Origin of the sequence: Clostridium rectalis (genome assembly GCF_900626095.1) — a bacterium.
Taxonomy (GTDB): Bacteria; Bacillota; Clostridia; order Clostridiales; family Clostridiaceae; genus Clostridium_AS; species Clostridium_AS rectalis.
In genome coordinates, this window is the sequence record NZ_UYZZ01000002.1 from 1 (window position 1) to 115,343 (window position 115,343).

Annotated in this window: 112 protein-coding genes, 1 other RNA gene and 4 riboswitches (1 of these 117 running past the window's edge); of the genes, 21 read left to right on the forward strand and 92 right to left on the reverse strand. The window is 28.3% G+C overall.

Annotation, left to right across the window (positions count from 1 at the left end):
- Nucleotides 1-227: 227 nt before the first annotated feature.
- From EJL03_RS16335 to EJL03_RS02745, 3 genes are all read right to left on the reverse strand, one after another.
- A complete protein-coding gene (locus tag EJL03_RS16335; protein WP_243108626.1) occupies nucleotides 228-530 on the reverse strand; it encodes an NAD(P)H-dependent oxidoreductase in 303 nt (100 codons plus the stop codon).
- A complete protein-coding gene (locus EJL03_RS16340) occupies nucleotides 527-745 on the reverse strand; it encodes a hypothetical protein (protein WP_243108627.1) in 219 nt (72 codons plus the stop codon). The genes EJL03_RS16335 and EJL03_RS16340 overlap by 4 nt, the downstream gene beginning before the upstream one ends.
- Before the next feature lie 222 nt (nucleotides 746-967).
- Entirely contained in the window at nucleotides 968-1,432 is a 465-nt protein-coding gene (locus tag EJL03_RS02745) for a helix-turn-helix domain-containing protein (protein ID WP_125152458.1), read from the reverse strand.
- Between the two features lie 573 nt (nucleotides 1,433-2,005).
- Here EJL03_RS02745 and EJL03_RS02750 point away from each other — a divergent pair.
- The gene (locus tag EJL03_RS02750; RefSeq protein WP_125152459.1) at nucleotides 2,006-3,169 is read left to right on the forward strand and encodes a MerR family transcriptional regulator; all 1,164 of its coding nucleotides are present in this window, start codon (nucleotides 2,006-2,008) and stop codon (nucleotides 3,167-3,169) included.
- A gap of 175 nt (nucleotides 3,170-3,344) precedes the next feature.
- On the opposite strand, the gene EJL03_RS02755 is transcribed toward EJL03_RS02750, so the two are convergent.
- The 26 genes from EJL03_RS02755 to EJL03_RS02870 form a co-directional block, all read right to left on the reverse strand.
- Nucleotides 3,345-3,539, reverse strand: a complete 195-nt coding sequence (locus EJL03_RS02755; protein ID WP_125152460.1) for a helix-turn-helix transcriptional regulator — start codon at nucleotides 3,537-3,539, stop codon at nucleotides 3,345-3,347.
- Entirely contained in the window at nucleotides 3,529-3,747 is a 219-nt protein-coding gene (locus EJL03_RS02760) for a hypothetical protein (RefSeq protein ID WP_125152461.1), read from the reverse strand. Before EJL03_RS02760 ends, EJL03_RS02755 begins: the two co-directional genes overlap by 11 nt.
- A 565-nt stretch (nucleotides 3,748-4,312) precedes the next feature.
- Entirely contained in the window at nucleotides 4,313-4,630 is a 318-nt protein-coding gene (locus EJL03_RS02765) for a hypothetical protein (RefSeq protein ID WP_125152462.1), read from the reverse strand.
- Nucleotides 4,623-4,835 carry a helix-turn-helix transcriptional regulator gene (locus EJL03_RS02770; RefSeq protein ID WP_125152463.1) on the reverse strand — a complete coding sequence of 71 codons (213 nt, stop codon included), beginning with the start codon at nucleotides 4,833-4,835 and terminating at the stop codon, nucleotides 4,623-4,625. Before EJL03_RS02770 ends, EJL03_RS02765 begins: the two co-directional genes overlap by 8 nt.
- A gap of 269 nt (nucleotides 4,836-5,104) precedes the next feature.
- The gene (locus EJL03_RS02775) at nucleotides 5,105-5,452 is read right to left on the reverse strand and encodes a hypothetical protein (RefSeq protein WP_125152464.1); all 348 of its coding nucleotides are present in this window, start codon (nucleotides 5,450-5,452) and stop codon (nucleotides 5,105-5,107) included.
- Between the two features lie 163 nt (nucleotides 5,453-5,615).
- On the reverse strand, nucleotides 5,616-5,888 hold the full coding sequence (locus EJL03_RS02780) for a hypothetical protein (protein WP_243108628.1): 273 nt from the start codon (nucleotides 5,886-5,888) through the stop codon (nucleotides 5,616-5,618).
- Between the two features lie 191 nt (nucleotides 5,889-6,079).
- Nucleotides 6,080-6,223 carry an ASCH domain-containing protein gene (locus tag EJL03_RS16345; RefSeq protein WP_243108629.1) on the reverse strand — a complete coding sequence of 48 codons (144 nt, stop codon included), beginning with the start codon at nucleotides 6,221-6,223 and terminating at the stop codon, nucleotides 6,080-6,082.
- Between the two features lie 17 nt (nucleotides 6,224-6,240).
- Nucleotides 6,241-6,846, reverse strand: coding sequence for a GyrI-like domain-containing protein (locus EJL03_RS02790; RefSeq protein WP_125152465.1), 606 nt, complete (start codon nucleotides 6,844-6,846; stop codon nucleotides 6,241-6,243).
- A 1-nt stretch (nucleotide 6,847) separates the two neighbouring features.
- Nucleotides 6,848-7,210: an MmcQ/YjbR family DNA-binding protein gene (locus tag EJL03_RS02795; protein ID WP_125152466.1), complete on the reverse strand. Its 363-nt coding sequence runs from the start codon at nucleotides 7,208-7,210 to the stop codon at nucleotides 6,848-6,850.
- Between the two features lies 1 nt (nucleotide 7,211).
- Nucleotides 7,212-7,478: a DUF3795 domain-containing protein gene (locus EJL03_RS02800; protein ID WP_125152467.1), complete on the reverse strand. Its 267-nt coding sequence runs from the start codon at nucleotides 7,476-7,478 to the stop codon at nucleotides 7,212-7,214.
- Nucleotides 7,479-7,544: 66 nt separating this feature from the next.
- On the reverse strand, nucleotides 7,545-7,739 hold the full coding sequence (locus EJL03_RS16855) for a WCX domain-containing protein (protein WP_479723555.1): 195 nt from the start codon (nucleotides 7,737-7,739) through the stop codon (nucleotides 7,545-7,547).
- 62 nt (nucleotides 7,740-7,801) lie between these two features.
- Nucleotides 7,802-8,452 (reverse strand): helix-turn-helix transcriptional regulator, encoded by a 651-nt coding sequence (locus EJL03_RS02805; protein ID WP_341472406.1) that lies wholly within the window; start codon nucleotides 8,450-8,452, stop codon nucleotides 7,802-7,804.
- A 111-nt stretch (nucleotides 8,453-8,563) separates the two neighbouring features.
- Complete coding sequence (gene rhuM, locus EJL03_RS16570) at nucleotides 8,564-8,899, reverse strand: RhuM family protein (protein ID WP_341472413.1); 336 nt, start codon at nucleotides 8,897-8,899, stop codon at nucleotides 8,564-8,566.
- 47 nt (nucleotides 8,900-8,946) lie between these two features.
- Complete coding sequence (gene rhuM, locus EJL03_RS16575; protein WP_279222056.1) at nucleotides 8,947-9,384, reverse strand: RhuM family protein; 438 nt, start codon at nucleotides 9,382-9,384, stop codon at nucleotides 8,947-8,949.
- A gap of 1,596 nt (nucleotides 9,385-10,980) precedes the next feature.
- On the reverse strand, nucleotides 10,981-11,688 hold the full coding sequence (locus tag EJL03_RS16580; protein ID WP_279222057.1) for a collagen-like protein: 708 nt from the start codon (nucleotides 11,686-11,688) through the stop codon (nucleotides 10,981-10,983).
- Between the two features lie 276 nt (nucleotides 11,689-11,964).
- Nucleotides 11,965-12,234 (reverse strand): hypothetical protein, encoded by a 270-nt coding sequence (locus tag EJL03_RS02820; RefSeq protein WP_042384728.1) that lies wholly within the window; start codon nucleotides 12,232-12,234, stop codon nucleotides 11,965-11,967.
- 1,582 nt (nucleotides 12,235-13,816) lie between these two features.
- Complete coding sequence (locus tag EJL03_RS02825; protein ID WP_125152468.1) at nucleotides 13,817-14,092, reverse strand: hypothetical protein; 276 nt, start codon at nucleotides 14,090-14,092, stop codon at nucleotides 13,817-13,819.
- Between the two features lie 191 nt (nucleotides 14,093-14,283).
- Complete coding sequence (locus tag EJL03_RS15945) at nucleotides 14,284-14,454, reverse strand: hypothetical protein (protein ID WP_164508988.1); 171 nt, start codon at nucleotides 14,452-14,454, stop codon at nucleotides 14,284-14,286.
- A gap of 435 nt (nucleotides 14,455-14,889) precedes the next feature.
- The gene (locus EJL03_RS02835; protein ID WP_125152469.1) at nucleotides 14,890-16,443 is read right to left on the reverse strand and encodes a restriction endonuclease FokI C-terminal domain-containing protein; all 1,554 of its coding nucleotides are present in this window, start codon (nucleotides 16,441-16,443) and stop codon (nucleotides 14,890-14,892) included.
- 17 nt (nucleotides 16,444-16,460) lie between these two features.
- On the reverse strand, nucleotides 16,461-17,513 hold the full coding sequence (locus tag EJL03_RS02840; protein WP_125152470.1) for a DNA cytosine methyltransferase: 1,053 nt from the start codon (nucleotides 17,511-17,513) through the stop codon (nucleotides 16,461-16,463).
- A 19-nt stretch (nucleotides 17,514-17,532) separates the two neighbouring features.
- A complete protein-coding gene (locus EJL03_RS02845; RefSeq protein ID WP_125152471.1) occupies nucleotides 17,533-17,742 on the reverse strand; it encodes a helix-turn-helix domain-containing protein in 210 nt (69 codons plus the stop codon).
- A gap of 428 nt (nucleotides 17,743-18,170) precedes the next feature.
- Nucleotides 18,171-18,881 carry a peptidoglycan recognition protein family protein gene (locus EJL03_RS02850; RefSeq protein WP_125152472.1) on the reverse strand — a complete coding sequence of 237 codons (711 nt, stop codon included), beginning with the start codon at nucleotides 18,879-18,881 and terminating at the stop codon, nucleotides 18,171-18,173.
- Between the two features lie 70 nt (nucleotides 18,882-18,951).
- Nucleotides 18,952-19,179: a DUF2922 domain-containing protein gene (locus EJL03_RS02855; RefSeq protein WP_033060209.1), complete on the reverse strand. Its 228-nt coding sequence runs from the start codon at nucleotides 19,177-19,179 to the stop codon at nucleotides 18,952-18,954.
- Between the two features lie 21 nt (nucleotides 19,180-19,200).
- Nucleotides 19,201-19,422, reverse strand: coding sequence for a DUF1659 domain-containing protein (locus EJL03_RS02860; RefSeq protein WP_003391516.1), 222 nt, complete (start codon nucleotides 19,420-19,422; stop codon nucleotides 19,201-19,203).
- A 130-nt stretch (nucleotides 19,423-19,552) separates the two neighbouring features.
- Entirely contained in the window at nucleotides 19,553-19,687 is a 135-nt protein-coding gene (locus tag EJL03_RS02865; RefSeq protein WP_125152473.1) for a YvrJ family protein, read from the reverse strand.
- A gap of 65 nt (nucleotides 19,688-19,752) precedes the next feature.
- Nucleotides 19,753-20,283, reverse strand: coding sequence for a sigma-70 family RNA polymerase sigma factor (locus EJL03_RS02870; RefSeq protein ID WP_125152474.1), 531 nt, complete (start codon nucleotides 20,281-20,283; stop codon nucleotides 19,753-19,755).
- 396 nt (nucleotides 20,284-20,679) lie between these two features.
- Here EJL03_RS02870 and EJL03_RS02875 point away from each other — a divergent pair, with 396 nt between their 5' ends.
- Nucleotides 20,680-21,186 carry a DUF3267 domain-containing protein gene (locus EJL03_RS02875; protein WP_125152475.1) on the forward strand — a complete coding sequence of 169 codons (507 nt, stop codon included), beginning with the start codon at nucleotides 20,680-20,682 and terminating at the stop codon, nucleotides 21,184-21,186.
- Nucleotides 21,187-21,384: 198 nt separating this feature from the next.
- Here the strand turns inward: EJL03_RS02875 and EJL03_RS02880 are convergent, their stop codons facing one another.
- The 4 genes from EJL03_RS02880 to EJL03_RS02895 all read right to left on the reverse strand — a co-directional run bounded on the left by EJL03_RS02880 (nucleotide 21,385) and on the right by EJL03_RS02895 (nucleotide 23,081).
- Nucleotides 21,385-22,263, reverse strand: a complete 879-nt coding sequence (locus EJL03_RS02880) for a DnaD domain protein (protein ID WP_058012608.1) — start codon at nucleotides 22,261-22,263, stop codon at nucleotides 21,385-21,387.
- 76 nt (nucleotides 22,264-22,339) lie between these two features.
- On the reverse strand, nucleotides 22,340-22,561 hold the full coding sequence (locus tag EJL03_RS02885) for a hypothetical protein (protein ID WP_205606745.1): 222 nt from the start codon (nucleotides 22,559-22,561) through the stop codon (nucleotides 22,340-22,342).
- Between the two features lie 24 nt (nucleotides 22,562-22,585).
- Complete coding sequence (locus EJL03_RS02890) at nucleotides 22,586-22,795, reverse strand: helix-turn-helix domain-containing protein (protein WP_011987146.1); 210 nt, start codon at nucleotides 22,793-22,795, stop codon at nucleotides 22,586-22,588.
- A 70-nt stretch (nucleotides 22,796-22,865) separates the two neighbouring features.
- Nucleotides 22,866-23,081 (reverse strand): helix-turn-helix transcriptional regulator, encoded by a 216-nt coding sequence (locus tag EJL03_RS02895; protein WP_125152476.1) that lies wholly within the window; start codon nucleotides 23,079-23,081, stop codon nucleotides 22,866-22,868.
- A 207-nt stretch (nucleotides 23,082-23,288) separates the two neighbouring features.
- Between EJL03_RS02895 and EJL03_RS02900 the strand changes: the two genes are divergently transcribed.
- Nucleotides 23,289-23,849: a helix-turn-helix domain-containing protein gene (locus EJL03_RS02900; protein ID WP_243108630.1), complete on the forward strand. Its 561-nt coding sequence runs from the start codon at nucleotides 23,289-23,291 to the stop codon at nucleotides 23,847-23,849.
- Between the two features lie 76 nt (nucleotides 23,850-23,925).
- Nucleotides 23,926-25,065 (forward strand): site-specific integrase, encoded by a 1,140-nt coding sequence (locus tag EJL03_RS02905; RefSeq protein WP_125152478.1) that lies wholly within the window; start codon nucleotides 23,926-23,928, stop codon nucleotides 25,063-25,065.
- Nucleotides 25,066-25,144: 79 nt separating this feature from the next.
- On the opposite strand, the gene rlmD is transcribed toward EJL03_RS02905, so the two are convergent.
- A complete protein-coding gene (rlmD, locus tag EJL03_RS02910) occupies nucleotides 25,145-26,503 on the reverse strand; it encodes a 23S rRNA (uracil(1939)-C(5))-methyltransferase RlmD (RefSeq protein ID WP_125152479.1) in 1,359 nt (452 codons plus the stop codon).
- Between the two features lie 24 nt (nucleotides 26,504-26,527).
- Nucleotides 26,528-27,001, reverse strand: coding sequence for an RDD family protein (locus EJL03_RS02915; protein ID WP_164508989.1), 474 nt, complete (start codon nucleotides 26,999-27,001; stop codon nucleotides 26,528-26,530).
- Nucleotides 27,002-27,281: 280 nt separating this feature from the next.
- On the opposite strand from EJL03_RS02915, the gene EJL03_RS02920 reads away from it, so the two are divergent.
- The gene (locus EJL03_RS02920) at nucleotides 27,282-29,156 is read left to right on the forward strand and encodes an LTA synthase family protein (RefSeq protein ID WP_125152481.1); all 1,875 of its coding nucleotides are present in this window, start codon (nucleotides 27,282-27,284) and stop codon (nucleotides 29,154-29,156) included.
- 46 nt (nucleotides 29,157-29,202) lie between these two features.
- On the opposite strand, the gene EJL03_RS02925 is transcribed toward EJL03_RS02920, so the two are convergent.
- From EJL03_RS02925 to pepV (EJL03_RS02955), 7 genes are all read right to left on the reverse strand, one after another.
- Nucleotides 29,203-29,979, reverse strand: a complete 777-nt coding sequence (locus EJL03_RS02925) for a TSUP family transporter (RefSeq protein WP_243108631.1) — start codon at nucleotides 29,977-29,979, stop codon at nucleotides 29,203-29,205.
- A gap of 152 nt (nucleotides 29,980-30,131) precedes the next feature.
- Nucleotides 30,132-31,523, reverse strand: a complete 1,392-nt coding sequence (gene pepV / locus EJL03_RS02930; RefSeq protein ID WP_125152482.1) for a dipeptidase PepV — start codon at nucleotides 31,521-31,523, stop codon at nucleotides 30,132-30,134.
- Between the two features lie 274 nt (nucleotides 31,524-31,797).
- On the reverse strand, nucleotides 31,798-32,574 hold the full coding sequence (locus tag EJL03_RS02935; protein WP_125152483.1) for a serine hydrolase: 777 nt from the start codon (nucleotides 32,572-32,574) through the stop codon (nucleotides 31,798-31,800).
- 12 nt (nucleotides 32,575-32,586) lie between these two features.
- Nucleotides 32,587-33,882, reverse strand: a complete 1,296-nt coding sequence (locus tag EJL03_RS02940; RefSeq protein ID WP_125152484.1) for a GntT/GntP/DsdX family permease — start codon at nucleotides 33,880-33,882, stop codon at nucleotides 32,587-32,589.
- Between the two features lie 73 nt (nucleotides 33,883-33,955).
- On the reverse strand, nucleotides 33,956-35,365 hold the full coding sequence (locus EJL03_RS02945; protein ID WP_125152485.1) for a C40 family peptidase: 1,410 nt from the start codon (nucleotides 35,363-35,365) through the stop codon (nucleotides 33,956-33,958).
- 11 nt (nucleotides 35,366-35,376) lie between these two features.
- Entirely contained in the window at nucleotides 35,377-36,537 is a 1,161-nt protein-coding gene (locus EJL03_RS02950; RefSeq protein WP_125152486.1) for a DUF819 family protein, read from the reverse strand.
- A 49-nt stretch (nucleotides 36,538-36,586) separates the two neighbouring features.
- Nucleotides 36,587-37,960 (reverse strand): dipeptidase PepV, encoded by a 1,374-nt coding sequence (gene pepV, locus EJL03_RS02955; RefSeq protein ID WP_125152487.1) that lies wholly within the window; start codon nucleotides 37,958-37,960, stop codon nucleotides 36,587-36,589.
- Nucleotides 37,961-38,114: 154 nt separating this feature from the next.
- Between pepV (EJL03_RS02955) and EJL03_RS02960 the strand changes: the two genes are divergently transcribed.
- Nucleotides 38,115-39,008, forward strand: a complete 894-nt coding sequence (locus EJL03_RS02960; protein WP_125152488.1) for an MBL fold metallo-hydrolase — start codon at nucleotides 38,115-38,117, stop codon at nucleotides 39,006-39,008.
- 22 nt (nucleotides 39,009-39,030) lie between these two features.
- On the opposite strand, the gene EJL03_RS02965 is transcribed toward EJL03_RS02960, so the two are convergent.
- The 6 genes from EJL03_RS02965 to EJL03_RS02990 form a co-directional block, all read right to left on the reverse strand.
- Nucleotides 39,031-40,074, reverse strand: a complete 1,044-nt coding sequence (locus EJL03_RS02965) for a hypothetical protein (RefSeq protein ID WP_125152489.1) — start codon at nucleotides 40,072-40,074, stop codon at nucleotides 39,031-39,033.
- 13 nt (nucleotides 40,075-40,087) lie between these two features.
- On the reverse strand, nucleotides 40,088-41,077 hold the full coding sequence (locus EJL03_RS02970; protein ID WP_125152490.1) for a phosphodiester glycosidase family protein: 990 nt from the start codon (nucleotides 41,075-41,077) through the stop codon (nucleotides 40,088-40,090).
- 14 nt (nucleotides 41,078-41,091) lie between these two features.
- Nucleotides 41,092-42,264, reverse strand: a complete 1,173-nt coding sequence (locus tag EJL03_RS02975) for a hypothetical protein (protein ID WP_125152491.1) — start codon at nucleotides 42,262-42,264, stop codon at nucleotides 41,092-41,094.
- 83 nt (nucleotides 42,265-42,347) lie between these two features.
- Nucleotides 42,348-43,799 carry a sensor histidine kinase gene (locus EJL03_RS02980; RefSeq protein WP_125152492.1) on the reverse strand — a complete coding sequence of 484 codons (1,452 nt, stop codon included), beginning with the start codon at nucleotides 43,797-43,799 and terminating at the stop codon, nucleotides 42,348-42,350.
- An 11-nt stretch (nucleotides 43,800-43,810) separates the two neighbouring features.
- Nucleotides 43,811-44,503 carry a response regulator transcription factor gene (locus EJL03_RS02985; protein ID WP_125152493.1) on the reverse strand — a complete coding sequence of 231 codons (693 nt, stop codon included), beginning with the start codon at nucleotides 44,501-44,503 and terminating at the stop codon, nucleotides 43,811-43,813.
- Between the two features lie 83 nt (nucleotides 44,504-44,586).
- Complete coding sequence (locus EJL03_RS02990) at nucleotides 44,587-44,811, reverse strand: hypothetical protein (protein ID WP_125152494.1); 225 nt, start codon at nucleotides 44,809-44,811, stop codon at nucleotides 44,587-44,589.
- 325 nt (nucleotides 44,812-45,136) lie between these two features.
- Between EJL03_RS02990 and EJL03_RS02995 the strand changes: the two genes are divergently transcribed.
- Nucleotides 45,137-46,510, forward strand: a complete 1,374-nt coding sequence (locus EJL03_RS02995) for an MATE family efflux transporter (protein ID WP_125152495.1) — start codon at nucleotides 45,137-45,139, stop codon at nucleotides 46,508-46,510.
- An 82-nt stretch (nucleotides 46,511-46,592) separates the two neighbouring features.
- Here EJL03_RS02995 and EJL03_RS03000 read toward each other — a convergent pair whose 3' ends face one another.
- From EJL03_RS03000 to mgtA, 6 genes are all read right to left on the reverse strand, one after another.
- The gene (locus EJL03_RS03000; protein ID WP_125152496.1) at nucleotides 46,593-47,831 is read right to left on the reverse strand and encodes an NRAMP family divalent metal transporter; all 1,239 of its coding nucleotides are present in this window, start codon (nucleotides 47,829-47,831) and stop codon (nucleotides 46,593-46,595) included.
- Nucleotides 47,832-47,986: 155 nt separating this feature from the next.
- On the reverse strand, nucleotides 47,987-49,525 hold the full coding sequence (locus EJL03_RS03005; protein ID WP_125152497.1) for a hypothetical protein: 1,539 nt from the start codon (nucleotides 49,523-49,525) through the stop codon (nucleotides 47,987-47,989).
- Entirely contained in the window at nucleotides 49,522-50,967 is a 1,446-nt protein-coding gene (locus EJL03_RS03010; RefSeq protein WP_125152498.1) for a sensor histidine kinase, read from the reverse strand. Before EJL03_RS03010 ends, EJL03_RS03005 begins: the two co-directional genes overlap by 4 nt.
- 21 nt (nucleotides 50,968-50,988) lie before the next feature.
- A complete protein-coding gene (locus tag EJL03_RS03015; protein ID WP_125152499.1) occupies nucleotides 50,989-51,675 on the reverse strand; it encodes a response regulator transcription factor in 687 nt (228 codons plus the stop codon).
- 187 nt (nucleotides 51,676-51,862) lie between these two features.
- The gene (locus EJL03_RS03020) at nucleotides 51,863-54,061 is read right to left on the reverse strand and encodes a heavy metal translocating P-type ATPase (RefSeq protein ID WP_125152500.1); all 2,199 of its coding nucleotides are present in this window, start codon (nucleotides 54,059-54,061) and stop codon (nucleotides 51,863-51,865) included.
- 156 nt (nucleotides 54,062-54,217) lie between these two features.
- Complete coding sequence (gene mgtA, locus EJL03_RS03025; RefSeq protein ID WP_125152501.1) at nucleotides 54,218-56,776, reverse strand: magnesium-translocating P-type ATPase; 2,559 nt, start codon at nucleotides 56,774-56,776, stop codon at nucleotides 54,218-54,220.
- A 198-nt stretch (nucleotides 56,777-56,974) separates the two neighbouring features.
- Nucleotides 56,975-57,161, reverse strand: a riboswitch (M-box (ykoK) riboswitch).
- Between the two features lie 183 nt (nucleotides 57,162-57,344).
- Between mgtA and pepF the strand changes: the two genes are divergently transcribed.
- A complete protein-coding gene (gene pepF, locus EJL03_RS03030) occupies nucleotides 57,345-59,141 on the forward strand; it encodes an oligoendopeptidase F (RefSeq protein WP_125152502.1) in 1,797 nt (598 codons plus the stop codon).
- Between the two features lie 66 nt (nucleotides 59,142-59,207).
- Here pepF and hisS read toward each other — a convergent pair whose 3' ends face one another.
- The 9 genes from hisS to purE form a co-directional block, all read right to left on the reverse strand.
- A complete protein-coding gene (hisS, locus tag EJL03_RS03035) occupies nucleotides 59,208-60,539 on the reverse strand; it encodes a histidine--tRNA ligase (protein WP_125152503.1) in 1,332 nt (443 codons plus the stop codon).
- 116 nt (nucleotides 60,540-60,655) lie between these two features.
- A complete protein-coding gene (locus EJL03_RS03040; RefSeq protein ID WP_243108632.1) occupies nucleotides 60,656-61,990 on the reverse strand; it encodes a voltage-gated chloride channel family protein in 1,335 nt (444 codons plus the stop codon).
- A gap of 76 nt (nucleotides 61,991-62,066) precedes the next feature.
- A riboswitch (Fluoride riboswitch) is annotated at nucleotides 62,067-62,126 on the reverse strand.
- A gap of 19 nt (nucleotides 62,127-62,145) precedes the next feature.
- Nucleotides 62,146-63,390 (reverse strand): phosphoribosylamine--glycine ligase, encoded by a 1,245-nt coding sequence (purD, locus tag EJL03_RS03045; protein WP_125152504.1) that lies wholly within the window; start codon nucleotides 63,388-63,390, stop codon nucleotides 62,146-62,148.
- A 31-nt stretch (nucleotides 63,391-63,421) separates the two neighbouring features.
- Entirely contained in the window at nucleotides 63,422-64,921 is a 1,500-nt protein-coding gene (gene purH / locus EJL03_RS03050; protein WP_125152505.1) for a bifunctional phosphoribosylaminoimidazolecarboxamide formyltransferase/IMP cyclohydrolase, read from the reverse strand.
- The gene (gene purN / locus EJL03_RS03055; protein ID WP_125152506.1) at nucleotides 64,918-65,547 is read right to left on the reverse strand and encodes a phosphoribosylglycinamide formyltransferase; all 630 of its coding nucleotides are present in this window, start codon (nucleotides 65,545-65,547) and stop codon (nucleotides 64,918-64,920) included. The genes purH and purN overlap by 4 nt, the downstream gene beginning before the upstream one ends.
- Nucleotides 65,548-65,562: 15 nt before the next feature.
- Nucleotides 65,563-66,558: a phosphoribosylformylglycinamidine cyclo-ligase gene (gene purM / locus EJL03_RS03060; protein ID WP_125152507.1), complete on the reverse strand. Its 996-nt coding sequence runs from the start codon at nucleotides 66,556-66,558 to the stop codon at nucleotides 65,563-65,565.
- A complete protein-coding gene (purF, locus tag EJL03_RS03065; protein WP_206427334.1) occupies nucleotides 66,555-67,991 on the reverse strand; it encodes an amidophosphoribosyltransferase in 1,437 nt (478 codons plus the stop codon). The genes purM and purF overlap by 4 nt, the downstream gene beginning before the upstream one ends.
- Before the next feature lie 31 nt (nucleotides 67,992-68,022).
- Nucleotides 68,023-68,730, reverse strand: coding sequence for a phosphoribosylaminoimidazolesuccinocarboxamide synthase (purC, locus tag EJL03_RS03070; RefSeq protein WP_125152509.1), 708 nt, complete (start codon nucleotides 68,728-68,730; stop codon nucleotides 68,023-68,025).
- Nucleotides 68,730-69,209: a 5-(carboxyamino)imidazole ribonucleotide mutase gene (gene purE, locus EJL03_RS03075; protein WP_125152510.1), complete on the reverse strand. Its 480-nt coding sequence runs from the start codon at nucleotides 69,207-69,209 to the stop codon at nucleotides 68,730-68,732. The genes purC and purE overlap by 1 nt, the downstream gene beginning before the upstream one ends.
- 112 nt (nucleotides 69,210-69,321) lie before the next feature.
- A riboswitch (purine riboswitch) is annotated at nucleotides 69,322-69,423 on the reverse strand.
- A 198-nt stretch (nucleotides 69,424-69,621) separates the two neighbouring features.
- Between purE and EJL03_RS03080 the strand changes: the two genes are divergently transcribed.
- Nucleotides 69,622-70,284: a hypothetical protein gene (locus EJL03_RS03080; protein ID WP_125152511.1), complete on the forward strand. Its 663-nt coding sequence runs from the start codon at nucleotides 69,622-69,624 to the stop codon at nucleotides 70,282-70,284.
- 108 nt (nucleotides 70,285-70,392) lie between these two features.
- Here the strand turns inward: EJL03_RS03080 and EJL03_RS03085 are convergent, their stop codons facing one another.
- The 3 genes from EJL03_RS03085 to EJL03_RS03095 form a co-directional block, all read right to left on the reverse strand.
- A complete protein-coding gene (locus EJL03_RS03085) occupies nucleotides 70,393-70,638 on the reverse strand; it encodes a hypothetical protein (RefSeq protein ID WP_125152512.1) in 246 nt (81 codons plus the stop codon).
- Nucleotides 70,639-70,713: 75 nt separating this feature from the next.
- Entirely contained in the window at nucleotides 70,714-71,292 is a 579-nt protein-coding gene (locus EJL03_RS03090) for a YdcF family protein (protein WP_125152513.1), read from the reverse strand.
- Between the two features lie 41 nt (nucleotides 71,293-71,333).
- Entirely contained in the window at nucleotides 71,334-72,017 is a 684-nt protein-coding gene (locus EJL03_RS03095; protein WP_125152514.1) for a Crp/Fnr family transcriptional regulator, read from the reverse strand.
- Between the two features lie 124 nt (nucleotides 72,018-72,141).
- On the opposite strand from EJL03_RS03095, the gene EJL03_RS03100 reads away from it, so the two are divergent.
- Both EJL03_RS03100 and EJL03_RS03105 read left to right on the forward strand, forming a co-directional pair.
- Nucleotides 72,142-72,852 (forward strand): ATP-binding protein, encoded by a 711-nt coding sequence (locus EJL03_RS03100; RefSeq protein WP_125152515.1) that lies wholly within the window; start codon nucleotides 72,142-72,144, stop codon nucleotides 72,850-72,852.
- A 170-nt stretch (nucleotides 72,853-73,022) separates the two neighbouring features.
- Entirely contained in the window at nucleotides 73,023-74,057 is a 1,035-nt protein-coding gene (locus EJL03_RS03105) for a GGDEF domain-containing protein (RefSeq protein WP_125152516.1), read from the forward strand.
- Between the two features lie 76 nt (nucleotides 74,058-74,133).
- Here EJL03_RS03105 and EJL03_RS03110 read toward each other — a convergent pair whose 3' ends face one another.
- The 5 genes from EJL03_RS03110 to EJL03_RS03130 all read right to left on the reverse strand — a co-directional run bounded on the left by EJL03_RS03110 (nucleotide 74,134) and on the right by EJL03_RS03130 (nucleotide 81,437).
- The gene (locus EJL03_RS03110; RefSeq protein ID WP_125152517.1) at nucleotides 74,134-75,576 is read right to left on the reverse strand and encodes an NCS2 family permease; all 1,443 of its coding nucleotides are present in this window, start codon (nucleotides 75,574-75,576) and stop codon (nucleotides 74,134-74,136) included.
- A gap of 230 nt (nucleotides 75,577-75,806) precedes the next feature.
- On the reverse strand, nucleotides 75,807-77,210 hold the full coding sequence (locus tag EJL03_RS03115; protein ID WP_125152518.1) for an alanine/glycine:cation symporter family protein: 1,404 nt from the start codon (nucleotides 77,208-77,210) through the stop codon (nucleotides 75,807-75,809).
- A gap of 100 nt (nucleotides 77,211-77,310) precedes the next feature.
- A riboswitch (glycine riboswitch) is annotated at nucleotides 77,311-77,409 on the reverse strand.
- A gap of 171 nt (nucleotides 77,410-77,580) precedes the next feature.
- A complete protein-coding gene (locus EJL03_RS03120) occupies nucleotides 77,581-78,150 on the reverse strand; it encodes an ECF transporter S component (protein WP_125152519.1) in 570 nt (189 codons plus the stop codon).
- Between the two features lie 166 nt (nucleotides 78,151-78,316).
- Nucleotides 78,317-79,786 (reverse strand): carbon starvation CstA family protein, encoded by a 1,470-nt coding sequence (locus tag EJL03_RS03125; protein WP_125152520.1) that lies wholly within the window; start codon nucleotides 79,784-79,786, stop codon nucleotides 78,317-78,319.
- A gap of 181 nt (nucleotides 79,787-79,967) precedes the next feature.
- On the reverse strand, nucleotides 79,968-81,437 hold the full coding sequence (locus EJL03_RS03130) for a carbon starvation CstA family protein (protein ID WP_125152521.1): 1,470 nt from the start codon (nucleotides 81,435-81,437) through the stop codon (nucleotides 79,968-79,970).
- Nucleotides 81,438-81,641: 204 nt separating this feature from the next.
- On the opposite strand from EJL03_RS03130, the gene EJL03_RS03135 reads away from it, so the two are divergent.
- Together EJL03_RS03135 and EJL03_RS03140 are read left to right on the forward strand one after the other, a co-directional pair.
- On the forward strand, nucleotides 81,642-83,321 hold the full coding sequence (locus EJL03_RS03135) for a LytS/YhcK type 5TM receptor domain-containing protein (RefSeq protein ID WP_125152522.1): 1,680 nt from the start codon (nucleotides 81,642-81,644) through the stop codon (nucleotides 83,319-83,321).
- On the forward strand, nucleotides 83,318-84,076 hold the full coding sequence (locus EJL03_RS03140) for a LytR/AlgR family response regulator transcription factor (RefSeq protein WP_125152523.1): 759 nt from the start codon (nucleotides 83,318-83,320) through the stop codon (nucleotides 84,074-84,076). Before EJL03_RS03135 ends, EJL03_RS03140 begins: the two co-directional genes overlap by 4 nt.
- Before the next feature lie 44 nt (nucleotides 84,077-84,120).
- Here the strand turns inward: EJL03_RS03140 and lgt are convergent, their stop codons facing one another.
- Nucleotides 84,121-84,879: a prolipoprotein diacylglyceryl transferase gene (gene lgt / locus EJL03_RS03145; RefSeq protein WP_125152524.1), complete on the reverse strand. Its 759-nt coding sequence runs from the start codon at nucleotides 84,877-84,879 to the stop codon at nucleotides 84,121-84,123.
- A gap of 415 nt (nucleotides 84,880-85,294) precedes the next feature.
- Here lgt and nuoE point away from each other — a divergent pair, with 415 nt between their 5' ends.
- The 3 genes from nuoE to EJL03_RS03160 are packed head-to-tail and all read left to right on the forward strand — an operon-like array spanning nucleotide 85,295 to nucleotide 89,481.
- Nucleotides 85,295-85,813 (forward strand): NADH-quinone oxidoreductase subunit NuoE, encoded by a 519-nt coding sequence (nuoE, locus tag EJL03_RS03150; protein ID WP_125152525.1) that lies wholly within the window; start codon nucleotides 85,295-85,297, stop codon nucleotides 85,811-85,813.
- Nucleotides 85,814-85,826: 13 nt separating this feature from the next.
- Nucleotides 85,827-87,722, forward strand: a complete 1,896-nt coding sequence (nuoF, locus tag EJL03_RS03155) for an NADH-quinone oxidoreductase subunit NuoF (protein WP_125152526.1) — start codon at nucleotides 85,827-85,829, stop codon at nucleotides 87,720-87,722.
- Between the two features lie 25 nt (nucleotides 87,723-87,747).
- On the forward strand, nucleotides 87,748-89,481 hold the full coding sequence (locus tag EJL03_RS03160) for an NADH-dependent [FeFe] hydrogenase, group A6 (RefSeq protein ID WP_125152527.1): 1,734 nt from the start codon (nucleotides 87,748-87,750) through the stop codon (nucleotides 89,479-89,481).
- A 73-nt stretch (nucleotides 89,482-89,554) separates the two neighbouring features.
- Here the strand turns inward: EJL03_RS03160 and EJL03_RS03165 are convergent, their stop codons facing one another.
- From EJL03_RS03165 to EJL03_RS03180, 4 genes are all read right to left on the reverse strand, one after another.
- A complete protein-coding gene (locus EJL03_RS03165) occupies nucleotides 89,555-91,009 on the reverse strand; it encodes a cell wall-binding repeat-containing protein (protein WP_125152528.1) in 1,455 nt (484 codons plus the stop codon).
- Nucleotides 91,010-91,214: 205 nt separating this feature from the next.
- The gene (locus EJL03_RS03170; RefSeq protein WP_125152529.1) at nucleotides 91,215-92,387 is read right to left on the reverse strand and encodes a SpoIIE family protein phosphatase; all 1,173 of its coding nucleotides are present in this window, start codon (nucleotides 92,385-92,387) and stop codon (nucleotides 91,215-91,217) included.
- Nucleotides 92,384-94,102, reverse strand: coding sequence for a [Fe-Fe] hydrogenase large subunit C-terminal domain-containing protein (locus EJL03_RS03175; protein WP_125152530.1), 1,719 nt, complete (start codon nucleotides 94,100-94,102; stop codon nucleotides 92,384-92,386). Before EJL03_RS03175 ends, EJL03_RS03170 begins: the two co-directional genes overlap by 4 nt.
- Nucleotides 94,099-94,344: a (2Fe-2S) ferredoxin domain-containing protein gene (locus EJL03_RS03180; protein WP_125152531.1), complete on the reverse strand. Its 246-nt coding sequence runs from the start codon at nucleotides 94,342-94,344 to the stop codon at nucleotides 94,099-94,101. The genes EJL03_RS03175 and EJL03_RS03180 overlap by 4 nt, the downstream gene beginning before the upstream one ends.
- A 125-nt stretch (nucleotides 94,345-94,469) precedes the next feature.
- Here EJL03_RS03180 and EJL03_RS03185 point away from each other — a divergent pair, with 125 nt between their 5' ends.
- Together EJL03_RS03185 and EJL03_RS03190 are read left to right on the forward strand one after the other, a co-directional pair.
- Nucleotides 94,470-95,777 (forward strand): hemolysin family protein, encoded by a 1,308-nt coding sequence (locus EJL03_RS03185; RefSeq protein ID WP_125152532.1) that lies wholly within the window; start codon nucleotides 94,470-94,472, stop codon nucleotides 95,775-95,777.
- Nucleotides 95,778-95,954: 177 nt separating this feature from the next.
- On the forward strand, nucleotides 95,955-98,105 hold the full coding sequence (locus EJL03_RS03190; protein ID WP_125152533.1) for a cell wall-binding repeat-containing protein: 2,151 nt from the start codon (nucleotides 95,955-95,957) through the stop codon (nucleotides 98,103-98,105).
- Nucleotides 98,106-98,144: 39 nt separating this feature from the next.
- Here the strand turns inward: EJL03_RS03190 and sdaAA are convergent, their stop codons facing one another.
- Complete coding sequence (sdaAA, locus tag EJL03_RS03195; RefSeq protein ID WP_125152534.1) at nucleotides 98,145-99,017, reverse strand: L-serine ammonia-lyase, iron-sulfur-dependent, subunit alpha; 873 nt, start codon at nucleotides 99,015-99,017, stop codon at nucleotides 98,145-98,147.
- A gap of 1 nt (nucleotide 99,018) precedes the next feature.
- Complete coding sequence (sdaAB, locus tag EJL03_RS03200) at nucleotides 99,019-99,705, reverse strand: L-serine ammonia-lyase, iron-sulfur-dependent subunit beta (RefSeq protein WP_125152535.1); 687 nt, start codon at nucleotides 99,703-99,705, stop codon at nucleotides 99,019-99,021.
- Nucleotides 99,706-100,125: 420 nt separating this feature from the next.
- Between sdaAB and EJL03_RS03205 the strand changes: the two genes are divergently transcribed.
- Nucleotides 100,126-101,319, forward strand: coding sequence for a dicarboxylate/amino acid:cation symporter (locus EJL03_RS03205; protein ID WP_125152536.1), 1,194 nt, complete (start codon nucleotides 100,126-100,128; stop codon nucleotides 101,317-101,319).
- A gap of 68 nt (nucleotides 101,320-101,387) precedes the next feature.
- On the opposite strand, the gene EJL03_RS03210 is transcribed toward EJL03_RS03205, so the two are convergent.
- Genes EJL03_RS03210 through EJL03_RS03230 form a run of 5 tightly spaced genes read right to left on the reverse strand, consistent with a single transcriptional unit; the run spans nucleotide 101,388 to nucleotide 105,430 of the window.
- Nucleotides 101,388-102,302 (reverse strand): GGDEF domain-containing protein, encoded by a 915-nt coding sequence (locus EJL03_RS03210; RefSeq protein WP_125152537.1) that lies wholly within the window; start codon nucleotides 102,300-102,302, stop codon nucleotides 101,388-101,390.
- A gap of 27 nt (nucleotides 102,303-102,329) precedes the next feature.
- Nucleotides 102,330-102,800, reverse strand: a complete 471-nt coding sequence (gene ahbB / locus EJL03_RS03215) for a siroheme decarboxylase subunit beta (protein ID WP_125152538.1) — start codon at nucleotides 102,798-102,800, stop codon at nucleotides 102,330-102,332.
- Nucleotides 102,793-103,257 (reverse strand): siroheme decarboxylase subunit alpha, encoded by a 465-nt coding sequence (gene ahbA / locus EJL03_RS03220; RefSeq protein WP_125152539.1) that lies wholly within the window; start codon nucleotides 103,255-103,257, stop codon nucleotides 102,793-102,795. The genes ahbB and ahbA overlap by 8 nt, the downstream gene beginning before the upstream one ends.
- Nucleotides 103,258-103,269: 12 nt before the next feature.
- The gene (nirJ2, locus tag EJL03_RS03225) at nucleotides 103,270-104,256 is read right to left on the reverse strand and encodes a putative heme d1 biosynthesis radical SAM protein NirJ2 (RefSeq protein ID WP_125152540.1); all 987 of its coding nucleotides are present in this window, start codon (nucleotides 104,254-104,256) and stop codon (nucleotides 103,270-103,272) included.
- Nucleotides 104,257-104,266: 10 nt separating this feature from the next.
- Nucleotides 104,267-105,430, reverse strand: coding sequence for a radical SAM/SPASM domain-containing protein (locus tag EJL03_RS03230; protein WP_125152541.1), 1,164 nt, complete (start codon nucleotides 105,428-105,430; stop codon nucleotides 104,267-104,269).
- A 336-nt stretch (nucleotides 105,431-105,766) separates the two neighbouring features.
- Between EJL03_RS03230 and EJL03_RS03235 the strand changes: the two genes are divergently transcribed.
- Nucleotides 105,767-106,081, forward strand: a complete 315-nt coding sequence (locus EJL03_RS03235; RefSeq protein ID WP_125152542.1) for a TIGR04076 family protein — start codon at nucleotides 105,767-105,769, stop codon at nucleotides 106,079-106,081.
- Between the two features lie 50 nt (nucleotides 106,082-106,131).
- Here EJL03_RS03235 and rnpB read toward each other — a convergent pair.
- The 8 genes from rnpB to EJL03_RS03275 all read right to left on the reverse strand — a co-directional run bounded on the left by rnpB (nucleotide 106,132) and on the right by EJL03_RS03275 (nucleotide 113,959).
- An RNA gene (rnpB, locus tag EJL03_RS03240) (RNase P RNA component class A) lies at nucleotides 106,132-106,475 on the reverse strand.
- A gap of 65 nt (nucleotides 106,476-106,540) precedes the next feature.
- Nucleotides 106,541-107,254, reverse strand: coding sequence for a zinc ribbon domain-containing protein (locus EJL03_RS03245; protein ID WP_164508990.1), 714 nt, complete (start codon nucleotides 107,252-107,254; stop codon nucleotides 106,541-106,543).
- Between the two features lie 63 nt (nucleotides 107,255-107,317).
- Nucleotides 107,318-108,127, reverse strand: a complete 810-nt coding sequence (locus EJL03_RS03250) for a Nif3-like dinuclear metal center hexameric protein (protein ID WP_125152544.1) — start codon at nucleotides 108,125-108,127, stop codon at nucleotides 107,318-107,320.
- Nucleotides 108,118-108,807, reverse strand: a complete 690-nt coding sequence (locus tag EJL03_RS03255; protein ID WP_125152545.1) for a tRNA (adenine(22)-N(1))-methyltransferase — start codon at nucleotides 108,805-108,807, stop codon at nucleotides 108,118-108,120. Before EJL03_RS03255 ends, EJL03_RS03250 begins: the two co-directional genes overlap by 10 nt.
- A 24-nt stretch (nucleotides 108,808-108,831) precedes the next feature.
- Nucleotides 108,832-109,716, reverse strand: coding sequence for a PH domain-containing protein (locus EJL03_RS03260; protein WP_125152546.1), 885 nt, complete (start codon nucleotides 109,714-109,716; stop codon nucleotides 108,832-108,834).
- 79 nt (nucleotides 109,717-109,795) lie between these two features.
- Entirely contained in the window at nucleotides 109,796-110,860 is a 1,065-nt protein-coding gene (rpoD, locus tag EJL03_RS03265) for an RNA polymerase sigma factor RpoD (RefSeq protein WP_125152547.1), read from the reverse strand.
- 20 nt (nucleotides 110,861-110,880) lie between these two features.
- On the reverse strand, nucleotides 110,881-112,647 hold the full coding sequence (gene dnaG, locus EJL03_RS03270; protein ID WP_125152548.1) for a DNA primase: 1,767 nt from the start codon (nucleotides 112,645-112,647) through the stop codon (nucleotides 110,881-110,883).
- 277 nt (nucleotides 112,648-112,924) lie between these two features.
- Nucleotides 112,925-113,959 carry a deoxyguanosinetriphosphate triphosphohydrolase gene (locus EJL03_RS03275; RefSeq protein ID WP_125152549.1) on the reverse strand — a complete coding sequence of 345 codons (1,035 nt, stop codon included), beginning with the start codon at nucleotides 113,957-113,959 and terminating at the stop codon, nucleotides 112,925-112,927.
- Nucleotides 113,960-114,185: 226 nt separating this feature from the next.
- Here EJL03_RS03275 and EJL03_RS03280 point away from each other — a divergent pair, with 226 nt between their 5' ends.
- On the forward strand, nucleotides 114,186-115,253 hold the full coding sequence (locus EJL03_RS03280) for a CotS family spore coat protein (protein WP_125152550.1): 1,068 nt from the start codon (nucleotides 114,186-114,188) through the stop codon (nucleotides 115,251-115,253).
- Nucleotides 115,254-115,293: 40 nt separating this feature from the next.
- Here the strand turns inward: EJL03_RS03280 and ppdK are convergent, their stop codons facing one another.
- On the reverse strand, nucleotides 115,294-115,343 hold the final stretch of the coding sequence (gene ppdK, locus EJL03_RS03285) for a pyruvate, phosphate dikinase (protein ID WP_125152551.1). The gene runs 2,584 nt beyond the window's last position; the window shows 50 of its 2,634 coding nt (coding positions 2,585-2,634); its start codon lies beyond the right edge, outside the window — the gene reads right to left on this strand; the stop codon is at nucleotides 115,294-115,296.

Below are 115,343 nucleotides of genomic sequence, written 5' to 3' on the forward strand. Positions count from 1 at the left end.
ACATTGCCTACTTCTTTAACCTCATTTAGTATTGATTCTTTTAATTCTTTTGTATAACTTCTACCTCTCACAAGTTACCTCCAATTACTTTTCTTCATTATATCTAATGCATAAGCAATTGTCCAAGTGTTTTTAGGGGCTTAAGAGTACTGCACTTTCCTTATATTGCGGCTTAATTTTCTACATATTTATCATATTCATCTGGTTAAATATATTCTAAATATTCACTATATAATATTTTTACGTTTATTTGATAGGTCATTCCAAATAACACCCTCAATCAATCCTATGCCAAACTTTTTAATATCAGAGACGCCAAGCCAATATAGACTTGTTGCAATATCTTTTTGTGCTCCACTGTTATATATACCTATAGCATTTGTCAAAATAACAGCCCTTTTGTTAAACATTCTTCCATCGGGTCTTTGTACCATCCAATATACACACAAATGATCAAGCAAAGTTTTCATCTGAGAAGTAGTTTTTAGCGCATAAACAGGGGAAGCAAATATAAGCAAATCAGCATTCAAAATAGCGTTCCAGATAGGTATAACATACTCTGCGTGAGGGCAAAACTGCTCACCTTTAAAAAACAATTTTTGCATCCACAGCAAAAATGAGGCAAATCCTTTGGTAAATAAAATTCTCTTATTTGATTTCCATCACGCAAAATCTCTAAAAATTTTTCTTTTATATTATAGGTACACCCTTTTATTTCAGTTCCATTTATCACAGCAATCTTCATATTATTTAACTACCTAAAATATAATTTATTTTCATGTTCTAAAAATAATCTTACTTACAAATTCCCAATTTATTAGTTGTTTATATAATTTTATGGCTAATGGATTGTTAACAAATATAAGTATTACTACATATCCAATACGGATACTATAAAAACTTTTTTAAAATATATATTAACTAACACACACATTAAACTAATTTACTGAAATATACAAATTTGAATTTATCTTTTACTTAAACTTCTTCCCAGACAATAAACACCAACCAGCATTTCTCCCACAGATAACCCAAAAAGTAATCCAGCAAAAAAATCTTTTACATCAGAACCACCAATACTATGAGAAACAGCCAAGAAAGCAATCCCCATTACAATTAGTAAAATCCCATACATAGTATTTTTTTGTTGCTCTAAATCTTGAGTCCTTTTTAGCAGGTCCATAATCTGTTTCTCATCGTATATGCGTACACTATTTTCTTCAATTTCTTCTCCATCCATTAGTTCTGCAACTGTTATTTCAAGCTCTTTGCATAGTTCTTGTACCACACTGTAATCAGGCATACATTTTCCTGTTTCCCATTTTGAAACAGCCTTATTTGATACGCCTATTTTTTCCCCAAGTTGCTCCTGTGTCATATTGTGTTCTTTTCTCTTTTGTGCAATAAATTTGCCTATAGATAATTGGTTCATATTTAACACCCCTTTGTTTTTGATACTAAAATCCTACTTGCAAAGTATTAAAATGTCTATCCCTTATTATGCGAATATAGGTGGAATCCTTATAACTTGTGATTTTCTAACATCCAAGACTCGAAAAAATCTTCAGTTTTTCTTTGTTGATGATATGCGTCAAATTGGAATTTGTCCAGTAGTTTAAAATGGAACATTATAGCAATCCCACTTATGATAAAACTCATTCATTAAATCATATCTATAAATACAAACTACTTACTCAAAGTTAATATTATTATCGAATTATAACATATTTTACAACTAGTGTATTACTCAATTTTATAAGAACATTTACCATATTTAAATTTAACAAAGTTTCATATCCTTTTAATCATTATGAGTACCTAATATCAATTGTGTTATAACAAATATCAAAGATTTTTAGCATTAAACTTTTTATAAAAGTGTTGACTCTAACGCTACGTTATAGTGCAATAATATATAGAGAGCTTATATTTATTAACAAAAACTCACAGCTGGCTGAATACTAAATTATAATGATAGCTCTTAAATCAAACTCGAGGTGTGGAAATGAAAACAGTAAAACAAGTTTCAGATTTGACAGGAATAAGTGTGCGTACATTACATTACTATGATGAAATAGAATTATTAAAACCAAGTGAAATTACAAAATCAGGATATAGACTTTATGATGATGAAGACATTAAAACCTTGCAGCAAATTTTATTTTTTAAAGAGCTAGATATACCTTTAAAAGATGTTAAAAATATAATATTGAGTCCATATTTTGATAAAATGCAAGCACTAAAAAATCAAAAAAAGTTGCTAATATTAAAACGAAAAAGATTAGATGGCTTAATAGATCTAATAAATAAAACCTTAAAAGGAGCAAATACAATGAGTTTCAAAGAATTTGATATGACTGAATATTATAATGTATTGGAAAATTTTAAGAAATATAATAAAGATAGAATAATTAAGAATTGGGGAAGTGTAGATAAATATGATGAAATGATTGAAAAGATGAAAGATAATGAAACCAAAGTTGCTAAAAACATTATAAAGCAGTATGGAAGCATAAAGAAATGTGCTGAGGCTACGAAAAACGATTTAAACAATGATGAGTTAATAACTAGAAGAGAAAAATATGATAAATTTAAAAATGATTTTCTTTACGATAAGCATCCTAAATTAAAAGAGCTCTATAAAAAACTTACAATGGACTTAAATAAAGATTCCTCTTCAAAGGAAGTTCAAGAAATTGCTAAAGAGATAACGGATATAGCTAAAAAAGACTATGAAATTTTTAAAAAGGATAGAGGAGATGACGCCTGGTATTATATTATGACCAATCCCTTAGAACCTAAGTGGATCGATAAAAAATATGGAAAAGGTGCATCTAAATTTATTGGAGAAACCTTTAAAATTCATTTGCAAGATAAGCAGCCAAAATTAGAAATATTATATAAAAAACTCACAGATGATATAAGTAAAAATCCTACTTCAAAAGAGATACAGAAAATTGTTTTTGAAATAGCAGATATAACTAAAAAGAATTATGAATTTTATAAAGGAAATACAGGATTGGACTTTAAGGGATTTTTCTCTGTTATGTCTGATATTTATTTATCAAATAACGATGAAGGTATAAATGCTGTAGATGAGATATATGGGAAGGGTTCATCTAAATTTATTGGAGAAGCTTTAAAGTTTTATTCTGAACATAGCAAATAATAAACTAAAAATTATCAAAAGACCACTTTAAACAAATAATAATATATTAAATGAACAATATACCATATTAATAAAAAGCACTTATTTAAAGTGCTTTTTTAGTTCACATTATATTTAATATATTACTAGTGAAAAATACCGTAAAATTCATGTAAATAATAGGTTATCTCCATAATTAATCATCAATTAAAAACAATTCTTCTACACTTGTTTCAAGAAATTTTGCAAGTTTCATTGCTAATTCTAATGTTGGATTATACTTATTATTTTCAATAGCATTAATAGTTTGTCTAGTCACATTCATTTTAATAGCTAAATCTTCTTGTGTATAGTCAAGACTTTTTCTCAATTTTTTAATTCTATTTTTCATTATTATCTACCATTCTGTGCTTTATAATAAACTGAGATATAATCAAAATAACATTTTGGGTGATAAATAAAAAAAATGGCAACCCAAATTTTGACTTGGTAACATGCTCATATACTAACCAAATAAATAAAAAAGCTATAGTATAAAACCATGCTATTTTAATACTCTTTAGTGAAATATACATTTCCATTTCATCCATCTTTCTCATAATAAACCTCCTTTAAAAATGCAAAAAGTTTTTTACATTTATATATTACCAAATCACTTAGTTAATGTAAATAGTTTTTTACATTTTATTATTTATTCCCACTTCTTAAATTTTAAAGAACACCATTCGTATCTTTAAATTTAATAGTTACATCACCTTATAATCAAATGTAGTATCCGAAATAAAATAAAAAAAACACCACAAATTCACCTATGAATATTGCAGTATTTTAATATTATATTTAGGTTCACTTTTCTGATCATTAAAAAGCTATATTCTGCTTAGTTTAATATAAATATTTATAGTCTAATTGCCAAATTACAAGTAAAATTATTGATAACATATAACTATTTTATTCCATATTTTTAAAAGTATATTTTCAGGATATCGATTCATTTTAAATTCGCGATTTAAGTAAATTTATTCCAAATTACTTATATATTAAAGCATTTATTATTTTTTTATTTTTGTCATCAAAATTTTAAACGTATTAAATTTATCTGATTCAAATAATGTGAAATCTATAAACCAAATAACTATTTATTGTTAATTAATACGAGTAATCTTACATTTGCTTATCGAAATATCTTAATGCAAACAATTCTATTGCATTTCGCAAACCTATGAATAAGACCACATAAATTAAAATACGATTCAAAGTAAAGGTTATTTGGATATCCCTAAAAAGCAACACCACTTCGATTACAGCTACAAATACTATCAATATATAATATAAATACTTCTCTGCATTATTGGCTCTGTTCTGGACCAATTGCCAACGTTCATCTTTTTTATACTCAATCTCCTTTTTAGCTTTCCATAAATAAAGAGTAATGCAAGTACCAATAATAAGAAAAAATAAAATAATAGTTTGTTCATTCATGTTTTTCACCCTCCTTGTATTTAAAAACTTCATTAATGGAAACATTAAAAACTTGGGAAATTTTAAAAGCTAATTCTAATGAGGGAGTATATTTATACTTCTCAATTGATATAATTGCCTGGCGTGAAATACCTACCTTTTCAGCTAAATTAGCTTGCGTCCAATTATGCTCAGCTCTCAAAACCTTAATTCTATTTTTTATCAAGGTATTACCTCCTTAACAAAATGTAATCAATTGTTTATACTTAAATTGTAATCTACTAATTACATTTTGTCAATATATGAATACTTTTTCAGTACATTAGTATGAAAACAAATAATTTTCCCGAAGTAAAAGGTTTATTTTTGGATATTGCCTTTATTACCCACTAAAAATAATTAGAAAATTAATCTTAATAAAACAAAAAAGCCGCTAGATAAGTTTCAGTTATGGCTTATAATTTTACCATAACCTCCTGCTCTACACTCCAACAGCTACTCATAATATTTTATTCGTTTATCACTCTTACACCTTCTTGGTCCCAAATATCCTATAGAATGAAAAAAGATAATAAAAATTAAAATAAATGCAACTATAGAACTTGATGGAATATAAAATGATATTAATAGTCCAGAAGTTCCCACCAACAATATTATAAAAAGCATCCTTTTTAATTTATGAACAGCAATAATTGGATTATACTTTTTCTGTTCATCACAGTCCATTTGATTGTACCACTTAAACCACTTAGATGATTTATTTTCATTTACTAGTGTATAAATAATGAAAATTAATAAAGTTGCTGCATTAATAGCTAAAAGCCCCCTTTGAAATTTATCCATATCAATTCCTCCATAAAATTACTATTTAAATTAATAAAATTTATCAATAATCAAAAGCATCCACAGGTGAATAATCCTCTATTTTTAATTCATCTTCACTAACTAAATTACTAAAAAACTCTTTAAAATTATTTGCTAATTTAGTTATTGCATAATCATATTCCTAATCAATATGTACAACACTTGTTTCCCCTTGAGATCCGCATTCCCTATAATCTAAAAATAACATATCATATCCAACTGAGGGACAATAATCTATTGCAACACCTCTGTCGGGATATTCCCACTCTTTAATCCAAAATCTATTTCCAAACTCTCCACATAGAAAATCAATACTAAACAATCCTGTAATGTCTGTAGGATACTCAGATATATATTTTTTATATGAATAATCACAATCATCACAAAGATTTTTTAATATATTATTATCAAACATAACTACTTAACTTCTCAACACACTTATTATATTATAATACCTTTATTTAAATTAGAATATATATCATTGTACTTATTTTTTCAAAAACTTTTTAACTCCCCATCAATAATAATAAAAATTTAAGTTTTAAATACGACTTTAAATTCTTCACATACAACTTTTATATCTTCACAAAATTCTTTACCAACCTTTTACATACACATTGTAAAAAAATCCTTATGACATTTTCTCCAATAAGATAGTGTCTTATCCCCCTCACCTTCCTTAAATGCATGTTCTTTACCTACTTCTTTGAATTTTACTACGTAAACTTTTGTTGTTTGAATAATGCACATAGCTTTGCCCTCAGAATCTAAGATAATGTTGTTTTAAGCTTATCTTTTTTCACTTTTCTAGCATCATTAAGATAAATCTCTCTATGAATCATTGATTTTATTTCAAGGTTACTCTTATAGATAAATTCTTTCATCTTTGCAAATGTTTCTGGCTCATCATCATAAGAACCCTTGTGTAGCATTTGAACATTTAATCCATCTTCTATATCATCAAATACAATCCCATCTAAAAGCGGATGTGATTTTTTCTTACGAGCAATCTCAAATGCCTTTTCTACTACATCTTCATTAACAAAATCAGGCTGCCTAATCATAATATTATACATTAGTTCATCCTTGCTGAAAGTTTTTAATTTCCTTCCCTCTTCTGTCAAATTCCACAAACCTTCTAGTGGATATACTGTATATTCAAAATATCCATCTGGTGTAAATCCATTTTTAGGCATCATTCTGACAGCATATGACATAGTATACAATACACCTATTCGTTCTACAAAGTCTTCATTGTTAGGATTGCCTTTGCCTTTTATCATAAAAAATTTATGTCTTGGAACCTTAATTAATGTAGGGACTTCTTTAGGTAAATATAATTGCTTTTCATCTTTTCTCCATTCATATTTCATGTTAACTCTCCTCAATTTCCTTTTGAATTTTTTTAGTTAAACCTTTAAATACCAATTGGTATGATTGTTTTGTAATATCCTTCATAAGAACATCAGGTACAGCTCCTTCTAAATTAATAGAATTCCAATGTATTTTATTCATATAATATCCAGGTTTAATATCTTGGAATTGAGTTCTTAAAAAATTACCATCTGCAGGATTTAGTTTTATAGTAATTATAGAATCTTTACCTGATTCATCTTTACATATAGCTGCAAACATTTTATTTCCTATCAAGTATCTAGTCCACTGCCATTCTTCTTTAAAATCTTTTGTAACACCTTTCATAGCTAATAAATATTCATTTAACCATAAGTAATTCATATTATTTTGCTCCTTCACACCAACATTTACATTGCTTTATTCTGGCACCATCATCTCCTTGTTCCTCATCATAAGAAAATTGTTTTAATATATGGCATGGAAAACTATTACAAAGTCCGCAATTTGCAATACCTTTATCCTCACAACATGACTTTACAGTACAACTGTTACCCCAAAATGGCTTTTCAATATTAATACATCCTGTGCAATTTATTTTTTCTTTATACTCACATACACTGCATTTTATTCCACATCTCGATTCTATCATTATAATAATCTCCTTTTCTTTTTATATAGTATAGCAAAAGAAACACGACAACTGTATGTCATGTTTCTAATATATTCTTTTAATATTTTCTATTATTTTTATAAATTCTTCTTTAATTGACGCGGGGCTAATTATTTTAACTTTATCACTAAAACTTAATATCCATCCGAATAAATTATCTTTACTTGCAAAATGAAACTCAAAATGTAGTTTTCCATCTGCAAGTACACTAAAACTATCTATCCCATATTCCTCAATCAATCTCCACTTTACTGAAGTATCAAACTCTGCTACTAAATGAATTTTATTTTCAAAAACTTGCTCTAAACTTCTCGTTTTGTATAAACTTCTTCTATACTTCTCAAATTCAATAAACGGTTAAGTTTAAAGAGTCTGAAATCTTTTCTATTTCTACAAAACCCCCATATATACCAACTTGACCATTGAAAAACTAATAAATATGGTTCAACTACTCTAGTACTTTCCCCGGAATAACAGTAATAGTCAAATTCTATCACCTTACTTTCATCTATTGCCGCTCTAATTAGTTCTATTTTAGGAGCAAGTGTCCCTTTATAATGAGATGCTAAATCAATTAATATATGACCACTTTCATCATATACATTATCTTCAGCATCTACTACCTCTCTACCAAATATCTTATATACTAGTTGCTTATACTTACTATCGCCCGAAACACTATCCAAACTTTTTAATCCTGCAAATATAGATTGGATTTCTTTTGAGGTAAATAAAGTTTTGTCTACCTTATACCCTTCAGCAATACATATCCCACCACCAACACCTTGTGATGTTACTAATGGAATCCCTGCTTTACATAAATCCTCAATATCTCTGTTAATTGTACGTCTTGATACCTCAAATTTCTTGGAAAGTTCTGGTGCTGTTACCCTTTCCTTTTGTAAAAGAATAGTTAAAATTCCAATTAACCTATCAATTTTAATAACACTCACCTCTTGTACAATCCATTAATTTAATTTTCTTTTTCAGCTTGCTTTAAAAGTCTATCAAAGTCCCTTTCAAATAATCTATCTTAAACTATTCTATATTTTTCAAACTCACTTTCAGTAAAAACTTTTAAATAATTTAGCTGTAAACTTACCTGAATTATTTAAAAGTTTATATTCATTAAATTGTAAAAAGGCATTTAGCTTATTTTCCCAATCTTCCATTGTCATGGGTATTTTTCTTTTTGCTTGGTTTTCAGCATAATCAAGATACATAGTTACTATTCTATTTAATAAATCTATTTCATCTAAAGTTAGATAATTTTTAGTAAAAGAAACATCTCTTTTTACTATTTTACCTTTAGGTGCATTTCTCCAAGTAGTTAATCCCATATTTTCTTTTTCTGCATTTTCTCTATCTATTATAAGTTCTGCTGCTATTTTACTATGTATTGCAAAGTGTAATTTTTTTGAACAGTTTTAAAAAAATGTTTTTGTTGTTAAAGCATCAGCAGAATAATCCATTGATGTTTCAAAATATCTGTTATTTTTTGATAGAATCCTCTTTCACTTGCTCTTATTTCTCTAATTTCTTCAAGCAAATGCTCAAAATAATCTTCATTTAAAAATGTTCCATTTTTTAACCTTTCCTTATCCATAACATAACCACGAATAAAAAAATCCTTAAGTACAGAAGTTGCCCACTGACAAAAAACTATCGCCCTCTCAGAATTAGTCCTAAATCCAACTGCAATAAATGCTTCTAGATTATAAAATTTAGTGTTATATTCTTTCCCATAATAATCATTTAATGTTAATTTATCACATACTGAATTTTTATCTAATTCATCATCTAAAAAAATATTTTTTAAATGCTCTGTAATGGTTGAACGACCTTTTTCGTAAAGGGTTGCAATCATTTCTTGTGTTAACCACACATTATCATCTATAACCATAACCTCGATAGATTTATTGAAACAATTGAAATTAAATCAGATGATACTCCGAAAATCTACTATAGCTTCTCGGAGTCATCTGTTTATTTTTCAGATTCTTTTAGCAACACACAGCACTCCACATGTGGTGTGTGTTTAACCATATTACCAAAGTATATTTTTTTATATCAAAATATACTTTGGCTTCCTTTAAAAACATTAACATGTGAGATTATAAAAATCTTATTGTATTTTTTTATAACTTCTGAAATTTTATAATAACTTCTGCATTAATGTAAAAATAGCGGAAAATTTAATACTTCCGCTATTTTCTTTTTCCCTTATATATCAATTGTTTAAAGATTTTATTTGCATTAATAAAATAGTAAAGAACTCATCCTAACTATTTATCTTTTTCCTTATTACAAAATATTTTATAGCATCTTTATAAGAAACCCCCTTAATTTGAATAAAAGTTTATTTCTGTATTAAATCACACTAATATTTCAATATATATTATTATGTATTCTATATCCTAATTGTTATAAAATCAACATTTATATAACTTACTATATTTTTATGTATCACACTTTATTTTATCATTTGGTGTGAAAGTGGTGGAAGTATTCCAATCTTCCGCCACTTTTTATAAATACATGACCAATCTATAGTAATAATATAACTATACTATTATTAATTCTAGCTTTAAATTTATTTTAAATATAATAGAAGCTTCTTTAGCAAAGGGCTACCACCTAATAGGAACAATTGAATCTATCAAGAAAATATATCCATTAAGAATTTCCTTACAGTTATCAGAATTTCGAAAATTCATTAGTCCTAACACCCTAGACCTCGTTACCGTTGACAGTAACGACTATAAAGTATATACCTATGAAGGTAATGTTGCTAAATTCTTTTATGCTAAAGTACTAATTTGCTATGAAGTTACCAATGATGGATTGAAAAACCCAGTATACTTGCTGTTTACCGACACTTCATTAAATGTAGAAACTATAATTAAATATTATTTACACAGGTGGAGCATAGAAACTTCATAATAAGTATTTAAAAAGCAATTTAGCTTTTGATAAATATAGAATGCATAGCATTTTATATTTAGAACGATATTTTCTTATAGTATTCTTAATATAGAATTATTTAGAGTTAGTTACAAATACAAAGATTTTAAGAAATATCTAAACAGCCTCACGGCGAAATCACTTGTGTACTTTATATACGAAAAATCAAAACAAAATACCACGCTAGAAGATATTTTATCAGAACTAAAAATTACTTAAGAATTTTCAAAAACACATCAATTTAAATTGGATAAGTGTTATTATCCAATTTGGATAATATATACTAACAATAATATTTTATCCAAAATAAGCAATTTAGATTTTAAAATTGCCTAACTAAAGTTAGAAACCTAATGTAGTATGTGGAATATGAATATTCTATGTTTATAATTTATTGAAGGTTATTATAATTTTATAATAATATTGTTTTTTATTGTAATTAAAAGGGAACCCTAAATTAATAGGGCTCTCTTTAATAATACTGTAAATATTTAAACTAAAAGTATAATTTTTTATTTTATTCAAGTTTTATTATATTAACATTAGCTCCTTCAACAGTTATTGGATGCCCTGAAGCATTTGATAATGTTAAAACACTAGGAGCTCCTCCAGGTGTATTAAAAACAGCTGCTGAACTTAATGAAAACCTAGAGGATGCAGGTAAATTTAAGCTTTGTAAATTACTAAATTCACTTTGTGTTCCTCCTACTAAAGAGCCATTTAAATTAAATTGTAGAATTGCACTTCCTTCACCAGCATTACCTAAATTTGATGCGGCTTCATAAGAAGCATAATAAGTCTGATCAGGTTCTAAAATAATAAAAGGTGTTCCTGGTGTATGAGAAATTGCTGTTCCATTAATAACATTATTTGTTGAAAGAGAAACTGGATCACCTGTATCTACAGTCTGAATGGCAGCATTTGTTATACGAGCATTATTGGCTGTAACAAGAGGTCCAGTAGGACCAGTAATACCTTGAGGCCCAGTAGGACCAGTAATGCCTTGTGGCCCAGTAGGACCAGTAACGCCTTGTGGCCCAGTAGGACCAGTAATGCCTTGTGGCCCAGTAGGACCAGTAACGCCTTGTGGCCCAGTAGGACCAGTAATGCCTTGTGGCCCAGTAGGACCAGTAATGCCTTGTGGCCCAGTAGGACCAGTTACACCACGAGGGCAAGTGCATCTACCACATGTGGGAATACATATCATCTTACATTTATTATTCAATAAAATCACCTTCTATTTATATAATTATATTTTTCCTAACAAAATTTAATCTTTTGTTATATGCTATATAATATGATAAACTTTTTTTTTTGATATAAGAATTAATATTATTATATAATTTAAACACAAAATGTATAAAATTATATTATCAACCTAGAACAAATAATAAAAATAATTAAATTACTTTAGTTATGGAAAATAAAAATAACGCAAAAGCTACATCCACTAAAAATTAAAATTACAAATAATAAAAGGTTTAATAACATAATAACTAATTTATATCTTTTCAAACTTTAAAATTAATGGCTGTAATACGAAAATTGATATGATTAACCAGAGAAATATAATCCATCTTTCATTTAGCCTAGTTAACACTATTATAGGTGACAAAGCAATAAAGAAGTATATTAATATTGATTGTTTTGATGCCTTATATTCACAACCACATTTGGGACATGTGTATTTATAATAGTTATTAAAAAATCCTCCTATATAAAAATCCTTAAAAGAAATATTATTGTTACATTTAATACATTCTTTTAACATATAATGCACCTCCGTTATTGATTTTTAAATAACATCCATAATTGCTCATTCAAAATAGTATTTAATAATTTACCATTATATACCCTCTAAAATATAATTTCTAACTCTCTTTCTTATATATTTTTCATTATATAGAGTTTTTCTTACAAAAACAAACATTTATTTAAAATATAACCTTTATTTATACATCACATAAATTCAAGTCGCCGACTTTGTACATGCCCTACCGGAGGAATGACATGTACAAAGTGGAGTAGCCTAGCATGTATAATTTGTAGCCAGCTGTGAAGAATGAATAGCTAGTACAAATTGTACCTGCTTGGCTAGTTCAAGGCGACGATGCGTAGACTACACTATGAAATTTAATCTTTTTTGGTGCGTAGGTAACCATAGAGGAATACCCTAATAAGACCTGAAAGTAGTACCCCAGACGCTTGTTTATTTTGCTAAACAATAGATTTGGCGAAGTCAGACTAGCCTTAATGGCTTGTTTTACTTACGCTAAATCTCCCTTTGTTTAGCGAAGTAGACAAGCGAAAGACCCTATAGGAATACCAAGATAAGACCCCAAAGTAATACTTAAATGCACTACTGCGGGTACCCTAATAAAGGACTAGTTAAAATCGTGTAGCTCTTAGGTTTAAAAAGGCTCGGAAATAAGGGAGAGACTTTTTAAACCTTAGAGCTACTAGATAGGAACCTGTACTTTTTAGGGTGCAGGTTAAAGTGCCCAAATAATATTATTAGAAAAATGCTAGTATAGCTATAATAACAACTAACTAAATAAATATATCTCTGATTATAACAACTTATAAAACTTATATAATAATAACTTTAATAGCAATAACTCTAGCACAATAATTTTACATAACTTTATGTTTACACTACTTGCTTTTAAAATTAAATATCCTTATAAACTAATTTATACTATCTCTAAAACATTGAATTACTTTTACCATACTAACATAACTTTTATAGAAATTTATATTTTTTTATTTTTGTTGGACTAGCTTTCTTTTGCCACTCCTTAGAAGGAATACCCTATGGCAAATGGAAGCCTGTACAACAATTCCTATTTGGATATTTTTAAAAAAGTAATGCTCTACTAAATTAAAAGATACCCTATAACATAGACAAATAAATCTATCTATAAGGTATCTTATAACTAATATTTAAGGTTGCATTTCTTTTTTAATTATAATTTGTCCTTGGAATTGCTTATTTCTGTAGCTATAAAGGAATACCTAAAAGTAGCAGATATAAGCTAGTACAAGGCTACCTATTTCCTCACCATACTTTAAAGTAGTCCAATTGATTTATCTTCAATATAGTAATTCCTTCTCCTTACTACTATAAACTTTAAATGTAATACTTCCTGCCTGTTTTAAAGTATTACGCCCTAGCGGATTAGAGGCTTTAGATAAGCTACGTAATGCACCCTATAGGAATACCTAAAATTAAGCATTGTGTAGCTTATATAAAGCTTCCTATTTACCTTTTGGAATATATTATATCTACTAAAAATTAATATTTCTTCTACTTTAGCATACCAAACTATTCTTTATATATAATATAAATTAATTTACATAGCATTGTATTCTTCTATAGCTTTATTAATTAATTTTTTTCCATAATTAATTTCTTCTTCTGTAACTTCATCATCTTCTATTGCTTCATTTAAAGAATATTTTATAGCTTCTATTGATATTAATTTTTCTAATTTTAAATGTTCTTTAAAGTTCCATCCTTGTACTTGTAGCATTGGCCAATCTGGGAAATTATCTAAACCAAGCTCATACTTTATTAGTCCTTCTTTATATTCCCTTGGCAATTTAATTTTAAGTAATTCGCTTTTCAAAAAACTCACCTCTTTTAAATACTAAAAACATAAATTATTTGATTTTATTTTTTCTTTTTTTATATTCCCTTATAACTTCATCAATTTGTTCTATACTTAAAGTGTCTATAAGCACTTTTGCTACTCTTTCTTCATATGCCTTTTAATTCTCTGGAGTAGGATAATTTATTGTTATATTAAACTTAGGCTCTTTAACCATAACTCTTATCCTCCTCTAATTTTTCTATTATTTTTTCTACTACTTCGGGAGGGTTCTTTTTAACTATACTTGTAGCTAATATTTCCATTGCTTTATCTTGTATTTCTTCCATTACCTTAGAATCTTCTGGATAATTAACGATAATTTTTTTAATCTTACCCATACTTATTTTCACTCTCCTGAAAAATCAATTTTACTATTGAGTTCAACTTAAATATAACATATATCACTAATAAATATTTTTTATTTTGTTGGACTAACTTTCTTTTGACTCTACCTAAAAGGAATACCTTATGGCAAATGGAAGCCTGTACAACAGTTCCTATTTAGAAATAAGAAAAAGTAATGATCCACTAAATTAAAAGATACCCTATAACATAGACAAATAAATCTATATATAAGGTATCTTATAACTAATATTTAAAGTAGCATTTCTTTTTTAATTATAATTTGTCCTTGGAATTGCTTATTTCTGCAACTATAAAGAAACACTTAAAATTAAGCATTGTGTATAACCAAATCTTCCTTGTTCTAAAGAAATCGTTAAAGTTTATCCTACTAATAAAACAAAGCTTATAATAAAAAAGCTTATTTCTAATTATAAATCTGACATCAAGACTTGTCTATTTACTGAAAATATATCTCTTATCTTTCTATGATCATAATTCTTTGCATTACAATATTCAACCAGTTTAATTACATTGGTTACACTTATTGCTGAACCATATACTTTAGTTTCATCTACTATTTCTTTTATCTGATTATCAATATTTTTGCCAAATCCACCAGCTATATAACTAAAAAAAGCTAATGGATGTTTTTGCCCTTGTTTATATGTTTTAATATAATTATGTATCATTCTATTTTTATGGTCATTACTTATTGTATATTTGCTATATGCTTTATTATCTATAATTCCTATATAGTCATCTTCATTAGAAAGTATAAGTACATCTGGTGTTAAACCTATTGGTCCAACATGTTCAGCTTCAAATCCAAATGCTGATTTAAATAGTTCCACTGTTGCTAATTCAAATTCTGTGGCATCATCTCTACCCCTAAAAGCCATTTCAAAATACTCTGTCATAAAAGAACCAATAGCTCCATGAGGATAGTATTTTAATAATGTTTCTTCTACAAATCTAGCATCTATACCAGTTTGTTCTATGATTTTATCTACTAGTGCAGGAGTAACCTTTCCTATTGGTTTTTTCAAAGATTCTGCTATAAAAATTTGTTTTATTTTCTGTTCTGCTATTATTTTATATGTAATAGTTTTTGTCTCTGTTAAATTTCTTGTATCTTTTGAGTGTTTAGGATCTACCCCAAATTTTCTTTGAAAATATTCTTTCTGTTCTGGTCTATCTATAAAATTTGGTGTAGTTGCTAATATTTCTGCTACTTCACTTTGTTTATCATCTAAAATTACTAATTTCTTTTCTTCATTTCTCTTTGCTAATTGAGTATATTCCAACCAGTTAACTATAGTATTTGCTACATCCAGTAAATGGCTATAAGGATGTTCTGGATTTACTTTACCCTTACTTGGTCCATATTTTATATTAAAGTCTTCTTCTAAACAAGTATCACCATAATTTCTAAATTTATTAATCCTATCTACAACATAGTTATAACACTTTTCTGTTTCCTTATCAGCCTCTACTATAACTATTTTTGCTATCTCTTCTTCTGTCAAGTAATACTCAAGTCTGCTATCACTTAGTAATCTTAATAAAAATCTAAATGGTCTAATTTTAAATCTTGAAGAAACTTTAACATTTCTACTTATCGAAAAAGATGATGGAAATTGATATTTCAATATCTGGTGTTTTAATATCTCTACAGGTGATTCACCTTCCATTATAGCCTCGCCAGCTAATGTTAGTTTAGTTTGCTTTGTTGATTCTTGCGTAAAAATCAATCCTAAACTTGCTACCCATGCTCTATAGGTTCTCGCACCACCACCTGTTTGATCCCTTCGTTCACCTATTCTTTTTAATCCTGCTTGTTCTAATGCTTCTTCTAATGTTAAATGTGTATCTCTCTGGCCCTGCCATTCTTCATTTAATGAGATTTCTGCAAATGTAGAAAGAAATTCTGGAATCGTATTTAACCTTCTTTTAGGTCTTGTTACCCACCAATAATTAATCATATACCCTATATTCCCCCTTATAGATCAACATTACATTCTACACTTTCATAAGGTATTTCTGCAAATGTCTTTAATACAGCTTCAAATATTATCTTTGCTCCTTTAACTGGAACTGCCATTCCAATTTGACGTCTTACACTTTCTTTTGGTCCTTTAAATTCATATGTATCTGGAAAGGTTTGTAGTCTAGCCCTTTCTCTATTAGTTAATGCTCTTGGTTCTTCAAAATGATATATATGTGTACCACCACCACCTGAACCTGTTACTGTATAAGATGGTTTATTAGGATCTAACCTTTTATATATTTGACTTATCTTTGCGCCCTTTACATTTAGCTGTAAATGTTCTGGTAAGTTCGCAGTAAAAGCATTCTCCCCTGGTTTTATGTGCATTAATCTCTCTGTTACTTTTGCTGATTGTTTTGTCAATTCATTATTTGGTGCATTTTCTCGTATAGGTGGCACTCTTAAAGCTGTTCTACATGTATTATCCATATCCTTATAAGGTTCTGGAGAAGGAACTTTAAATTCAAAAGGTAAATCCTTTCTAATACCTATAATAATTACCCTATGACGTGCTTGTGGTATTCCATATTGTTCAAACTTATACAAATGCGGATATAATCTATATCCTGACTTTTCTAAATCTCTAAGAATTTTTTTTAATGCTCCACCATCATTTGCTGACCTTATACCGCCCACATTTTCAGCAAGAAACCATTGTGGCTTATGCTTTTTTAATACTTTTACCCCATAAGTATATAAAGGACCATATTCTCCATTAAACCCCTTTTGTTCACCTACTACTGAAAAATCGTTACATGGGAACCCAAATGCTAGCGCATCTATAGATTCAAGAGAATCTATATCTAATTTTCTTACATCTTGACAAATAACTGATTCAGGATCATCTGGACATATATTATGTATATAAGTATCGCAAGTATCACGATCATAGTCATTCGCCCATTTATGAACTATTTTATATTTATTATTTTTTATCTCTGCTGTTTTTGCACCATAGCCCAACCCACCCGGGCCACAGAACAATTCTCCTAATTGAAATATCATTTATAAATACCTCTCTTATTTATACTTTTTCTCCATTCGTTAATATAAAATTTCTCTCAAATTTTACTTCTACTACTTTTGCAATTTCTTCCAATTCTACTATCGTAAAACTTTCTCTTTTCAATTTTGCATTAAAATTTTGAGGAGATTTACCTAACCTTCTCGCTAACTCTGCTATACTTATATTTCTTCTAACACATAGTACTTTAATTTGTTCTGATATTGTCATCTTTCCCACCTCATAATAAGTGAAAATATATTCAAGTATAAAATATAAGTTTTATGATGTCAATTATTTTATTTAGCTTAATAATAATTTATACAATAAAGTCATTAAAAATTCATTTTTTAGCATTTATATAATATAAACATTTTAGATTTCTAAATAAAGATATATTTATTTTATTAATAATATAACTCTCTTAACTAAAACTTAATCTTACTTAAATATAATTTTTTTATACAAGTACTAAAATATCTTAAATTCTATAAATAAAGACCTAAAATATTTTTTATAATATTAATTTTTCTTTATGCATTTCTATAATTATTGTACCACAAAATACTTTTATCACGTAATATAACCCAGTAAAAACCTATCCTAAGCGCTTATATTCACTACTTACGATAGGTTTTAATCTTAATAAAATGTATTTTTTACTCTCTCATTATTCTCTTCCACGTATCTACTCCTATAATTCCATCTATCATCAAATTACAATCCCTTTGAAAACACTTAACAGATAATAAGGTACCATCACCAAAATATCCATCTACTCCAAACCTTCCTACACTATAGCCTATGCTTTGTAATTTATCTTGTATTACTTTTACATTAGAATCAAATTTATTAGGATTATATTTAAGTAAATATCCTGGATAGCTTTTACTTCCTTTATTACTACTTGAACTCTCTATTAAATTATTTCCACCTAAACACTCTTTTTTTATTCTATGTAGCGGGAAGTTTTTTCCTGGGCAATCTGTTTCATTTAATTCTCTATGTCCATATATTTTATTTATATTATATTTATTTTGCAAGTAGCGGGTTAAATCTTTTAAAGAGTTATATTGAGCCCCTCCCATTCTCTCTACATTAAATCTACCTTCCATACAAATACCAATAGACACATTATTATAACTTAAACAATGAGTACCTATGGCCTTATCTGCTCTACCTATATAAATGGATCCATCATTCTTTATAAAATAATTATATCCACAACCACTCCAACCATTATTCAAATGCCATGAATGTATATCTTCTATTGTACAATTAAAAGCTTCTGCATGATGGAGTATAATCATTTTAGGATTATTACCATAAGTTAATCCTCTAAATCTTAAATTTGGATTTATAATATACATAAGAATTCCTCCTAACTAAACTTATAAAATTCATAAAAAGCCCCTACAATTTAATGCAGGAGCTTTTAAACTATTCCTCTATTTTAATTTCTTCTGTTTCAGTTGTTATAATTCTTGCAACCTTAAGGGCTGAAAGATCTCCATTTTTGCTTTGGAATATGTTCTGATCTACTATAGCCTTACCACAGTTTTTTATTTCTTCTTCTGTTACATCCTCTTTAACCTTTGGAATTTTTATTGTTGAAGTAGAATCCTCTGTGGTTTTAAACACTAAATTTAAATATTTTGTTATATTCATTCTCTATTCCCCCCCATTCAATTATTTTATTAATACGTAATTTTCTACTACTCTAGCCTCTGATATACCCTCTGGCATTAATGGATGTATTGTATCCACTACCGCCATAAGAGCTTCTGGTTCTGCAGTTAGTTTTACATTTTTATAAGTAGCCTTTCTCATGATAGCCTTTCCATTCTTATCTAAGCCATCTTGATATTCTAAAGCTAGATTTTTTTCTAACATATTTTTACTTACTGCCATAGCTTTATACCCCCTTATTTTTCTTTGATTTTGTCTTCACCTATATATATGACTTAGAGATAAAAAATGCAAAAATAAAAAAGAAAGGTCCTAAAATTAAGACCTTTCTCTTTTGGTGTTCCGTAGGGGATTATGATTCTTTAGTATAGTTATTAAAAGCTTTAATTAAATCATCAAGCTTTTTTTCAACTCTAACTAAAAGATATACACTAACCGCTACTGGGAATCCTACATTACTTATAAGTTCTACTAGGTCGTCATACATATTCCCACCACCCTCTTTCAGAATACAGATTACAAAGTACAAATAACAGATTCTGTACTCTACTACTAAATATGTCTTTTTAAACTATTTTGTAGTTTTTTTATTACCTTATCTTTCTTGTATCTTGTATTGTTATAGCTCTTATTATTCTGCTTAGCAATACTCTTTATGGTTTTATCTTTAAAATAAGAACCTTCTATTATATTCCTTTCTTCCTTAGTCAAAGAATCTAAAGCCTTATATACTTCCTTTGTTTTTTCATAGGCTAATATCTCATCTTCCAAAGTAAATTCATAAGGGTATATATCTTTATCCTCTGGTATTTCTCGATGATGCTTTATTTCACCTTTTAGAAGTGCTTTGTAGTTTTGTTTTATAGCTTTAATACAATAGAATTTAAAGTTTTTATCTTCTCCCTTGTACATATTTGCAGCTTTTATAACAGATAAATATCCATGTTGAACTAAATCCTCATAATCATAACATTTTATCTTATACTTTGAAGCTTCCTTTAAAATAAGAGGAATAAAATTATCTATTATTTTTTTTAATGCTCTATTGTCACCTTCTCTATATTTCTTAATAAGTTGATGCATTAGCATATCACCGCCTTAAAGGAATAGTTACCAATATTATACATCTAATATATTATCTTTTCATTGTTTTATGTATAAATAAAGATAAATACCTTTAATTATGTTCTTACTCACTAAGATAAAGGTGGACATGCTCCCTGCATTAAGCTACAAGTACAAGCTTTATTGAAAAGTCATGTCCATACAGCTTACGCAGCAAGACAAGTCCACCTTTAGATTAAGTATTCCTCTTAAGCCTCATCATGGTATTCCTAACTGGTCATTCTAATATGTATTTATAAACAAGCCTTCCTTGGCTTTTCTATAAATTAATTTTATTCCCACCCACCCGCCAGATTAACTATATTAGTTATTGGTAATAATTAAAATAATTATTGTTTCTTGGAGATGAAAAATATGGAATTTAAAATTACAAACAAACTTCATTTAAAACTATTAGCTATAGCTTTAATTTTCTCTATAATATTTCATAATTATTTAAATACTATAATCTTTAATTTCTTTAAAAAATCTATGGATATATTTAATTACTCTATTACAATATCTTTCATATTGCTTATAGCTACTATAACTATGGTTACTATAGCACATGAACTAATCCATGGATTAACTTTTACTATATTTGGTGGTACAGTAAAATATAAATTTAAATTTATTTATGCCGCTACTGAAGAAATAAGTAATAAACCTATATCCTTAACCCAATTTACCATTATATTTCTATCTCCTATTACAGTTATATCTCTATTTTCTTTATTAATCCCTAATTGGATAGGTAATTTAATATTTGTATCTAACTTAATAGGATCTGTAGGAGATTTATATATGTCCATAGGACTTATTAGATACCCTTATGATAGTAAGATTATAGATAAACCTTATGGTTATTACGTAAAACTATAATTTATACCATTTTAAAAGGTAGCTCTAATAAGCCCATCTTTACTTCTTACTTCTTACTTCTTATTTATTATTTATTATTTCTTACTTCTTATTTATTACTTCTTTACTTACTACCCCCTTCATAGCCCCTATATAGCCTGTTGTTTTCCTAATGAATAATTCTCCTACTTAATTTTTTATATAAATTTTATTGCTCAATTAATCTACATTTTCATTTTCCCACCCTAAAAGTTTTCGCTCCAATTCTTTAAAATCATATTGTCTTTGATCTATTAAACTCCAGCTATCTGTATTATTACAATTATTTTTTTTATTAGTACTCCATTGTTTTTTATAGTTTTCTACATCTTTTTTTGTTTTTAAAGCTCTTTCATCCCAACTATATAGTACATTTTCAATATACTGTATGTTCTTAGCATTATACTTTACTGCTTCTTCTATGGCCATAATTATTACATCACAATCTATCCTACTAGCCCATTCTTTTATCTTTCTATATTCTAAATCTTTGGGTGTACATATATTTTTTTTAAAAAATGTAACTACATCTTCTAAATTAGTATTAATTTCTTCATTTGTTACTTCTACTTTATTACTTATTCCTTCTTTACTTCCTATATCCTCATTAACCCCTTCAAGGGTCTTTTTTTCATTAGTTAATATAAAAATTCCATCAAATAATTTTTCTATATCTAATTGTAATTCACAATACTTCAAATATAATATTTTTATAAACTCCTTATTTTTTATATTTTTAAGCTCCTTATTAATACACTTAATAGAATTTATATTATTAGGAACATTGTATTTAACCCAATTAAATATCATTATTTCTTTAGTTTCTTCATCATATTTAATTTTTTTATAATCTATAAATCTTTTTATAAGTTTAATTACTGTTTCTCTATTATATCCTGTTTCCATTTCTATAACTCTCAAAGGAAGCTCATACACTCCACATTGACTAGTTTTTGTATTACTCATAAGATATAAATAAAAATATTTTTCCTCTGGAGTTAGATCTAATACAAAACCATCACTCCAAAATTGTGTATGTAGCTGTCTATATTTAGCCAAAGCTTATTCCTCCTTTGATATTTCAGAATTTACTAACAATTCAAAATATAGTTATGCACATATGTGGATATATGAACTATACAATTTTTCTATATTCCATTAAAAATTCTTTATTTTTATTAATCCACTTAATCAATAAAATTTTAGGTATTTTAATTTTATGATCACTTATTCTCAACTTTGGAAATTCATTCAATTTAATAATTTCATAAACTAATCTCATATCTATACTAAAAATATTTTCTAAATCCTTAGGTTCTAATAACATTGGTAATTCATTATAATTTTTTTCTATCATTTGTATCCCTCTTTTCATTTTTATTTAAAAAGTTAGTTCTTTTATATCATCTAAATTTGTTAAATCCTTTCCATTAAAATCTTTTAAAAATTTTAAAAGTGTAGCTTTAGTTATTTTAAGCCTTCCTAATTTTAATGCTATTAAATTGCCACTTCTTATTAAATCATACACAGTATTTTTATTTACTTTTAAAATGCTAGCTACTTCATCTACTGTATATATATAATCCTCCATAAATTTTCCCCCTTATAGTTTTACAATCAGCTATTAAATAATTAATATAATCTACTAAAAAGTTCTAGTTTTAGAAAATATCTTCTTCTGAAATCCTATAAGCTCTTGCTATGGATCTACGACTAGTTTTTCTTGGGTAGCTCCTTGCCTTTTCCCAACTCCAATACATTTTTTGAGTAGCATTGCATTTATCAGCAGCTTCCTCCTGGGTCCAGTTATTAATTCTTCTTAAAATTTCTAACTTCTTATTCCAAGCTAATCCACTAATTTTCTCTTCTATTGTCATATCATATCCCCCTTGCATTATGTCGTTAATTACGTCACTTTCAATATATCATTTAAATATTTAAAAGGACAAACGTCTGCAAATGGATTATTTCACTATATTTTAAGTTTATTTTACAAAAACTATCATTTATGTAAAATTTCATTTTATAGTTGACTTCATGACGTTATTTACGTAGAATAATTGTATGAGATTAATAGAAAGTAGATGATCCATTTGTTGCCTAAAAAAGATTTAGGAAAACTTATTAAAAAAGCAAGAGAATATAAATCTAAAAAAACATATAAACTTTTTACTCAAAAAATGTTAGCAGATGAAATTGGGAAATCTAGAAGTTATATATGCGATATAGAACGTGGTAGAACTTACCCAAGTTTCGCAACTTTATCAGCTATAGCACGAGCCTGTGATGTGCCTTTAGATTTTTTTCAAGGTAATAATGACATTGACGAGGTGCTTAATAAATTTATAAAACTTCAATTAACTGGTTTAAGTGAAAATGAAATCACTAACATTAGAGAAGCATTGAAAGAAGATGATGACGTAAAAATAGATTATATTTATAGTTACATAAATAGCCATAATTTAAATTTAGCAAAAGACGAAAAAAGAATAGATAACTCTAAAAATCCAAAAGATATTATAAAATACATTCTACAAAGTAAAACCATACTAGATTTTTATGAAATAAAACAAGAAAATTCAAAAGAATTTGCAGATGAAGTTTTACACTTAATAGAACTTACTAGTTATAAATATAAAAAATAAATATACATTCAATGTGTATATAACCAATTTAAAATTGGATTATATAAATAAATTAAAAAGAAAGGAATGACCTTTTATGAAAGGTAGTGTAAGAAAAAAAGGTAACAGATGGTACTATTCATTCTATACTGGGACCGTTGATGGGAAAAGAAAACGTATAGAAAGATCAGGAGGTGATACTAAAAAAGAAGCTGAAACCGCTCTAAGAAATGCTCTAAATGAATTTGAAAATTGTGGTTCTGTATTAAATGAAAGTAATATAAGTGTATCTGATTATTTTGATTATTGGCATAAAGAATATGCCCTTATAAATTGCAAATACAATACTCAAGTAAACTATAAAAGAATTATAGAAAAGCACATAAAGCCTAATTTAGGAGTTTATAAACTAAAAACCTTAACTCCAGTCATACTACAAGAGTTTTTAAATAAAAAATATAGAAATGGCTTTGCTAAAAACACTTTATCCAATTTTTATGGAGTATTATCTGTGGCTTTAAAAATGGCGGTATATCCGTATAAACTCATAAAGGAAAATCCTATGACCTATGTTACTATGCCTAAATATAATAATATAAATAATGATAAAGATGATTTAAAAATATTATCTTTAGAGAATTTCAAAGAAATTATTAATCGCTTTTCTGAAGGTAGTAACTTTTACATTCCACTACAAATAGCTTTTAATACTGGTATGAGAGCAGCTGAAGTTTGTGGTTTAACTTGGGATTGTATAGACTTAAAGAATAGCACTATAACTATAGAAAAAATAATTATATATAAAAATAAAGAATGGATCTTTGGAACTCCTAAAACCAAAAGTTCTTACAGAACCATTCTAATTGGAAATACACTTGTTAATATATTAAAACACCATAAAAAACATCAAATTAAAAATAAATTAAAATATGGTAAACATTACACCCTTTCCAATTTTGTATGTACTAAGGAAAATGGTGAACTAGTCACTACAAATAGTTTAAAATATTTAAGCCGCGTAGTCAATTATGAGCTACAAATACCTTTTAATTTTCACTCTTTACGTCATACTCATGCTACTATGCTCTTAGAATCTGGTGCTAATATAAAAGATATTCAAAAAAGATTAGGACACAGTAAATTAGCTACAACTATGGATACCTATTCTCATGTTACCAAAAGTTTAAGTGAAGATAGTGTAGCTAAATTTGAATCAATTATTTCTTCTATTAAATAGTCTTCCGCTACCCTTAAATTTATAGAGTAAGAATAGCGGAAAAACACTATTTATTATCCTTCATTAAACCCTCAATAGCTCAGTTTTGCTTACTTAGCTTAACTATAGTTTCCACATGTGGTGTGTGCGGAAACATGTCTTTTATTTTCATCTTTTCTATTTTGTATCCTGCATTTACTAAGACCTTTAAGTCTGTGACTAGGGTTTTGGGATTACAAGACACATAGATTATGTCTGGGGCGTTAAACTTTATAACATAATCTAGTGCCACTGGGTGAACCCCTGGTCTTGGTGGGTCCAATATTATAACATCTGGTTTTTCTTTTATGGATGTTATTGCTTTTGACACGTCTCCTGCTATAAATTTACAGTTGTCTAAACTATTAAGCTTCGCATTTTCATTTGCTGATACTACTGCTTCTTCTATGAGTTCTATACCTATAACTTGTTTGGCATCTGGGGCCACAATCTGCCCTATGGTTCCCGTTCCACAGTAAAGATCGAAAACAGTCTTAGACTTTGGTTCTCCCATAAATTCTCTAACTATACTGTATAATTTTTCTGCACCTTTTGAATTGGTTTGAAAAAATGAAAATGGTGTTATTTTAAATTTCAAGCCTAATACTTTTTCTATAATATAGTCTCTTCCGTAGAGTATATCTATTTTATCTGCCTTTACAACATCTGAAAGAGAATCATTTGTAGTATGTAGTATTCCAACTAAATCACCGCTATAAGCTAATTTTTTAAGTTCTTCTGTTATTTCATTAAAGTCAAATTCTATTTGAGAAGTGGTTACTATATTTATAATAATTTCACCTGTGTTAGTGGCTTTTCTTATTACTAGATTTCTTAAATAACCTTGGTGGCTCATTATTCTATAGTGAGGAAGATCTTTACCTCTAAAGTATTTTATTACAGTATGTAAAATAATTCTAAAATCCCTATCTACTATTTTACAACAATCTGCATCAATTATTCCAAAACTTTTGCCCTTTGCATGCATACCTAATGTAAGTTCTCCGCCCTTTTCTATATCTCCAAAGGTAAACTCCATTTTATTTCTGTACTCAAATTCTTCAGGACTTCCTTGAATTCCTAAATACTCAAAATCCTTAAGATCTGCTTCTTTAAATAATTTTAATACCTGCTCTTCTTTTAAGGCTAATTGCTTTTCATAGGGCACATCTTGGTGAGCACATCCACCACACTGCCCAAATATTTCACATACAGCCTCCCTTTTATAATCCACATCTTCTAAAATCTTAATTACTTTTCCTTGAGCATAATCTTTTCTCTTTTTTGTAATTCGAGCTAATACTCTTTGGCCTGGTAATGCATTTTTTATATATATAATTAGTCCTTCACTATTTGCAATTCCTGTATCTGGGAATTCTGTAGCTTCTATATAAAATTCGTATTCCTTACCCTTTTTCATGCTGATATCTTCACTCACCTTTTATTAATTTTCTTCTTTATTTATTGTAAATTTACAGTATTTTTCTCCTATTGTTCTTCCATTTTTACTTTGACTTATAGCAGGATATAATATGGATACTATTGAAAATACTATTAAGAACCCTGTTCCTCTATATTCCTTTATAAATCTGTATCCTAAAATTCTTAATACCACAGCATCTAAAACCAAATATAAAACAAAAGATATCCCTACAGACATTAATACATCTATTAAATTAGCCATGAAACTATCATTAAAAGATATCTTTTTTTCTGCGCCATCTACCTTTGGCACCTCTTTAGTAGTTTCCATTTCTGTGTCAGGCATAAAGTCATCTAGTTTTGCAAATTCTTCTTGTTTTTCTTCCTGAGGAATTATTTCCTTTTGACTTTCTTTTTTTACTTCTATATCATCTCTAATTTCCTCAGTAACTTCTTTTTCCTCCACATTATTTACTTTTTCATTTTCTTTACTCATTGATATCCCTCCATTATCTATGATGAACCATATAAATACTATTATGCAATAGTATTTTAATAATGTAAATACATTGACTAACACAAATTTCAGTAATAAAATATATATGTGAAAAAATACCTTCATATAGTTATCATGATTAAAGATAATTATTTCAATTTTTTATTATCATTTTATTAACATATTATTTTCATCATATACATAAGTTTATCTTATACTAATTATCATTGGGGACAAACTTTGGTCTCCATTTTTAAAATTTTATAGGGGGTCAAATTTAATGAAAAAGCTAAAAGAAGTATTTTTATATAACTTAGATATATTAGCTTTCATAATATTAGTAACGACCAAAATACTGATTTTTGGTAAAAACATAGAAACTGGATATTTTTCTTACAAATCCTTATTTTATCCAGTTATAGCCTCAGTTTTACTTATTGTATGTATATCAATACTTTTTACTATGGCAACAAGGCGAAAAATTCTATTTACTGCCAATTTACTTATAAGTATACTACTAATAGCAGATTTAAATTATTTTAGATATTTTAAAGATGTCATATCTATGCCAGTAATTTTAAATGGATTTCAATTAGGAGCAGTAAAATCCAGTGTAGGTGATTTATTTAACCTAACAGATTTACTTTACTTTTTAGATCTCATAGTAATTTTATTTATACATAAATATCAAAAAATTAAACTTAGAAGTTTAAATATTTCTTCACTAAGACTAAAAACTAAATTGATTGCCTTTATATCTATATTTTTAGTTGCAGGACTTATTAATTTTAAAGAAATAAATGCTTTATCTAAGGAACAACCAAAGCTTATTACTACTATGTATAATAAAGTTTATATTGCAAAACAGCTTGGAAACGTAAACTATCACTATTTAGATATTTTTAATTCTGTATCCAATGCAATTAGTAAAAGAACTCCCGTGTCAGATAAAACAAAAGAAGAAGTTAAATCTTTCCTTCAAACTAACTCACAAAAATCCACTAAAAATTTAAAAGGAGTAGGAGAGAATAAGAACTTAATAACTATACAAGTAGAAGCTCTTCAAGCTTTTGCTATAAATTCTAAAATTGATGGTAAAGAAATTACCCCAAACTTAAATAGATGGATTAAAAGAAGTGCTTATTTTAATAATTACTTTTACCAGACATCTTCTGGTGGAACCTCTGATGCAGAATTTTTATCTAATAACTCACTGTATCCTTCTGCTTCAGGTTCTGTAACTTATTTATACTCAGGTAATGAGTTTAACGCTTTACCTAAAGCCTTAAAAGATAAAGGATATACTACTACAGCTTTCCACGGATTTAGAGAAACGTTTTGGAATAGAAATGTAATTTATCCTAAATATGGATTCGATACTTTTTACGGAGAAAAAAGCTATAATATAGATGAAGAAATCGGGCTAGGATTAAGTGACAAATCCTTTTTAAATCAAAGTATTGAAAAAATGAAAACTTTAAAAGAACCCTACTACTCATTTTTAGTTACTTTAACTAGTCATTATCCTTTTGATAATGTTGATAAATATGGAGATTTTAATGTTGGTGAATTTGAAGGAACTTTTCTTGGAAACTATTTGAAATCAATACATTATACTGATGAACAATTAGGAGTATTTCTAGATAATTTAGAAAAAGAAGGTATGCTTGATAATTCTATTGTAGTATTATATGGTGATCATTATGCTATACCAAAAGACCATCAAAATGAACTAGCAAAATTTCTTAACAAAGACAGTTTTACAGATTTAGAATGGATGGAGCTCCAAAAAGTTCCTATGATGATACATTTCCCTAAGGATGAATATAAAGGAACCAGAAAAATGTATGGTGGACAAATTGACCTTTATCCAACTCTTTCAAATATATTTAATTTAGAAACTGATAATGTTATGGGAAAAGATTTGTTTAACAGTAAAGATGGTAAAGTTATATTTAGAAATGGTTCTTTTTCCAATGGAAATATATTTTATCTATCCCAACAAAACTCTTTCTATGATATAAAAACAGGTAAAAAATTAGATGAAACAGATGCTTTACAAAATGAGAAAGAGTCTGCTGTTAGTGAACTTGAATATTCAGATATAATTTTAAAACACAATCTTATAAAAAAGTTTAATACTGATAATAAATAACTAAAAAAGCTATCTAAAATATAAGATAGCTTTTTTTAGTTTATAACTATAATATAAACATTTCATATATCATTTTAACGGCTACTGCAAAAGACATAATTATAAATATAGGTTTTATAAATCTTGCACCCTGCTTTAGTGCAACCTTAGAACCTGTATATGCCCCGAACACCATAAAAATACCCATTGGTATTCCCATTAAATACATTATTTTACCGTTTATAGCAAATAGTATTAATGCAGTTACATTACTAGTAAAGTTTAATGCTTTAGCATTGCCACTGGCCCTTACAAAGTCAAAACCATATATACCTATAAGTCCAAAAATTAGAAAAGAGCCTGTTCCCGGTCCAAAAAAGCCGTCATAAAATCCCATTGCAAAAGCAAAGATTCCTCCCAATATTAAGTTTTTTCTATTTACTCCTTTAAAATTATCTTCCATTCCTACTGTCTTAGAAAAAAAACTATAAATACCTACGGCTAATAATAAAAACAATACTATTGGCTTTAATATATTGGGATCAATTAATAACACCGTAGTTACCCCTGCACTAGCTCCCAAAAAAGCACATGGAACCAATATTTTCAAAATATTGTTGTCCACTTTACCTGATTGAGCAAATTTTATAGTACTTACTAAAGATCCTGATGTTGCAGAAAATTTATTTGTACCTAATGTATAGTGTGGAGGAAATCCTACTAAAAAATAGGCTGGTATACTTATAAGCCCACCACCGCCAGCTATTGAATCTACAAAAGCAGATAAAAAACCTGCTGCACATAAAAATATAACTTTATAAACTATTGGGACTGTTGCTAACACTTAAAGCCCTCCTTAAAAGTATTTTGTATACGTTTCCTTATATTATAATTATACCACGATAGATTAATTTTTAATATAAGAAAGTTAAGTCTATTTAATATACTTTATAACTCAAATTTAAATAGGCTTTGTATAAACAAAGCCTATAAAACCTATTTTGCTAATTCATATATTGCATGTGCATATATTTTTGAATTCATAATTAAATCGTCAATTTCTATATACTCATTGGCCTGATGATCTAGGTCAGGTTTCCCTGGAAATATTGGTCCAAATGCCAAAATATTAGGCATTTCCTTGGCATAAGTTCCCCCACCTATAGCAAGAGGCTCTCCTCTTTTTCCTGTTTGATCATTATAAACGTTTATTAAAGTTTTAACTAAATCATGATCTTTAGAAAAATATAATGGTTTTTGATGACTCATATTATCTATTTCTATTCCTGTATTTTTTAAAGTTTCCTTTAAAGGATTCAAAACATCTTCAAAAGTATATGTTACAGGATATCTTAAATTTAATCCAAGATTTATTTTTTCTTCGTTCATCTCTATTGTTCCTATATTAAATGAAAGTTTTCCCGATTCTTCATCTGAAAGTGCAACCCCAAAGGATTTTCCATCACATTCGAATCCAACATATTGGTTGAAAAATTCAATAAATTTATATATATCCGAGTCTTTTATAGGTAAAGTAGCCAAAAATTTAAACATTTGCATTATAGCATTTTTACCAAGATGAGGTAAGCTTCCATGCGCAGAAACCCCTATTGATTTAATTACCACCATGTCACTTTTTATGTGGGCTGTTAAATTAAATTCACTACTTTGTTTAAATTTTTCTAAAGCCTTTATAACAGTATCCTTTTCCTTTACAACTATTCCAGATTCACAATAGTCAGGGACCATATTTACTCTTTGTCCACCATTTATATATTTTATAAAAATTTCATCTGTTCCTAAACTTTCTAACTTTCTAACTAAGTCAAAACTAGTTATTCCCTTCTCAGCATATATAAGAGGATATTCCGCATCTGGAGTAAATCCTGCTACTGGTGGCTTTTCCTTTTTTAAATAGTATTCCATTTCTTTGCTACCAGTTTCTTCATTTGTTCCAAAAATAATTCTTACTTTTTTTGATAGAGGTAAATTTAAATCTTTTATGGCTTTTAATCCATAAAGTGCAGCCATAATCGGTCCTTTATCATCTAAAGCTCCTCTTCCGTATATTTTACCGTGATGTATCTCTGCTTCATAAGGCGGATAAACCCATCCATCACCCTCTGGCACAACATCTAAATGTCCTAATACACCTATATAGTCTTCTCCTTCACCATACTCTGCGTACCCTACATATCCATCTAGATTTTTAGTTTTAAAACCCAATCTTCTTGAAATTTCAAGAGCACATTCTAAAGCTTTTGATACGCCTTCACCAAAAGGCATATTTTCTTTTGCTTCTTCCTCCACACTTTTTATTCTCATAATCTCTTGTGTGGATTTTATTAATTCTTCCTTTAATTCATGAATTTTTTTATTTAACTCCATGGACATTACCTCCATTAAATTTTATAAGGCATGCTAGAAAATAAGCATCTAGTTTACCATTTTGTTATATTTCATAGTTAAAAACTATAAAATGAAATTTTATCTTAATATTACATTAATATTTTAATTTTCTTTCTCCTGTTTCCCATTCCTCCCTATGCATATACTCTATTATACAATATTATACCATAGTATTACTTACATTTAGAATAATACTTTTTATATGGCTTCAAAAGAAATTAGCTGTTGATAAATATCAACAGCTATTTTAGTATTAACTATTTATAACATTATCGTATATTTGTTTAGAAATCCTTCCTATAAATTCCCTTCCATTTTTATTATCTATATTACTAGTTAAAACACATATTATATAATTAATATTCTTTGTATAAACTATACCCACATCATGTTCTAATCTATCTAAATCTCCTGTCTTATGGGCAATACATAAATCCTCTGGTAAATATAAATCAAGCCTTCCTTTAACCTGTTGTCTCTTTAAAATCTCTAACATAATATAGCTATAATTTTCATTGATTATTTCTTTATTATATAAAAGAGTTAAAAAACTTGCTAGATCCTTAGCAGTAGTAAAGTTATCCATGCCCTGTTTAACTGCCTCAGAATCCATCATTTTACGTTTAATCCTAGTATGTTTAAGATTTAAACTCTCTGCCATACTATTTATTTCATCCATTCCTAAAAAATCAATTAAAATATTTGTAGCTGTATTATCACTTATAATAATCATAAATGTGATAATTTCTTTATACGTAAATATATGCCCTTCATTTAATTCTTTTAATATGCCATCTCCACCACATTTATGACTATTTAGTAGTACTATATTATCCTCTAACTTAACTAATCCATCTCTTACCTTTTTTAAAAATGTTGCCATAATTACTAATTTAATTGTACTAGCAGAAGGAAAAACTTTGTTCTCATTTATATTTATACAGTAATTATTTTTTAAGTTCTTAAATACTACAGATATATCCCCACCACTATTATCTATGATATTTTTTATTTTATCTTCCAATTTCACTTTATTTCCCCCTTATCCAAAGAAAGATCTTACAAAAATCAATATTACATTGGCTATAACTATACTAATTCCAAGTTTAACCATATTTTTTAAATCCTTTGATCTTGCAAGACCCATTTGACCAAGCATATCTGCCTCTGGATATGCAAATGAAGTTATTTGAGACCCAACAAGAATTATCATAGCCCAAAGTCCAGAAGAAATCCCTAATCCTTGAACAAACTCTTTAAACATTTTATCCATAACTACTGACTGAGCCACCGCTGCTCCTCCTATGCCAAAGATACCAGTTAATGTAGATACTAATGAAAATACTATTTTATTACCGGAATCTAAAAGTGGTTTTAAAATATCAACTAAAGCTTTGAATGCACCGGACTCCTCTATAAAGGTTATAAATGGATTAAATAATACAAACATTATGAATAGCCACATCATACGTGAAGCCCCTTCTACTATGGTTTCAAATAATTCATTTAACTTTATTCCTGCTGCTAATCCAGTAGCTATTGCTGAAGTAAACATAACAACTATAGCATAAGATGCACCACTTTTTATTGCTATTCCATAAGCTATAAGCAGTGCGAGTGCAATTAAAAATACCCCTGTAGCCCTTTTAGTATTTTTACTTACTTTAACATCCATGTCTACCTTCTCTATATTTTCATATGCATATATGCCTTTAGTGTCCTTTTGTATTTTTAAAGTCATAAAGTATGTTACTATTAAACACACAACAGTAACAGGCAATCCAGCTGATATTAAATATTCTGTGTAACTAAGGTTAGTAAGTCCCATTATGGTAACAACCTGCGGGGAAAATGGCCCTATAAAAAGACCAGTTATACCTGCTCCCATAAGCACTGCTGCTAATGCCGAAGGAGTTATACCTATAACTGCTACTAATGGAATTACAATTGGTGCTATAATTGCATTAGCCCCGGCAAGAGTTCCAAGGAGTGCAACCAAAAACATTGAAGTTATCATTGAGGAGATTATAGCCTTCTTCTCCGTGTTAATACCAACCTTTCTCATAACCCCTCTTACTATATTTTCTGCTACCCCAGTCTTTTTTAAAACTGCTCCTAAAGCAGCACCAAGCATAATTATAAATCCTACTAGAGATAAAAAAGATCCTAGTGATTCTGCAATAACAGATCCCATACTAAGAAGCGGCTTATTTGTTAAAATAGCTGTAATAATAACACAAAGTAATACATTTAAGATAGGGTTTATGTCTTTAAAAGCTAAAACAATGTAGATTATTAAAGGAATAAGTGCAACAAGAGGTGACATACCAAATAACATAAAATTTCCCCCTTATATTAATTAAAGAGTATATTTATAAATATACTCTTTAATTAAATTTTATGACAAAAATCTATTCCCCCAATGTAAATTCTATTGCACCATACAATTGATCTTTATAAGTACCTCCCTTATCATCTATATTAAGACATATTGGAGTAACCATAACCTGTCTGGCTTTATAATATTTAACTTCACCATTTTTATCCTTATTATAAAATCCTGAAAAATCATGTATCATATAATGTTCACCTTTACATTTTCCTATATAAAGCATAACATGACCGTCCATATACAAAGCAGTACCAGGCTTTAAATTATTAAATATCTTTTCTCTTTCTTTTTTATCTACATTATTTGATATGTCAAAATATTTTCCTATAAATTTTTCGCTTTGTTCCCCCGTATTTCTTGGAAGATTTACTCCCATTGATCTGTATACATCCATAACAAAGGCAGAACAATCCCTAGCATTAAACATACCACCCCAACCATATCTTTCCCCTAGGAACTTAAAACTCTGATTTATAATATTTTCCCTTGTATATGGTAAATATCCAACTGATACATCAGAGTTTCTTCTAATAAGGGCAAGTTTAATTTCTAAAGTTCCATCTTCCTTTCTTGTAGGAAGATTTACTACATAATTACCCGTTATATCCTGACCATAAATTTCATCTCCAAATTCCTCTTCACTTGCCAAAGGAATTTTTACACCCATATCTATTTGCAACTCTGAAGTATTTTTATTTAGGCCATTATATACTGTATAAATTTTACTACCACTCACAACTAAAAAATTCTTAGTTTCTAAATATTTAAACAGCTGCTCTTTTGAAGTTACAGCTACATCTTCTGCTGGAATCCATGCAAGATAATTATAGATTTGTGCAAAATACCATTTTTTATCTTTGCTACTACTTAAAATAACCACAGGCTCTATAGGATAAACTGCTGTTTCCATAAGTCTATCAAATTCATAATTATCTCCCTTGGTAAATAACATATCAAAAGTAGGAAAAGTTTTCATTATAGTTCTTCTGACAGTAATTCCATACCCCACCTTAACCTCATCTTTTAACTCATCTAAATTTAGATTTTCTATAAGGTTATCATAATATTTTTGAGAAACTAAATTCCCCTCCTTATCATATCTAGGATATTTAGATGGAGTACTTAAGTTTAAAATTAACCTTTTTCTTTCCTCCTTTGATAAACTTTCTTTATAGGATTTTAAATCAACCAAAACATCAGACTTTGCTTCTATTTCTCTATTATATTTTACAATTTCTTCTTTGGACATAATTGTTTTATTTTTTTTATTTATTTTTTCTATCCAAAAATAAGAGTTTAACATTTTTTCATCAAGCTTTGGTACATTAGTTTTAAATGAATTTTTATCATTTGCCGCTCCCCTTACATTAGTAAAAATCACTGCAGTAAAGACTAAAGTTAATATACCTACTAACTTAGATTTAATCATAAACTCTCCCCCTATAATAGAGATAATATTTTTCCTACTAAAAGCCCTCCACCGGTACCTACTATATATCCCATAAGAGCCATAAGTACTCCTATAGGCACTAAAGCCTCACTATATGCAGCTGCTAATATAGGTGCAGAAGCGACTCCTCCTATGTTTGCAAGACTAGCAACTCCACAGGTGAATAAATCTAGTTTAAATATTTTTGCAGATATTGTTAATAATAATGCATGTATAGCTAAAATTACAAATCCCGAAATAATATATATAGGTGCCTTTGTAAGTTCTGCAAAATTTGCTCTAGATGCTATTAATGCAACTATTGTATAAAGCATGATATTTGATAATTGAGATGATCCAGGAATTTTAGCTACAGGTGTCATAGCAAATACAATTCCTAAAAATGTAGCAATTATAACTGTCCATGTACTACCTTGGAAGAACTGAGAGTTGGGCATTAGTCGTCCTAAATAAATAGATACAGCGGAAACAAATAAACTTAATCCTAAAAGTAATATTAAATCCCCAAATTCTATTTCTTTTCTCATACTTTGTTTTTTATTATTTAATTTCTCACCTATCTCATCTATAAGGCTAGTATCTGATTTAGTCCATTTATTAAATCTACATGCAAAGGATACAAGCCATAATAAAAACATTACCCATATTGAATAATTTATAGAATCCATTAAAAGTGTATAGCCAAGCTTAGCATCAGGTACATTTAAAGCCCCTTGTACCGCTACCATATTTCCTGTTCCCCCTATCCAGCTTCCTGCAAGAGCAGCAAATGCCTTCCAGGTATCAGTTTCATAAAAACCTTTAAAAATAGCATAGGTAAGTATAAAACCTATCATTATACTTAAGGTAGCAGAAAAAAATCCTATAAGCATTTTGGGCCCCAATTTAACAATTTCCCTCATATCACATCTTAAAAGCATTAAAAATATCATTGCTGGAAGTAAATTATCTTTAAGTGATTTATATACCCTATTTATCTCATCTGTCTTTTGCCACATACCTAAGGTCGATAAAAGCATAGCTGTGAAATACAAAAGTACAATAGCTGGAACATACTTGAAAAAATTTGACTTTGTTTTTTTCTCTGCAAGAACAAGAATGCTAGCAAAAAAGATTAGAAAAGCAATGTAAGTAAACCCCCTAGTTATCAAATGAAATTCCCCCTTTTATTTATATTTTATATATATTTATATGATTAAATTACTTAGCTAATTCACAAATTGCTGCAGCCATTATTTGAATACTTTTCATTAAAGAATCTATTTCTATATATTCATTTGGTTGATGCTCAACTTTAGGTTGTCCTTTAAATACAGGTCCAAAAGCTACTATATTATCCATGGCCTTTGCATAGGTGCCCCCTCCTATACATATAAGTTCTGCTTTTTCTCCTGTTTTTTCTTCATAAACCTTTTGAAGTTTTTTAATAAATTCACTGTCAGGTGATACATAAAGACTATGTTTATGTCTTGTATAAACCTCTTGTAATCTTCCTATTTCCATCTTCTCTTTGAATATATCTATAAAATCCTCAAACTTCTTAGTTACAGGGTACCTCATGTTCATTTCTATAGCTATCTCTTCTTCATTCCCAATGATAGTACCAAGATTAAATATAAAACTTCCCGATACTTCATCTTGTAAATTTATACCTAAGCTTTTTCCATCAGTATTTAATCCTATATACTCTTTCATAAAACATAAAAACTCATTAGTATCTAAAGAAAAATCTATATCATTTAAGAACAATATTAAGTTCATAATAGCATTTTTTCCTTTGTGTGGAGTACTTCCATGAGCTGATATTCCGTAAGATTTTATTAAAATTTCATTATCTTTTTCCTCTATAACTATATCCTTATACTTATCTTTTAACATTTTTATAGAATTAATCTTTTGCTTTTCTCCCTTTATTAAAGCCTCTGCATAATCAGGTACAACATTAGGCGCTATTCCTCCTCTTATAGATTTTAATATTAAATCCCCTTTACTGTCTAAAACTTTTTTATATTTACTAGTTACAATTCCCTTTTCCCCATTTATAATAGGATATTCAGAATCCGGTGTGAACCCCGCTACTGGTATCTCTTCTCCCTTTTTCACATAGTGTTTTACACAATTACTCCCTGTTTCTTCATTAGTTCCAAATATTATTCTAACTCTTTTATTTAGAGGAATATTTAAATCCTTAATGGCTTTTAATGCATATATTGCTCCTATGGTAGGTCCTTTATCATCTGTTGTACCTCTGCCATAAATCTTACCACCATGAATTTCTCCCCCATATGGAGGGTATTTCCATCCATCCCCTTCTGGAACCACATCTAAATGACCTAATACTGCTACCATTTCATCACCTTGTCCATATTCCGCATATCCTATCATATTGTCAAGGTTTACAGTATTAAATCCTAAATTTTCTGAAAGTTTCAGAGAGTACTCTAGCGCTTTATAAACCCCTTCTCCAAAAGGCATGTTCCCCTTAGATCCTTCCTCTACACTTTTAATTTGTACACACTTTTGTATAGACTGAATTATTTCGTCCTTCATATCTAATATTTTTCTATCTAACATATTAAACCTCCTTCTACTTTAATTATATATACTATATTAAATTACCAATTTTCTGAAGATTTGTCAAATAGCTAGTTTTTGTTCCTTGCTTGTATATATTTTTCTATAATGTTATATTTATTTTAGTAGAAAATCTATAAGGGACGTGATTATTGTGGAACTAACAAAAATTAAGGGGAATACTTACTATGTAAATGCACCTACTAATACAGGTATATACGTATTTAAAAATAAGAATTGTCTCCTTATTGATACGGGTATCAATAATACCCAAGCTAGGCAAGTAGATGAGATACTAATTAAAAATAATCTCCATCCAAAATATATAATAAATACTCATTATCATCTAGACCATTGTGGAGGAAATAATTATTTCACAAAAAAATATCCTGGATGCATAGTATACACTACTTCTAAAGAAAAAATATTTATGGAAAATATTGAATTATACCCATCTATGATATTCGGATCCACTCCCATGAAGGGATTATTTCGAGGTAACAAATCCTTTAAAGTGGATTATATTTTAGAATATGGCATTAATAAAATTAATGATGAAAAATTTGAAGTTATTCCTTTGAAAGGTCATACTGAAGAACAGATAGGTTTTATAACTAATGAAAGAGTTTGTTTTTTAGGTGATTCTATATTCAGTGATGAAACAATGGTAAAATATTCTCTTCCTTATTTATATCACATAGGAGAGAGTATTGATACATTGAACTCCATAAAAAAAATAGATGCTGATTTTTTTGTATTAGGCCATAGCAATGACAGATTTTTAGAAAAAAAAGATTTATATGAATTAGTAGATAAAAATTTAAAAAATATAGAAAGCTATTGTGATGAGATCTTGCAATTATTAGATGAACCTCTAACAAAAGAAGACATACTTCAAAATCTTGTCATTTTAAATGATTTACCTATGAATCTTTTACAATATCATATTAATCTTTCTGCCTTATCCGCATTTCTTTCCCATCTTTACAATAATGATAAAATTGATTTTTCATTACAAGAAGGTAAACTTTACTTTTTCAAAAAATAAAGAGCATGTAAAAACATGCTCTTTAAAATTTTACTTTTTTAAATTTACCATCATTTATTATACCTATACCTCTATTGTAATATTGTACTAGTTTCCCCTTATACTTTGTTTCTTTTCCCGAAACTATATCCTTTACTATCCCCTCATCTTCATTGTTTGTATATACTTTGCCATCTGACATTATGTGTATGTTTTCTTTTTTTACTGAATTATTTAACTTAATTTCTTTCCATGAACTTTCATTTTCTTTTAGACTACCGTAAAATACTTTATTTACTCTTTCATTAATTACATCTCCCACATAGACATTATCTTCTTCGTCTACACCTAAAATGCATAAATTATTAGTACCAGGTATTCTTAGTGAATTTTCTCTCTCACTAATTCTAACTCTTCCGTATCTTAAATCTTCGTATATGAATACATCATCCCTACTTAATACAGCTATTTTTCCTACCTTTGAATATCCCTTATATTTTTCCATTTGTGACATTACATTAAGTCTATATATATTACTTCTCTCATCATTTGTTTGTACTTTTACATATTCTACCCCATTTAAAGTTGAGATTACATGATCTAAAATTTTATATTTCCCATTAGCTAAAGGAATCTTTACTTCATTGTAATGATTATCCGTTATAATAGCTCTATCATCCTTATCTCTGTCATAATAACATACCTTTAAATAATCTGATCCTTCACTAAATTTTTCCCATATATACATTCTATGTCTGTCTGGTAGCCATGTATAATACCAAGTTTCAGCCCTTGTAGGTATCTCAACCTTTTTCTCTTCTCCATCAAATGTATTTATTATAATTATGTTATTCCCTTGCTTATAAGAAACATATTTTCCATCATAAGAAAGTTTAACTGATTCTGCATCTTGTGGTATAGGTACCTGTACATTTTTATCTATACCTTCTGATTCCATTTCCTCTACCTTTTCTATTTTGCATTGTCCTTTATTAGTTAAATAGTATCTATCCACATAAAAAAGTGTTGAAAGTTCAAGAGTTAACGGAACTATACTCCATATAATTAATCTTTTTAATAACTTCATCTTCACACTCTCCTTAAGGTGCTACATAAAATGCAGTAGCTACAGTTCTTTCACCCGTACTATTACAAGGATTATTTATTATTTCTCCTTTATAATACATAGTACTTGAAGATCCTCCATCTAAATTTCCCGCGTTCCATACACCTTGTTCTAAAAGAACATCTTGTAAATCTTTTAAACTTGCTCCTTCTTTAAACAATTTTCTACCATCAATCACTATAAACACTACAGTACCATCCCTCTTCTGACCTATGGCTGTTCTCGGTTGGAGTCCTTGTTCACCCTCATCTTCTACCTGTGGTTTTCCATTAACTATTAAAGTTCTATTAAAAGTTAATGCTTCCTTTAAATTCATTTTCTTTAATTCATTAAAAGTTTTTTTACCTACAATTAACTTTCCTTTATCATCAAATGCCATAACATCAACTTCTTCGTCATCCTTAAGATTGTTTCGCACAATTTTTCCATCGGATATTACTAAACCTTCTGGATAGGCACCTGTTCCTACCCACTCTTTTCCACTATCATTTTTATCGAAAAACCCGCCTCCGTTTATTGCTGCTATAGCCTTTCTTTCCTTGGCCATTTCACTTACTCTTTGACCTTGAACACCAATTTTACTTGTACACGCAACCTTAACTCTTTTAGGATCTTTTATTTCTAATATATATCCATCAAATCTATTTTGATGAACATTATATCTAGTAATGCTTTTATCTTCATCTCCGCTTATTTGTATATCTCCCACATCTTGCTTATCATATACCTTACTATTATTCACCATTTTACTTATTTCATCTTTGGATAAAAATAGTGTAGCTATGTATTGATGTTTAAAGGTTGACATTGCTGTACCTACTAAAATCTTTTTAACATTATGAAATGGTCCATGAAATACAAGTATTATTCCTGTTATGCTTAAAAATAATATTTGGTATATTATAAAAAACATAAACTTTTTTATAGAAAACTTTTTTTTCTTTTTTCTCTTCTTCTTGTCCAATAAATCTCTCTCCCTTATTTAAAATAAAAAATATACATCAAATTTTCCCCATCTTCTTTATCTTCATAAAAAGAAGCTACAAGTTTTTTATTATCCTCACTCCAATTTAAATTATTGTTTTTTATATAAATATTTTTATATATCATTAAATTATAACTAATAGAATTTTTATATACCTTAGCCGCATAAAGATTTTTATTACCTTCTTTGTCCATTTTCACATAGGCTATATTTTTTCTATCATTTGAAAGCTTAAACATAATAACTTCATCATCAAGTAATAAATTTATATCTCTTTTAGGTACATTGTATATGAAAAGAGCTTTTTCATTATTAAACTTACCGGTAAAAATTAAATTTTCGTTATCAAGTGCATCAATTTTTTTAATATTTCCTTTAAATATAAAAGATACTTTATTAGGCTTATCTAAATTTATGTGATATATATAACTATAAAAGTCTTCATCCCATTTATAGCATTGTAAAAAAATATTTTTACAATCTTTAGAAATACATATATCAAAAATATTCCCTAATTTTTTTACCTTCTTTTCATCTAATATATTTATATTTTTATTTAAATTTGTATCATGAAAAAACAGTTTATCTTTGACACCTATATATCCACTACTATCTGGCATCCATTTTAAAAATGTTTTATAGTCAATGTTTTCCGCCTTCTGATCCTTTAAGCTATATATAAAGCTTTTATTTTCATTGTCATTAACCTTATAAATACTTTTATCTAATATATCTTTTCCTGCACTATAAAATATCTTTTTTTTATCTGGAGAGGAAATCATAAAATTTTGACTTTTATTGTGTATAGGGCTTAATGGCTTAGACTTATTTTCTTTAATATTTAAAATATTTATTTGAAAATAATTAATTTTATTATCCTTTGAATCTACAAAACTATCACTACTATTTCGAGTTGTACACACTATATTTTCATCATCTACAAAATCACAACATTCCCCAATACCATCGAAGGGAATGGATACCTTTTCTACTTTATTTAAAGAAATAACTTCATCTTTATCCTTTCCTAATGTACTTTCCACAAAATCTTTTTCATCTAAAGTAAAAACTTTAGTATAATCCTCTTTTTCATATTTTATTAAATAAAAACCTAAACCTAAAACTATTACAATTAAAAATATACTTTTAGCTTTATAGTTACCCACAATTTCCTCCTAAATATCCTTATTTTATATTATATATCATACTTGTATCTAACATTGTTAAAGTTGTATCTAAATTGTAAAAATTATAAAAGTGGAAATTCTATTGTAACCTTTGTCCATTCCTTTACCTTACTTTTTATATGAACTTGTCCATTATGTTTTTCCACTATTGTTTTTACTATAGAAAGCCCTAATCCATTTCCTCCTTTTTCTCTAGATAATTTCTTATCTACCCTAAAAAAAGGTTGAAATATATTTTCTATATCTTTTAAATCTATTCCCTCACCTTCATCTATCACTTCTATTATTGCCTTACTATATTTTTTATAAGCGTTTACTTTTATAGTTGAATTTACATAACCATATTTTATAGAATTATCAATAATATTTATAAAAATTTGTTTTAACTTATCCTTATCTGCTTTTATATTAATGTTACCCTCTATGTTGCTTTGTATTGTAATATTATACCTTCTTGCCTTTATAAACATTTCTTCACAAGTAATATTCAATATCCTCGATAAATCTATGAAATCAAATTCATAGGAAAAATCCTTATAAGTATTCTTTGAAAGATCTAAAAGTTCAACTACCATTCTATTTAATCTTTCACTTTCCTGTCTTATATGTGCTATTCCCTTTTTAAAAAACTCCTCTTCGGTAAATCCGTTATCTTCAATTATCTCTGAATAACCTAATATTGTAGTAATAGGCGTTTTTAGTTCATGAGTTACATTATCAAAAAATACTTTCCTACTCATTTCCACTTCTCTTAAAGCATCCCTATCTCTTTTTATAGTTATAATCTGATCTTTTATAGTTTCTACCATACTTTTAAAACTCTTTGCAAGTTCTCCTATTTCATCTTTACTTGTTATACAAACATCAACTTCAAAATCACCTTGTTTTATTTTTTTAGAAGCTTCTTGCAAGTTTATTATAGGTCTTGTTATATGCTGAGTTAACATGGATGATAACAAGACTATAAAGAAAAATAAAGAGCATGCTATTATTTTTATAGTACTTATTATATGATTACTCCCACTATAAAACTTTGTATAATCCCTTGTGTATCTTAAAATTCCAATATTCTTTTCATTTAAATTTATTGGATAACTTAAATTAACAAAAAACTTATTATTTTTTTTATTTATACTATATGAGGTCTTTCCCTCTAAAGCTAGTTTTAAATCTTCTGTACTATCTTTATCATCTCTATGACCATAAGAGTCCCAAAGTATCTCCCCTGCATCAGAATATAGTGATATTTCATCACCTATTTTATAGCTTAATTCTTCTGTTATATTTTTCCCTTCCACTTTAAATATAGATTTGTTTGGCTCAGTATTATTAAGAATAAAATATTGTTTTAAATATATATCTATATCCTTCCTTACTTGTTTCATCTCTTTTTCTATTATGTACTGATTATTATTATTAATTATTTTTTCTGTAGAATATATTAGAACTATAATTCCTATAAAAAATACACAAGAAAAGCTTATCAGTATTTTATACCTTAGAGAAATTTTCACAATTTTCACCTCTAATTATTTAATTTATATCCAACTCCAAACACAGTTTCAATAATAGAATTCCCTTTAAATTCATCTAATTTTTTTCTTATCCTTTGTATATGAATATCTACAGTTCTAGTATCACCTAAGTATTCAAATCCCCAAACTTTATCTAAAAGTTGTGACCTAGAAAATACTCTCCCTTTATTTTCTGCTAAAAATATCAATAAATCAAATTCTTTTGGAGTAAATTCTAATTTATCCCTCCCTTTCATCACAACTCTTTCATCTTTATATATTTTTATATCCTTACCTATAGTAATATAATCCAAATCATTATTTTTAACACTTTGCTGTATAAGATCAATTCTCCTAAATATTGACCTTATTCTTACAAGTACTTCTCGCATATCAAAAGGTTTAGTTATGTAATCATCCGCTCCTAATTCAAGCCCCAAAACTTTATCAGTTATATCACATTTAGCTGTAATCATAACTATAGGAATATTTAATCTTTGAGTTATATTCCTGCATACATCAAATCCACTTATATCTGGTAACATTAAATCCAATATTATAAGATTTGGTTTAAAGCTTTCCGTAATTTCAATTCCTTCTTTACCATTATCAATACTTTTTACTATATATCCCTCTCGTTTTAATGAATAGCTCATTAAGTCTGCTATAGCTGACTCATCTTCTATTATAAGAATCTTTTTCATATTTTAAACCTCTTCCTTTTTTGTTTTCATATTTAATTTAAAATAAAGAGACTTTGTTTTACCCTAGTCTCTTTAAACCAAACTTATCTTTTCTTTTTATTAACATTATTTTTAATATTCTTTTTCTCTTTATCTTTTTCCTTTTTTTCAGCTCTTCCCATAGAAATCTGAAACCCTAGTACTGCTGCTGATACAAAAAAAATTCTTGATATAAATCCAGCTACATTACCACTTTTTAAATCTGTAAAATACCCCCATATAGCAGCTATTGTCATTGCACTTAAAGTAATCAATATTTTATTTTTCATTTGTATTCCTCCACCTTATATAAATTACACAATAATATTATATATCTATAACAGAATATTTTGTAATCATTTTTTAATATATTAGTAACCTATTTGTTAATATCTATAATACTATATAGTATATATTATATACATAAGATAAATAATTTGTTTTGAAAGTTAACAAACTTTATTTTAATTAATAGACACCACAAACCCAAAAATTTTAAAGCTATTAAAGGTAAGGTATATCCTTACCGATTTTTTTATAAAGTTATTGCTAAGTTTCCTTTAGTTGTATATAATAAATTTCGTTATATTAGTTACAACTATAAGGAGCGATTAAATGAACAGACAAAAACAACTAAGAACAGAAAACATAAACTCACTATTATTTAGATTCTCTATACCTGCAATTATAGGTATGCTTGTAAATGCCTTTTATAATATAGTAGATAGAATTTTTATTGGGCATATTCCTAATGTAGGTTCTATGGCTATAACAGGAGTTGGACTTACCTTGCCAATAATGACTATAATTTTAGCCTTTGGTATGCTTATAGGAATAGGTTCTAGCGCCCTAGTTTCTATTAAGTTAGGGGAACAAAAGAAAGATGAGGCTGAAAATATATTAGGCAATGCCTTTGTATTATTATGTATTTTTACTATATTAGTATCTATTGTAGGCATAATATTCTTAGATCCTCTTTTAAAATCATTTGGTGCTAGTGAAGATACCTTTATATATGCTAAAGAATATGTAACCATTATATTAATAGGTGCTATAACTAATTCTCTCGGTTTTGGTTTAAATAGCATAATAAGAGCTGAAGGAAACCCTAAAGTAGCCATGCTTACTATGCTTCTTGGAGCAGTACTAAATACCATATTAGATCCTATTTTTATTAATATATTTAATATGGGAGTAAAAGGGGCTGCTTATGCCACTATAATATCTCAAACCGCTAACACAATTTGGGTTTTATATTATTTCACCGGTAAAAATAGCAGTTTAAAATTAAAAATAAAATATTTTAAACTAAATAAAAATATATTTATAGATATTATTTCTATTGGAATGGCTCCCTTCTTTATGGAATTAGCTTCTAGTATTGTAAATATAATATCAAATAATTCTTTAAAAATTTATGGAGGTGATTTAGCAATAGGGGCAATGGCAATAATAAATAGTATTTCTTTAGTATTTTTTATGCCTATCTTTGGTATAAACCAAGGTGCTCAACCTATAATAGGTTACAACTATGGTGCTAAACAATATTCTCGAGTTAAAACCGCAATGAAGCTTTCAATTAAGGCTGCCTGTGTAATTTGTTTATTAGGATTTTCCTTTATTGAATTTTTTCCAGAAACAATAATTAAAATTTTTAGTAAAGACCCCCAATTAATCCAAATAGCTTCCGAAGGAATTAGAATTTTTCTTGTGATGATGCCTATAATAGGATTTCAAATGATAAGTTCAAATTATTTTCAGTCCGTTGGTAAGGCTAAAATTGCTACTTTCACTAGCCTTTTAAGACAAGTTATTATATTAATACCAATGCTTATAATTTTACCTAAACATTTCGGCCTACTAGGTGTATGGATGTCCGCACCTATTTCTGATTTATCTTCTGCTATAATCACAGGAGTTTTCCTATTTAAAGAGATGAAATGTTTGGATAAAAAAATAAATCTTACTTTTAAAGAAACAGTTGCCTAAGTTAAAGCTAACTAATACAAAATGCCCCCTTTATAATAAACAGTTTTATTATAAAGGGGGCCATTTAAATAATGGTGGCTTTTTAACATATTAGATTTAGTCCAGTATAAACGATCAAAAGTATAATTACTATTATTGATGCAGATATAGTAAACCATAATATTATATTTTGAACAGTATTATTTACATGTTCTCCCATTATTTCTTTATTATTTGAAACTATATATATATATATTAACATTATAGGTGTTAATAGCCCTACAATTTGTTGAGACATTATCACTATTTTAGTAAGTGGTAAATTAGGTATTAGAATAAATATAGCGCTTATTACTACAATAAAAGTAAATATTCCATAAAATATAGGAGCCTCTTTATAGGAGTTTTCCATACCTCTTTCTATTCCAAAAGACTCACAAACAGCAGAAGTTGTTGAAAGTGGAGCTGTAACTCCAGCTGCAATAGATATAGCTAATAAAACTAAAGCAAAGATTATATTTAAATTTCCTCCAAGTAAATTATTAAGTACAGTAACTAAGCTTCTTATATTAAATACATTACCTTTTCCAAGTACTACAGCACTACAAACTAAAATAGAAAAAGATATTATAAAAGATATAAATGTTCCAAAATAAATATCAAATTTTTCATACTTATATTCATCTATATCCACTCCTCTTTCTACTACACAGCTTTGTAAATATAATTGCATATGTGGAGGTATTGTAGCCCCTATCATTGCTATAATGGCTAAAATATATTTTCCTTGAAATAAAAAATGTGGGTAAAATGTATGTTTAACTACCACTGACCAATTTACATTTGCTTTAAACATAGCAGCTACATAAGCAATTAAACCTATACTAAATATAAATAATATTTTTTCTACTTTATTATAATAACCCTTTACTACTACAAACCATATTATAATCAAAATTAATGGAATAGATATATATTGACTTACGCCTAATAATTTTAAAGCTATAGCTATTCCTGCAAAATTTCCAATGCATACTGCAAAATTAGTTACAAATAATACTATTATAGCTAAAAAAGCAGGTCTTACACCATACCATTCCCTTATTAAATCTCCTAGTCCCTTTCCGGTTACCACAGCCATTCTTCCATTTGTTTCTTGTATTACTGATAAACTTATAAATAATAGCAACAGTACAAATAACATACTGTATCCAAATTTTGCTCCCATAAAAGAGTATGTTATAATTTTTCCAGCATCGTTTCCTACATTTAATGTAATAAGTCCTGCAATCATTACACTTAATGCAAACCATGTCTTATTCTTGTTTTTGGATTTTTTCATAGTTAAACGAGCCCCTCCCTTAAGAAAATAACATTATTTTAGCATATATATCTAAATGATACTATAACCATTATACTTTATGTACCTTAATTTAAGTTTAAATAATAAAAAATAGGTATTTATTAATATCTATAATACCTATTTTTTATTACATATTATTTAATTTCTATAGCACTTGTACTTTTAATAGCTTTTTCCCATCTCTCCATATAATCACCTGTAGCCCATTCTGCCATAACAACGCTTTCTCCATTATTAATTGCTATTTTTTTAAGGGGCGTATTTGTTAGTACATTCTTTTCTACTCCATATACATATATATAGTTTTTATTTATAATAATTGCCAGATCTTTATTTGGAGATGCGTAAGCATCTACAGCATCAGGAACCCTTTCTTTTACATCATTCCATGAAAAATAAAAATCATCATAATTTATTATTTTACTAGTAGGTACCATATTTATATTAAAATCAGCATAAGTATAATCATATAAATTTTTACTTTGAAGCCTTCCTCTCATAATCCAATGTCCATTTTTTCTAATCATAGTGAAACTTTCCTCTTTCGGTATCTTTTCAAGTCTCTTGATTATATCATCATTTTGAGATGCTAAATATGCCTCTGCTGAATTATTTAAAGCTAATCTTCCATTTTCCTCTAGTATGTCTGATATTTTTACCCCTTTACTATCAGAAACTTTATCTGTAGGCAAAACCTTTAATACACTTTTACCACTAAAATCATCTTCATTACTTTTTTTACTTTCTATACCAATATAATCATTTCCTATAAATAATATTTTTTTTATAGTATTTTCTTGGGAATTAACATTTAAAATAATTGAATCTTCTTTCCCATTTACTGGATAAGCAAAAATATTGTCTTTATATTTATCTCCCTGAATTTCTTCCCTTTTTACACCGATCCACCAAAATCCACTAATTCTCGGTGCAAATAAATTAGGTGTTTCTAAAATTGGATATAATTCCTTATTCATAGCGGAAATCCATATAGTTCTATAAAATACACTATTATATTTTTCTCCTAAATAATTACTGTAATCCATTGGGGTATTTGATCTCAATCCTATTAAAACCCCCGATCTATGGGTTTCATCATTTTTTTGAGAACTTTGTTTTTTGTGTTCATCTAATTTATTTATAATTTTCTTATTTATAATCTCTTCTGGATTATCTGAAACCTTTTTTAAAAAATAAAATATATTATCAACATACAATATTATTTCATTATCACTAACTTTTATAACATCATAAAATAATTTACCTTCCGATGTAACAGAAATAACTTCTACATTCTTATTTGATATATCTAATTCCTCTAAATTTATTTTATATGTATAAAAGAAATAATACTTGGCATCTACTTCTTTAATTTTATATTGAGCATCTTCACAGGTTTCATTTAAAAATACAGCATAATTTGATTTAAATGCTGCATGTTTACCTATTAGTTCATCTGGATTTGTACCATTGTCATGAAATTTAATATTATCCTTATTAAATATTTTATATTTATAGATTTCCCATACCCCTGAAATAGGAATTAATTCATTTAAGGGTGCTGTTATTTTACCTGTATTTGCCAATTTATTTAGTGAACATCCTTGTAATATTATACTGGGAAAAAATATAAAGCATAAAAATATAACTATAATAATTTTATTTTTTTTCATACTCTATCTCCTGTTAAATCTTTTCCATAAAATTTTTCCTTCTGAAATTCATTATATAAAGGTAAAATTATCTTTACCGTAGTTCCTACATTAATACAACTATCTATAAAAAGCTTTCCTTCATGCATCTTAACTATTTCGTCACATATAGATAATCCTATACCATTTTGAGATTTGCTGCTCTTACCTTTATAAAATTTTTCTTTAACCTTTGGAATTTCCTGGCTGCTTATGCCACAACCATTATCTTCAACTGAAATAATCACCTTGTTTTCACTTAAATTTGTAGACAGTTTAACTACTCTTTCCCCTGTGTCCTTTGTAAATTTAAATGCATTATCTAATATATTTATTAGTACTTGTTTTATTCTGTTACTATCCATATAAATTTTTTTTATGGAATCATCATAGTCTACTACAAAATTTATATTTTCTCTTTTAGCTCTGGGGCCCATATAAGTTTGTATATACCCCATTAAATTTTTAAAATCAATATATTCTTTCTTCAAAGATATTTTGCCGGATATGAGTTTAGAAAAATCAAGCAATTCCTCTACCATAGAAGATAATCTCTCACTTTCATTTTCAATAATGGTAAGGCCGTCTCTTATAAGCTGCTTATCATTTAACTCATCATAATTTAAAGTAATAGCCCAGCCCTTTATTGCAGTTAAAGGGGTCCTTAACTCATGTGAAACAGAGGAGATAAATTCATTTTTTAGCTGTTCTTTCTTTAATATTTCTTCAGCCATATAATTCATTGTATCTGATAGAGTTCCTATTTCATCATCAAAAACCTTCTTATTTCTTTCTTGTAAATCTCCATTTGCCATTTTTTCTGCTGTTATAGTCAAAGACTTTATAGGGCCTATTATGCTATTTGATAAAAATACGCTAAATATCCCAACTATAAATATGACTATAAAACCTATACTCAAAAACAATAAAGATACAACTACCACAGATTTATCCACTTCTTTTAAAGAACTTATATATCTTAAAATTCCAACAATCTTTCCATCAGATTTTAACGGATAAGAAATAGCCATAACCTTATATTTATCATAGGGCACGTTACCTATCCATTTACCTTTTTCTCCTTTTAAAGCTTTTTTAACATCAATTGTATTTATACTATCTTTAGGTTGCAATCCTATGGAGTCCATAAGCACTTTTCCATTAAGATCTAAAATCTCAACCTGGGCTTCCGTTTGTTTCCAAAACACGTCCACATTATCCATTACATTTTCATATAGTGAATTATTAGATAGGTACTTTGAATAAAAATCAGTTGAAATTTTTATTTGATTTGTTAAAACCTCTTCTGTACTATCATAATAGTACTTTTTAACAAAGTTTATTAATATAACTTCAAAAGTCAATACACTAATAACAATGATAAGCATAAAATTTGTTATTAATCTTTTCTTTATACTTTTCATAAATACTCTCCAAATATAATTTTATAATTTTTTCCATCTGTATCCTCTCCCCCATATAGTTTCTATATATATAGGATTAGATGGATTCTCTTCTACTTTTGCTCTTAATCTACGTATATTTACATCTACAATTTTAGAATCACCTACAAAATCATATCCCCATACAATATCTAAAAGCTCATCTCTACTAAAAGCCTTCCCTTCATTTTCTATAAATATTTTCATAAGCAAATATTCCTTTGGTGTCACATCTATTTCCTCATTATTTTTATATAATTTTTGCGCATAAGTATCAATTATGAAAGGACCACTTGATACTGTATCCTTATCGTCATTCTTACTAAATTCAACTCTCCTGAGTAATGCTTTTACCCTTAATATTAATTCAGAAGGATTAAAGGGTTTTACCATGTAATCATCTGCGCCAAATTCTAATCCCATAATTTTATCCATATCTTGTCCTTTGGCGGTAAGCATTATTATACCTATATTAGGAAATTCCTTTCTTAACATCTCACATACTTTATAGCCATCGATTCCTGGCAACATAACATCTAATATAGCAATACTTGGTTTCTCAATCTTCGCTTTTCTTATCCCCTCTTCTCCTGTTTCTGCCTCTATTACACTAAAATTATTCCTTTTAAAATTGATTTTCAAAAAACCTCTTATACTACTTTCATCCTCTACTACTAATATTTTAATCATAACATAACCACCTTAACAATAATATGATCTCTCATTTATTATAAACTATTTTATTTATATAAAAAAATATTAACTTATTATATAATACTCTTATTTTTATACTCATGAGTTACATTTACCTTAAATTTTATTACAAAATGTTAACAAAATAAAGCTGCTAACAATTTTGTTAACAGCTTTAAATATATTATTTCTTTAATATTCTCATTGAATTTAATACTGCAATTAGAGCTACTCCCACATCTGCAAAGACAGCCTCCCACATATTTGCTACTCCAAAAGCACCTAATATTAACACAATCAATTTTACTCCTAATGCAAATATTATATTTTGCCATACTATTCTTCTTGTATTTTTAGACACATTTAAAGCTTCTACTATTTTTGATGGTTCATCATTCATTATCACTACATCAGATGCCTCTATAGCAGCATCTGAACCTAGTCCTCCCATAGCTACACCAATATCTGCCCTTGCAAGAACAGGAGCATCATTTATTCCATCCCCTACAAATAATATTTTACTTTCCTTTGATTTTTTACTATAAAGCTCTTCAAATTTTAATACCTTATCTTGAGGTAAAAGTTCATAATATACTTTATCTATTCCAAGTTCTTCGCCTACCTTATTTGCAGCATATCTACTATCCCCTGTTAGCATACTAATATTATTAATACCTAATAACTTTAATCCCATTATTGCTTTTTTAGCATCATCTTTTACTTCATCAGATATAACTATATATCCTGCATAATATCCATCTAAAGCTACATGCACCACTGTACCTAATATTTTTTCTTTATTGTAATCAATATTTTCTCTTTCCATTAATTTACTATTTCCCAGGAATATCTTTTTATCCTTTACAATAGCTTCTATTCCAAAACCTGAAATTTCTTTATAATCTTTAATATAATTTTTATCAACAGCTTTACCATAATGTTTTACTATAGAGAGAGCTATAGGATGATTTGAATAGATTTCTCCCATAGCAGCTATTTCCAACAAAGTTTCTTTATCTATTTCATTATATGGCACTACTTCTGTAACAGTAAAAACCCCTTTAGTTAGAGTACCTGTTTTATCAAATATTATTGTATCTACATTATTTAAAGCCTCTAAATAATTACTGCCTTTAACAAGTATCCCCTTTTTAGATGCAGCTCCTATCCCTCCAAAAAATCCCAATGGAATAGATATTACTAAAGCACAAGGACATGATATAACTAAAAATATTAACGCCCTATAAAGCCAATCTGAAAATAAGGCATCTTTTATAACAAGTGGTGGTATTGTAGCTAAAATTACTGCTGTAATAACCACAGCTGGTGTATAATATCTGGCAAATTTTGTTATAAAATTCTCTGTATTAGACTTTTTATTGCTTGCATTTTCTACCAAATCAAATATTTTAGATACTGCGGATTCTCCAAAACTCTTTGTTACCTTTATATTAATCAGTGAAGTTTTATTTATAAACCCAGATAAAATTTCGCTGTCTTTTTTTACTTTTCTTTGAACAGATTCTCCTGTTAAAGCAGATGTATCTAAAAAGGATTCTCCCTCTATTACTATTCCATCTAAAGGTACTTTTTCACCAGGTTTTACTATTATTATATCTCCTATATTTACTTCCTCTGGAGAAACCTTTTTTATCTCTCCATTTAACATTATATTAGCAAACTCAGGCTTTATATCCATAAGTTCTGCTATAGATTTTCTTGAACGATCCACCGCATATCCTTGAAACAATTCACCAACTTGGTAGAAAATCATAACAGATACAGCCTCTGGATATTCCCTTATCCCAAATGCTCCAAGAGTAGCTACTACCATAAGAAAATTTTCATCAAAAATCTCTCCTCTGAAAATATTTTTTATAGCTTTTAAAACTACGTCTCCACCTATAAGAATATATGCTACTACATATAATACTATTTCATAAAAAGTATTTTGCATATTATAGGCAACTATTGAAAATATTGCTCCTATAATTAAAAATATAAATTTATTTTTCCCTTCTTTCCCATACTCATGAGTATTATTATGATTTTTATTGTGACTATAATCATGACAACTGCAACAATCATCATTACAATGATTATGCCTTTCAATAGCCTGCACTTTTGTTAGTCTACTATAGTTCTTATTCTTTTCAATAACTCTTACATCTGGCTCCAGTTTTTTTATAATATCTTTACTTTTTAATAAAGCCTCTTCTCTATAGCGTTCATTTTTTAAATTGATTATTAATGTTTTACTAACAAAATTTAAAGATGCTTCCTCCACAAAATCCAGTTTACTTACATTTTCCTCAATTTTAGATGCACAATGAGCACATCCTAATCCATCTAAAATAAGTTCTAATTTATATAAATTCTCCATATCATTACCTCCATTCATATTTATATATGAACATGTATTCATATATTCATTTTAATGCCTGTATTCATACTTGTCAATAACTTTTTATAAAAAAAGCATATACTGATATTTTTTATATCAATATATGCTCTTCCACTAAAATATTCTCAATATTTATTATTCTAAATTATATTTTTTAACACACCAGCTCTTTATTACATGAGTTAAAACTACGTAACTTAGTAAAGTGGCAAATAAAATTGGATAATATAACATAGGTAGCTTTACAAAACCAAAAGCCGATGCTAATGGAGAGTTAACAAGTACCACCCCTAAAAACATAATAGCTAAAGATGTTATAACTAATGCTTTGCTTGGTTTACTCTCAATAAAAGGTACTTTATTTGTTCTTATTATATGAATTATTAATGTTTGAGTAAACAATGATTCTAAAAACCATCCTGTTTGGAATAAAGAAGGATTACTCCAAGCATTAAAAATATAAAGCATTATAAAGTAAGTTGTATAATCAAATATAGAACTTATAGGTCCTATAGCAAGTATGAACTTTTTAATATTTCCTACTTCCCATTTTCTTGGTTTCATTATCCATTCTTCATCCACATTATCAGTAGGAATAGCAGTTTGAGATATATCATATAAGAGATTATTTGTTAAAACTTGTATTGGTAGCATTGGTAAAAAAGGAACAAATATACTAGCACCTAAAACACTAAACATATTCCCAAAATTAGAGCTTGCAGTCATCTTTATATATTTTACTATATTTCCAAATACCTTTCTTCCTTCTAATACTCCTTCTTCTAATACCAGCAAACTGTTTTCAAGAAGTATTATATCTGATGATTCTTTTGCTATATCTACTGCTGTATCAACAGATATTCCTACATCTGCTGACTTTAAGGCAGGAGCATCATTTATTCCATCTCCCATAAATCCAACAACGTGTCCGTTAGACTTAAGAATAGTTATTATTCTTTCTTTATGCATAGGTGATAATTTTGCAAATACATTAGTTTTCTCAACTAGTACACTTAACTGCTCATCAGACATATTATCAATATCCGTACCTAATAATATAGAATCTATTGGTAAATTTACTTCTTTACATATTTTTTTTGTTACTATTTCATTATCTCCAGTCAATATTTTTACATCCACACTGTACTTTTTAAATTTTTCTATAGCCTCCTTGGAAGTTTCTTTTGGTGGATCTAAAAATGCCATAAACCCTAATAAAGTCATTCCTTTCTCATCTTCTATAGAAAACTCGTTTCTATCCTCTTTAACCTTTTTATATGCTACAGCTATTACTCTAAATCCCTCTTCATTTAATGCTGTTACAATACCATTTATACTTTCCGCCATACTCCCTACGAAAGGTTCTGTACCTTCTTTCGTTTCATATCTATTACATAAATTCGAAATCTCTTCTACCGCACCTTTGCATATTAATACACTTTCATTTCTTTGATTTTTAACAACTACAGACATTCTTTTTCTTATAAAATCAAAAGGAATCTCATCAACTTTTTCATATCTATTCTCTATATCAAAATCTACGCTATCACCTTTATGTTCCAAAATAGCTAAATCCATTAGATTTTTTAGTCCAGTTTGATAAAAACTATTTATATATCCATATTTTAAAACTCTATTACTATTCTCACCATATATATTTAAATGTTTTTCTAAAATTACTTTTCCACAAGTTATAGTCCCCGTTTTATCTGTACAAAGTACATCCATAGCACCAAAATTTTGAATTGCATTTAACTTTTTTACAACAACTTTCTTTTTTGATAAAGTTAAAGCTCCTTTTGATAAATTTACAGTTACTATCATTGGAAGCATTTCAGGTGTTAGTCCAACTGCAACTGCAACTGAAAATAAGAATGCATCCCTTAAATTACCTTTAGCAAAAGTATTTATTATAAATACAATAGGCGCTAAAACAAATATAAATTTTATCATTAACCATGTAAAATCTTTTATACCTTTATCAAAACTTGTTTCTACCTTTTCTTCTAAAAGCTTGTCATTTAATTGTCCTAAATAAGTTTTACCTCCAGTATTTATTACAACGGCCACTGCTGTTCCACTTTCTATATTGGATCCCATAAAACATAGATTTGGATTTTCTAGTTCATTTTCATAACTATTTTCTGAAATAAATTTTTCTACAGGCAAAGATTCACCTGTTAATGCTGATTGATTTACAAATAAATCTTTTGAAGATATTATCCTTAAATCTGCAGGCACCATATCTCCTGAAGAAAGATGTACTATATCACCTGGTACAATCATTTTTAAAGGTATTTCTTTTGAAGCACTATCTCTAATAACAGTAGCAGTAACACTTACCATAGACTTTAATTTCTCAGCTGAATTATCTGCCTTTACTTCCTGCAAAAATCCTAATATTATTCCTAAAAACACCATAATACACATAACTATTGCAGCCTTACCATCTCCAGTTAAATAAGATACTAATGCCAAAATAGCCAATAATATAACTAATGGATTTTTAAAATGCTGTATAAATTTATAAAAGTTAGAGTGTTTTTTTTCACTCTTCATTTCGTTATATCCATTCTTAATTATTCTCTCTTCTGCTTCCTTTGATGTTAAACCATTTAATGATGTTTTCATTTTCTCCATAATTGGATCTATTTTTTTGTTTTCAGTGTAATTAAATAATTTTTTCAACTCCATGTTAATACCCCCTCTAGGTATTAACATTCCCATAGTGGTCGACTAAAAGAATATCAATACCATTTTTCTTTCTCCGCCTATATTTTTCCATACTACCTCCATAGCAATCTTCCATGCCAACCACCTCCTTTTTATTTTAAATTAATATAAAAAAACCTTCATTCAACGAATGAAGGATTTAAGCAATACAAAAAAAATTATCAATCTCCACTGGTTGAGTTTTGGCACTACACAGCTTTGAGCAATGACATTCATAAACCTGAATGTTGTCAGCTACATTAAGTAAAACCTTATTTCGGCAATACCTGCTGACCCGTTGGCGTCTCTGGACGTTTCTGGGCAGTAGCGTATATCTGTGTAGGAACCTCACCTAACAAGATGATTTCCCATTAAATATTAAATTTTATATACTTACATTAACATAATATGCAATTATGTTAAATTTGTTCTTTAATTATCATATCATATAATACATTATATGTCCACTTTTGTAAAACCTCTGTTTATATTTTTTTGTTTTTAAGATATTATATTAATATAAAGAAACCATTAAAGGAGGATATTACCAATGAATACTATTAAGTTAAAATCCAGAAATGAAATACCAAAAGAATATTTTTGGGATATGCAAAAAATATTCACTTCTATAGACGAATTTGAAAAAGACTTTAAAAGCTTAAAAAATATGTCAAATGATATTACTTACTTTCATGGAAAATTAAAATCTCCTAATAATTTGCTGAATTTTTTAAAACTCCATGAAAAAATTTCAAGACTGGCTGACACTTTATATATTTATGCTCATTGTAGATCAGATGAAGATACTACTAATACAAAATTTCAATCTTTAAGAGGTGAAATAGATTCATTTTTGGCAGAGCTTTCATCAAAAACAGCGTTTTTTGTTCCGGAAGTATTATCTATTGGTAAAGAAAAAGTTTTAAATGCAATAAATTCTTTACCAGAACTTAAACCTTATACTTTTTATCTAATGAATATACTAAATTTAAAACCACATACATTAAGTAAAGAACAAGAAGAAATAATGGCAGCTGTATCAGATTGTCTAGAAGCTCCCTCAAATATTTATGATATGCTTTCAGATGCAGATATAACTTTCCCTAATATAAAAGATGATAAAGGTTTTGAAGTTGAACTTACAGATAAAAATTATTCTGTATACATAGCTTCAAAAAATAGAGAGGTTAGAAAATCTGCTTTTAAAGGCTTGTTTTCCACATACTATAAATATAAGAATACTTTTGCAATGTCTCTTACTTCCTCAATTAAATCTTTTATTTTTAATTCTAAGATGAGAAACTTTAATTCATCTTTAGAAAGTTCATTAAAACCTAATAACATTCCTTTAACTGTATATGACAACGCTATAAAGGCTATAAATGATAATTTATCTTCCCTTCATAGGTATGTGTCAATTAAAAAGAAACTACTAGGATTAGATAGGATTCACATGTATGATTTATATGTACCAATAATAGATACTCCAGATGTGCATATTGATTATAACGAAGCTGTAAAAATAGTAGAAGAGGGGCTTACTTCATTAGGAAAAGAGTATTTAAAGATTTTTAAAGAAGGTATAGAAAATGGTTGGATAGATGTTTTTGAAAATAAAGGCAAAAGAGGAGGAGCATATTCCTCTGGAAGTTATGATACTATGCCTTATATACTTTTAAACTATAACTATAAATTAAATGATGTATTTACTTTAGCACACGAAATGGGGCATTCTATCCACACATATTATTCCAAGAAAAGCCAACCATATATATACTCGGATTATACCCTATTTTGTGCTGAAGTGGCTTCAACTACTAATGAATGTCTACTTGTTAACCATATGATAAATAATGAATTAGATAAAAAGAAAAAGCTTTATCTTATAAATCAACAACTTGAACAAATAAGAACCACTGTATTTAGACAAATTATGTTTGCTGAATTTGAAAAAATAACCCATGAAAAAATTGAAACTGGTACTTCTTTAACTAGTAATGACTTATGCATAATATGGCATGATTTAAACAAAAAATATTTTGGAGACGAAATAATAATAGATTCAGAAATTGATATCGAATGGGCAAGAATTCCTCACTTCTATTCCGATTTTTACGTATATCAGTATGCAACAGGATATGCTGCTGCCAACGCCTTTGCCACAAATATATTAAATAACCCTAATGCTTCTCTAAAAGAGTATAAAAAGTTTTTAAAAGCTGGTTCAAGTGATTATCCTATTAATATACTTAAAAATTCTGGTATAGATATGACTACCCCAGAGCCTATGAAAAAAACCATTGAAAGATTTAATGAATTATTAAATTTAATAGAAAAAAATATATAATTAAACTAAATCATTAAAAACCCCTATGCAAATGCATAGGGGGTTTTTAATAAACTTTATATAAATTTATAATAATTTTTGTTTACTATTTATAGTTTTTATAGCTTCCTCAATTGTTACAATACTTTGTTCTCCTGATTTCATATCCTTAAGTGCTACCTTATTATTATTCACTTCATCTGATCCTATTACTATTGTATAAGGAATTTTTAATTTATCCGCATGACCAAACTTTTTACCAAGCTTTGCTTCTTCTAAATAGAGCTCTGAGATTATACTATTTGCTCTTAAAGTATTTGCAACATCTATAGCATATTCTATATTCTCATCCATAGGAATCACTAACACTTTACTTAAAGTTTGGCTACTATTTTCTCCTATTATATTCGCTTCTCTTAATTGATAAAACAATCTTGTCAAACCAATGGATATACCAACTCCAGGTAATTTTTGATTTGTATAGTACCCTGCTAGGTTTTCATATCTTCCACCTGAACATACACTACCTATATTAGGATAATCATCTAGTATAGTTTCATATACAGTACCTGTATAATAATCCAGCCCTCTTGCAATAGTTAAATCTATTTTAAAGTTTTTTTCTGGTACTTTGAAACATCTTATATAATGAACAACCTTTTCAAGTTCCTCTAATCCTTTTATAAAAATTTCATTTGTTATATTTAATTTCTTTAAAGATTTAATCACTTCATCATTATTTCCCTTTATATTTATAAAGTTTATTATACTTTCTACTGCTTTTTCATCTATTCCTAATGATTTCAATTCTTCCTTAACTGAATCTACCCCAATTTTTTCTATTTTATCTATGATTCTTAATACTAAAATCTTATCTGTAACATTTAAAGCATCAAAGAATCCATTTAATACATTCCTATTATTTATACGAATAGTAAACTCTCCAAAATTTAAAGCTTTAAATGTAGAATATATAACGGTTGGAATTTCAGCATCATTTATAATATTAAGTTTTCCATTCCCTATAATATCTATATCACATTGATAAAACTCTCTAAAACGTCCCTTTTGATTTCTTTCTCCTCTAAATACTTTTGATATATGATATCTTCTAAAAGGAAAATTTAAATCTGAAAAGTGCTGAGCTACATATCTTGCAAGAGGTACTGTTAAATCAAATCTTAATGAAAGATCTGAATCCCCTTTATTAAATCTATAAATTTGTTTTTCAGTTTCTCCGCCACCTTTAGCCAAAAGAATTTCTGATTTTTCAATAGTTGGAGTATCTAATGGCACAAATCCAAATTTTTCATAATTTTCTCTTATGGTATCCATCATTTTATTAAAAATTATTTGATCTGCTGGTAATAATTCCATAAATCCTGGTAATATTGAAGGTTTTACAATATCCTTACTCATTTATATCCCTCCGTGCACTTTAGTATGATAAATTATTAATATTGTACATTAATTTTTGACATATTTCAAATATTTACTAATATTTTCAAGTACGTGTTTTAATTATACCATAAATATTATTTTTTATCCTTTTTAGGATAAAAACTTTCTCCATATTTATCTACAGTTATATCCCTGGGTAGCGATATAAATTTTGTTTTACTCATTCCAATTTTTTGTGCAGAATATATACTACTATGTCCTGAAAATAAATAACTTGTTACACATATAATAAACATATATTTTCCAATATCTGAGCCAAATAATTCTATTCCCATAATAAAAGAGGCTATAGGTGCATTAGTAGCTCCTGCAAAAACACCAATAAGACCTAATGATGCAAAAAAAGAAATTGGTTCATTCATTATTCCTGACATAAAACTTCCTAAAGTAGATCCTATTACAAATAACGGAGTTACTTCCCCTCCTTGGTAACCAGATCCTAATGTTAAAGATGTAAATATAGTCTTTAAAATAAAGTCTTGAATCTTTGATGTATATTTAAATGCATCCATCATAAGAGGAATGCTAAGACCCAAATAATTTCTGTTTCCTACTATGTAAACTAAGATAATAACTATAATTCCACCTACTGCACTTTTGATTATTGTATTTTTAAAATATATAGAGAACATCTTTTTTAGTTTATGAGTTAACTCACTAAATATTTTACTTATTAACCCAAATATAATTCCTATAATTATAATTTTAAACATTAATTTAGTAGAAAAACTAGGTATAACACCCACTATATAATGAGTATGTTTTACCCCCCAAAAATTAGTAATAAAATCTCCTATAAAAGCAGCTATAGTACAAGGTACCAGCGCCTCATAATTAATAATACCTATAAATATTATTTCCATACCAAAAATGGTTCCCGCAAGAGGAGTTCCAAATACAGAAGCAAAACCACTACTTATTCCACTCATAAGTAATATATTTCTATCTAATCTATCTAATTTAAATAAATTAGATACTCCTTCTGCTATACTTGCCCCTATTTGCACACCTGTTCCTTCTCTACCTGCTGATCCTCCAAAAAGATGAGTTATAACTGTACCAAATAAAGCAAATATGCCCATTCTTACCGGTATTTTTCCTTGACTTTCATGTATTTGTTCTAATATTAGATTATTTCCTTTTGAGGAATCCTTCCCATATTTCATATATACATAACTAACAAGCATTCCTCCAAAGGGAAGAAAAAATAATAACCAGGGTAATTCTAATCTTTTATTAGTAGCAAATTGTAAACTTTTAAGAAAAAAAGCTGCCGCTGTTCCCGTAAGTATACCTATTAACCCACCTAAAACAATCCATCTTAAAAATGTATATATATATTTTATGCTATGACTCATAAATACACTTTTTATATTAGAATTAAACAAATTATTCTCTATTCTCTTCACAGTCCACACCTCACATTCTATAGTATTTACCTTCTATTTTATTTAAGACATAAAAAAATACATAATAACAGTTTGTTATTATGTAGGAGTCATTAGCATAATGCGGTTAATGGTGAACTCCATCACCAAAATTTTTCTTTAATATTATAACATAATTAATATTGTTTTCCAATATCTTTTCTAAAATACATACCATGAAAATGTACTTTATCCATCTCCTTATAAGCTTTATCAATACTATCTGCCAAATTATTTTCTATAGCATAAGTACATATTATCCTTCCACCATTTGTTAGTAAATCTCCTTCTTTAAAAGTTGCTCCAGCTATAAATGAATTAACCTTTTTATCTATATTTATCTTAAAACCTTTTTTATAATTTCCTGGATATCCTTCTGATACAGCAACTACACAACAAGAATAAGCATTTTTCCATTTTAAATCAAAAGAAGATAATTCCTTATTTAAAGATGCCTTAATAAGTTCTACTAAGTCACTATCCATTAAAGGCAGTACTACTTGAGTTTCTGGATCTCCTAATCTAACATTATACTCTAAAAGATACACTCCCTTTTTAGTTATCATTACCCCAAAAAATATTATTCCTCTATAATCAAATTCCTCTTTTTTTATTCCTTCTAAGGTTGGCTTTAAAATATTTTCATTAAAATCTTCTAAAACCTCATAAGTAACATACGGATTTGGTGCAATTGCCCCCATTCCTCCTGTATTGGGTCCTTTATTCTCATCATAAATCTGTTTGTGATCCTTAGCTGAAATAAAAGGTACTATTATTTTTCCATCTGTAATAGATAATATAGACGCCTCAATGCCTTCTAAAAATTCCTCAATAATTATTTTTTTACCTGACCCTTTAAAGATATCATCTATCATAAATTTTTTTATAGTTTCCTCTGCTTCTTTATAATTATTACATATAGATACACCTTTACCATTTGCTAAACCATCTGCTTTTATTACTACAGGGTAGCTACATGTATTAATATAGTTAAAAGCATCATCTGCATTTAAAAAAGTTTTATATTCTGCAGTTTTAACTCCATATCTATCCATGAACTCTTTAGAAAAAGTTTTACTTCCCTCTAACATAGACGCTTTTTTATCTGGTCCAAATATTTTTAATCCATTTTTTTTAAATACATCCACTATACCATCTACTAATTCTCCCTCAGGTCCTACTATAGTTAAATCTATTTGCTCTTTTAATGCAAAATCCTTTAATTTATCTATACCCATAATATTTATATTTTCACATATATCCATCAAAGCCGTACCACCATTTCCTGGTGCACAGTATATCTTTTCTACATTTTTATTTTCAGAAATTTTACAGGCTATAGCATGTTCTCTACCACCATTACCTATTATTAATATCTTCATAGTAAATCCCCCTTTTATCTGCTACTTTTTATTAATGCTTAAAATGTCTTACTCCTGTAAACACCATAGATATTCCATTCTCATCGCAAGCTTTTATAGATTCTTCATCCCTAATAGAACCACCAGGCTGAATTATTCCTCTTATTTTATATTTACATGCTTCCTTTACTACATCTTCAAATGGAAAAAATGCATCAGATGCCATAATAACTCCATCTTTGCCCCTATTTAACGCTTCACATGCTGCCCATATTCTGTTCACTTGTCCTGTGCCAATTCCTATTGCCATACCATTTTTAACCACCACAATTGCATTAGATTTTACATGTTTAACAACCTTCATGGCAAAAATCATCTCTTTTATATCATCTTCTGTAGGATTCTCTTTGGTAACTATATTAATACTATTAAGTAATTTATTGTCTTTAGACTGAACAAGAATTCCACCATCAACTTTATTTATTTCAAATTTATCATTAGATTCTCTATTACATTTTATAATTCTCAAATTCTTCTTTTTCTTAAGAATTTCTATAGCCTCATCCTCAAAATCAGGAGCTATAACAATTTCTAAAAATATTTTTACAATTTCATCTGCTGTATTTTTATCTACTTTATTATTGAAAGCTATAATTCCACCAAAAATAGATGTTTTATCACATTCATAACACTTTTTATATGAATCATACACTGAGTTCCCCATAGCAACGCCACAAGGGGTATTATGTTTTACTGCACAACAAGCAAATTCCTCAAACTCACCTACTACTTTCCATGCTATATCCATATCTTTAATATTATTATAAGAAAGCTCCTTTCCATTAAGCTTTTCAAAATTCTTCATTCCTCCACATTTTGTATTTGATACATAATAAGCTGCACTTTGATGTGGGTTTTCTCCATATCTTAAATTATATAATTTTTTATAACTTAAACTTAAATATTCTGGATAACTATCCTCCAATAAAAACTCACTAATGGCCCCATCATAAGCTGCCATAAGATTAAATACCTTACCTGCTAATTTCCTTCTATAATTAAAATCAACCTCATTATTTAAATTTATTTTTTGTTTTATAATTTCGTAATCATCAATTTCTGTAACTACTATTACATCTTTAAAATTTTTAGCTGCAGCTCTAATCATTGTAGGACCACCTATATCTATAAATTCAACTTTTTCTTGAAAACTTATTTTTTCATTTACTTTATTGAAAAATGGATATAGATTTACTATAACTATGTCTATTGGTGTTATTCCTTTATTATTTATTGTATCCATGTGTTCTTTATTGTCTCTAATAGCTAGGATTCCACCATGTACAGCAGGGTGGAGAGTCTTAACTCTACCATCTAATATCTCATCAAACTTAGTTATTTCAGATACTTCCTTAACTAAAATTCCATTCTCCTTTAAATATTTATAAGTTCCACCAGTAGATAAAATTTCAACCATCCTACTTTCAAGGAACCTGGCCATATCCAATATTCCCCTTTTATCATAAACACTTATTAAAGCCCTTTTTATCAATTTAAACACTCCTTCAATTTAACCTTTTTATCAATAATCTCAACTCTACCTTCCTCTATTAAGTTAATAGCTTCTGAAAGAGCAACATGTTCCTTTAGTGACACCCTATTTTGCAAATCCTCAGCAGTGTCATTAAAATTAACAGGCACTATCTTTTGTAAAATTATAGGGCCATTATCTATTCCCTCATATACAAAGTGCACAGTACATCCTGAAAACTTTACCCCAGAGTCAATAACACTTTTATGCACTTTAATTCCATACATCCCTTTACCACAAAAACATGGGACCAAAGATGGATGTATATTTATTATTTTATTTTTGAATTCTTTAATTAAATCTCCTTTTAATATAGAAAGCCATCCTGCTAAAACTATTAAATCTACCTTATTTTGCAAAGTTTCAAATATTTCCTGAGAAATATTATCCCCATATTTTTCTTTATCTAAAACTTTAGTCTTTATTCCATTTTTCCTTGCTATACTTAACGCATAAGCCTTATGATTATCACTTATTACAATTTCTATTTCACAGTTAAGATTGCCAGCCTTTATATTATCTAAAATAGCCCTAAGATTTGATCCACGCCCCGAGACTAATACAGCTAATTTAAGTTTCTTCTCCATTTGTTTTCCCCCTGATTATTCAAATGTGACAACTTTAGGTCCCTTTTTAACATATCCAATTCTATATGCCTTTTCCCCCATCTGTATTAATTCTCTTATTACATCACTACACTGCTCTTCATCTACACATATTACAAAACCTATACCCATATTAAATGTATTAAACATGTGATTTTTTTCTACCCCTCTGTCCATTAAATACTTAAATATTTTTGGAACAGGAAAACTACTTTCATGAATTACTGCGGTAAAACTTTTACTAAACATTCTTGGTATATTCTCATAAAATCCTCCACCTGTTATATGAGCCATAGCTTTGACATGGAATTTTTCTAATATTTTTGATACAGATTTTACATATATCCTTGTTGGGGTTAAAATTTCTTCACCTATAGTTTTTTCATCAAAAGGTTCATTTAAATCTTCAATAATTTTTCTAACTAAGGAGTAACCATTACTATGTATTCCTGAAGATGCTATTCCTATTAAAACATCTCCGCTTTCTACTCTTTCCCCTGTAATTATCTTTTCTTTTTCTACTGCACCAACTGCAAATCCAGCTATATCATATTTTCCATTTTCATAGAATCCTGGCATTTCCGCAGTTTCTCCGCCAATAAGTGCGCAATCTGCCATGATACATCCTTCACTTACTCCTTTTACTATATCTGCAGCTATTTCGGATTTTAATTTTCCACAAGCTATATAATCTAAAAAAAATAAAGGTTTTGCTCCTTGACATAAAATATCATTTACACACATAGCCACACAGTCTATTCCAATACTATGATATTTTCTCATTTTAAAGGCTATTTCTAATTTGGTTCCTACTCCATCTGTACCAGCTACCAATACTGGATTATTAAACCCTTTAAGTTCAAACATTCCTGCAAAACTACCTATTTTATTTAAAACACCAGGTATATTGGTACTTTCCGTATACTGTTTCATAAGAGATACTGTTTTATAGCCCTCATCAATATTAACTCCACACTCTTTATAAGTTATCATTTAAGCTCCCCCTTATTTTTTTCTAATCTTTCTTTTGCCGATTCTTTAGGCGTAGCTAAAGGATAAATCCCACTAAAACACCCTAGACAAAAACCCCTATCTTTTTTTAAGGATTTTAATAATCCCTGCAAACTTAAGTATCCTACACTATCTGCTCCTATTATATTTTTTATCTCTTCTACACTAAAATTTGCTCCTATTAAATCCTTTCTATAAGGGGTATCTATTCCAAAATAACATGGATATTTAACCATAGGAGAACTTACTCTAAAATGTACTTCCTTTGCCCCTGACTTTTTAAGTATATCCACAAGTTTTTTACTTGTAGTTCCCCTTACTATGGAATCATCTATTATTACAACTCTTTTATTTTCTATATTCACTTTTAAAGGATTTAATTTTATTGAAACTGCCTTTTCTCTTAAACTTTGAGATGGTGAAATGAAAGTTCTTCCCACATATTTATTTTTTATAAGCCCTATTCCATAAGGTATAGAAGATGCCTTTGAATATCCTACTGCAGCAGGTATACCTGAATCTGGAACCCCAATTACTATATCTGCATCTACAGGACATTCTTTGAAAAGCTGTTCCCCTGCAAGTACTCTAGAATTATAAACATTTATTCCATCAATAGTGCTATCTGGCCTAGCAAAATATATATATTCAAAGGCACAAGTGGCACATTTAGTTTTCTCACATATATTTATACTTTTAATTCCCTCATTATCTATTATTACTATCTCTCCTGGTTTTACATCTCTTATAAACTCAGCACCTACATTGTCAAGTGCACAACTTTCTGAACACATAATATAACTATCTTCTAATTTACCAATACATAACGGCCTTATTCCATTTGGATCTCTTACTCCTATAAGTTTATCTTCTGTAAGTATTACTATTGCATAGGATCCTTTTACAGCCTGTACAGCATTTAATACAGCATTTTCTATACCAATTTTAGCTTTCCTTGATATTAAATTTAATATAACCTCTGAATCTATAGAAGTTTGAAATATAGCTCCCCCTTCTTCTAATAATTCCCTTATAACATCCGCATTAACTAAATTTCCATTATGGGCAATTGCTATAGAACCTAATTTATATGTTCCCATAATAGGTTGTGCATTATTTTTATTACTTGATCCTGTAGTTGAATATCTCACATGTCCTATAGCAGATATCCCTTTCATATTATTTATCACTTCAGAATTAAATACTTCACTAACAAGTCCCATATCCTTATGGCAACTTAGTTCTTTACCATCACATACCACTATTCCAGCACTTTCCTGTCCCCTATGCTGCAAAGCGTATAATCCATAATAAGTTATAGCTCCAACTTCCATACTTTTAGGAGAAAATATGGAGAACACTCCACATTCCTCTTTAAACTTGTCCATATCCTCATAAAAACACATATTTTCCATAGCCCTCTCCTTACCCGAATTAATATTAAGACTATTTCTCATTTATCCTATTTAATATTTCAATATAAGCCTCTTTTACATTTCCAAGATCTCTTCTAAATCTATCCTTATCTAGTTTTTCGTTGGTTTTAGCATCCCAAAGTCTACAAGTATCTGGAGAAATTTCATCTGCTAAAAGTATTTGTCCATTAAATCTCCCAAATTCTAACTTAAAATCCACCAATTTTATATTTTGTTTTAGAAAAAATTCCTTTAATATATTATTTATTTTTTTAGTAGTTTTATATATACTGTTTAATTCCTCAAAATTTGTAAGTCCAATAGCAACAGCATGATAATCATTTATAAGTGGATCTCCTAAATCGTCATTTTTATAACTTATTTCAAAAACTGTTGTATTAAGTTTTCTTCCTTCTTCAATTCCCAATCTTTTTGCCATACTACCAGCTGCTATATTTCTAACTATAACTTCCAATGGTATTATTTCTACTTTTTTGCATAATTGTTCTCTATCATTTAACCTTTTCTCAAAATGAGTTTTAACTCCATTTTCTTCTAATAAATTAAATAAGCTAGATGTTATAGAATTATTAAGTACACCTTTTTCTTCAATTTGTCCTTTTTTCACACCATTAAATGCAGTTGCATCATCTTTGTAATAAATAATTACCTTTTCACTATCAGAAGTTTTATATATTTTTTTTGCTTTACCCTCATAAATCATTTCTTTTTTTTCCATTATAAATTCACTCCTTCTTCATTTTCCTTTATAAATCTTTCTTTCATATCTCTTCTATAATTTATTAACTTTTCTTTAATTTGTGGATATTTTAAAGACATTATTTCTATAGCTAACATACCAGCATTATAACTGTTGTTTATCCCTACTGTAGCTACAGGAATTGATTTTGGCATTTGAACTATAGATAAAAGAGAATCCATTCCATTTAATGCTGCATTTATGGGTATTCCTATAACTGGAATAATTGTCTTAGATGCTATTACTCCTGGTAGATGTGCTGCAAGACCTGCTCCCGCTATTATACATTCATAATTTTCATTTTCTAAATAGGTTAAAGTTTCTTCTAGTTTTTCAGGTACTCTGTGTGCTGAAAGTATATAAGTTTTATATTTTATTTCAAATTCCTTTAAAACTTTAGCTGCACCCTTCATTATTTCAGCATCAGATTTACTTCCAAAGATTATTGCTATCCTCATAAAAACCCCTCCCTTATATAAAATATTTATAGAGCAATACTTTTGTTTCATATAGTAAAATAAAAAAGCTAGAGTCTGAGTAAACTCTAGCTTGATAAATAAGATATATCTTATTTACAATCAGATTACCCATAGTGAGAAAATTTAAGGTTTTCTCCTAGAAACTCCCAAACCGTATTATTAGGATTATATGGATTATATGTATCTTATGTATATATAGTAGCATAGTAATTTTATTAAATCAATACATTAATAATTTTTTAATTAAAAATATTCGTATATATACTTATAAAATTATATTTTTATACTTTATTATTCGTATTTTCTATCCTGAAACTATACTCTTTCACAGGTTTATGATAGAATAATTTTATTATAATTATGATGAAATAGTTTAGTAGGAGTTGAGAATATGTTTTTATTTAACAAAAAAGTAGATGAGAAAATTATAAAAGAAATAGAGCGAATAATAGTTGATAATAAATTAGAAATGGATGAATGCTACTTACCTAAAGATGCAACTTTAATATTTTATCTAGGTGGATGTGAGAAATTAGATAGCCTATATAAAAATGAGTTAGAAAATTTCGACTTACCAAACTTATTTAACTATAAAAAAACTTCATTAATAGATTGTTTAAATGAACATGGAAAAGTTAGAAAATCATTTTTTTATGCATTAAATAACATTAAACAAAGTCAAAATTTATTTTATGATGATGCTTTATTAGACTTTTTAAAAGAAAAAGGAAAAATGTTTATTTATAACTACCTAAAAGGTTTTCAAAAATCCGCTGAATATTATAAAAAGAAAATAAGCAAAGGCAAACTCCCTGACTTCAGAGAACTTTTTGTTTGGAAACAAGATGATAAACTACATTTTTTAGACAAATTATTTGTATACCTAGACCCTTTAAAGATAGATATAAACAATATAATATCATATTATCAAGATGAAGATATTGCACGAACAGTACTTGAATATAAAGATGGTGAAACTATAAAAATGCTAAAATTTAATTTGGCCTCTTTTGATATTCTATCTAAAATTATACCTTTTAAAGCTTCTCATTAAATAAAAATTATATACTTATAATTCTTACTATTATAAGTATATAGTAAGATTAAAAAGGGATTTTTTCAAAATAACTTACAACTTATTTTGAAAAAATCCCCTTATATATTAAAGCACCTTTCTTAATTTTTCAAACTCATATTCTTTTATAGACTTAATATTCATTTCATCTCTTACTATTAGTCTTACTACATTCCCCTTTATTTTTAAAACTTTACCTTTGATTTTACTTCCTATTATATTTACTGGTGCACCATAATTAAGCTCTTTAATATTTTCTTCATTACAAAAATTACATTTATCTGTATTTTGTATAACTCTTTTACAATGAACACAATAATAAAGTTTATCCATGATTATCCCTCCAAATAAATTAGTGTACTAACTATATTCTATATTTTGTGAATTTTTCCTTCTAAAATTTGTTTTTTATCGTCTTAAAATATAGAATTTTAGAAGAGCTGGTATTTCCCTTATAAAACCATAGGTTTCATGAGATTTATAAGGAGTTACATATACTCCAGAAAAGGAGGCTTTTATATTAACTTTTTTAGTCATTAAAGATGCTCTTTTTAAATGATAGTTATTTGATACTACTATGGCAGTGTTAAATTTCATATTATCCATTATATCTTTACAGTTATCTAAATTTTCCATAGTTGACGTTGATGCTTCCTCTTTTATTATATTTTTTTCATCCATTCCTTTTTCCATAAGATACCTCCTTACTGCTTCTGCTTCAGATATATTTTCTCCAGGTCCTTTCCCTCCTGATGCTATTATATATTTACCATACCCTTCTTTATAAAGTCTATAAGCCTCATCCGTTCTCCATTTAAGAAATGGACTAGGGGTTTCGCCATAAACACTACAACCGAGTACTACTATACAATCTGATTTCTGTACTTTTGAATTATGTGCAAAATTATATATAGTTAACCCTAATGCTGCAGTTATAATAATTCCTAAACATATTAATGCAGCAATTACCTTCCATATCATCTTCATATCATCACCTTATTTTTCCTTTCATTATTATAATATGTTCACTACACTAATTCGCCTTCTAATTTTCCTTCATTTAGTATTTCTATAATATTTTTATTAAAATCTATAATTCCTTCTTCTTTCATTTTAAGCATCTCTCTTGAAAGCGATGGTCTTGGTATTCCCAAATATTCAGCCATTTCTTTTCTAGAAACATTCAATTTCAAAATACAATTTTGTTGTTTTTTATACTCTTCTAAAATAAAATTACTAACTTTTTCTCTTATGCTATGATAAGATAAGTTTTTTACTTTTCTATTTAACATTAATATTTTATTAGACAAAAGCCCCATAAAATTATTTAAAGCTTTAGAGTCTAAATTAAACAACTTTAAAATTTGGTCTTTAGATATAAACAATATTTCTGATTTTTCAGTAGCTACTATACTAGCTGGATATGTGTTCATATTAGAAAATATAATAACTTCTCCAAAAATTTCTCCTTGATTTAACCTATCTATAGTTATAGCTTTTCCAGAGGCAAATATCTTTTGCACCTCAATTTTTCCATATATAACTATACCAAGACTTGTGCATTCATCTTCCTCAATAGCAATAAACTTAGATTTATTAAAAGTATTTATTTTATATTTTATTTCCTTAAGTAGTTTATCTATTTTTTCTTTATCTATATTTTTAAATATTATACTTTTTTTCAATATATCTATAATATCTTCCTTTTTCATATATAATCTTTCCTTTCTTTAATTTTTATTTTACTATTTTGTAACATTTGTTACATACTTATATAAGTAATTCTAATATAATAAAAACGTAATTTCAATAAACATTAACGTTGGAGGTAAATTTATGATACGTAAAATAATTACTATAGATGAGACCAAATGTAATGGTTGTGAACTATGTGTAAAAGCTTGTCATGAAGATGCTATAGAAATAATAAATGGGAAAGCCAAACTTATAAGTGATGAATACTGTGATGGACTTGGTGACTGTCTTCCTGAATGCCCAACAGGAGCCATTTCTATCATAGAGAGAGAAGCTGAAAAATACAACGAAGATAAAGTATTAAAAAAACAACTAAATAAAAGCTATAATCATAATTCCTGTAAGTGCCCAGGTACACAAACCAAAATTATAAAAAGAGACACTATAAATAAATCAAACTGTATAACAATAAAAGAAAACCATATAAAATCAGAACTTTGCCAATGGCCTATACAATTAAATTTAGTAAACTCTAACGCGTCCTATTTTAAAAACACTAATTTACTTATTGCAGCAGATTGTACAGCCTACTCATATGCTAATTTTCATGAGGATTTTATAAAAAACCATATTACATTAATTGGCTGTCCAAAATTAGATGATAATGATTATTATGAGGAAAAACTAGCTTCAATTCTCCATTCAAACAATATTAAAAGTATTACTGTAGTTAGAATGGAGGTACCTTGTTGTAGTGGAATAGTAACTGCAGTAAAAAATGCTATGTTAAATTCAAAAACTATAGTTTCCTATAGAGAAGTAGTTATATCTACAGACGGAAAACTGGTATAAATATAAAAAAATAACTTCCATACTCTATTATTTATGGAAGTTATTTTTAAATTATTATAAACTTTATCTTATCTATTTAAATCCCTTTGATTTAGTGGTAAAATATGTATACACATTATAAACTTATTAGGTATTGCTGATATAAAGCTATTTCTATTGGGAGGTTTCTTATGTTAGGGTATATTACAGAAGTAATACCACAGGATATGATTATAAATACATTAGAGGAAAAAGAAAATTTTTTCAAAGATTCTCTTCATTATGATAAAATAGTTAATTTCCTAGTGGAAGGATTTGCTTTGCATCAAATTTTATTAGACGATACTGGTATACCATATGACTTTAAGTTTATTAAAGTAAATCATAGCTTTCAAAGACTTACTAATATAAAAAGTAAAGATATTTTAAATAAATCTTTTAAAAGTATATTTCCTGGATGTATAGATTTATGGATAAATATATTTAGTAGAGTAGCTTTAGATGGGAAAATTATTTCTTATGAAACATATTCTTATAAAATAAAAAAATACTTTAAAATTCTTGCCTTCAGCCCTAAAAAGGGGAAATTCATTACCCTATTTTCAGAATTTATACCGGATCAGTCTAACCATAAAACTAGTTGCAAGAATAATATTAAAAAAGAGAATAACTGGAAATTCATGGCTTATCACGATCCTTTAACTGCCCTTCCTAATAGAAGACTTTTGGTTCATCATTTAAATAGAGAGTTTATATTACAAGAAAAACAAAACTCTACTTTTGCTATAATGTTTATAGATATTGACAATTTTAAAATTATAAATGATACCTTGGGTCATCATGCAGGTGACTGTATTTTAAAGGAATTTTCAAATAGGTTAAAATCCATTATAAAATATAATGATAAAGTTTTTAGATTAGGTGGTGATGAATTTGTACTTTTCATAAAAATAAATACTGGACTAGACACCATAATAACTACTATAAAAAAACTAACCCGATCATTACATATTCCTTTTAAATTTGAAAACAAAGAAATATTTCTTACTTTAAGCGTAGGAATAAGCTTATATCCCGAGGATGGTAAAGATATAGATTCTCTTTTAAAAAATGCAGATACCGCAATGTATAAAGCTAAAGAGCAATGTGGTATATGCTTTAAATTTTATAATTATTTACTAGCCCAATCTTATTTAAATATGATAAATAAAAAAGCTGTTGATTAATCTAAATTGCTCCCTGTCTACTTGACAGGGAGCAATTCATACTCCTAAACATCCTAATAATTCATTATATAATATTTTATTTAGGAAGTATAGTAAATCGAATAATAAATAGTGTAGCTAATACATAAACTATAGGGTGTACTTCCTTTCCTCTTCCTGTTACTAATTTAACTATTGGGTAAAATATAATTCCTGATGCTATACCATTTGCTATACTATAACTAAAAGGCATAATCGCAATAGTAAAAAATGCTGGTAAAGCTTCTGTAAAATCGTTAAAATCAATTTTAGTTACCGATCCCATCATTAATACTCCAACAATTATAAGTGCTGGTGCTGTAGCCTGAGCTGGAACTATTCCAACAAGCCCTGTAAAGAACATTGCAAGTAAAAATAAGATTCCTGTTACTACAGATGTTAGTCCAGTTCTTCCCCCTTCTGAAATTCCAGCAGTTGATTCTACATAAGTTGTAACTGTACTTGTTCCTAGTACAGATCCCATAGTTGTAGCAACTGCATCTGCCATAAGTGCTTTATTTAAATTTTTCACTCGGCCATTTTCATCTACCATATTAGCTTTATGTGCTGTTCCAACTAATGTTCCTATAGTATCAAACATATCTACTAAACTAAAAGAAATTACTACCATCATTACATTTAATAATGCTCCTAAGATACCCGTACCACCTTTAGTCAATAATCCACCTAAATCAAGTTTCATAAATGTTGGTGCTAAAGAAGGTGGTGCACTAATAATTTGAGTTAACGGTATTAATTTTGTTATTCCTAAAGGAATACCTATTATAGTAGTTAAGAGTATTCCTATAAGTATTGAACCTTTAACTCCTCTAGACATAAGCATTGCTGTTATAGCTATACCTATTAAAGTAAGTACTGTACTTGGATTTGTAAATTCTCCAAAACTAACTAATGTTTCTGGATTTGATACAATTATTCCCCCGCTTTTAAAACCGATTAAAGCTATAAATAATCCTATCCCCGCAGAAATAGCAAATTTTAAATTTAAAGGTATTGAGTCAACTATTTTTTCTCTTATAGAAGTTAGTGTAATTATTATAAATAATATACCTGATATAAATACTGCCGCTAACCCTTGTTGCCAAGTATATCCCAATGTTAAACATACACTAAAAGTGAAAAACGCATTAAGTCCCATACCTGGAGCCTGTGCAAAAGGCAAATTTGCATAGAATCCCATTATAAAGGTTCCTATAGCTGCTGAGATACATGTTGCCGCAAATACTGCTGCCACTACGCTATCATTTAATGCATTTATACCTGCATTAACAGCCGCTTCTCCTAGTAACCCCTTAGTATTCATACCAGCTTGCATAAGTATTCCTGGATTTACAAATATAACATATGCCATTGTAATAAAAATAGTAATACCTGCAATTACCTCAGTTCTTACATTGGTATTATTCTCTGATAATTTAAAAAATGAATCCAAAAATGTTTTTTTTTCATTATTTACCTTTGTCTCTTTTAACTGTTCCACTCCCCAAACCTCCTAAACAACATTCATACCATAACGAACATTGTTACGTATTTTACATATTAATATTAGCATTTAAAAGAAGTTAAGTCAATATGTTTTTATACTTTTAATCAAAATTATTCGTTATTTTTCCTTCATATATTCTTTTGATCAATATAACGTTCGTAATGATACGTATGTTGTTGCAAAACAAAAGATAACTTTATAACAATAAAGCTATCTTTTGTTTTTTATCTTGATGCCACCTGCTTAAGAGACTCTTCCTCTTCTTTTTTGTCATTTTTCATATTATTAAAATACATTCTAGTTTCATTTACTACTATACCGCTTAATCCCACAAGTGCTATTAAATTTGGTATAGCCATCAATCCATTAACTATATCCGCAATAATCCATATTATATCTAATTTTAATATAGAAAGTCCTCCAACAGCAACTATTCCAATAAATATATATCTATATATTTTTATTCCCTTCACTCCAAATAAGTATTCAGTACATCTTTCTCCATAATAATTCCATCCTAAAATTGTAGTAAAAGCGAAAAATAAAAGTCCTATCGTTATTATAAATTTCCCTACAAAAGGTAATGGTATCCCTTGAAGAAATGCTGAATTTGTCATAGCTGCTCCTTCTAAATCTGAACTCCACGCCCCTGTAATTACTAAAGTTAAGCCCGTCATAGTACAAATAACTATAGTATCTATAAATGTTCCTGTCATGGATATTAAACCTTGCCTTACACAAGATTTTGTTTTTGCAGCAGCTGCAGCTATTGGTGCACTTCCAAGTCCTGATTCATTAGAAAATACTCCTCTTGCTACACCATTTTTCACTGCCTGCTTAACTGTTGCCCCTAAAAAACCACCTATTGCAGCCGTAGGAGTAAAAGCGCTTTTAATAATTAAAGATAATGCCGCTGGCACTGCTTTTACATTTGCAAGTAATACAATTAATGAAGCTACCACATATAATATAGCCATAAAAGGAACTATTTTTTCCGCAACCTTTGCTATTGATTTTATTCCTCCTAATGTAACCCCAGCTACTAATACAGTTATCACCACTCCCGAAGCAATAAATGGTACTCCATAAGAATCCTTTAAAGAATCTGATATAGCATTAATTTGAGCGAAAGTTCCTATTCCAAAATAAGCTACACCTATTCCAAATATAGCAAATAATTTAGCAAGCCATTTAACTCCAAGACCTTTTTCTATATAATACATAGGGCCACCTGACATTTGTCCATTTTTATCTACTACTCTGTATTTAACAGCAAGAAGCCCCTCTGCATATTTAGTAGCCATTCCAAAGAAAGCAGCTATCCACATCCAAAACAACGCCCCTGGTCCACCGGATTTAATTGCCGTAGCCACCCCAACAATATTACCTGTTCCTATAGTTGCCGCCAAAGCAGTGCATAGAGCCTGAAAGCTTGTTACATCTCCCTCTCCTTGGCTGTCACTATCCTCTTTTGAAAAAAGATATTTAAATGCTAATGGAAGCTTTCTAATCTGAAGTACTCCAAGACGTACAGTTAAATATATTCCCGTACCAACTAGTAAGACTAGTAATGGGACCCCCCATACTAAATCATCGATTTTTTTAAAGATTTGAATTATAATTTCCATTTTCCATCCTCCTATTATCTTATTTTTGGACAGAGGATGAATATAAACATGAGAAATAAATAGAGGTCTAGCCAAAAAAATAGCAGACCTCTGGATTACACGTCTATTCTCTGTCCTTTTACCTGAGAGTTTCATTGGAATGGAATATTCCAACTTGCTCCTTCGGTGCTCATTTAAGAGTCTCTCCAGAGTTTCGTCCAATAACAGTCCTCCCCATAAATATGGTACCTGAAAGATTAACATCTTCGGTGGGCTAAAAGCCTCTCTCCTATTACCTTCATCCGAACCACTTATTAAATTATTTATGATTATATCACTAATAATTTACATATGCAATAGATTTTATTAAATAATTCATATTCAAAATAATCTATATTTTGTCAAAATAATTCCTTAGCCCTTTTATTAATGGTAGTGCTAATACTATACCCACTAGTACTTCAATAATATTGCCTGGTATCTCTACCAATGAAATTATTAAACTTTCTTGAAATGTAGCAACCTTTACATATATAAATCTAGTTATAGCTGCATTAGCTAAATAATATGCAACAACCATCCAAATTCCTGCCATAATAAACGCAAAAATATTGTTCCATAAATTGTTCCCGTTATAATTCTTTCTATATGCTATATATGCTGCAACATACGCCATACTTCCTTTTATAATTAATGTAAAAGGTGCCCATACAAAATATCCTCCCAATATATCCGCCATACACATTCCAAAAGCTGCAGCAACAGCCCCCCTTTTTTTACCAAGTAAAATTGCAGATATAAATACCATACTATCTCCTAAATGAGTATATCCAATAAGCGTTGGTATCCTTATTGTCATAGTTACCATACAAGTAACAGCTATAAGTAAAGCTATTTGAACGATTTGTAAGGTTTTACTTTTCCCAGGCAATTTGTTTTCCACTTTAATCCCCCATCTCATTATTATTTATATATCACTTACTATTATAAATAATAATTTAAACTTCTCAAATGTATGGATACATTTTAATTTCTAAACTATGTATTAACCCCCTCCAAAGAGACTATTTTAAGTTACGCTAAAAATAGTCTTTTTCATTTTAAAATATACTATTAACTTATCTATACTAAGCCTTATTGGACTTTATTTCTAGATTACTTTGTCTTTTTCTTATATTTATTAAAAATAAAATTAGTGCACTTATTGCGCCAATTATACCTACTAGATATCCTATAGATGTAGATAATTTAAACCCTTCTGGTGCTACAATTATATATGTTACGCTAACAGCTGTCATAAATATCGCAGGTATCGTAGCAATCCAGTGTGATTTACTTTTTTCTACTAAATACATAGCAGATGCCCAAAGAACCACTGTGGCTAATGCCTGGTTAGACCAGCCAAAGTATCTCCATACTATGTTAAAGTCTATCATAGTTAAAGCATAGCCTATAACAAACAAAGGTATACTTATAATTAATCTATTTTTAATTTTATCTTGTTTATAATTTACAGAATCTGCTATAGTAAGTCTAGCACTTCTAAAAGCTGTATCACCGGAGGTTATGGGACAAGCTATAACGCCAAGAATGGCAAGAGCTCCACCAACTTTACCTAATAATGAACTACATATAATGTTTACTGCCCAAGCTGCATTACTTCCGTTAGATATCATAGCTTCATTTAATTTTCCTACTCCATTAACACCATTTGGACCTGCAAAAAAACTCATGGCTGCTGCTGCCCATATCAAAGCTACTATACCCTCCGCCACCATAGAACCATAAAATATTCTTCTTCCTTGCTTTTCATTAGTTATACATCTTGCCATTAGTGGTGATTGAGTTGAATGAAATCCTGAAATTGCTCCACATGCTATAGTTACAAATAATACAGGGAATAAAGGAGTACTAAATGGATTATGGTGCATATTATAAAGATTTGATGGCACAACTTCTGGTATTGGATAACCATCTATAATTAATTTTGCCCCTACTCCTAAAGCCATTACTAGCAAACAAATACCAAATATGGGATATACCTTTCCTATTAATTTATCTACAGGAAGTAGTGTTGCAAGTATATAATATGCAAATATTATATATAGCCAAAAATTTTTATCTAAATTTTTAGGAGTCAGTGTTGCAAGTAATCCTGCTGGACCTGTCACAAAAACTACTCCCACTAAGATTAATAAAATAACAGAAAATACCCTCATAAACTTTTTAAATCCCTCTCCAAGATATTTTCCTACAACTTCTGGAACACTAGCTCCATCATGTCTTACAGATAGCATTCCTGAAAAATAATCATGTACTCCCCCAGCAAATATGCATCCAAAAACAATCCATACAAATGCTGCTGGACCAAACATTGCTCCAAGTATAGCTCCAAATATAGGCCCTAAACCTGCTATATTTAAGAATTGAATTAAAAATATTTTCCACTCTGGCATTGGTACATAATCCACACCATCTTCAAGTCTTATGGCAGGAGTTTTTATATTTTCATCTGCACCAAAGGACCTTTCTACAACTTTTCCATAAATAAAATAACCTACTATTAAAGCTATTAAAGAAATAATAAATGATACCATTGAAACCCCTCCTTATAATATAAATCATCAATATTCGACTTAATTATAATAATATTTAAAAACATATCCTAGATTTTTTTTGTGAATGGAAAAAACTATAGGTTAAGCTGCATAATATAAGGGGTAAAAAACAAAAAGATATATTTCAAAAGAAGTATTGAAATATATCTTTTTAATACTATTAAATGCTTTTCTGGTTATTAACATTTTCAATCCTTTTTTTCTTTGTTTTATTTAAAAATAACATTAGAATAATTGCTGCACCTATTATTCCTACTGGATAACCAACCCCAGTAGACATTTTCAGTCCTTCCGGAGCAACTATTATATAAGTAATACTAACTATTGTCATAAATACTGCTGGTACTGTGGCAATCCAATGAGATTTATTATTTTCAACCAAATACATAGCAGATGCCCAAAGTACAACTGTAGCTAACGCCTGGTTAGACCAACCAAAATATCTCCAGATAACATTAAAATCTATCCTAGTTAATATAAAACCTACCACAAATAGAGGCATACTTATTAATAATCTATTTCTCATCTTATCTTGTTTATATTTTACTGAATCTGCTATAGTAAGTCTCGCACTTCTAAATGCAGTATCACCTGAGGTTATTGGACAAGCTACAACTCCAAGTATAGCAAGTGCTCCTCCAACTTTACCCAACAAGGAATTACATATTGCGCTTACTGCCCAAGCAGCATTATTACCATTAAATACCATAGCCTCATTTAATTTTCCCACTCCATTTACACCATTTGGTCCTGCAAAAAAGCTCATGGCTGCCGCTGCCCATATTAATGCTACTATCCCCTCAGCTATCATAGATCCATAAAATATTCTCCTTCCTTGCTTTTCGCTAGTTATACATCTTGCCATAAGCGGTGATTGAGTTGAATGGAATCCCGAAATAGCCCCACAGGCAATAGTTACAAATAGTACGGGAAATAATGGAGTTTTAAGTGGGTTATTATGCATATTATAAAGATTTGATGGTACAATTTCTGGTATTGGATATCCATCTATTATTAACTTTCCTCCTACTCCTAAAGCCATTATAAGTAAACAAACTCCAAATACAGGATATATTTTACCTATTAATTTATCTACTGGAAGTAATGTTGCAAGTATATAATATGCAAATATTATATATAGCCAAAAATTCTTATCAAAATTCTTAGGAGTTAATGTTGCAAGTAATCCTGCTGGACCTGTCACAAAAACTACTCCAACTAAAATTAGCAGTATAACTGAAAATACCCTCATGAATTTTTTAAATCCATCTCCTAGATATTTTCCTACAACTTCAGGAACACTTGCACCATCATGTCTTACAGATAACATTCCTGAAAAATAATCATGTACTCCCCCTGCAAATATACAACCAAAAACAATCCATAAGAAAGCTGCTGGCCCAAACATTGCTCCAAGGATGGCTCCAAATATAGGTCCCAAGCCTGCTATGTTTAAAAATTGTATTAAGAAAATCTTCCATTCTGGCATAGGAACATAATCTACACCATCTTTAAGCCTTATGGCAGGAGTTTTTATACTTTCATCTGCACCAAAGGATTTTTCTACAATTTTTCCATAAATAAAATATCCTAAAACTAATGCTATTAAAGAAATAATAAATGATACCATACTCATACCCCCTAAAATAATAACTTAGTTATATATTATTAATAATTCTGACTATTGTGAACAAAATAACTGTCAAAGGAAATTTTTCCAGGTTTAACTGCATAATATAGGGGCTGAATGAATAAATTATGTATACTAATATTTTCACATTTTATGTATAATAAAATATAAATACTATTTACATTTTATTTAAGGAGTCTTTTTATGATTTATATTCAATTATTAGAAAGTATGTCTTTAATAGCATTAGCAGCATATATATACAATCAATCCACAATCTCAAAAAAACTATTTTATAAAAATTACAATACCCCTGCTAATAAACTAGGAATTATATTTTTCTTTACAGTTCTTTCAATAATAGGCACTTATACTGGAGTTAATATAAATCCTATTTCCGCATCAAAAAATAATGTTTTTATAAGCTCTTATGCTATAGCTAATACCCGCCCTATAGGTGCCATTACAGCTGGATATATAGGAGGTCCAGCTATAGGTATAATTGTTGGTTCCTTAGCTGGTTTTCATAGACTATCAATAGGAGGGTTTACCGCTTTAGCTTGTGGTATATCTACAATAGTAGAAGGTCTATGTGGAGGCATAGCCCATGAAATTGGTAAAAAAAAGCATTTGGATTCTAAATTAGGTTTTATAGCCGCAGTTATAGCAGAAATTTTACAAATGATTATCATTTTAGCATTCTCAACTCCATTTAATGATGCCTTTGAACTAGAAAAACTTATCGCCTTTCCAATGATAATAATAAATTCATTAGGTGTAGTTATTTTTATAAATATAACTAATAATGCATTTGATCAATACAATAGAATAAGTGCTCTCCAAGCCCAAAAAGCTCTGATCATAGCAGAACAAACCTTAAATTATTTAAAAAAAGGTTTTAATAAAACTATAGCAGAGAATGTAGCCAAAATTATCTATGATAATAACAATTACAAAACTGTTTTTATTGCAGATAAAGAAAAAATTCTTTGTTATTGTGGTGAAATAATAGATATTAATAAACTAAACTTTAGTATCAAGCCATATTATAAATTTGCAGATTATAGAATAATTTCATACAAAAATGAAACTAATAATAGAGATAATTTATTTTTTTGCATACCAATTTTTGATGAGAATAATTTAGAAATGATAGTTGGTCTAAAAGTAAAATCTGAAAGGCAAATAGATTATTATTTTACATTATTCGCCAAGCAATTAAGCAGTCTTTTATCTACTCAAATGCAAATATATAAACTAAATAAAATAGCACACGAAGCGTGTATTGCTGAATATAAAGCTTTAAGGTCTCAAATTCACCCTCATTTTCTTTTTAATGCACTAAATACTATTTCCTCCTTTTGCCGTACCAATCCATCAAAAGCTAGAGAACTTATAATAGACTTGTCTAACTACTTTAGACAAACATTGAAAAGAGAAGAGGATTTCGTTACAATTAAAGAAGAATTTGAGTTTTTACGTTCTTATCTCTCAATAGAAAATGCTCGTTTTGGAGAAAGGCTAAATGTTAAAACTAATATACCAAAAAACTTACTTAATTATAAAGTCCCTGTATTTATTCTTCAGCCAATAATTGAAAATTCTATAAAACATGGAATTTTGCCTAAACCTAGTGGAGGTGCTATAAATATCGATATATCATTAAAACATGAGGAACTATTTTTTTCTATAAAAGATGATGGGGTAGGTTTTAACGCTTGTTTATCAACTAAAACTCCTTCTACTTCAACTGGAATAGGTCTTAAAAATGTAAATGAAAGACTTAAACTATTATATGGAGAAAAACATTTTTTAAAAATAAAGAGTATTCCAGGTAAAGGTACAATAGTAAGTTTCTCTATACCAAAGGAGGCTAATCTATGAATAATATAAGTTGTGTAATAATCGAAGATGAAATTCCTGCTACAGAAGAGTTAAAATATATTTTAACACAGTATGAGTTTATAAAAATAGTAGGTATTGCTTATGATGGTGAAAGTGGGTTAAACTTAATAAAAAAAACAAACCCTAATGCAGTGTTTTTAGATATAAATATCCCACTTAAAAATGGATTAGAGCTTTCTAAAGATATAAAAATTTTCAATAATGATATAGATATTATATTTGTAACAGCCTACGAAAACCACGCTCTCAAAGCCTTTGAATTAGCTGCACTTGATTATATTTTAAAACCCTTTGATGATGAAAGAATTAATAATACAATAAATCGTTTATATGAAAAGCATAAAGAATTAGATATTCCAAATGTAATAGACGAAATAATAACTAAATTAGATAATAAACAAAGTAATAATATTAATAAAATTCCTTGTGAATATCATGGAAAAATAATTCTAGTACCTATTGAAGACATATATTTTTGTTATACAGAAAACGAAAAAGTTTATGTAAAAACTAAATTTAAAAAATACTTAACTACTTATACCATGAATAAACTTCAAAATAAATATAACTTCTTTAGATCTCATAGAAGTTATGTTGTAAATCTAGATAACATAAAAGAATTATTTTCTTGGTTTAATGGTACTTATAAATTAGTAATGAATGATGATGAAAATTCAGAAGTTCCTATAAGTAGAAATAATGTAAAAAAACTTAAAAATTTATTAGGATTATAAATTTCATATAAAACTTAAAGTAAATTTCTTTAAGTTTTATATACTCACTTCTCCCTTATCTTGATTATTAATAAAAATATAACCCAAATTAAAATGCCAATTATGCTAATGAATTGGGCCACTCTTATAAATCCAAACATTAAACTATCAGTTCTAAGTCCCTCTATAAAAAACCTTCCTAAAGAATAAAGTCCTATATAAGTAAAAAATGTTATCCCTCTTTTTTTAGTCTTCCTAAGTATTATTAGTAGTATAATACACACAATTAAGTTCCAAACTGACTCATATAAAAACGTAGGATTATAATAATTTCCATTCATAAACATTCCTTCTTGTATAAAATGTGGAAATTTACTTATATATTCATATCCTACTATATCACCATAAGCTTCTTTATTAAAAAAATTTCCCCATCTGCCTATACTCTGAGCTAATATTATAGATGGAGCTGATATATCTGCATACTTTAAAAAGCTATCTTTTCTTTTTTTTATGTATATATAAGCAGCTAAAACACCGAAAATTATTCCTCCATGTATGGCTAGTCCTCCTTGCCTTATATTGAAAATACTAATAATATCTCCTTTATAAAATTCAAACTCAAATGCTACATAGTAAAGTCTAGCTCCTATAATAGCTATAGGGAAAGATACTATAAATATATCGGACAGTATATCAAAATTTACTTTTTTTATTTTACAATTATATTTAGCTAACATTAATGCTATTAAAACTCCTGTTGCAATAAATATTCCATACCACTTAATTTCTATTCCTAAAAAATTAAAAGCCACTGGATTCAATTTATTTTCCCCTTTCAATTCTTTAAATAAAATATAGTATATACTGTATCTATATATAGTGTAAAGATTAAATTTAACAAACAATACTAATTATAAATTTATTATTACTTTAATTCACTGTAAATATTATAGATACATAAATAAAAATATATTATTAACTATTTATCAACTGTTATAAAAATAACTTTTACTCATAAAATATTATAAAAAAATTTTATATACATTAATTTTTTACTGAATTATTTATAATTTACTAATTTATTTATCAGAAAATATAAAATTTTACCTTAATTGTATTTTATATATATAATAGATTTTAATATATTTGCAACAAAGCATTGATACCATTTACAATTTACCTTATAATATTTAAATTTTTTCTTTTATTTTTTATATTTTCTGATATAATCAAATTATGTTAAATTTCAAACATTTAAAGGAGGTCTTTAAAGTGTGCTGCAAAAATGAGTTTGTAGAAGCTAAACTAAATGAACTTAGTCAATATATTAACAGCCTTGATAACAAAGAAGGTTCTCTTATAGCAATACTACACAAAGCTCAAAATATTTTTGGATATCTACCACAGGAAATACAAGAATTTATAGCTAAACAATTAAACATTCCTGTTTCTAAGGTTTATGGTGTAGTAACATTTTATTCCTATTTTAATACAGAGCCAAAGGGTAAATATGTTATAAACGTCTGTATGGGTACTGCTTGCTTTGTTAGAGGAGCTGGTGAGGTAGTGGAAGAACTTCAAAAAAAATTAAATATAAAAGTTGGCGAAACTACAACCGATGGAAAATATACCCTCCAAATTTTAAGATGTGTTGGAGCTTGTGGACTTGCTCCCGTAGTTACTGTAAATGATAAAGTTTATGGTCACTTTACTAAAAATAATGTTGATAAATTATTAGAAGAATATAAAGAATAAGGAGGAATGAACATTGGTTAAAGTTAAATCTTTTGAAGAACTTGAAAAGCTTAACAAAGAATTTAGTAAAATATTAGCTATAAAAAAAGTTTCCAGAGAAACTGAACTTGCCTCTGAAAACAAAAGATGTAAAAGATTTGTATCTGTATGTGGTGGTACAGGCTGTAAATCCGCAGATAGTTATAAAATACTAGAAAATTTCAAAAATAATATAAATAAATTAGAACTTGATAATGAAGTAGAAGTTGCTATAACCGGTTGTTTTGGTTTTTGTGAAAAAGGTCCCATTGTTCATATAACTCCTGATAACACGTTTTATGTAAGCGTTAAACCAGATGATGTTTTAGAAATAGTAAATAAGCATTTATTAAAAGGAGAAATAGTTGAAAGATTGCTATACGTAGAACCAACCCTTCAGAAAAAAGTTAAAAGGCAAGATGAGATGTCCTTTTATAAAAAACAATTAAGAATAGCCCTTAGAAATTGTGGTCTTATAAATCCGGAAAATATAAAAGAAGCAATTGCTGAAAAAGCATATATGGCTTTAGGTAAAGCTTTATATAAAATGACTGCTGATGATGTAATTAAAATAATTTTAGATTCTAGCCTTAGAGGTAGAGGTGGCGGAGGTTTCCCTACAGGTAAAAAATGGTCCTTTGCAAAACAGTATGATAACTCTGAAAAATACATTATTTGCAATGCAGATGAAGGTGATCCAGGCGCATTTATGGATCGTTCAATATTAGAAGGAGACCCTCATAGTGTTTTAGAGGCTATGGCAATTGCTGGTTACGCTATAGGAGCAAAAGAAGGAAATATATATATAAGAGCTGAATACCCTTTAGCTGTAGAAAGACTATATAAAGCAATAGATGATGCACATAAATATGGATTGCTTGGATCAAATATATTAGGAACTGATTTCAGTTTTGATATAAATATAAAATATGGTGCCGGTGCCTTTGTATGCGGTGAAGAAACCGCTTTAATTCACTCAATTGAAGGAAATCGTGGAGAACCTACTAATAAACCTCCTTTCCCTGCAGAGAGAGGACTTTGGGGAAAACCAACATGTGTTAACAATGTGGAAACTTTAGCAATTGTACCTGCCATTATAAATAACGGGGCCAATTGGTTTAACACAATAGGTACTAACACATCTAAAGGCACTAAAGTATTTGCACTAGCTGGTAAAATCAATAACGTTGGTTTGGTAGAAGTTCCAATGGGAACAACTCTAAGAGAAATAATATATGATATAGGCGGTGGAATAAAAAACGGTCGTAAATTCAAAGCTGTACAAACAGGTGGTCCATCTGGAGGATGTATTCCAGCTTCCCATCTTGACATTTCTATAGATTATGAATCATTAACTTCAATAGGTTCTATGATGGGTTCTGGCGGTATGATAGTCATGGATGAAGATAATTGTATGGTAGATATCGCTAAATTTTATCTAGAATTTACTGTGGATGAATCCTGTGGGAAATGTACTCCTTGTAGAATTGGTAACAAACGTCTGTTAGAAATTCTAACAAGAATAACCGAAGGAAAAGCAACTGAAAAAGATTTAGATAACTTAAAAGAATTAGCTCAAACCATAAAAGATACTTCCTTGTGTGGCTTAGGACAAACAGCACCTAACCCAATATTAAGTACTTTAGAATATTTTTGGGACGAATATGTTGCTCATGTAAGAGAAAAGCGCTGTCCTGCTGGAGTATGTAAAAACCTTTTAAGTTTTGAAATTACAGATAAATGTATAGGTTGTACAAAATGTTCTAGGGTATGCCCTACATCATGTATAAGTGGTAAAGTAAAAGAAAAACATATAATTTTTCAAGATAAATGTATAAAATGCGGTACTTGTTATAGTTCCTGCCCTGTAGGCGCTATAATCAGAAAATAGAGTTTATAAGAAAGAGGTGTTTTATTTGAGTTTAGTAACTGTTACTATAAATAATAGAGAAGTTCAAGTAAAAGAAGGAACAACTATCTTAAATGCCGCTAAAATGCTTAATATAAACATACCTACACTATGCCATCTTAAATTGCACGACAATAAAACTGAAAATCATCCAGGTTCTTGCAGAGTCTGTATGGTAGAAGTTGAAGGTAGAAAAAATCTTGCTCCTGCTTGTTGCACACCCGTATGCAAAAATATGAAAGTAAAAACTAACTCTATAAAAGCTATACATGCACGAAGAACCATGGTTGAATTACTTTTATCTAACCATCCTCAAGATTGTTTATTATGTGAAAAAAACACAGAGTGTGAACTTCAAAAGTTAGCAGCAGATATGGGTATAAGAGAAATAAAATTCAAAGGGGAATCTACCAAATTTTTAAAAGATAATTCTAGCTATTCTATAGTTAGAGATTTAGATAAGTGTATTCTTTGTAGACGTTGTGTAACTATGTGCAATGATATTCAAACCGTAGGTGTACTATCTCCAGTAAATAGAGGTTTTGATACAATTATATCTCCTGCTTTCTCAAATCCCATGTTAGAAACAAACTGCACGTTTTGTGGACAATGTGTTGCAGTATGTCCTACTGGAGCTTTAACAGAGGTTAATAACACAAGCAAAGTTTGGGATGCTCTTAACGATAAAGATAAAATAGTTATAGTTCAAACTGCCCCTGCTATTAGGGCAGCTTTAGGGGAAGAATTTAATTTAGAAGCAGGTACCATTGTAACTGGCAAAATGGTGGCCGCTCTTCGCTCCTTAGGATTTGATAAGGTATTTGATACAGATTTCGCTGCAGATCTTACAATAATCGAAGAGGCTTCAGAACTTATTCATAGAATTGAAAATGGTAAAAGATTACCTATGCTTACTAGCTGCTGTCCTGGGTGGATAAAATTTTTTGAACATAGCTTTAGTGATTTATTAGATATACCATCAACCTGTAAGTCCCCTCAACAAATGTTTGGTGCTATAGCCAAAACCTATTTAGCTAAAAAAATGGGCGTAGATCCTAAAAATCTAATAGTAGTATCTGTTATGCCATGTCTAGCTAAAAAATACGAAGCTGCTAGACCAGAAATGTATACAAATGGTATACCAGATGTGGATATAGTAATAAGTACTAGAGAATTAGCCAAGATGATAAAAGAATCCGGTATAAATTTTAATTCTTTAGAGGATGAATTATTCGATAACCCTCTTGGTGAATCAACTGGTGCCGGAGTTATATTTGGAGTAACCGGTGGTGTTATGGAGGCAGCCCTTAGAACCGCTTATGAATGGCTAACTGAAGAAGAATTAAAGGATTTAGAATTCAAAAACCTTCGTGGTTTTAAAGGTATTAAAGAGGCTACTATAAAAATAAAAGGAGTAAATATAAAGGTTGCTATTGCAAGCGGTTTAAGCAATGCTAGAAAACTTTTAGAAGCTATAAAATCAGGTGAATCAAATTATCATATGATTGAAATAATGGCTTGTCCTGGAGGATGTATAGACGGTGGTGGCCAACCATATATGCACGAGGATATATTAGTCTTAAATAAAAGAATGGAGGCTTTATATAAAGAAGATAAAAATAAATCTATAAGAAAATCCCATGAGAATCCCTTTATTAAAGAACTTTATAAAGACTTCTTAGGAAAACCTTATGGTGAGAAAGCTCATGAATTATTACACACTTCTTATATTAAACGATGAGATAGTGTAAAAAATAATTTTTTAAAGGCTATGAAATTTATATAAATTTCATAGCCTAATAATTTACTATATTTTAGAACCAATTATTATATTTGGAAACAATCCATCCTTTACCATTATATATTAATGTAATTTTCAAACTCCACTCATCCAATGAATCTAAATAATAGCCTCTTAAAGAAATGTATAGTTTAGATCCCTCATACTTCTTTCCTTCAATCTTTGCATCCTTAATATTAATTCTTGGAGTAGGGTTTCCATATCTAATATAATATTTTCCATCTATATTTTTAAATATATAGCTAATCATATTATTTATAAAATCATCTGTATAATAGTTTTTAAGCTTAAAATTATTATCTAAATATTTATATATAGAATTATATTTATTTAAGTTTTCTTTTAAAGGAGCATAACTTATTCCTTTTATATTTATATAGTCCTTTGAATTAACCTCTATTTTAAATATATTTTTTAAGATTTCATCACAATTAAAGATTAACCTTTTTACATCTTTATCTGAAATAACAGGTTTATTTTCTAACACACGTTGAGATTCCGTGTTTATAGAAGCTGCTCCTCCAATTAAAATAAGATTTTTATAATTATTATTATCTAAATATTCTTTTTGATTTAATATATAATTATCATTAATTAATATTACAGGGGCATTGGTTTTAACTGATAATGCACTTACTGATAATGCATCTGGAAAATCATTCCCATTAGTAATAATAGCAGTATCTCTTGATACTCCAAATTCTTCACATATATTTAAACATGTATCATATCTATTTTCTCCACTAATTCTAGTTATATCCTCCCTGTTTAAATATGGTAGAAAATTCGTCAGTTCATCTATAATACTATCTCCTATTACAGCCTCTCCCCCTACTAAAAATATTTTACTAGGTTTTATATCTTCTAAAATATCTATAGCTTCATTAGGTAACTTTTCTTTATTACTAATGATAACTGGGTATCCCTTTTTTGCAGCAATAAAAGATAAACTTAAAGCATCTGCAAATCCAAATCCATTAGTTATAAATAGTGGAGTTTTCTTTTCCACATTTAAAAATTTTACAATACTTTTATTTGTGGCAAATCTATTTTCTCCACCTAACCTTTTAATATTTTTAAATCCCATATGTTTAAAATAATATTCAAATGTCTCGTCTACAATATCCTTTTCACCTAATATATATATACAACCCTCTTCAGTAAGGTTATTTATTATAAAATTAGTAGTTTCTCTACTGTCTCTAACATTTTTATTTACTAATAATATTGGCGCTTTCAATTTATTTAAAAGCATAGTTCCTGATAAAGCGTCCGGAAAATTATTTCCACTTGTAATAATAACATTTTTAAGTTTCTTATTACTATAATTTTTAGCTATATTTATTGACGTTTCATATCTATTTTTACCACCTATTCTTGATATATTGTAATCTTTTTTACCTGCTAATACAGATTCACCACTTAATATTATAGCCACTGATAAAATTAATGCCATAATTTTTCCCATTTACCGTTCCTCCTATATATATGATTTAAACTTTACTACACAATATCTATATTATGTATAGAAGGAAAAGATGATAAAAAATTTATATATAAATCACTTTAATCCATTTGTAATATTTTTATGTTTGTATAAAATAGAATAGTTATATTAAATCATAATATAACTATTCTAATAAATAATATTAAATTTTATGTAAACTAATTTATTATATTTCCTTTACTTCAACCTTTTTACCTAATTGTTTCAAAAGACCTTCTAATTCTTTTACAATCTTTAATTTTATACCCAATTCCACTGGAAAACCTGGATTCTGATGTGCAGGATTAACAGCCTTACCAACCCATAAGGTAATATTAGTGCATTTATATATAAGAATTCTTGTAAGTCTAGATGCTCCATCATCTTCATTTAAATTAAATTCTTTATTATAGTCATTTATATATGAAATATAAACTTTTAAATTTTCTATTACTTTGTTTAAAGTTATTACTCCTTCAGTTATTAAATATATCCCCTTCATAGACGCAGTTGGAGGAATATCTTTGCATGTTGAATTTAAATTAACTTCTAGTTTCCTTTTAAGCTCTCTTTCAGCGATATTAGCTGCTGTACCTCCACATATAATCTTTTTACCTCTTCCTTTTATAAACTCTGATATAACATATCTATCCTTGCTTTTATCCTTAGGTGGTCCTGTAAACAAATCAATATACTGTGGCTCTTTAACCGCTATAGTAACCACAGTAGCATCATCTCCAGGTTTCCCCCCATATAAAGCAAAACAAGTTTGTATTAACTCCTTTGTCACAGTTTCAGCATTGTCTTTATATTTTGTGCTCCTTTTTAAATAATCTAATATGTTATGCCATTTCCATCCCAAATTCATTATATTTCCTAATCCTGCATGAACTACTCCATCACTTACTATGGTTATTATGTCTCCTGATTCTACATAAAATTTACTTTCATATACTCTTCTTTCATTTATTGATAATAGATTTTTTTTTATATCCATATAATTCCCATTCTTCATATAAAAAAAAGGAGGATTATCATATTCTACAATATATACTCTTCCATCTTCATATATTTTTATAAGTGTAAAAGTAGAATATGCTATTTTCCTAACTTTACATACTGGTAAAGTATTTATTATGGTATCTACAGTTTCATATATATCTGCCCCCTCTTTAAGCATAGTTGCAGATATTTTACTAGTTAAGGTAGCTAATATATTGGCTTTAACACCACTCCCAAGCCCATCTGCCAATACAATTATTGTACTGTCTTTAAGCCTTATTACCTCTACCATATCCCCACATAGTTCTTCCCCAAATTTTTTCAAACTGTGAAAGGATACATCTATAAATAAACTCATCTTATTTCTCCCTCTTCCCCTTCCACAACCTTTTTTAATTTAGTTAATATCATTTTTGTTTCAGCAGTAGTCTCTCCTAAAAGACTAGCTATTTCTTGAGCTACCCTCATTTGTTTCTCTATTACTTCTTGGGCAGCATCTAAGGTTCTTTCTTTAACCTTCATAAGTTCCCTTTTATTTTTTTCCTCCTCCATTATATTTACCATAGAAGCCATTATTATATTTTGTTTAGGAAGATATATTATATTTTCTACAAAAATCACATTATATTGAGGGATTGATATCTTTTTTGCAGTAATACTCCTACCAGTTTCCTTTACGTATTTAAAATCTTCATCATTCATTAAAATGGATATAGGTTTTTCTACTACATTTTCCAAATTTACATTAAATATCTCCTCAGCAGCAGGATTAAGCTCTAATATATTCATATCTTCATTCAAAATTATTATAGATGTGGCGGTATTTTCAAAGATCACATTACTTATATTTTCCGCTTTACTCCTCATATAATGAAGGCACATTGTTGTTTCAGCCATACCTTCATAAATAGCTTTTGCCTTATCTTTACAAGTATCATAACCACATACTCCACAATTCAATTCATCCTCTTTACTATACTTTCCCATGCTTTTCATAATTTTATTTATATCATCTATTAGAGGTTTTTGTGTTACTATCTTCTTATTATTAAATTTAGTGAAAAAATCTATATGATATATATCATTATTATAATTCTCCGTACACAATACAAATTTTTCTCTATTTTTTATATAGTTTTTTACTGTCATTAATCTTAAAAAATAGTCCTTTTTATTTTCTATCCTATTGGGTCCTCCTATACAACTCCCCTTACAGGCACTGGCCTCAACTATTACTCCATTTATATCCTTATTTTTTATACTATTTAAAACTTCAATACACTCTTTTGTGCCACTTACACTTAATTTTTCAAAACCTAATACATCCCCAAGTGCATTTAGTATTCCTCCATTTATGGGATACCCTCTTCCTCTTTTAGAAGCTACCCCTTGTAACTTCTCAGGTTTTATTTGTTTAAAATTTATTTTCTCTTTTTCAATCCATTTTTCTACTTCTTCATAAGTCAGCACTGCGTCTATATATTTATTACATAAATTATCTGCTTCAAATTTTTTACCTATACAAGGACCTATAAATACCACAAAAGTTTCTTCTCCATATTTATTTTTTATTATTTTCCCATGGGCCGTCATAGGCGTTACTATAGGTATTATACACGGTATTAATTCAGGGTAATATTTTTCAACTAATAAGTTTACTGAGGGACAACAAGTTGTTATATGAATTTTTTTATCACTTTTCTTTATATATTTAACATATAAGTTTGTTACTGTTTCCGCAGCTACAGCAGTTTCCTCTACCAAATAAAATCCTATACTTTTAAGTGCTGCTATAAACTTGCCTAAATCCTCATTAAAATACCCTGCAAAGGAAGGTGCTATACTTGCAATAACCTTCTTTCCATTTGATATAGCCTGTTTAACTTTCTCTAAATCGCTAGTTATTTCTCTGGCATTTTGAGGACATATGACTAAACAATGCCCACAATTTATGCACCTATTTTCAATTATTTCAGCCTGTTCATTTTTAAATTTTATGGCCTTTACAGGACAAGATCTAAGGCATTTATAACAATTCTTGCAGTTTGCTCTAGAAAAATTTAAATGGCTCATTTCCTACCTCCTAAAACCTTTTCTTTAAAAAACATTTCTATATTATCCTCATTAATGGAAAAAATTTCTCCATATATTTCTGTAGATACTGCCTCTACACAATGTCCTAAGCAAAAGGATCCTTTTAACTCTACTTTATCTTCTACATTATAATCTTTTATTAATTTTTCAAATTTTTCGATAATTTTATATGAACCTTTTAAATGACAAGCACTACCTACACACACATTTATGGTAACCATAGCTATCACCATCCTTACAATTAAATTTTACACCAAAAATTTCAACCTTTCTACTAATTATAAAAATATGTATTTGGATACACTATTAATAGGCTTAAATAAAATTTAGAAAGGCGGTTTTCATAATGCCAAGTAATGGAAATAACTTAATCTTAGAGATGGTATTAATATTAATATTAATTATTATAAACGCGTTTTTTGCTGCATCAGAAATGGCTATTGTATCTTTAAATAAAACAAAAATTTCATACATGGCAGAAGAGGATAATAATGCAAAAGCTAAACTATTACTAGATATAACAAAGGAAACCAGTAAATTCTTAGCAACAATTCAAGTAGGTATTACTATAGCGGGCTTTTTAGCTAGTGCCTTTGCAGCTACAAATTTATCTATACCACTTTCTAATTTTTTAAAAAGCATAAATGTACCTGCTGCAAACCAACTATCTTTAATAATTGTTACAGTTATAATCTCTTATATAACTTTAGTATTCGGGGAACTTTTACCTAAAAGAATGGCTTTACAAAATTCAGAAAAAATAGCTCTATTTGTTGTAAAGCCAATAATGTATTTCTCAAAAATAACCCTTCCTTTTGTAAAAATTTTAACTTATTCTACTAATGTTTTAGTGAAATTGTTTGGCATTAATGTAGATAATCTAGATGAAAGTATATCTGAAGAGGAAATTAAAATGATGATTCAAGTAGGCGAAGAAAGTGGAGTTATAAACGAAACTGAAAAAGAAATGATAGATAGTATCTTCGATTTTAATGATACTTTAGCTAAAGAAATCATGACAGCAAGAACCAATGTTTTTTCTATGGATATAAATACTTGTTTAGAAGAATTTTTAGATAAAGTCTTACATGAAAAATATTCAAGAATTCCTATATATGAAGAAGATATTGATAATATAATAGGTGTACTTTATATAAAAGACCTACTATGGTTTTTAAGAGATAATTCATTAACCAAAAACCATTTAAGAGAACTACTAAGACCCGCTTATTTTGTTCCTGAAAGTAAAACTATAGACACTTTATTTAAAGAAATGCAAAAAAACAAAAGCTATATATCCATACTAATAGACGAGTATGGTGGATTTTCTGGAATAGTAACAATGGAAGATCTACTCGAAGAGATAGTTGGAAATATATTTGATGAATATGATGAAACAAATGATTATATTAAGAGACTGGATTCACATACTTACATAGTTGACGGACTTTTTCCTATTGATGATTTCAATGATTTATTTAATCAAAACTTACCCTCTGATCATGCAGATACTTTAAGTGGTTTTGTAACAGATCTTTTAGGTAGTATACCTAAAAATAATGATGAAATGACATTAGAATACAATAATATAGTTTTTAAACTAGAAAATGTGGAAGATAAACGTATTAAAACCATTAAAGTGTGTATACCTTAAATTTTTCTTAAGAGTATTGACTATTGTATAGGGTTCTACTTTATAATGGTTATATAACATAAATATATAATATTTACCTTATTGTTTTATAATTGATTAAATATGTTATATATGTTTATATTTTAGTTTAAACATATTAATATATTCTTCAAATCTTATTAAAAGGGAGAGGTTTAAATGAAAAAAATTAAAACTCTTGTAGCCTCAGCTACATTAGGAGTACTACTTACTTCCACCTGTGTTTCAACTGTTAGTGCAAAAGTTGAAAATAGATTAGGTGGAAAAAACCGATATTCTACTGCAGAAGCCATAGCCAATAACTTAGCAAATGGTAAAGTAGATAATATAGTATTGGCAAGTGGTAAAGCACCTTATGATGCTTTATCAGCTAGCCTATTTGCTAAAAATATAAATGCACCTATACTTTTAGCTGATAACTCAAGGAGCACATGTCCTGAAACTTTTAACTATATTACTAATCATTTAAATAAATCAGGAACCGTATATATTCTTGGTGGAGAAGGTGCAATTGAAAAAAAGATAGAAACTGATATCAAAAAACTAGGTTATAAAACTGAAAGGATATACGGAAAAAATAGACTAGACACTAATAGTAAAATATTAGACAAGCTTACTATAAAAGAAGGCATTCCTGTATTTATAACAAGTTCCTCAGCTTTTGGTGATTCTTTAAGTGTTTCAAGTTTATCTGCTATAAATGGATATCCTTTAATAATGACAAATAAAGATAGTCTTTCATCACAACTTAAAAATCATCTAAATAAAATTAAACCATCAAAAGTTTATGTAATAGGTTCAAAAGCCCTAATTTCTGAAAATATAATAAATGAAATTAAAAACATAAATAAATCTTTAAAAGACTCAGATATAACAAGAATCTTTGGTAAAGATAGATACGAAACTAATATTTTAATAAACAAAGCATTTAATATAAACTCATCAAATGCAGTTATAGCTTCTGGTCAAGGTTTTGCAGATGCCCTTACTGGAAGTGCATTAGCTTCTAAATTAAAAGCACCTATTATACTTACAAATGGAAAAGATTTTGTTAATCAAAAAGCCTATATAAAATCAACTGATTATATAAATTACTATATATTAGGTCTTGAAGGTTCTGTAAATAAATCTATAGAAACACTATTAAACAACGAAACTACTAATTTAAAGGATGGACAAGAGTTCTTTGGAAAAATTGTTACTGCTAATCATCCAAAATCCTTTGAACAAAACTCCAAATGCACTATAAAATTCTCAGCAACAGGCTTAAATGGAGAAATGCAGAATCAATATAATCAGATGTTATCTTTAATGGGAGACACTATAACAGTTAATAGCAATAGTAAAAATGAATATATATCTAAAAATTCTTTTAAACAGGAAAGTACTTCAACAACTAAATATAGCGGACTTATGGCTGGCATGCCTTCAACAACACCAACTTGGACAGACATAAATGAAAATGATTTTAGACTAATATACGGTATTCCTGAAAGTACTTCAACTAATTTAGGAAATATGGGTCCTGAATTTGAAATGTTTAAAGATAAGAAATACATGGTAATATCCTCAGATGGACTTAATAAATTCATAACTTCAGAAGATGATATTAACATAAATAAAGATAAATTAGAGGGAATTATCAAAGATTTTAGCCCCAAATTAGAAAAATTAGCCTTAAAATTTATCTCTAACTATCATCCAAATATAGACATGATAAAGAAACTTGGTAATGCTAAAACTTCAGATGGAAGGGAAGCTACTTGTTATAAATTAAATATAAATAATGATACATTAAAATCTCTAATATCCTATACTGGAAATAATACCTTAAACTTTATTCAAGATAAGGATGTAGTGGATTTCATAAAATCATATATAAATGCTTGTATAGAAATTTCCTCAAAAAATAAAGATGCTGATAAAGCAACCTTTGAAAAAGAATTTTCCAACTTTTTGTCTAATATGCCTAGTACTTCCCTATCCTTCAACAAAGTTTTAGATTGTATAAACTCACTTGACATTCTTGGAAATGAAGGAATAGAAATTACTTACTATCTATCAGATAAAGGAATAGTATTATCTGAAGACGGAAGTATAGATTTTAAATTAGACCTAGGGAAACTAAATAATATAATTAATGATAAAGACTCCAAAGATATAAAGGGCGTAGTATTTATGAAAATTATGTACACTAATAATACAACTAACATTAATGGAGATATTAAAGTTAATGTTCCAGAAGTAAATAAAGAAAATTCTATAGATTATTTTGAAATGATTAAACGTTTTGAAAATATTGCAAAATAAATGATAAGAGCCCCTAGTTAGGGGCTCTTATCATTACATTTATTTTAAAACTTTCTTTTTTAGTTCTATTCCTGTAGGAGTAGTAGCAAGCCCTCCAAGAGCAGTTTCTCTAAGTTCCATAGGAAGTTGTCTTCCTACTTTATACATTGCTGCTACTGTTTCATCAAAAGGTATTTTACTTTCAATACCTGCCATTACCATATCTGCAGAAGTTAATGCACTTACAACACCTGCTGCATTTCTTTTAGCACAAGGGACTTCTACAAGCCCAGCCACAGGATCACAGACCAATCCTAATATATTTTTAATTACTATTGCTGCAGCATTTAAAGATTGCTTTACACTTCCACCCATAAGCTCAACTACAGAAGCAGCTGCCATAGCTGACGCAGAACCACACTCTGCTTGACATCCTCCTTCTGCACCTGCTAAAGTAGCATTTTTGGCTATTATTACACCTACAGCCGATGCAGTTAAAAGAGCCTTTACTAATTCATCATCTGATTTATTGAGTTTTTCTCCTGCAGATATAACAGCTGCTGGTAATATTCCACAAGAACCAGCCGTTGGACATGCTACTATTTTCCCCATTGCAGCGTTAACCTCTGAAGAAGATAATGCCCTAGCCATAGCTTTTACCATTAATGATCCTGTTAATGTGTTTCTTTCTTCTTCATAAATATGTAATTTAAAAGCATCTCCTCCTATAAGCCCACTTACTGATTTAACTTTATTTTCCATACCATATTTAGCAGAGTGTTTCATTACATCTAAAGTTTTTCTCATCCTCTCAAATATTTTTTCTTTAGACACCCCACTTTCTTCCGCCTCTGTGTTTAGAGCATATTCCCATATAGATATATTATCTTCTTTACATACTTTTATAAGCTCAGCTCCACTATTTACAAACATATTATTGCTCTCCTTCCATAATCGGATTTATAATTTTAACACTATATATCTCACTAATTTCTTTAAGTTTTTCTATTTTATCATCATCAATTAAACTATCTGTTTCTAAAGCCATAGTAGCTGTAGTTCCTTTACTATCCCTATAAACCTTCATTGTTCCAATATTTATATTTTCATTATATAATAATGTACTTATTTTAGCTATTATACCTGGTGTATCCTTATGTTTGGTAATTAGTGTTGGATAATCCCCTCTAAACTCTACTTCTTGACCATCTATATTAAATATTAATATATTTCCTCCTCCTATAGATGAACCAATTACAGTAGAAATACTTCCATCTTCTTTAGTTATTATAAATTCAACTGTATTAGGATGTACATTTTCCATTTCAATTTCAGAAAAACTTATTTCTAGATTTCTTTTTTTAGCAATTTCAAAAGACTTTTTTAAATTCTCATCCCAGGGATCCATCCCTAATATTCCTGCAACTAATGCTTTATCTGTTCCATGACCCTTGTAAGTTTTAGCAAAAGATCCATGTAATAAAAATTGTACCTTCTTTATATTTCCACCGGCTATTAATGCTGATATTTTTGCAAGTCTAGCTGCACCAGCAGTATGAGAGCTTGAAGGGCCTATCATTATAGGACCTATAATATCAAATACGCTATAATTTTTATTCATATTGGAAAATCCTCCTTGAAATTTTTTTAAAATTATACTCTTATTTCTGCAACTTATATTATAATGCATTTTTTATATTTGTCATTAGTTTTTTATATAACATATTGAAAATTAATACTAATGACATGAATTAATTCATAATATTACAAAATAGACTGTTAGACAACATTTTTTTGTACTTTGACATATATTCCTCCATATTTTTATACTTTTCCTATTAAAATACTAGTTTATATTGCAAAATAAAGGTTAATATGCTATACTTCGATTTGTATTTATTTTGCAGGAAAAAATCATTGTATGTCCGTAGTAGGTATACTTTTGTCATTTAAAATAAAATTTGTAATGACTTTTACCTATTAATATCCTGTGAAAATATTTTGGTCTTATAATATTATTAAAACATGGAGGGAAGTTTTTATGAAAAAATTTAGTTTAGGACTAATACCCAAAATAGTACTAGCTATCATCTTAGGTGTGCTTATTGGTAAATTTACACCTGAAGCCTTCGTTAGAATTTTTGTTACATTCGGCTCAATTTTTGGAAACTTTTTAGGTTTTGCCATACCTCTTATAATAATGGGTTTTATTGTTGCTGGAATAGCGGAACTTGGAAGTGGTGCTGGAAAACTATTAGGATTGACAGTAGCTTTAGCCTACGGATTCACTTTAATATCTGGTTTTTTTGGATTTACAGTAGGAAAAACTTTACTGCCTTCTATTATCACTAATTCAAGTATTTCTAGTGTTGCATCACAGGCTAAAGATTTAGAACCTTATTTTACAATACAAATACCTCCAATGATGGAAGTAACTACAGCACTTATTTTTGCATTCTTATTAGGTCTTGGAATTTCAGCTACAGGAAGTAGTACATTAAAAAAAGCTGCTGAAGAATTTCAAAATATAATATCAAAAACTATAGAGAAAGTAGTAATTCCATTATTGCCACTTTATATCTTAAGTATATTTGGAAATATGACTTATACAGGAAAGGCAACAACTATATTTTCAGTATTCTGGAAAGTATTTATAATAATAATAGCTTGCCACTTTATAATAATACTATTCCAATTTGCAATTGGATCATCATTAAGCAAGAAAAATCTTTTTAAATGTTTAAAAATACAGACTCAAGGTTATATGACTGCTCTAGGAACTCAATCTTCTGCAGCTACTATCCCTGTCAATCTACAATGTTCTGAAAAAATGGGGATAACTAAAGGAATAAGAGAATTTGTAATTCCCCTTTGTGCAACAATACACATGTCAGGAAGTACAATTACTTTAACTATCTGTGCAATGTCTGTTATGATGTTAAATAATATGCCTGTATCATTTTCAAGTTTTGCAGGCTTTATAGCAATGCTTGGTGTGTCATTAGTTGCAGCACCTGGTGTTCCTGGTGGTTGCGTTATGGCAGCATTAGGGGTACTTAAAAGTATATTAGGATTTTCAGAACCAATGTTAGGACTTATGATTGCTTTATATATAGCACAAGATAGCTTTGGAACAGCTTGTAATATAACAGGTGATCAAGCAGTTGCCATGATTGTAGACTTTATAGATAGAAAAGGTAAAAAGAAAACTAATCCAGAAACAATTAGTGCATAAAACACAAAAATACCTATGTCAAATTGACATAGGTATTTTTATATAAGATAGCTACACAATACATATAGCTATTTTACAGTTCTATTTCTCCCCAACCTTTTTGCCTCATACATATTTTTATCCACTCTGCATATTATCTCTTCAAAATCTATATCCTCACCGTTAAAAGTATATACCCCTAAACTTGCGGTAACCTTTATACACTTATTATTACAACACAAATCAAGATTATAAACTCCTTTTCTTATTTGTTCTGCAAATACAAAAGCTTCCCTCTCATTCACATTATTCAATACTACTAAAAACTCCTCTCCTCCATATCTAGCAGTCCAATCTTTATTTTTTCCCAACATAGAATTTATTTTTGAAGCAAATTCCTTTAATGTATAATCTCCAACTACATGTCCATAAGTATCATTTATTCTCTTAAAATGATCTATATCTATTAATATAAGAGATAATGGTTTGTTATTAATTTTACTATTTAACATGTCCACAGGAAGCCTTTCATCTATATATCTCCTGTTATAAATATTAGTTAATTCATCCTTTACAACTAAATCATTCTTCTCTTTAATAAAATCATAAATTTCTCTTTCATTCTTACTTTCTATACTAGAAATTATTCCTGTTCCCACTATATTTTTTATAAGCTCCATAACAAATTTTTTCTGATTAATTTCTGTAATTGTAGAGGTAATCATATATATATTCCCATCCTTACTATATTCAATCTTTATAAATGTTTTATTCTCTTTAATAGTCCTCATGGCGATACAATTTTCACATATATCTGCTTTATTCCATGTATAGTAACAATTATTATGAGAAAACAAACCATCCTTTACATTAGAATATAGTACTTTTTTAGTGAGTGGATTAATTATTCTTATCATATCATATATATCATTTATTATATCTAAATTATTAAGTATTATATTTACTTCTTTTACACTGTCTTCATCATAATCCATGTCTACCATAATGACACACCTCTAATTTCAAAAAATTTATAAGTCTTTATACTTCATACTACTCTTTTTTAGTTCTTTTGTGCTATATAGCACTTTATATTCATTTATATTAATTTTTTTAGCAATTTCCTCAATTAGTTTCTGGCACTGCTCTTTTGTATTTCCATGAATCATAGTAAATAAATTATATTTCCACTGACTACAGACTACTCTTTCATAACAATGGCTTATTTCCTTTTTACTTGATAAATAATCCCCAACATATTCCACGCAACTTTCTGGAACACACCAAACTACCATAGCATTTGCTTTAAATCCAGATTTTCTATGATAAAGAACTGCTCCTATTCTTTTAAGCATTCCCTTATCTTTAAGAAATTTCACTCTTTCTATTATTTCACTTTCATCTACATTTAATTTTTTTGCAATTGATTTAAATGGCTGCATCTCTATAGGTATATCTTCTTGTAAATATCTTATTATTTCCTTATCAAGTAAGCTAAGCATCTTTATTCACCTCTAAATCCAATACCATTTTCACCTTATAGTCTCTATTAGAAGGTAAGTTAATTAATTCATGTATACCTGTATCTTCTTTTATAGTTTCTATAATAGTATTAAGCTTATCTTTTGATGGAGCTATAATTGTAAACCATACATTGTATTTATCTTCCCTTAAATAATTATGAGTAACTTCATCATATTTATTTATAGTCTGTGCTACTTTATAAATTTTATCTTTTGGTACACTCATAGCACATAAAGTACTAACATATCCAAGTTTTTTTGAACTAAATACCCCTCCAAACCTTCTTATATATCCTTGTTTTTTTAATATATTAATTCTTTTTATGACCTCATTTTCTGTTAAATTAAACTTATCTGCTATATAGTTAAAGGGTCTTTCATCTATCTTTATACCTTCTTGTATTTCATTTAAAAGTTTTTTATCTATGTCTTCCATTATACACCCCTCCTATTTACAATAATAAAAACAAGAGTTATCACCTGCCATATAATTACCATTATTATAAAATGCAGCTCTTGCCCTACATCCCCCACATTTTATTTTAAAATCACATTTTCCACAATTTCCTTCATATTTTAAAGTTCTAAGTTCTTTAAAAATAGTACTATTCTTCCATATATAATCAAAAGGTATATCTCTTATATTGCCAGCTATTTCATTTAAATATGCACAAGGTTGCACATCACCCTTAGGACTTATAATGCAATAATTTGTTCCAGCAATACACCCTTTTTTAAATCTACTATTTATCCCAATACTCTCTGCCACTTTTATAAATTGTGGTGCACAAGTTGGCTTTATTTGGATACTTACTTCCTTTTGTTTTTTCATTATATCAGTAAGTAATCTTCTGTATTCTATTTTATCCAACAATTCCTTTTCTATATTCTTTCCACGACCTGTAGGCACCAAAAAAAATATATGATGTGCTATGGCCCCCATAGCCACTGAGAAATCCGTAATATACATTATCTCTTCTTTATTCCAATTCATTATAGTAGTATGTATTTGAAAATCTAATCCTACATCTCTACAATTTTTCATACCTAAAATAGCATCTTTAAATGCATTATCACATCCCCTAAACTTATTATGTAATTTAGCATTTAGGCTGTCTAAACTTATTCCAATAGCCATTACTCCTGCCTCTTTAAGCTTTATAGCTACTTCTTTTGTAATCAGAGTTCCATTGCTACCTAAAACAGGTCTTAGCCCCTTATTTTTAGCATAGTTTATAAGCTGAAAAATATCATTTCTCATAAGAGGTTCTCCCCCAGAAAAAATCATTATTTTAAATCCGGCTTTGCAAATATCATCTATTAGTTCTTTCCCCTCTTTAGTACTAAGTTCTCCATTGAGTCTCTCTCCAGATTCCCTATAACAATGTTTACATTTTAAATTACACTTATTAGTAGTATTCCATGATAATATCATATCCTTCCCCCTAAATTCCTATTTCATTATCTGTAAGATAACAAGCAGGATCAGATTCCCAAAAATCTTTGTAAACTACCTCCGCACGAGTTCTAAAGTTTGCATTGCATACAAAAATCCACTTACATTTACTGCATCTACCCTTAATCAAAGCTTTTCTATTTCTTAATCCATTTAAAATTGAGTTGTCTGAATTTTTCCATATATCACTAAACTTGTTTTGTTTAATATTTCCGAAAGTATATTGCCATGTAAACTGATCAGGATGTATATCCCCTTTATAATCTACACAAGCAAATGCCATTCCCGACCTATTACCTCCATTACTATTTATAAGCTGTAGGATTCTATTTGCCTTGTTTGGAAATTCTTTCAAAGCCTTAAGGTATAAATATACCGAATCTGCATGATTATCCACCGTTAATATTTCAAATTTAGGACCAAGTTCTAAAGTTTTTTTGATAATTAAATCCATTACTTCCCTTCGCTGTTCTTTAGAAATATCGTCCTTTATAATATTGCTTGCTCTCCCTGAATAAACCATATGATAAAAACATACTCTAGGTATTTTTTCTTCTTTTATAAGAGCAAATATTTCCTCAATTTGATGGAAGTTATGTTTATTTATAGTAAACCTAAGCCCAACCCTCTGATTCAATTCTATACAGTTTCTTATTCCTTTTAGTGATTTATCAAATGCGCCACTTACCCCTCTAAATTCATCGTGACGGGATCCAATGCCATCTAAACTTACACCTACATAACCCACATTCATACTTTTTATATCTTTGCATACATCTTTATAAAGTAATGTACCATTAGTAGATATAGTACTCCTTACTGCTAGTTTAGAAGTTAATTCTAATAAATTAAAAAAGTCTCCTCTCAACAATGGTTCTCCGCCAGAAAATAGTATTACTGGTACATTAAACATCTTTAAGTCTTCAATAAAATCTCTTGCTTCTTTTAATTCTAACTCCTCACTACACTTTTCATTATTTGCCTCAGCATAACAGTGTAGGCATTTCAAATTACACTGTCTAGTACAGTTCCACACTACAACAGGTCCTCTTCCAAAATTCACACCATATTTGCACTGAGCTGCCCCTTTGGAATATCTTAAATCATCTCCAAAATTGTTAGAATTACATAATAATTTAGTTAAACTTAACATAACATTCTCCTTATATAATAAAAATTATTATTTAATAATATTTTATAATTATAATTATAACTATATTTTTATACTTTTTCAAAAGATTCCTAATTAATTTCAATAATTATTCCCAATAATTTAAGAAAAATAATAAGATTTTACTATAAGAACTTAAAATATATTATTTTATTCATTATAAAGTTGTTTACACACAATATTTATAATCATTTTATTTATAAATATACTTACTATAAATCCTTTCAAATTTTTATAATTAAAAAATATTATTTGTACTAACAAAAAATATACGTTATCATTATAATATGAACATAATTAATTTAGGGGGGTAATACCATGGAAAACTCAAAAAAATATGATGTTAAAATTACAGTGTTAAAAAAAACTATTGTAGAAGATATTCATAAAGAATATGCTAAAGATGCTGTACCTGTTGTCTGTTCAAAGAGTGAAGAAGGAGATATATTTATATCTAAAAATGCTACTCAACCAGAAGGTTTTTGTAATGGTGCTTGGAAGGGAATTTCTGATACCGTTTACGTTTTAGCTTCTGGTGAAAATAATCCACATGTTAAACAAGATGGAATAGCTATACGTTGTTGTAACGACGGTCTACATCCAGTTATATACAAACTAGAAAGACTTGCATAGTTAATAAATAAAAAAACACTACGTTTTTACGTAGTGTTTTATACTAATTATAAACGACCAAACCTATAAGCGGAGTTCTGTGTTAAACAGTCATCTATCTAGGTCTATTGTTACCAATAGACTCAAGCGATACTACCCGGAAGCGGGACGGGCCATCCCTTTATGCTTCCCTATTCGATCTTGCTCCAGATGGGGTTTACATAGCCGCAAAGTCGCCAATGCGCTGGTGAGCTCTTACCTCGCCTTTCCACCCTTACCGAAGTAAACTTCGGCGGTATATCTCTGTTGCACTTTCCTTCAAGTCACCCTGACTGGGTATTATCCAGCACCCTGCCCTATGGAGCTCCGACTTTCCTCTCCTGCTATAAGCAGCAGCGACTGTCTGGCTTACTCGCAAAATATATAATAACACATACCAATATAAATTGCAACTAATTTTTTAATTTTAAGCTATACATCTTAAATATTGTCTAGTAGAAGTATTCTTCCACAATTATCACAATACACTATTTCTTTTTTCTTATTTAAATCATCTATTGTCTTTGTAGAAATTTTTACTTTACACCCTGTGCACACACCATTTTCTACTAATGCAATAGCATTTTTTTTCCTTTGTCTTACTTCTTTAAATTCTTTTAATATCTCTATTGGGATTTTATTTGTTATTCTATCTATACTATCTTTATTACTCCTATACTCATTCTTACATTTTTTTAAGTTATTATTTACATCTTCCTTATACTTATAAAAATCATTCCTTATTTTTTCTATTTTTAATTTTAATTCTTTTAAGTCTCTTTCTAAATTTTCTTCTCTATCTAATAAATTAATTAGTATGTCTTCTTTTATTTTAACTATACTTTTCTTTTCATCAATCTCCCTTTGAATATTATTTATCATTTTAATATCATTGCCATATTTATTATAAAGATCAAATTCATCTTTATCTAATTCCACTTTAATCTGATCTATTTCAGAGTTTATTACAAAACTTCTACTATTAATTTCTTCAAGCTTATTTTTTTTATTTAAGTACTCATTCTTTAACAAATTAAATTTTTTTTTCATAGAATCTAATACAACTATATAGGATTTATCCTTTAACACCTTATAATTTTCTTCTAATTTAGTATACCTATTCTGTAATTCTAATAGCATTTTTTCATTATTCATAAATAACCCTCCTTTTAAATATTTTACTATATAAAAAATAGAAATAAGCATACTAGCCTATTTCTATTTGTATTTATATGGTGACACAGTTTCTCTAGATATAATTATTTTATTACTATATCCCATAAATCTTATTCTATTCTCCAACCATTTCCCAACAATTTTCATGCCAGGCCACTCTGTAGAAAAATGTCCAGCATCTATAACAGTTAATCCCTCTTCATTTAGATCACTTACATAATGATAGGTAGTATCCCCTGTAATAATACAATCAGCACCTAATCTCTTAGCTTTCCATAAGAAGTCATTACCACTTCCATTTATAACTGCAACCCTTCTTATACCCTTTTTATCTTCTCCAACATATCTTAAAGAAGCTATATCAAAAGCCTCTTTAACTTTTTCACATAGATTCTCCAATGTTATTTCACTATTTAAAGTAACAATTCTTCCTATACCACATTTTTTATCCTCAGCATTAGCATTAATTTCTATAATATCATAGTCGTTAAAATCTAATAACCTCATTACTAAATCATTTATTCCATCTCTAGTAGAATCAAGATTAGTATGACTAGAATAAAGACTTATATCATTTTTTATTAGTTGAATTATTTTTTTACCAAGAAGAGACTCAGTAGTAATGTTAGATGGCTTATTAAATAGTAATGGATGATGAGTTAATATAAAATTACACCCAACTTTTTTAGCTTCCTCAATAACCTTTAAAGTACAATCAAGAGCTATTAAAATAGATGTAACTTCACATTCTGGATTTCCAACCATTAAACCAACATTATCATAATCTTCTTTTAACTTTAAAGGAGCAAACATTTCCATTATTTCCATTATATTACCTACTTTTAAAGCCATTCTAACAACTCCTTTAATTTGAATATTTTTCTTTTTACTTCCTCTCTTCTAACCGCTGCAAGTTTAGTATCTTCTGTTATAGCTATTAATATCCTATTATTTTTTTCTATCTTTTTTAATATATATTCCTTAATGAGGGGATGATTATTTTCCAACAAATATTTACTTACTTCGTAAAAAACATTGTCTATTTTTGTTGATTTTTTCGAATACTTTACTTTAATTATCTCATAAAATTTATTTTCGTCAACACATAATTCTTCCTCTATTATTTTATATCCATTATTATATACATACTCTCTAAATATTTCTGGATTCTGTACGGGCTGAACTATTAAATAATCCAAATCTTTAAATATATCTTTGCCCTCTTCAACTATATCTTTTATTAAATTGCCACCCATACCTGCTACTATAGCACAATTAACTTCTTTTGATTTTAATGTAGTAAGTCCTGATCCTATTCTACACTCAATAAACTTGTCCAAACCCTCAGATTTAATATTAAATTTAGCTTTATTTATAGGACCTTTATTAATATCTGAAGCAATAACTTTTTTACATATATCATTACTTATAAGGTAAATAGGTATATATCCATGGTCCGTTCCTATATCTGCACATGCGTAACATTTATCCACCATATTTGCAATAGTTTTTAATCTCAAACTCAACTCCATTTTCATTCTCCATTCTAGTAAAATCTAAAAGGTAACAAGAATTCTACCTTGTATTATAAAAAATAGTAAAGCCACTATAAGTGATACATATATAAATTTGTAAGCGGATTTTTTATCATATTTTGAATAAAAGTACGATGAATAATACATACAAAGTAAAATAGCCATATTTAAAACCCCATAAGTCATTTGTTTAAATGCAAATTGTTTACCCGTTCCCATTTTTACTGGTTCAAAATTAGCATTGAAGCTAAGTGGCATTTGCTCAGGTAGTTTACCATATAGATACAAAACAAACGGTGTTAAAGTCAAATATATTATTATTAATGTAACTATTCCAAATGGTATAATAAACTTTTTGTCTTTATAAAAATTAGTATTTTTATTAAATTTATATTCCCACTTTTTAAGTTGAATTTCCTTATTTTTTAATATTTCTTCAAACTCTCCTGCATTTTCTGGAGATAATCCATACACCATATCCTCTGTTTTTAAATAGAATATATTACTATTAGATGTAATGTACATTTTTGTAGTTCCTATATTATCTATTATAGATTTTCCCAATGCAAAATTATCTTTACCATATCCATAAAGCTTTATACCTTTTATTCTCCCCTGACTTTTATTATATCCTTTAATTTCTTTAAGTGATATTTTTTCCTCTTTTAGTCCAAATATATTATATATGTATATATATTTATCATCGATACTATATTTTAAGGACATATACATAAATATATAATGAAACTCATATATATTTATTACTATTAATGCTACTTTAATTAAATTTGATAATTCATATGAATTTATAAAAAATAATAATAATACTATAAAGCCATTATATAATAATGTTTCCATTATTATATATGGCATTCCTTTTCCTTTTATAGATTTAAAGTTTTGCATATACCCACCCTTTTCAATTATTTATAAATAAGTGTCCAAAATTAGTTATATGAATAAAGCACCAAAAGGTGCTTTAAAATTAATCTAAATAATCTTTTAATTTTTTACTTCTACTTGGGTGTCTGAGCTTTCTTAACGCCTTTGCTTCTATCTGTCTAATTCTTTCTCTTGTTACATTAAATTCCTTTCCTACTTCTTCTAACGTTCTTGCCCTTCCATCATCTAATCCAAATCTTAGCCTTAATACTTTTTCTTCTCTTGGAGTTAATGTATCCAACACATTTATAAGCTGCTCTTTTAGCATTGTAAATGCCGCCGCTTCTGCTGGTGCTGGTGCATCATCATCAGGTATAAAATCACCTAAGTGACTATCTTCTTCTTCTCCTATTGGAGTTTCCAGTGATACAGGTTCTTGAGCAATTTTCATGATTTCTCTTACTTTATCTACAGGCATTTCCATCTGTTTTGCTACTTCCTCTGGTATTGGTTCCCTACCAAGCTCTTGTAAAAGTTGTCTTGACACTCTTATTAATTTATTTATAGTTTCTACCATATGAACTGGTATTCTTATTGTCCTCGCTTGATCCGCTATTGCCCTTGTTATAGCTTGCCTAATCCACCATGTAGCATAAGTACTAAACTTATATCCTTTTCTATAATCAAACTTCTCTACAGCCTTTATAAGTCCTAAATTACCCTCTTGTATAAGATCTAAAAATAGCATTCCTCTTCCAACATATCTTTTCGCTATACTTACTACCAATCTTAGATTAGCTTCTGCCAATTTTTTCTTTGCTATTGGATCTTCTTCTTCAATCCTTTTTGCAAGACTTATTTCTTCTTCTGATGAAAGTAGAGGCACTTTACCAATTTCTTTTAAATACATTCTTACAGGATCATCTATGGCAATTCCTTCTGGAACAGATAAATCTATTTCTTCTTCATGATTTTCTGCTTCTTGTGCATCTCCTACTACATCTATACCCATTGATTCTAGCACTTCATATATTTTTTCTATCTGTTCTGGACTTAAATCAACTTCGTCTAATTCATCCATAATTTCTTTATATGTAAGGCTGCCATTCTTCTTGCCTTTTTCTATTAATTTTTTTACTAACTGCATTTTTGCATTTTTATCTTTCATAATATTGCCTCCTTCCGCCATTACTGCATACTTCCTAACTGTTTCTTGATACTTACAAGTTCTTGGGCTAATCTAAGTGATTCTTTTATTGCTCCTTGTGATTCATACTCCTTAATTTTAATCATAATTTCTTTTCTGGTCTCCTCTAATTTAAATTTTTTAATTTCCCTTATAAAATCTTCTATTAAAATTTTGTAATCGCAATTATCACTAATCAAATTAGTTTCCAAAATATTAACCCACTCTTTTATTACTTCACTATCTTCATACTTAGTCTCTATAATTTTTCCTATCTCTTTAACATCACAATTTCTATTTTCTAATATCGTTTTATATATCTTTTTATGTACGTTAAATATAAATCCATTTTCATCTAAAATATCACACATATAATCTAATGCTTCTTTATTGGAAACTATTAATTTTAAGAGTTTTCTTTCACTCTTTACATATATTGGTTCTACATATAATTTATTCCCAAATTCCTCATCAATATTCATTTTTTCGTTACTATGTATGCTCTTTTGCATTTTTTCATTAATTAAATCATATAATGCCTGTTCTTTTATACCTGTTTTATCAGAAATCTTTCTTATATAAATACCTTTTTCTACAGGATTTAAATCCTTTATTATTTCCATAGCTGCTTCAGCATACTTAACCATATTTTGGGTTTTGGATAAATCTATTCCTTCACTAGCTTTTTTTATTTTATAATCTATAAGTTCTAAAGCCTTGCCTGCAAGCTTTAAAAACGCTTCTTTGCCATAGTTTTTTATAAATTCATCTGGATCCTTTCCAGCTGGTATAGAAAGTACTCTTACATCAAACCCTTCATTTTTCAGAACATCTAATCCTCTCATAGTAGCCTTTTGCCCAGCTACATCTGCATCATAGGATATTATGACCCTATCTGAATATCGTTTTAAAAGTTTAGCCTGATTGTGAGTTAAAGCAGTTCCAAGTGAAGCTACTGTTGAAAAAATTCCTTGTTGATGCAGAGATATACAATCCATATATCCCTCTACTATTATAAATGTCTTTTGTGGATTATTTTTAATTGCGAAATTTAACCCATATAAATTAATACCCTTTTTAAACACATTTGTCTCCGGAGAATTTAAATATTTAGGTTTGGAATCATCCATAACTCTTCCTCCAAAACCTATAACCCTCCCCCTATAATCAAATACAGGAAATATAATTCTATTTCTAAATCTGTCATAAAAAGAACCTTTTTTACTTTTTATAACAAGACCGGCTGTAAGCATATCTAACTCTGTATATCCTTTAGACTTTAGATGTTTTAAAAGTCCATCCCACTTGTCCTGTGCATATCCTAATCCAAATTTTGTAATAGTTTTTAACTCTATTCCCCTATCAGTTAAATAAGTTAATGCTTTTTTGTTTTTTCTCAAGTTATAAAAAAAGTACCTTGCGGATTCTACATTAATTTTATAAAGCTTTTCATTAATATGTACTTCTCTTTTATCTTTATTGCTACTTATATCTATATTGGCTCTTTCAGCAAGTAATTGTACCGCCTCTAAAAAGGGAACATTTTTTGTCTTCATAACAAAAGTTATTACATTTCCAGCTTCTCCACATCCAAAACATTTGTATATTTGTTTATCTGGAGTAACCGTAAAAGAAGGGGTCTTCTCATTATGAAATGGACACAACCCCGAATAATATCTACCTGTTCTTTTAAGTTTTGTAGTTTCTGAAACCACATCTACAATGTCGTTTAGTTCTTTTACTTTTTCAATGACATCTTCCGATATCAATTATACATTTCACCTTACCTTTTTTTAATAATAAATTTTAATTAAATTTTTTCAAATAATTTGTATATGTTTTTAAATTTTCCTCAACAAAGTTTTATATATTCGACAAAAATTAAGATATTCCTTCTTAGTATAAAAATATTTTACCAAAATTATCTTTAACTATAATATATATTCTTTATAAAAATTAAATATCCTTCAAAATTATAATTTTTTATGGATATATAAGCAAGTATTATTATACCCTAAATCAACTGAATTTTATTCCCATTTTTCATCAATAAATAACAATTTTAGGAACATATATCTTATTAAATAAAAAAAGACAATAATCATCACTCATCCCGGATATATAATCCGCAACTCCTTGATATAATCCTTCTTCATCTACTATATCTTTATAAAGCTTTGGCATATTATCAGGATACTTGTAATAATGTTCAAATACCTGATATAAAACAAATTTAGCCTTATCCCTCTCCTCTTTTAAAATAGTTCCTTTATACACATTTCTAAACATAAAGCTTCTTAACTCTCTTAAAGCATTTTCTATTCCTTCACTTAAAGCTACTTCTTTAACATTGTTTTCAATATTATTTAAAGTAGTATATATGCAATCCCTAACTAAAGTATCCACCCTAGTGCTATGGGTTTTACCTAAAATATTTAATAGCTGGTTTGGAATATTTTCCTGATTTATCATGCCTGCTCTTATTGAATCATCTATATCATGATTTACATAAGCAATTTTGTCACTGTATTTCACTATTTGTCCTTCTAAAGTACATGCCTTTATAGATTTCTTACTGTAGGAAAATCCACTATGATAAAGTATACCATTTAATACTTCATTCGTTAAGTTTAAACCTTTCCCTTGTTTTTCAATTTTTGTAAGTACTCTTATACTATTTTTATTATGAGCAAAACCATTTGGTAATAAACTATTTAAAACCTCTTCTCCACTATGTGCAAAGGCTACATGACCTATATCATGCCCCAGAGAAATAGCCTCTATTAAATCTTCATTTAAGCCGATTGCCTTACCTATAGTTTTGGCTATCTGGGCCACCTCTAATGTATGGGTAAGCCTTGTTCTATAGTGATCACCAGAAGTTTTAATATAAACCTGAGTCTTGTGCTTCAATCTTCTAAAAGACTTACTATGTATTATTCTATCTCTATCCACCATAAAACATGTTCTTACTTCGTCAAATTCCTCCTTATTCTTTCTTCCCTTAGATTTACTAGAAAACGCAGCATAAGGGATTAATATTTTTTTTTCTGCATTTTCTATATTTTTCCTTATACTCATAATATCATCACCACAATTTAAATATTCTATATTCTATTTAAAACTCCTTTTTTTCTTTAATTAATTAATATATTTACAAAATATATTAATTATTTTATTTTAATTCAACATTATTTTTATTCTTTAATATGAATTTTAATTTTATAAATTATACTAGATATTTATGTATATTATAAATAGTTTAATAATATCATTATAAAGAGACAACTTATTAAGGAGTGTTTTTATGAGTTATGCTGCACAAAAATATAGCGCAGATATATTTTCAGAAGAAAATATTAAAAAATGTGTTCTTCCTTATTATGGTTTAGAAACTGCTATAGTAACACAAATAAAATTTAAAGATACAGATAAACAAAGAGCAGTTTATAGAATAGATGACACCAACAATAGTTATTGCTTAAAAAAAGTATATTTTTCTAAAGAAGAATTACTATTTGTATACTCCTCTATAGAATGGTTTTATCGAAACAATATAAAAGTCCCTAGAATTCTACCTACTTTAGACGGTGGAAGATTTGTGAATTATAATGATATGTTATTTATACTTACTCCTTGGATAGATGGCTCAAAATGCAACTATGATATAAAAGAGAATATTCTTTCCTCTTCTGAAAATCTTGCAAAAATGCATAATTGTTCGGAAAAATTTCATTCTATTAAAGGTAGCTTAGTAAGAAAAAGTTTTGATAATATTAATGCGTCAACTTGTAAACACTTTAATCACTTATTAAAATATTCAAACTCTGCTTTTAAATACAAAGATAAGTTTTCAAAATTATTTTTACAACATTTTGATACAAATATATCTATGGCTCAAACTGTATCAAGCATAAGTAATAACATAAAAACTGATAACCTTTCTAAGTCTTTATGTCACCTTGATTATGTTAATAAAAATATAATATTAGATACTAATAATAACATATGGGTTATAGACTTTGATAAATGTAGAATAGATTACTGTGTACATGACATTTCATACTTTATGAGAAGATTTATGAAAAGAACCGGTACCAATTGGGATTTTTCTCTAGCAATAGACTGTCTTAATTCTTATGAAAAGTTTCGTTCTTTAAATTTAGATGAATACAAATATATATTAGTATACCTAGGCTTTCCTCAAAAGTATTGGAAAATATCCAGGGATTATTATAAAAATATCCGTAAATGTAACAAAAACTCCTTTGTAAAGTTATTAAATAAAGCCATAGAAAATGATACCTATCAATATGAGTTTTTATACCAATTCATTAATTATATAGAAAATAAATTTAATGCAAAACTATATTAAAATAAGCTCTGCAAAACTATCGCAGAGCTTATTTAAAACTCTATTTTCTTGGATTTTTAACTTGAGCCTGTGCTGCTGCAAGTCTAGCTA

Excerpts from the sequence above, each read along its gene's own strand:
- EJL03_RS03275 (WP_125152549.1), bottom strand. The coding sequence starts at position 113,959 with ATGAGTATAAGGAAAAATATAGAAAATGCAGAAAAAAAAATATTAATC.
- EJL03_RS02800 (WP_125152467.1), bottom strand. The coding sequence starts at position 7,478 with ATGATAGAATCGAGATGTGGAATAAAATGCAGTGTATGTGAGTATAAA.
- EJL03_RS16340 (WP_243108627.1), bottom strand. The coding sequence starts at position 745 with ATGAAGATTGCTGTGATAAATGGAACTGAAATAAAAGGGTGTACCTAT.
- sdaAB (WP_125152535.1), bottom strand. The coding sequence starts at position 99,705 with ATGAATAAAAATTATAGCGTATTTGATATTATAGGTCCTATAATGATA.
- EJL03_RS03245 (WP_164508990.1), bottom strand. The coding sequence starts at position 107,254 with ATGAATAATGAAAAAATGCTATTAGAATTACAGAATAGGTATACTAAA.
- EJL03_RS03165 (WP_125152528.1), bottom strand. The coding sequence starts at position 91,009 with ATGGGAAAAATTATGGCATTAATTTTATCAGTGGCTATAATATTAAGT.
- EJL03_RS02875 (WP_125152475.1), top strand. The coding sequence starts at position 20,680 with ATGGAATTTAAAATTACAAACAAACTTCATTTAAAACTATTAGCTATA.
- EJL03_RS02895 (WP_125152476.1), bottom strand. The coding sequence starts at position 23,081 with ATGACAATAGAAGAGAAAATTAGTGGATTAGCTTGGAATAAGAAGTTA.
- purD (WP_125152504.1), bottom strand. The coding sequence starts at position 63,390 with ATGAAGATATTAATAATAGGTAATGGTGGTAGAGAACATGCTATAGCC.
- EJL03_RS03205 (WP_125152536.1), top strand. The coding sequence starts at position 100,126 with ATGAAAAAATTTAGTTTAGGACTAATACCCAAAATAGTACTAGCTATC.
- EJL03_RS03085 (WP_125152512.1), bottom strand. The coding sequence starts at position 70,638 with ATGGATAAACTTTATTATTGTGTTCATTGTAAAAGAGTTATACAAAAT.
- EJL03_RS03210 (WP_125152537.1), bottom strand. The coding sequence starts at position 102,302 with ATGGTAGACATGGATTATGATGAAGACAGTGTAAAAGAAGTAAATATA.
- ahbA (WP_125152539.1), bottom strand. The coding sequence starts at position 103,257 with ATGGAAGACATAGATAAAAAACTTTTAAATGAAATACAAGAAGGTATA.
- EJL03_RS03180 (WP_125152531.1), bottom strand. The coding sequence starts at position 94,344 with ATGGTTACCATAAATGTGTGTGTAGGTAGTGCTTGTCATTTAAAAGGT.
- EJL03_RS03090 (WP_125152513.1), bottom strand. The coding sequence starts at position 71,292 with ATGAAGATGATATGGAAGGTAATTGCTGCATTAATATGTTTAGGAATT.
- EJL03_RS02965 (WP_125152489.1), bottom strand. The coding sequence starts at position 40,074 with ATGAAGTTATTAAAAAGATTAATTATATGGAGTATAGTTCCGTTAACT.
- EJL03_RS02795 (WP_125152466.1), bottom strand. The coding sequence starts at position 7,210 with ATGAATTACTTATGGTTAAATGAATATTTATTAGCTATGAAAGGTGTT.
- EJL03_RS03235 (WP_125152542.1), top strand. The coding sequence starts at position 105,767 with ATGGAAAACTCAAAAAAATATGATGTTAAAATTACAGTGTTAAAAAAA.
- EJL03_RS15945 (WP_164508988.1), bottom strand. The coding sequence starts at position 14,454 with ATGGGTAAGATTAAAAAAATTATCGTTAATTATCCAGAAGATTCTAAG.
- EJL03_RS02890 (WP_011987146.1), bottom strand. The coding sequence starts at position 22,795 with ATGGAGGATTATATATATACAGTAGATGAAGTAGCTAGCATTTTAAAA.
- nuoE (WP_125152525.1), top strand. The coding sequence starts at position 85,295 with ATGTTAAATTTCAAACATTTAAAGGAGGTCTTTAAAGTGTGCTGCAAA.
- pepF (WP_125152502.1), top strand. The coding sequence starts at position 57,345 with ATGAATACTATTAAGTTAAAATCCAGAAATGAAATACCAAAAGAATAT.
- rlmD (WP_125152479.1), bottom strand. The coding sequence starts at position 26,503 with ATGAAAAAGGGTAAGGAATACGAATTTTATATAGAAGCTACAGAATTC.
- purM (WP_125152507.1), bottom strand. The coding sequence starts at position 66,558 with ATGATAACTTATAAAGAGTGTGGAGTTAATATTGATGAGGGCTATAAA.
- EJL03_RS03125 (WP_125152520.1), bottom strand. The coding sequence starts at position 79,786 with ATGGTATCATTTATTATTTCTTTAATAGCTTTAATAGTAGGTTATTTT.
- EJL03_RS03020 (WP_125152500.1), bottom strand. The coding sequence starts at position 54,061 with ATGGAGAATTTATATAAATTAGAACTTATTTTAGATGGATTAGGATGT.
- EJL03_RS02990 (WP_125152494.1), bottom strand. The coding sequence starts at position 44,811 with ATGAAAAATAAAATATTGATTACTTTAAGTGCAATGACAATAGCTGCT.
- EJL03_RS03100 (WP_125152515.1), top strand. The coding sequence starts at position 72,142 with ATGATACGTAAAATAATTACTATAGATGAGACCAAATGTAATGGTTGT.
- EJL03_RS03105 (WP_125152516.1), top strand. The coding sequence starts at position 73,023 with ATGTTAGGGTATATTACAGAAGTAATACCACAGGATATGATTATAAAT.
- EJL03_RS02775 (WP_125152464.1), bottom strand. The coding sequence starts at position 5,452 with ATGGATAAATTTCAAAGGGGGCTTTTAGCTATTAATGCAGCAACTTTA.
- EJL03_RS03130 (WP_125152521.1), bottom strand. The coding sequence starts at position 81,437 with ATGGTATCATTTATTATTTCTTTAATAGCATTAGTTTTAGGATATTTT.
- EJL03_RS02750 (WP_125152459.1), top strand. The coding sequence starts at position 2,006 with ATGAAAACAGTAAAACAAGTTTCAGATTTGACAGGAATAAGTGTGCGT.
- EJL03_RS02915 (WP_164508989.1), bottom strand. The coding sequence starts at position 27,001 with ATGAGTAAAGAAAATGAAAAAGTAAATAATGTGGAGGAAAAAGAAGTT.
- EJL03_RS03190 (WP_125152533.1), top strand. The coding sequence starts at position 95,955 with ATGAAAAAAATTAAAACTCTTGTAGCCTCAGCTACATTAGGAGTACTA.
- EJL03_RS02900 (WP_243108630.1), top strand. The coding sequence starts at position 23,289 with ATGATCCATTTGTTGCCTAAAAAAGATTTAGGAAAACTTATTAAAAAA.
- EJL03_RS02995 (WP_125152495.1), top strand. The coding sequence starts at position 45,137 with ATGAACAGACAAAAACAACTAAGAACAGAAAACATAAACTCACTATTA.
- EJL03_RS02820 (WP_042384728.1), bottom strand. The coding sequence starts at position 12,234 with ATGTTAAAAGAATGTATTAAATGTAACAATAATATTTCTTTTAAGGAT.
- EJL03_RS02745 (WP_125152458.1), bottom strand. The coding sequence starts at position 1,432 with ATGAACCAATTATCTATAGGCAAATTTATTGCACAAAAGAGAAAAGAA.
- EJL03_RS02835 (WP_125152469.1), bottom strand. The coding sequence starts at position 16,443 with ATGATTAATTATTGGTGGGTAACAAGACCTAAAAGAAGGTTAAATACG.
- EJL03_RS02780 (WP_243108628.1), bottom strand. The coding sequence starts at position 5,888 with ATGTTTGATAATAATATATTAAAAAATCTTTGTGATGATTGTGATTAT.
- purC (WP_125152509.1), bottom strand. The coding sequence starts at position 68,730 with ATGGAAAAAAAAGAAATGATTTATGAGGGTAAAGCAAAAAAAATATAT.
- EJL03_RS03120 (WP_125152519.1), bottom strand. The coding sequence starts at position 78,150 with ATGAGATGGGGGATTAAAGTGGAAAACAAATTGCCTGGGAAAAGTAAA.
- EJL03_RS02865 (WP_125152473.1), bottom strand. The coding sequence starts at position 19,687 with ATGTATGACGACCTAGTAGAACTTATAAGTAATGTAGGATTCCCAGTA.
- purF (WP_206427334.1), bottom strand. The coding sequence starts at position 67,991 with ATGGAAAATATGTGTTTTTATGAGGATATGGACAAGTTTAAAGAGGAA.
- EJL03_RS03185 (WP_125152532.1), top strand. The coding sequence starts at position 94,470 with ATGCCAAGTAATGGAAATAACTTAATCTTAGAGATGGTATTAATATTA.
- mgtA (WP_125152501.1), bottom strand. The coding sequence starts at position 56,776 with ATGGAGTTGAAAAAATTATTTAATTACACTGAAAACAAAAAAATAGAT.
- EJL03_RS03230 (WP_125152541.1), bottom strand. The coding sequence starts at position 105,430 with ATGTTAAGTTTAACTAAATTATTATGTAATTCTAACAATTTTGGAGAT.
- EJL03_RS02845 (WP_125152471.1), bottom strand. The coding sequence starts at position 17,742 with ATGACAATATCAGAACAAATTAAAGTACTATGTGTTAGAAGAAATATA.
- EJL03_RS02870 (WP_125152474.1), bottom strand. The coding sequence starts at position 20,283 with ATGCATCAACTTATTAAGAAATATAGAGAAGGTGACAATAGAGCATTA.
- EJL03_RS03170 (WP_125152529.1), bottom strand. The coding sequence starts at position 92,387 with ATGAGTTTATTTATAGATGTATCCTTTCACAGTTTGAAAAAATTTGGG.
- sdaAA (WP_125152534.1), bottom strand. The coding sequence starts at position 99,017 with ATGTTTGTAAATAGTGGAGCTGAGCTTATAAAAGTATGTAAAGAAGAT.
- EJL03_RS03000 (WP_125152496.1), bottom strand. The coding sequence starts at position 47,831 with ATGAAAAAATCCAAAAACAAGAATAAGACATGGTTTGCATTAAGTGTA.
- ahbB (WP_125152538.1), bottom strand. The coding sequence starts at position 102,800 with ATGCTTAGCTTACTTGATAAGGAAATAATAAGATATTTACAAGAAGAT.
- hisS (WP_125152503.1), bottom strand. The coding sequence starts at position 60,539 with ATGAGTAAGGATATTGTAAAACCTTCAATATTACCAGGATTTATGGAA.
- EJL03_RS03005 (WP_125152497.1), bottom strand. The coding sequence starts at position 49,525 with ATGAAAAAAAATAAAATTATTATAGTTATATTTTTATGCTTTATATTT.
- EJL03_RS02840 (WP_125152470.1), bottom strand. The coding sequence starts at position 17,513 with ATGATATTTCAATTAGGAGAATTGTTCTGTGGCCCGGGTGGGTTGGGC.
- EJL03_RS03080 (WP_125152511.1), top strand. The coding sequence starts at position 69,622 with ATGTTTTTATTTAACAAAAAAGTAGATGAGAAAATTATAAAAGAAATA.
- EJL03_RS02860 (WP_003391516.1), bottom strand. The coding sequence starts at position 19,422 with ATGGCAGTAAGTAAAAATATGTTAGAAAAAAATCTAGCTTTAGAATAT.
- rpoD (WP_125152547.1), bottom strand. The coding sequence starts at position 110,860 with ATGAAAGATAAAAATGCAAAAATGCAGTTAGTAAAAAAATTAATAGAA.
- EJL03_RS02920 (WP_125152481.1), top strand. The coding sequence starts at position 27,282 with ATGAAAAAGCTAAAAGAAGTATTTTTATATAACTTAGATATATTAGCT.
- EJL03_RS02760 (WP_125152461.1), bottom strand. The coding sequence starts at position 3,747 with ATGAGAAAGATGGATGAAATGGAAATGTATATTTCACTAAAGAGTATT.
- EJL03_RS02755 (WP_125152460.1), bottom strand. The coding sequence starts at position 3,539 with ATGAAAAATAGAATTAAAAAATTGAGAAAAAGTCTTGACTATACACAA.
- EJL03_RS02855 (WP_033060209.1), bottom strand. The coding sequence starts at position 19,179 with ATGAATATAACAAAATATTTAAATTTAGTGTTTAAAACCACAGAGGAT.
- EJL03_RS16345 (WP_243108629.1), bottom strand. The coding sequence starts at position 6,223 with ATGTGCATTATTCAAACAACAAAAGTTTACGTAGTAAAATTCAAAGAA.
- EJL03_RS03010 (WP_125152498.1), bottom strand. The coding sequence starts at position 50,967 with ATGAAAAGTATAAAGAAAAGATTAATAACAAATTTTATGCTTATCATT.
- EJL03_RS03260 (WP_125152546.1), bottom strand. The coding sequence starts at position 109,716 with ATGCAAAACTTTAAATCTATAAAAGGAAAAGGAATGCCATATATAATA.
- EJL03_RS03095 (WP_125152514.1), bottom strand. The coding sequence starts at position 72,017 with ATGAAAAAGGAAGATATTATAGATATATTGAAAAAAAGTATAATATTT.
- EJL03_RS02905 (WP_125152478.1), top strand. The coding sequence starts at position 23,926 with ATGAAAGGTAGTGTAAGAAAAAAAGGTAACAGATGGTACTATTCATTC.
- EJL03_RS02985 (WP_125152493.1), bottom strand. The coding sequence starts at position 44,503 with ATGAAAAAGATTCTTATAATAGAAGATGAGTCAGCTATAGCAGACTTA.
- EJL03_RS02765 (WP_125152462.1), bottom strand. The coding sequence starts at position 4,630 with ATGAATGAACAAACTATTATTTTATTTTTTCTTATTATTGGTACTTGC.
- EJL03_RS02850 (WP_125152472.1), bottom strand. The coding sequence starts at position 18,881 with ATGTATATTATAAATCCAAATTTAAGATTTAGAGGATTAACTTATGGT.
- EJL03_RS03280 (WP_125152550.1), top strand. The coding sequence starts at position 114,186 with ATGAGTTATGCTGCACAAAAATATAGCGCAGATATATTTTCAGAAGAA.
- purN (WP_125152506.1), bottom strand. The coding sequence starts at position 65,547 with ATGGAGAAGAAACTTAAATTAGCTGTATTAGTCTCGGGGCGTGGATCA.
- EJL03_RS03135 (WP_125152522.1), top strand. The coding sequence starts at position 81,642 with ATGATTTATATTCAATTATTAGAAAGTATGTCTTTAATAGCATTAGCA.
- EJL03_RS02885 (WP_205606745.1), bottom strand. The coding sequence starts at position 22,561 with ATGATAGAAAAAAATTATAATGAATTACCAATGTTATTAGAACCTAAG.
- EJL03_RS03255 (WP_125152545.1), bottom strand. The coding sequence starts at position 108,807 with ATGGAGTTGAGTTTGAGATTAAAAACTATTGCAAATATGGTGGATAAA.
- EJL03_RS03115 (WP_125152518.1), bottom strand. The coding sequence starts at position 77,210 with ATGGAAATTATAATTCAAATCTTTAAAAAAATCGATGATTTAGTATGG.
- pepV (WP_125152487.1), bottom strand. The coding sequence starts at position 37,960 with ATGTTAGATAGAAAAATATTAGATATGAAGGACGAAATAATTCAGTCT.
- EJL03_RS02790 (WP_125152465.1), bottom strand. The coding sequence starts at position 6,846 with ATGAAATATGAATGGAGAAAAGATGAAAAGCAATTATATTTACCTAAA.
- EJL03_RS02945 (WP_125152485.1), bottom strand. The coding sequence starts at position 35,365 with ATGATTAAATCTAAGTTAGTAGGTATATTAACTTTAGTCTTTACTGCA.
- EJL03_RS02940 (WP_125152484.1), bottom strand. The coding sequence starts at position 33,882 with ATGTTATTTGGTATGTCACCTCTTGTTGCACTTATTCCTTTAATAATC.
- nirJ2 (WP_125152540.1), bottom strand. The coding sequence starts at position 104,256 with ATGATATTATCATGGAATACTACTAATAAGTGTAATTTAAAATGTAAA.
- EJL03_RS03015 (WP_125152499.1), bottom strand. The coding sequence starts at position 51,675 with ATGATTAAAATATTAGTAGTAGAGGATGAAAGTAGTATAAGAGGTTTT.
- EJL03_RS03175 (WP_125152530.1), bottom strand. The coding sequence starts at position 94,102 with ATGAGCCATTTAAATTTTTCTAGAGCAAACTGCAAGAATTGTTATAAA.
- EJL03_RS03250 (WP_125152544.1), bottom strand. The coding sequence starts at position 108,127 with ATGGCTTTAAAAGTAGGTAATATAATGGAAATAATGGAAATGTTTGCT.
- EJL03_RS03140 (WP_125152523.1), top strand. The coding sequence starts at position 83,318 with ATGAATAATATAAGTTGTGTAATAATCGAAGATGAAATTCCTGCTACA.
- purE (WP_125152510.1), bottom strand. The coding sequence starts at position 69,209 with ATGAGGATAGCAATAATCTTTGGAAGTAAATCTGATGCTGAAATAATG.
- pepV (WP_125152482.1), bottom strand. The coding sequence starts at position 31,523 with ATGGAGTTAAATAAAAAAATTCATGAATTAAAGGAAGAATTAATAAAA.